The sequence below is a fragment of the Pseudovibrio sp. Ad46 genome, assembly GCF_001623065.1.
GTDB lineage: Bacteria > Pseudomonadota > Alphaproteobacteria > Rhizobiales > Stappiaceae > Pseudovibrio.
Genome location: NZ_LMCG01000049.1, coordinates 229,965 through 328,392, shown reverse-complemented (window position 1 = coordinate 328,392; position 98,428 = coordinate 229,965). Strand labels below are relative to the sequence as shown.

Below are 98,428 nucleotides of genomic sequence, written 5' to 3'. Positions count from 1 at the left end.
CCAGCCGGATAATCTCCAGCTTCTCGTGAGCGGGGTACCTCATTCGTCGTCTCCCCCATCCTCGAGAACGCTTTTTTTAAGAAGCCGCAGTTCCAGAGCCTGCTCGGCGACAACTTCCTTAAGGTCTCGCGCCTCTTTGCGTCGCTGCTTGACCTCACCGGTGCTGGCCTGGCGGGCAGTATCACCAGCAAGCCGCTTCTTGCCAGCTTCCAGAAACTCTTTTGACCAACTGTAATAAAGTCCCTGCGAGATACCTTCTTGACGACACAGTTCAGCAATGCTGTCCTCACCACGTAGTCCTGCGAGTACGATGCGGATCTTGTCTTCAGTGGAATAGCGCAGGTCCTGCGGCGGATATCTTTAACCGCCTTCTCAGCTGCAGCGCTGGCGGTCCGTGTGTTGTGCCCCATTGTTCACTCCTAATCTCATGATCATGAGCCAAAACACTCCCTTATTCAAATTAACCGATCTGTCCATAAGGCTTCGATGGGGAACAGTCGACACCAAACCAAAGATCAATCGACAGTATAGGGAGTGATGCATGCTCTTCACCTGCCTCGAATGCGTCGATGTCACCCCAGCGAGATGCACTAATGTCGTGAAATTTGATACGGTCTCGGGAGCCGCTGATAAAGGAGTGTATAGCGTGTGCGACAGAAGTCTTACCACTATTGTTTGCTCCAACGAAGATCGAGATTTCCCTATCAAGATTTATCTTTGCATCTGTCAGGCGGCGATAGTTTGTAAGTCTAATCTTGCTTAAGTGCATGGCTTGCTCGATCTCTGCAAATCAACATGCCACTTATACTCTAGCTTGTATATTAATTCCAGATACCCGTTCTGCACCCTTCAACATGGAAACGAATACTCGAATTCCGATCCCCAACGACGAGACGAACTACTTCTACCATAAGCTGAAGTCTTAGTTTGATTGGAGCTGGCCTAAGTTAGGTCAAATGTCCTCAATTGGTCACGTTGGGTAATACTAGATCGCGCATAAGAGCAACTGGAGAAGCCTTCGGGTGAAGGTATCTCAACCCATGATGGAAGCTATCGAAAGTCCAGCTTTAGCCCTATCAGAGTGAAACTTTATTTTTTTCGCATAAATCTCTGCCTTGTCTCTATGTCGCGCGCTATCGAGGTGCGCATAGTGTCGCCGCGTTGTCGATAAGTCAGAATGCCCTAAGATGTCCGCGATATCAGCCAGATCAACCCCACTCAAACGCAGATGAGATCCAACGGAGCGGCGCAAGTCATGGACTTGTAAGTCAGAAATACCAGCCTTCTTGCACATATCATTATATTCACCATAGAGAATATGCTCATTTACAACTGTGTTCCCCTTACCAAAAGAAACAAAACATAATCACAGCCTTTTACTGGAGGGATACCTCTCAGGTGATCGACTACTTCTTGGGCAAGTCGAAATGTCTTCTCCCCGGTCTTCGTTGGCTGTGACACCGCCCCCATCTCCAAGTCAAGCTGGTCCCAGCGCAGACTGAGCGTCTCTTCCTTTCTTCGGCCAGTCATCAGAAGATAACGCAGAGCATGGACACCTATGATCCAATGCCACCCACCGGACTGAACCTCTTCCAGCCCATTCCAATACTTGCTCAGCTCCTCTGAACTCATAAACCGTGTTCGCGGCTTACGAGGATTCCTCGTTATGTGGAGCCAAGGATTAGCAAACGAAAGAGGGAGCAAACCCTGGGAGATTGACCAGTTGATTATTACCTGGCTTGTGATCGCTGCAGTATTTGCTGCGATCGGGCCATGCTTCTCAAAAAGCAGCCCAAACTTCATGCGACACCTATCGACCGTCAACGCTGCCGGGCTTAAGTTGTGCCAGTCCTTAAACTTGTTTTTCCAATCAGATTTGTACTTTGCCAGGGTAGTGTCTGCGACCTCCCCCTCTCTGCGCTTGAAGCAAATCTGAGCAAGCTCATCCAGGGCCTCGATATGCAATAACCCTTCGCGCATAGCGTTTTTCATTTTGCGCGCCTTCTCACGCGCTTCATCTACACTGAGTTCTGGGAAATACCCTAGCGTCTCATGCAGGCGCTGACCTGCAACTTTGACGTAAACCGAAAAGGTTTTCTTTCTTTGCGCCAACTGTGACGAGCAGCCCCTCCTCTACGGAGTCGGAGAGCCGGATACGTTTGCCTTCATACTTAAAAATTTTGAGATATGAGTTGGTGAGCCGGGTTGCCATGGAGATGCCTTAAATCACCCCCCCTATATGAACACGAAAAATAAATCACACGCTAGTCACACAACCAATAAAACTTGCGGCATTTCGATATAGCTCGAAATTACCGCAAGCCATTGAAATTAAAAGAAGAGACAGCTCAGCCTAAACCCATCAAACAGCGCCGGGGTAATTCGGGCTTTCGCGTGTAATCGTGACATCGTGGGCGTGGCTTTCGCGAAGGGAGGCGCCGGAGATGCGGACGAAGGTTGCGCGGTCTTTGTACTCTGGCAGGTTCGGCGCACCGACATAGCCCATGGACGCACGGACACCGCCTGCGAGCTGGTGCAGAACGGAAGAGAGCGGGCCTTTGTAAGGCACCTGTCCTTCAATGCCTTCTGGAACCAGCTTCAGCTTATCAGAGACCTCTGCCTGGAAGTAACGATCTGCGGAACCACGTGCCATTGCACCTACAGAGCCCATACCACGATAGGCTTTGTAGGAACGCCCTTGATGCAGGTAAACCTCACCTGGGCTTTCTTCGGTACCAGCCAGTAGTGAACCCACCATGCAGGAGCCTGCACCTGCTGCGAATGCTTTTGCCATATCGCCGGAGAACTTGATGCCACCATCTGCAATGATTGGCACGTCAGCCTTAGCAGCCTCGGCTGCGCACTCAAGGATCGCTGTGAGCTGAGGAACGCCGACACCAGCAACAATGCGCGTTGTACAGATAGAACCCGGCCCGATACCCACCTTCACGGCATCTGCACCAGCTTCAATCAGCGCTTTTGTTGCAGCTGGAGTTGCTACGTTGCCAGCCACCAGCTCTACACTCGGGAAGCGCTTCTTGATTGCAGCTACCTGATCGATCACTGCTTGCGAATGGCCGTGCGCGGTATCCACAACCAGAAGGTCGACATCAGCCTCAATCAGGGCCTCAGCGCGGCGCATGCCATCTTCACCAACGCTGGTTGCAGCACCAGACAGAAGGCGTCCCTGCCCGTCCTTGGATGCATTCGGATTGAGCTGTGCCTTTTCCATGTCTTTTACAGTAATAAGACCAACACAATACTGGTTCTCATCAACCACCAAAAGCTTTTCGATACGGTGTTGGTGCAACAGACGCTTGGCTTCATCCTGACGAACATTGTCACGCACTGTGATCAGGTTGTCGCGGGTCATCAGTTCACAGACCAGCTGCTCAGGGTTTGAGGCAAAGCGTACGTCGCGGTTGGTCAGAATACCAACGAGGCGACCTGTAGCAGTACCGCCGCGACCACCGTTTTCAACCACTGGCACGCCGGAGATCTTGTGCGCCTCCATCAGATTGAGAGCGTCTTCCAGAGTTGCATCGGGACCAATCACCAATGGATTGACGACCATGCCACTCTCGAATTTCTTCACCTGACGGACTTCTTCGGCCTGACGTTCTGGTGTCATGTTCTTGTGGATGATGCCGAGGCCACCGGCCTGTGCCATAGCAATCGCCAGGCGTGCTTCTGTCACTGTGTCCATTGCGGAAGAGAGGATAGGCAAATACAAATGAAGATTGCGAGAGATTCGTGAGTGCAGTTCGACCTGCGCTGGCATGATCTCAGAATGCCCTGGGAGGAGCAGAACATCATCAAAAGTCAGCGCTTCGTGACCTGAAGATGGTTCGTAAAATGTAGGCATTGCCAAGTTCCCTTCGGATGAATATAGACCGCCCTGACCCACTCCCTGCTCAAGTGGATTTGACTGCAGAGTTGTCTGAAAAGATAGAGAAGTTGACGCGGGTCACTACCACGGCTTTTGCGATTTGAAAAGGGGCATTTATCAATTTCAGGCCGCGGATTGCATATTTGAGCCTCCCCCCATTGATTTTACTAAATTGCCTGTATCGCCTATGAGTGTTGGTAGACCGAGTTCCTTTAGGGTCAGCTTTCGAGAATAGACACCTTCAGGGATACCCAGAGGCCTCAACGGACACCCCTGAGTGATTTCAGACCGGAAAGCTCCGAGTATGCCGCACCGCCTCCGCATGACGACTGTGATCGTTGGCATGACGCTTTTGCTGGTGCAGCTGGACGCTACAGTGCTTGGGGTTGCGATCCCCACTATCGCCCGTGACCTAAAAATCAATCCACTTACATTGCATATGACCATATCGCTCTATCAGCTCACATTAGCGGTATTTATTCCCATTTCTGGATGGGCAGCTGACCGGTTCGGTTCAAAACGATTGTTTGTTGGTGCAGCGCTCCTGTTTATGAGCATGTCAGTGGCTTGCGCTCTTTCCAGTAATCTGACCCATCTTTTGATTGCTCGTGCAATTCAGGGGTTTGCCGGAGCCTTTCTAATGCCGATTGGACGTCTGACAGTCATCCGCATGGCAGGCACGAAGATCCTTGTGCAAGCGATGGTTTGGGTCGTCACGCCCGCTGCATTCGGGATTGCCTTTGGTCCCTTTCTGGGCGGCATTATTGTCCACTATCTCAATTGGCGCTGGATTTTTTTGATCAATGTGCCGGTTTGCGTTGCCGTTGGCGCTATGAGCAGCTTTTACTTTCGCAATTACAGACGGAAGAACAAGGTGCCCTTCGATTTTCCGGGGTTCATTTTGCTAGGGAGTACTGCCGCATCGCTCCTGGCTGGGATTGCTAATCTTACGAAGATCACGGCCGATGCATTTATTCCCTTTGGCCTTTTTGCAGCAAGTTTATCATTCGGCCTGGTTTTTATATGGCATGCACGGCGCGCACGCCATCCAGTGATTGACCTGAAGCTCTTCGCAAATCTCAGCTATCGTGTCTCGACCTACGCAGCTGTCCCTTTGCGCATCGGCGTCGCTTCCTTTGCGTTTGTCATGCCGCTCATGCTGCAAATTCCAATGGGTCTTGATAGTCTGACAACAGGACTCCTTATGGGCGCCGCAGCCATTGGAGCCCTGCTTTCACGCGTGGTCGCTCACCGATTGATCAAAACATTCGGCTTTCGCGGCGTCCTGCTGCCCTGCACCATTGTTCTTTCCGTTTTAACGCTGGCTGTGGGCTTTGTGTGGCTTACCAAGTCACTTGCAGCAGTCGCGCTCCTCATCCTGCTCACAGGCCTTACACGAAGCCTTGTATTCACATCAGCCAACACAGCAAGCTATGCGGATCTGACCAGGTGTCTTGTTAATCAGGGTGTGAGCTTTGCAGGACTGGTTCAGCAACTTTCTATTTCACTGGCGGTTGGCTTTGCTGCTGCCGTTTTGCATGTTCGGCAGAACATCACAGAAGAGCCCATGCTCACCGGGCCTGACTTTATCTGGCTCTCCGTTTGCACTGGTTTATTTGCCTTGCTGCCCGTGCTGTTTTTCTGGTTTCTTCCCGTTAATCTTGGAAAGAACAAAGTGGATGAGCAAGTACACTTACATCAATAAAAAAAGGCTGGTCGAAACCAGCCTTTCTGAACATTATTTGGAACCTCTGTAGCCCTTGGCGAGAATAAACATCTCAGGGCTGCCTTTGCGGCTCGCTGGCGGCTTGATATGCACCACAGACTTAAATTCCTTCTTCAGATCCTGAAGCAACTTTGCCTCAGCCCCACCGGCAAACACCTTTGAGAGGAATGCACCACCTTCATTCAGGTTCTGACGCGCAAAATCGATTGCGATCTCGAACAAATAAGTCGTGCGCAGGTGATCTGTTTGACGATGGCCTGTCGTTGGCGCTGCCATGTCAGACATCACCAGATCTGGGCGATGCCCGCCGAGCGCTTTCATCAGTTCATCAGGAGCATCATCATCCAGAAAGTCTTTTTGAAGGATCACAACGCCTGGGATCGGTTCAACTTCGAGATAATCAATCCCAACCACCAATGGCTCATCATCCATTGAGCCAACGATCGGCGCCGTCAGCTGCGACCAGCCGCCTGGAGCACACCCCAAATCGACCACACGCATACCCGGCTTCAAGATTTCATGCTTCTCGTTGATCTCGATCAGCTTGTAGGCCGCCCTAGAGCGATAGCCATCGACCTTGGCACGGCGGACGTACGGATCATTCAGCTGGCGTTGCAGCCAGAGTGTTGAGGAGTTGGACCGTTTACGCGCAGTTTTCACGCGCTGAAACATGCCCCGATCACCTGATCCACGACCACTAGAGTTGCCGCTCATCTGTTATATTCCTTTCTAGGGGTGCGCCGGCGCTTATGGTTGGAGTTGCTCCAGACTTTGTCTGCAGCCATCATCTCCATCAAAATACCTTCCCGCAGTCCTCTGTCAGCCACACGTAAACGCTGACAAGGCCATCTGCGGCGTATTCCTTCCAAAATTGCGCAACCTGCTAGCACCAAATCGGCTCGGTCCTCACCAATACAAGGGTTTTCCACCCGTTCTTGATAGGACATATTCAAAAGCTGGTTAATCATGGCTGAAACATCTTCCTGTTCCATCCATGCTCCATCAACGCGGCGGCGATCATAGCGTTTAAGGCCCAAGTGGACCCCGGCCAATGTAGTCACCGTCCCGGATGTTCCCAGCATATGGACATTTCCGCGCTCTATAGCACGGGAGAGTTCATTGCCAAGAGGGAAATTCTCCAATCTCTGCGAGACATCACCAACCATAGCTTCAAAAACATCTGGTGTGACGTGCACACCTCCGTGACTTTCCGCCAGATTTACAACGCCCAGAGGCAGAGACGTCCATGTTCGGACAAAGCGCGTCAGTGCATACCCGCGCGCACCATATCTGTTGCGCAGATCGAGCCAGACAATCTCAGAGGATCCGCCTCCAATATCGAAAAGCAGAACACCATCAGCCTCAGGATCGACCAGAGAAACGCACCCAGCAACAGCTAAGCGTGCTTCAGTCTCCTGACTGACGATCTCAAGCTCCAGCCCCGCTTCTTTCTTGGCACGGCTGACAAACTCCTCGCCATTTTCAGCTGCCCGGCAGGCTTCGGTTGCAATGAGCCGTGCCCGCTGAACGCCGCGCTCGGAAATCTTTTGCTGACAAACCTGCAAGGCCTCAATGGCTCGAGAAATGGCGTCATCGGAGAGTTTCCGGTTACGCCCGACACCCTCCCCCAAGCGTACAATCTTGGAGTAGGCATCGACAACGCGAAACCCGCGCTGCTCTGGTCTGGCAATCAACAAACGACAATTGTTGGTGCCTAGATCCAAAGCTGCATAAAGTTCCTGAGACCCTGCCGCCTGATGCCTGTGGCGCGAAGGAAAACGATGCGTCCCATCACCACGCGTATCCGCATGATGATGGCGTCGGTTTGCATCACTTTCGCGAGATCTGTAGCCTTGAGAAGGACGCGGAGATTGTTGCTCTACAGGCCCTGACTGTCTGGCCTGCGCTGACCCATGCGTTTTGGCCTCCTCCTTAGGTGCAGGAGCAGGTTGTATAACTTCTACTGATGTGCCGCCCGGATCAATATTGACAACGGGCGCATGTAGTTTCTGGTTTAGGAGCGCACGTCTTTCTGCCCGATTAGGCTTTGCGCGACGTGCTTTCCTCTGCCGCTTGGCGCCTTCAGGACGAGAACTACCGGCCTCTTCCGCAATCCCAGCAGAATGACCAGCTTCAGCGCGGTGCAAAGACGCATTTTTGGCGTCACCACCCTGGCGCTTTCTATGGCGTTGCTTCCGTCTGCCCTTTTTCGAGCTTCCCGGGACGCCGGGCGTTCTCGCTCCATCCGAAGAGGACCGCTCACCCGTTTTCTTCAAGTGCTATGCCTTTGTGCAGTCCTTGAGGCATCTAAATGCGATCTGGACTGAAGTCATTTTAAGTTGGCAACATTGTAACAGTTTCATGGCAAACAGCAATCGCCCCATTTGAATGGTACAGTCCTAAATTTAAACGAATTCTCTCAAATTGCAGGAAACTCCAGAGGCTTACAGATCGGCTCGCCGGTGGTCGGAGTTGATACAGCTGTGCCATAGCCAGAGCACATTTGCGCAGAAACACTCAGAGCCATGCCCTTATTCACAAGAGAAGGGCATGAAATCCGCTTAGCCCACTGATTTTGTTAAAACTCACGAGAACCAAGTTGACAAGGTCCGGTCCGAACACTAAAAGCCCTCTCACCGACGAATTGAACGACTTGCTTCACTTTGTTGGTTGGCAGTAGCTAACGTGCTGTTATTGCTGGGGATTAGTTTAATGGTAGAACAGCGGACTCTGACTCCGTCGGTCCTGGTTCGAGTCCAGGATCCCCAGCCAATTACTCACGTATCAAAAGCTTCAACTGCCAGGTAGGGAACACTTCCCTCCTGTTCTGCTGGGGATTAGTTTAATGGTAGAACAGCGGACTCTGACTCCGTCGGTCCTGGTTCGAGTCCAGGATCCCCAGCCATTTTCTTCCATACATCATATCTAAACAGATTGCCTGGGCGGCTCTCATATTCCGCTAATTGACGGCTTTGTGTCCCTCAAGAACACTGCTTGCGTCTTCAACGCTTGCAGAGGCCCTGTCATGCCCTTTTCTCCCAAACGGATTGCCGTTTTTGGTGCCAGTGGCGCGATTGGCTCTGCTTTTGTCAATGAATGCATTGATCGCTATCACACGGCGACTGTGTTTTGTTTTGCCCGTTCTTTAGAGCGCATGCCAGTCCATGAGCGTGTTGAAAGTCGGGCTTTCTCATTGGAGGATCCAGAAGGGCTCAATGCCAGTGCAGATGCGATTAAAGCAGCTGGTGGGCTGGATCTGATTTTCGTGGCGACGGGGCAGCTCCACAGCGCAACCACGAAACCAGAAAAAACTATCCGGGCCCTCACCCACGCCGGAATGGGGGAAACGTTTTGTACGAACACGATCTTACCAGCGATGATCATGAAGTACTTTCTACCGCTGTTACCCAAGCACAAGAAGGCTGTTTTTGCAACCATTTCAGCACGAGTTGGCAGCATTTCTGATAATTATCTGGGGGGATGGTATTCGTACCGGGCCTCAAAAGCAGCCCTTAACATGCTCATCAGGTGCGCTGCGATTGAGATGCAGCGCACGCATCAAAGCTCTATCATTATTGGCCTGCATCCGGGAACAGTGGACAGCTCCCTTTCAAAACCGTTTCAACGCGGCATTCAAGAAAGCCTGTTGATGCAGCCAAAGCAGTCCGCGGCAATGTTACTGGATGTGATCAGTAAGGTAGATCAATCCCAAACCGGCAAATGCCTAGCCTATGACGGGACTGAAATCTCACCCTGAGCAGTCATTAAGCGCCGACAGAGGCTTTCAGAACGTACTGTTCAAAAACATCGCGGCTTTGCGTCAGAAGTGCTTCACACCACTCTTGTGTATCAACAAAGAGCGCATCCTTGAGCTCCTGCCTGATTTCAGCGGCCAACTCTGGGGCGACAGTGTCCCGATTGCGTTTCAGCCAGTTGTCTCGGCGATGAGCGTCCAGCACTTGTTCAAATGGGACTGTGCCAAACTCCAGGATCAGCTTGGTTGGTGGGACCTCCAGATCCAAACTGTCCAAAGTATCACACATGAAACCACCGATGAGGCTCCACTCCGCCTCTTCACCCGGCTTTGAACTGAGGTCCATCACCTCACAGAAACCGCAGGGGCCAACACCAGTGTGCAGATCAATGATCGTTGCACGCTTTGCACCTTGTCCATAACAGACAATGACCTGCTTTAGGGTTTTGGTGGACCAGGAGGTTTCCTCCCCACCATAGAACAGACCCATTGGGACCGTGTACTGCCCCTTCAGCACTTTTTGCGTCAGAGCGCCAGCCCCGTTCTTTTCCGTATAAGCTTTGATTGCGGCATTGGCAGCCTGCCACTCCTCGCCCGTGATCTGCGGCGCACAAATGGCGGTGTGCAGCTCCTCATAGTCCGGGTTTTGAGGGAGGTCTCCATCAAAGCTAATGGAGTTGCGGTTGTTGTCGACGTTGTTCTCATCTGTTCGTGTAAAGATCGCGCAGCCAGCAGGATTAACTGCATGCACCCAGACTACTTTTGTATTGTCTGGCAGCTGCTCCAGATAGCGCTGCATCAAGTCCAGCTGAATTCCAGAGCCCGCTGTGAGTTCTGTTCCATGCACGCCGGAAGTGATGAACACCACATGCTCACTGTCTGGCTTGCCTTGCAAAGCAACAGCCATCTGCACAGGTCCCTCTTCACTCTTGAAGGTTGGGTGCGGGATGATCTCTGTCTCAAATCCAAGTCGACTGGCCAGGTCCATGAAACGCTGTTGAGCTTGGAAATAGTCCTCAGAGAAAATGGGATTTGCAGGCATTGTGTACTCTTCAAATAACGGGATGAAGCTGTGATATATCGGCGGTTACATTACACACCTAATTGACCCGGAAAGAATAATCTAGTCTGTTGTTCCTTATCTCTTTTTTCTCGCATCACATGCAAGTTTTCAATCAATTGCGATGATGCGTCTTCATATCAGGCTGCCGCTGCGCACCCATAGAGTTAGCAGCGATCAGCTTCCCGGGAGCGAATAATGAAAAGAAAACTGATACTAGATGTGGACACGGGCACGGATGATGCTGTTGCCATTATGCTGGCTGCTTTGCATGAAGATCTTGACCTGATTGGCGTAACCACTGTGAACGGGAATGCTGAGCTGCATTATTGCACAGATAATTCCTTGCGTGTTCTCGACTATATCGGCAAGCCTGAGATTCCGGTTTACGCTGGTTGTCACAAGCCTCTGGTACGAAATGACTTTCCAACTCCCCGCACCAAAAACGATCTGACCGAGAAGATCCACGGCAAGCATCTTCCTCTGCCGGAAACTGCTTTAAAAGCACAAAAGCAGCATGCTGTTGAGTATCTGGTAGAAACCTACCGCAGTGCGACTGATCCAATCACGCTGGTTCCGGTTGCGCCACTCACCAACATTGCCGCAGCGCTGGCTGTTGAGCCGAAGTTGGTGGACCTCATTCCTGAAGTCGTGATCATGGGTGGTGGTCATGATGTTGGTAATGTGACCCCTGCTGCGGAATTCAACATCTGGGCTGACCCTGAAGCTGCTTATGCAGTCTTTAATGCTGGCTTTGAAAAGCTGACCATGGTGCCGCTGGATGCAACACACAAAGCGCTGGTGACAGCAACGCAATGTCGTCAGTTTGATGAGCTGGGCACGCCTGCTGGTAAGGCAATGGCCGCTTGTACAGGCCATCGCATTGGCATTCACGACAAGATCCAGAAGATGGATGTTGAGCACAGCGCACCGGTGCATGATGCGCTTTGTATCGCGCACCTCATTCAGCCAGACGTGATTACGCTGGAAGAGTTCCCGGTTGATATTGAAACACAGGGTGCACTGACTGTTGGGCGTACGATTGTTGACAAGAACCACCGCGGCACCAAACAAGCCAATTGCAAAGTGGCCCTTGACGCGAATGCGGCACTCTTCGTCGACATCATGATGAAGACGTTCGCCAGCAATAAGTAAAATTAGAAAGCGCCGAGAGCATCAGGCTGTCGGCGCTTTTAAGCACCTTACTTTGTGAATGCCATCTGATTGGCATTGCCGAGCATCCAGCGCGACCCGAACTTATCAATTGCAACGCAGCTTGCAGATGCTTCAGATCCGAACATCAGGCATTTCACTTTGACTGCGGTCGCCAATTGACGCCGCAAAGAGTAATGATTTTCCGCAGGCCACATCAGACCAACGCGAATAATCCCATGTTGGTGATAGATATTGAGCTGGCGTTTATCGACAACTTCCGCTCGTCCGCTCACTTCTGTCAATTGCTGTATGCCCAAGGCATTACCGAGTGAGACTGATATCAGCATTGTCGACAGACCTGTCAGTATCACCGTCAAAAACTTAAGTGAACGCATCATTTCTCTCCGTGGTCGCACCTTTAATTCCATTAGGGAAAATCAAAGCATACCACGATCAAGGCGCACTCAATGCGCCTTATTACATTTCTGTGACAATTGAGGGCTATTGTAAACTTCAGTGATCTGATGCTGTGCAATCAAATGGCTCATACCTTCAATTTTATCGTTTGGTTTTGAGGGGAAATCAGATCTTTGGACTATAATTCGCTCTGCAATTTGCATCTGAAAGGCTGGATATAGATTAGATGCTTCGTTCTAGTGTTCATCAACTGTTTGACGAGCTGGTCTCCTGCGAGCAATTTCTTGATAATTGCGGAGAGCTTATGTGGCGCGACAAGCTTCGCCAGACCCGTGTCGTTGACGCCGCCGGCAATGAAGCGCTCGATCTGGATTTGCTGCTCTCCTACTTTTCTCAAAGTGAAGCGTTCTTTGAGTTGGAGCTGTCGCAAGATCTCGGCCACCGTGTGAGTGAGACGACTGAGCCGGGCGCAAACTCCCACCTGGTCACACTGCGGCTGGATATCTTTTATCTTGCGCAGAAGTGCCGAGACGAAGGCAATGCAAGCATTGTGATCATCTCGGCTTGTCCTTAACTGCAGCTATTCTGCTGGCGTATTCGTGGTGCCCAGCGCTTTATCAAGCTCACTGTGCAGTTTCTCTTCACTGGCTTTGCGTGGCTTCGTAAAGCGCATCAGCAGCAAGTAGGCGGCTGGTGTTACGAAGAGTGTGGAGAGTGTTGCAAAGCCTAAACCACCAACGATTACCCATCCCATCTCAATGCGCGCTTCTGCCCCTGCTCCAAAAGCCATGACCAGTGGCACGCCACCAAGGACGGTTGAGACCACAGTCATAACAACTGGGCGGAAGCGGATGAGGCATGCATCATGGATCGCTTCAAAGACTGAACGCCCTTCCTCCCTCAAAGTATTGGCAAATTCGACAATGAGAATGCCGTTCTTGGCCATCAAACCAACGAGCAAGATGATACCGATCTGGGAGTAGACGTTGATGGAGCCCCCTGTCAGGCCGATAGAGATAATTGCTGCTGAAATGCCAAAGGGCACTGTGCAGAGAATGACAAAGGCGCTCATGAAGCTTTCAAACTGCGCAGCGAGCACAAGGAAAACCACGAGGATTGCAAAGAGGAAGGTCATGTACACGTTGGATGTGGTTTTCTCCAAAACCGCTGCTTCACTCAAAAGCGTGACGTTGGTGCCTTCCGGCAAAACCTCCTCAGCCACTTCTTTCATGTCAGAGATTGCCTGCGCAAGATCATAGCCGTCATTGATGGAAATGGTGACGGGTACTGCTCTTTGCTGCTCTTCACGCGTCAAGCTTGGTGCCACGGCCTCTTCTTCAATGGAGACAATAGAGGACATCGGCAGCATGGTACCGTCTTTGCTCTTGATGAAGATATTTTCCAAATCACGGGTAGAGCGCAATGGCAGACCACCAGCTTCCATGACCATTGGAATGCCGTCATCTTCTACAAAGAGATCCGCTACCGAGGAGCCATCGAGCAACATGCGCAGATTGGAGGCGATCCGGTCTGAAGACAATCCCAGATCATTTGCGCGTTCCCTGTCGACACTCACCAGCAATTGCGGCTGTGTCGTCTCATAGGACACGGAGGCAAAGCCAACTTTGTCACCGTAACGGGCCTGCATCTCCGAGACGATATCATCTGCATTTTCAGCCAATTCGTCATAATTGGTGCCGGTCACAGCAAAGCGGAGTCCCTGCCCAGCGCCACGAATTCCGATTGTATTAGGTTGAGCAACACGCACCTTCAGGCCGGGGATTTTAGCGGTCTTGCGTTGTAGTTCGTTGACAATTTCCTGCTGACTGCGATCTCGCTCTGCCCAGTCTTTCAAAGACATAACAAGAAAGCCGCGATTGATCTGCCCCCCCATGCCTACAAGACTCATAACGCTTCGGGCCTCGCCATTTTCAACATAGGGCTGAGCGATATATTCCAACTCGCTCATCTTGCCCGCGGTGTAGTCCAAACTTGCCCCTTGAGGTGTCGATGCAATCATGAAGATCACAGATCTGTCCTCAGTCGGGGTGAGCTGTCTTGGCAGTGAGGTATATTGGGAGGCTCCCAAAATGACGAAGAGTGTTGCCGCGCCCAGCAATATGAATGGACGGCGCAATGTCCAATCCAACGTGCTGGAGTACCAACGCTCAATGGCTGTCCCCATATTGGAAATCACAGTCCAAGTCGCAGAGGGTTTGTGCGTGTCCTCATAATTTTTTGTTCGCAGCAGACGGGAAGCCATCATCGGTGCAAGTGTCAGCGCAACGAAGGACGACAGCATCACGCTGATTGCAAGCACGAAGCCGAACTCAGAGAAGAGTTTGCCGACACTGCCCGGGAGGAATGAGATTGGTATAAACACAGCAGCCAGCGTGGCCGTTGTGGTGATGACTGCAAAGAAGACCTCCCGCGTACCAAGGATCGCAGCCGCACGCGGCCCCTGCCCTTTATGAACGCGCTTGGAGATATTCTCCAGAACCACAATTGCATCATCAACCACCATACCGGTTGCTAGCAGAAGGGCTAGAAGCGTCAAGACGTTTGCGGAAAAGCCCGCCAGCCAGATGCCAACCAAAGCCCCAATCAAGGCAACAGGAACAGTGACAGCAGGAATAAGCGTGACTCGAATAGAACCGAGGAACAGCAGCATCACACCAATGACAATGCTGGTGGATAGGAACAGCGAGAACACGACTTCCTTGATCGCGCCACCAATGAACGTTGCATCATCACTGCTGACGTTGACTTCAACATCCTTTGGAAGCTGATCCTTCATGCGCTCAATTTCAGCGCGGACGTTGTTGGAGATGTCGATGGTATTTGAGTTTGCCGAGCGAATGATACCCATGCCGACAGCACGTTTGCCGTTGTAAAACGCACCAGAGGACGCGCGTTCCGGCCCATAGCTCACAAACGCAATATCGCGAATTCGGGTAGTCTCATTGAGCTTGACCATGCCGATCTGTTCGGCAGTTTTCACGTCAGAGTTTGCACGAACAAAGAGCTCCTGATCGCCCGTTTCCAGCGATCCGCCGGAGGTATCAAGCGCAAGCTCTTCTAAAACAGAGCGCAGATTATCCGGTGTCAGGCCGCGAGATGACATTGCCTGCACGTTGATTGCGATTTTGAAAACGGGCGTTTGAGAGCCATACAGATCCACACTGGCGACACCCGGTACAGACGTGATGCGGTCAACAATCTCGTCATCCACAAACTTGCTCAGTTCTTCGATGCGCATTTCATCAGAAGTTACAACAACGCGCATTACAGGATCGGCATCTGCGTCTGCCTTCACCACAACGGGAGTATCAGCATCTTCTGGCAGATTACGCCCCGCTCCGCTCACAGCATCGCGGATATCATTGGCAGCTTCGCTGACGTCGACACCATCATTGAATTCAACGGTAATTCGGCTGCGACCATATTTTGAATTGGATGAAATGGATTCGATGCCTGCGGTGCGGGAAATCGCTTTTTCCAGCACACTGGTTATCTCGGCATCCGTAACTTCTGGCGGCGCACCGGAGTATGTGGTCGTGACCGTTACAACGGGCCGGTCCACATTTGGCATTTCGCGCACTTCAACGCCAAGTAATGCCGCAATACCGGCCACGATAATAAGAAGGTTCAGGGTGATTGCCAGAACCGGGCGCCGTACACACAGGGCATACAATCCGCTCAGGTGACTTTCCCGTGTCGATTTTTTGTCGGTTGTCATAGAAACACCTTCGGGTCAGTCATTCAGGAGCTGGATTGCGTCGTGCCATCAGGCGATATTCCAGATTGGGAACCAGAGCTTTTTACTGGTTCCCCCTTATCGGTTTGGCCTGTGTCCGGCTTATTCTTGCCTTGCCCGCGTCCCTTCCCTTTGCCCTTTACCCCAGTTTTATCACTGGGTGTCTGCGTCTCACTTACGAGTGGTGCGGCCGGCTCTTCAGGGCTGGTCAGCGTAAAACCCGGCTCAGCCTGAAGCGTTACTTTTGTGCCCGGACGCAAGTCACGCACTGATTCCGTGATGACGATATCGCCCGGCTCGACCTCACCTTCAATCAAGACGCGATCAGCGCTGCGCTCAATGACAGTTACGTCGGCTCGCAGAGCTTCACCATTTTCAGCAAGCCAGACATGTGGGCCGGACCGATCCCATTTGAGCGCGATTGACGGGACGGATGGCCATTCATCCCCTTCCAACTGGACACGAGCATCGAATGCGATCCCAGACCTCAGAAGATCGTCAGGATTTGCCACTGTTGCCTGAACTTTCAATGTGCGGGATTCGGAATTGACGCGATTTTCCAGAGCCGTCAGCTCACCGCTGAATGTATGCCCCGGCATGGCTTCTGTGCGCAGTTCTACAGAATCCCCACGTTTGACCTTGTTGGCAAACCGTTCTGGTACGACAAATTCCACCAGAATGCTTGAGCGATCGTCCAGGCCTGTGATGCGGGAAGACTGGGTTACGTAGTCGCCGATTTCAACATCCATGATGCCGAGAATACCTTCAAATGGCGCTTTCACAAGCCTGCGATCAAGATCGATACTGGCTTTGTCCAGATCCAGTCGGGCCTGATTTGTTGCCAGCAAAGCGTTTTGCATCTGGACTGTCGAAATGGTCTGCGAAGACATCAGCTTTTCATAGCGTTCAACCTGCTCTTCAGCATCTTTAAGCGCAAGCTTGGCGCGGTTGACCGCCAGCTTCTCTTCTGCATCATCCAGACGCAACACAACATCACCTGTAGAGACGCGTGTCCCTGCCTTGAAAGGCAGCTCCTGAATGCGTCCAGAGCTTTCCGGGTAGAGATCTGTCATCTTAGCAGCACGGCCTGTGCCGATTGCGCGGACAAATGTGTCAGTTACACCTGTGGTCACATTGCGGGCACGAGCCAGAATTTCCTGATTGCCACCACCGCCACGTTTTCCGCCGCCACGCTTGCCCTGCTGTTTGTTGCCAGAGCCCTTCACGACGACATCTGCCGTCTCAGTTGGCCAAAGCGTTAGTCCAACGGAAGCGAACAGGGGGACAGGCTTGGAGAACAGAACCGGCTTGCCGATATATAAACCTGCAATACCAACTACGACGGCGATCAGACCAACTTTTACAGCCTGTCTAGAACGGGACATTAACAGCCAACTCCTACCAGAATTTGCAGTACTTACGGCTATTCAGGCTCACTAGATCAATGAGGAGCCTCTTGGCGATTCAAGCACGCTTGAAAGAACACATTAGTTGAGAGTGTTTTACATTGCTTTTGTGAGACATGTGCATTTTGAAGTTTGTAAAAACGTAATGACATTGTCTGAACCGGCGTTTTGCTACAGTTCGTTACACTTTCCTTGGTCTGCCCCGCGCGTTTTCCAGAGGCAGATGCACAAAAGGCCTGACATTGATATCAGGCCTTTCAGTCATTTTCGCGATGCTACATTTAGCTAAACGCTGAGCGGTTCCACCGGGTTACTTGCCGGACGCACCACAACGCGTGATCCATTTGGCACGCGATTGTACAGGTCAATCACATCCTGGTTGAGCAGGCGGATACAGCCACTTGAGACGTTTTTGCCGATTGACCAGTGCTCGTTGGTTCCGTGCAGGCGGTACAACGTGTCTTTGCCGTTCTGGAACAGGTAAAGCGCACGGGCGCCCAGCGGGTTTTCAATACCCGGCGCCATGCCATGGCGGAACTCTTCAAGCTCTGGCTGACGTGCGATCATCTCTGCTGGCGGCGTCCATTTTGGCCACTGACGTTTGTACTGGATGACAGCATCGCCGTTCCAGCTAAAGCCAGCACGGCCTACACCGACACCATAGCGCATGGCAGTGCCATCACCGCGCACCAGATAAAGGAAGCGGTTGGATGGGTCGACAACAAGTGTGCCGCCAACTTCCGGACCGGTGTAGTTCACCACCTGACGGAGGTACTTACCGTCTGGGATCTGGCTGAGATTGACTGCAGGGATGGGGAATTTTTCTTCCGGCATCGGGCCATAAACAGCCTTGTAGTACGGATCCTGGCGAAGGTCGGCCACAGTCTTGCGTTTTGGAGTACCGGTTGTCTGACAGCCTGCCAAAGCGAGGGCTGCTGTTCCGATTACAAAACCACGTCTGGACAAACTACCTTTGTTACAATGCCTCGCCTTCTCGGCAGTTGTACTTAAAAAGCTCATGGTCACCCTATTATTGTTCCTTAAGTTAGATTGCCGAGCATGCTGCAATAAACATATCGCACAGTCGATTTGCGTTTCTAACTTGTCTCTATCAATAACTAATTGAGGAAGACAGATGGTCACGACAATTTGAACCTATGCACAATTCACTATGTGGATTCAAAGGGTGCGACCAACAAGGCCTTAAAGGGTGTGTCTGGCCTGCAAATGGCTGGATTGCGGCCAGTTCAAGAACAAGATGGCTTTTCTACAGATACTGAAGAAACCTCCCTCACTTGAAGCGAGAGAGGCAAAGGCTTCAGCTTTTGAAGCGGTTAGGGCTTGTGGTGTTCGTGCCAATGGCGGGCAATATCGATCCGACGCGGCACCCAGACATCCTGCTTTTGGGAGATATAATCCAAGAAACGGGCAAGAGCTGCTGTTCTGCCAGGGCGTCCGGCAAGGCGGCAGTGCAAGCCGATGGACATCATTTTGGCCGCTCCGTCTTCCCCTTCCGCGTAAAGCGTGTCGAAGCTATCTTTCAGGTAGGTAAAGAATTGGTCACCGCTGTTAAAGCCCTGCGGTGTTGCAAACCGCATATCATTGGCATCCAGCGTGTAAGGGATGATCAGATGCGGGCCATTGGGGCCTTCAACCCAATAAGGCAGATCGTCTGCATAGCTGTCAGAGCTGTAAAGAAAGCCCCCCTCTTCCATAACCATCTGCAGTGTGTTGACGGAGCTTCTGCCCGTGTACCAGCCATATGGGCGCTCTCCGGTCGTCTCTTTGTGGCTTTTGATCGCCTGCTGGAGATGCCAGCGCTCTTCATCAGCGGAGAAATCTTTGTACTCGATCCATTTGAGGCCGTGAGATGCAATCTCCCAGTCAGCCTCTTTCATAGCCTGAACCACTTCAGGATTTCGCTCTAGTGCCGTGGCAACGCCATAGCACGTCACCGGATGTCCATGTTTGCGGAACAATCGCCACAAACGCCAGAAGCCAGCACGCGAGCCATATTCGTAAAGTGACTCCATATTCATATGCCGTTGGTTCAGCCAGGTTTGGGCGCCAACAATCTCAGAAAGGAAAGCTTCAGACCCAGCATCTCCATGAAGGATGTTGTTCTCGCCGCCTTCTTCGTAATTGATGACAAACTGAACCGCGATTTTCGCATTGCCTGGCCAGTTAGGGTTCGGCGTGTTCCGGCCATACCCAATCATGTCGCGTGCATAATCCATCATGAAATACCTTTTTGAAGTTTGTTGGAAACACTTCACCTCAAAACAGCAAGACAAGACAAGTAGGTTTGTGCAGAATTCCAATGCACAACTCTTCCTAAGCTCACAAAAAATGGCTCAACTTGTGATGGCAAACACATTCTTTTGTAGAAATCTCATTAAATTTGAAGGGTAACCATTGAAATTTTGAGCACGAGAACAATCTGAACCCTATGTAGCGCGACCGGGACATCCTGTTACATTTCTACATTTGACAGTGATTAAAGCTTTCAGTAAAAAGTTTCACATATATCTAGTCGATATATATCGAACGTGACCAGACTTTAGCTCTAATCGATTTTAAGTCTTTTAAGTTCAGTAAGTTATTCGACCTAACGCCTATATGAGGTCTCTTTTAACACTCAGTGCGATGTGGTGGGGAATGAGCACACGTAAATTTTGTCTTGCCATATTATCCAGCGGGGATGCTACTGGATACGAAATTCGCAAGACTGCGCAAGAAGGGCATTTCAGTCATTTCATTGAAGCCAGTTACGGGTCAATTTATCCGTCGCTTGCCAAGATGGAACAGGACGGTCTTGTGACGTGGCGCGAAGAAATTTCGCCAGGCAAACCTTCTCGGAAAATCTATTCTATTACACAGGCAGGTCGTGACGCTTTTGTACAAGAGCTGTCTGAGACCCCTGTCGAAGATTTGTTCAGATCCCCGTTTCTTCTGCTTGCGCTTTATAGCCGCTGGGTTGGTGGCGAGTTTATTTCCAAGGAGATTGACCGCCGCATTGAGCATCTGGAGCTCAAAATCGGGGGCATGACCCACGAGCTTGAGATTTGTGAGGATCCAGCAAGCGCGTGGACACTGGAATACGGCATTACCACACTGAGTGCTTCCCTTAATTACATGAAAATGAACCGAAGCAAGCTTGAGCGCATCGCCAGCGAGCGTGTCTCCCACGCTCAAGCAGCTGAATAATCGCCAAGAACCGGCGGAGAGAAAAATGGCAATTCGATTTTCACATGTTCTGGCTTTGGGGCTTACAGCCGGAATCGGTATCTGGATGGCGACCGGCACAACCGTGGTTATGGGTCAGGGTACGGGCGAAGGTTCGACACCACCACCAGCAGAGAGAGTGAAAGCTCTCGGCTCTGTTCCCTTTGCCGTAAAAGTGCAGACCCTTGAAGCAACAGTACGAACTCCATTTTTGGAAATGCGCGGACGAACGCAGGCTGATACGCGCGTTGAAGTGCATTCGGAAACTGCTGGTGTGGTACGTACACGCCCTGCAACGGAAGGCATGTTCGTTCGTAAAGGTGATTTGCTCTGTTCTCTTGATCGCGGTGCACGTGAAGCACGCGTTCTTCAGGCCAATGCAGCTCTGGCTCAGGCCAATATTGATTTTGAAGCTGCCAGCAAGCTGAACAACAGAGGCTTTTCTGCTGCGAACCGTGTGATCGCGCTTAAAGCGACAAGCGACGCGGCCAAAGCTCAGTTGCAAGAAGCTGAACTTGAGCTGGAACGTACTGCAATCCGCGCCCCTATTGATGGGATCATCGAGACGCCACTGACAGAAGTGGGCGCGATGCTGGCTGTTGGCAAAGTTTGCGCGACAATTATGGCACCGGACCCAATGCTTGCAATCGGCGCTGTTTCAGAATCCAACATTCAGGCTGTAAAGATTGGCCAGACCGCTGTTGTAAATCTGGTGACCGGTCAAACCGTTGAAGGCAAAGTGAGCCACATTGCGAGCTCCGCCAATCCGGACACACGTACTTTCCACGTAGAAGTTGAACTGCCGAACTCTGATTTTGATTTGAAGGACGGCGTTACAACCAGCACCCAGCTGCAACTTGCCAATGAGAAAGCACACTTTGTATCACCGGGCATTTTGACCCTTGCTGACAATGGGGATATTGGCCTGCGCGGCGTTGGTGCAGACAACAAGGTCATTTTCTATCCTGTTGAAATGATCGGCGGAGACACAAAGGGTGTCTGGCTCAAGGGCCTGCCAGAAAAAGTGACCGTTATTACTGTTGGTCAGGACTTCGTTAAAGAAGGCCGCGTTGTTCATCCCGTTTTTGAAACCGCGGAGGTTTCACAATGATATCCATGCTGGAAGGGGTGCTCCAACGCCCCAAAACAGTTTTTGTGATGATGCTCTTCATGGTGATCGCAGGCATTATGTCCTACATCGCGATTCCCAAAGAAGCTGCGCCTGATATTGATGTTCCTTTCTTTTATGTTTCTGTCAGCCAGTCCGGTATTTCTCCTGAAGACGGAACCCGCCTGATCGGTCAACCGATGGAGACTGAACTGCGCGGTCTTGAAGGTTTGAAGGAAATCACAACGATCGCTGCCGAAGGGCATGTGGGCATTTTGTTGGAGTTCGACATTAATGTCGACAAAGACAAAGCGCTGACGGACGTTCGTGAAAAGGTTGACACGGCGAAGACCAAGATCCCTGAGGACGCCAAAGAACCGACTGTCAGCACCCACAATATGGCTCTTCAGCCGACCATGACCATCGCTCTTTCCGGTGATGTTCCTGCCCGCACGCTTTACCGTCTTGCTGACCGATTGAAAGACGAGATCGAGTCCATTGCGTCGGTGAAAGAGGTTGAGCTGACAGGCCAGCGTGATGAGCTGCTGGAAGTGATCATTGATACGCTTAAGATGGAAAGCTACTCCATCAGCCAGAGCGAGCTAATCAATGCACTTCGGCTGAACAACCAGCTAATTGCTGCAGGCTTTATTGATGGAGGTGCTGGCCGCTTCAACATCAAAGTGCCAGGTCTGATCCTTGATGCGGATGATGTGTATTCCTTACCGGTGAAACAAGCTGGTGAAGGTGTCGTGACACTTGGTGATATCGCTACGATCAAACGTACCTTCAAAGATCCAAGTACCTTTACACTTGTAAATGGTCAGCCTGCTGTTTCTCTGGATGTGATCAAACGCATTGGCGAGAACATTATCGAGAACAATGCTGCTGTTCGCACTGTTGTTGAAGACGTTACTGCAGAGCTGCCAAGTACAGTATCTGTGAGTTATATGCTCGATGTATCAGACAACATTTTTCAGACCCTAAACTCTCTTGAATCTTCCATCATGACAGCAATTTTCCTCGTGATGGTTGTTGTTATTGCTGCTCTTGGTTTGCGGTCTGCCATCTTGGTTGGCTTGGCTATTCCAACAAGCTTCATGTTGGGCTTCCTGACACTGACGACCATCGGTATGACCGTGAACACCATGGTGATGTTCGGCCTGGTGCTGACTGTTGGTATGCTGGTTGACGGCGCGATTGTAATGGTGGAGTACGCAGACCGTAAGGCAGCTGAAGGCATGCCTCCACGGGATGCTTACATCCGTGCTGCCAAGCTGATGTTCTGGCCGATCGTCTCTTCCACGGCAACAACGCTGGCGGCTTTCCTGCCAATGTTGCTGTGGCCGGGCGTACCAGGCGAGTTCATGAGCTACCTGCCAATCATGGTGATCATCGTTCTGTCTGGCTCTTTGCTGACGGCCATGGTGTTCCTACCCGTGACAGGTGGTATTTTGGCCGCTGTCTTTGCGTTTATGAGCAAGTATGGCGAGCATCTTCTGGCTCTTATCGTTGCTGTAGGGCTGGCTGCCGTCGTCTCCAGCCTGACACCAATCGTTGCGGTCCTTGGTCCTGCATCAAAACTGCTTGGAGCCGCTATCGTCATCATGGCTTATTTGCCGTTGATGAAGATGTTCAAACCAATCCTCAACTATTCTCGTGCACGTGCTGAGCGCCGGAAAACGGAAGAGTTGGCAGCCGCAAAAGTGTTCTCCGGACATGGTCCGTTTGACACATCAAAGCTGCGCGGTATTACGCGTGCCTATATTGCCGTTCTGGAGTTTCTGGTTCGCAAGTGGTGGGCCGGCATGCTGGCGATCGTCGCTATGCTGGTTCTTTGTGGCAGCATCTTTATGACCTTTATGAGCAACAATGCCGGCACAGAGTTCTTCGTGGATGAAGAGCCTGAGCAGGGTAAGTTTTATGTGACCGCGCGCGGCAACATGTCTGCTCTTGAGGCTCTTGAACTGGTTCGGGACGTTGACAGCATCATTCTGGCTGAGCCGGGCATTGAAAATGTCGTAACCCGCGCCTTCCCTGTTGGTGTGCGTGGTGGCGGTGGCAACAACGCTCCTGCAGATCTAATTGGCTCAATCGACATTGAATTTGCTGACTTCTGCTGCCGTCCGTCGGCAAAGGAAATCTTTAACAGCGTTCGTGAGAAAACCTCTCTGCTTCCGGGTATCAAGGTTGAGTCCCGGCAGGTTGAGGGCGGTCCTCCAACTGGTAAAGACATCCAGTTGCAGATCAACTCAAACAACTATGAAGCAGCTGTTGCAGCCGCAGACCGCGTTCGCAATCACATTGACACTGTTGATGGCTTGCGTGATCAGGAAGACAGCCGTCCACTACCGGGCATTGACTGGGAACTGACCATCAATCGCGAAAAAGCGGCTCGTTATAAGGCTGATATCGCAGCTGTGGGCGCTATGGTTCAGCTTGTAACCAACGGTGTTCTGATTGGTGACTATCGCCCGTCTGACTCAGAGGATGAAGTGGATATTCGTGTGCGTCTTCCTCAGAACGAGCGGACTTTGGACAAATTTGATGAGCTGCGTCTTCGTACTCAGCTGGGTCAGATTCCCCTCTCCAACTTTGTGGAGCGGACACCGAAGCAGAAGGTCTCCAGCATTACACGCCGCAATGGCATGTTCTCTCTGGACGTTAAAGCTGGCGTTGATAAAGACCGCTTCCTCGTGACTGAGAAAGAGGCAGAGATTCAGGAATGGATCGATGCTCAGCAATGGCCGGACGGTGTGTTCATCAAGTTCCGCGGGGCGAATGAAGAGCAAGCCAAGTCTCAGGCCTTCCTGATGAAGGCAATGATTGGCGCGCTGTTCCTGATGTTCATCATTCTACTGACCCAGTACAACAGCTTCTACCAGAGCTTCCTGACGCTCTCGACTGTAGTGATGAGTGTGTTTGGTGTGCTGCTTGGTATGTTGGTGACGGGGCAGAAGTTCTCAATCATTATGACCGGTACGGGTATTGTGGCGCTGGCAGGTATCGTGGTGAACAACGCGATCGTTCTTATCGATACCTACAATCGTTTCCGTGAAGATGGGCAGAGCCCGGTAGATGCAGCCCTGCGTACAAGCGCTCAGCGTGTCCGTCCGGTGATGCTGACCACCATCACCACGATTGCTGGCCTCATTCCAATGGCGACGCAGATCAGCTTTGACTTTGCCAATCAGGTCACGACCTTTGGCAGCGTCACTGCAAGTTGGTGGGTGCAGCTCTCAACCGCGGTGATCTCCGGCCTGGCGTTCTCAACCATGTTGACGCTGGTTGTGATCCCGATTGCTCTGGTGATGCCTATGCATCTTGCGAATGGTTATGGGCGGGTTGCAAACAGACGTAAAGGCCAGATGTCAGCAGATCAGTATGCGCTTGCAAATGGCAATCAGGATCCGAGAGAGCCAAACTTTGGTGATGAGGCTTCTGAAGAGGTCAAGCGGGTTCCTGAAGCCGCTGAGTGAGGCTTTGACTATAACAAACGCGAAAGAGGCTGCTTCGGCAGCCTTTTTTATTGTCTGCTATAAGACGCTGGAGGCAGATCGATCCAGTTGCTTGTGTTCAGCAATCCAGCCGCTGCATTCCTCGCACCTCAGTCTGCTCTCCCCTTCTCAACTCACTGAGCTCACAAAAAAGGCCGCGGAATAATCCGCGGCCTTTTAAAATCAGATAGCAGAGCACAGCTACTCGCTACTTTTTTCCTTGTCCTGCTTGGGATCAAGGACGCCAGCTTTCGCAATGTCTTCGAGGCTGACTTTCAAAGACGTCTTGTCTTCAGAAACACTTTCCTCTTCGATCTCGGTGGTCACTACATCACAATCGGCGTGACTGCCCTTGCCGTTCACACAGTGGATCTTATAGGAGCGCCATGCGAATGGGATGGAGATGAGATAGCCGGAGCTGATCACGGTCAGGCACTCGAACGGATAGCTTGCACCAAGTGCAATGATACCGACAGCGACAACAAACAGCGGTAAAACCCATTCGCGGCGAATGTGGGTGCCGATCTGTTTGCCGGAAAACGTTGGCAACTGACTGACCATCAGGAGGCCAACGAACATGGTGTAGAGCGCAACCGGCAGAGCCAGCTCGTTCCAATGCGGCACGCCCAGACGTTCCAGATAAATCGGCAGCAGAACTGTCAGCGCGCCTGCTGGAGCGGGAACACCGGTAAAGAACTTGCTGGCCCACTTTGGTTTATTCGGATCGTCCAGCGCCACGTTAAACCGCGCCAGTCGCAATGCCATGCAGATGGAGAACAGCAGAGAGGCGATCCAGCCGAGAGAGCTGGCATCTTCCAGCATCCATGCGTAAAGGATAATCCCTGGGGCAACACCAAAGTTCACGAAGTCGGCGAGCGAATCCAGCTCAGCACCAAACTTGGTGGACCCTTTGAGCATGCGTGCGACACGTCCGTCCAGAGCATCCAGAATGGCGGCGAGGAAGATGGCTGCAATCGCCATATCCCACCTGTCTTCCATGGCCATGCGAATGGCTGTCAGGCCGGAACATAGCGCCAGCAAGGTGACGACGTTTGGTAAAACAATACGAAGCGGAATACGCTTGCGCGTTGACCCTTTCGCATTGGTGGTTTGACCTCCCGGTTCATAGGGAGGAAATGGATTTGACACGCTATACTACCTTAAGAAACGCGGGCAACGATGTCGCCTGCTTCTTCATCTTTCAGATTTGCCAGAATACTCTCACCAGCAATCATGGTCTGGCCAAGGGCAACTTGTGGCTTTGTCCCCTGAGGCAGGTAAACATCAAGACGGGATCCAAAGCGGATCAGACCGAAGCGATCACCTGCAGAAATGTTTTCGCCTTCTTTTACGAAGCACACAATACGGCGTGCTACGAGGCCAGCGATTTGCACAACGCCGATGCGGGCACTGTCGTTTTCAATGATCAGGCCATTACGCTCATTGTGCTCACTTGCCTTGTCCAGTTCCGCATTCAGGAACTTTCCAGCCTTGTAAGCCACGCGCGTGATGCGGCCTGCCATTGGCGCACGGTTTACGTGACAGTTAAAGACGTTCATGAAGATGCACACACGCATCATCGGCTGATCGCCCAGATCCAGCTCCCGTGGCGGGATAACGGACCCCATCAGGCACACAGTTCCGTCTGCGGGGGAAACAATCAGGCCGTCTTTAACGGGAGTGACGCGCGGTGGATCGCGGAAGAAGTAACAGACCCATCCAGTGAGGAAAAGGCCGATCCAGAAAAGGGGCGACCAGAACCATCCTAAAATGATGGTCAGGACAGCTGCAATGGCGATAAACGGGTAGCCTTCTTTATGAATAGGAACCAGTGTCTTGGAAATGCTGTCCGCCAAAGACATCTTTACCACCTTTGCTAGAGTGAGGGGTTCAGCTATTGAACCCCTCAGACGTTAAGTTTCTGCTCATAGAGCAACTCAGAGAGATCTGTGCAAGCAACTCTAGCTTATTTAAACAGAGATTCCCCTGATTGCGCGCGGAGCAATCACTTGAACCCACTATTTCTTATCAGTTATGCCCTCAATTAGGCTTTCCTCAGCACTTTTGCCCCTGGAAATGAAGCCCTGATCATCTTCACGCATCTGCGCAAGACGTGCTTCCGCTTCACTGACTTCACGCTGGCGGCTCCACATGGAAGCGTAGAGGCCGTCATTTGCCATCAGCTCTGCATGCGTCCCCTGCTCAACCGCTTCACCTGCCTTCAGAACGAGGATTTGATCTGCGTTCACCACGGTGGAGAGACGGTGGGCGATGACAAGCGTGGTCCGGTCTTTGGAGACAATATCCAGAGCCGACTGGATTTCCTGCTCTGTGTGCGTATCCAATGCCGAGGTTGCTTCATCAAGAATGAGGATCGGCGGGCTTTTCAGGATGGTCCTTGCAATCGCGACGCGCTGCTTTTCACCGCCTGAAAGCTTCAGGCCACGTTCGCCCACTTCACTTTCATAGCCATGTGGCAGAGCTTCGATGAAGTGATCGATCTGAGCCAGCCGTGCTGCCTCTTTCACTTCTTCCTCTGATGCGCCAACGCGGCCATAGCCGATGTTGTAGGCGATGTTGTCGTTGAACAGAACCGTATCCTGAGGAACCATACCAATGTGATCGCGCAGGGATTTCTGCGTTACTTCGCGGACATCCTTGCCATCAATGGTGATGCGGCCCGAGGTGACATCATAGAAACGGAACAGCAGACGGGAAATCGTGGACTTGCCTGCCCCAGATGGACCAACAATCGCGATGGTGCTGCCTGCAGGCACTTCGAAGTTCACGCCTTTCAGGATCGGGCGCTCTTCGTCGTAGTGGAAGTGCACGTCCTCGAATTTGATGGTGGCTTCTTTGACCTTCAGGTCCTCCGCAAGCGGCTCATCCTGAATTTCAGGTTCTACGGCCAGTACGGAGAACATGGCTTCCAGATCAGCAATGCCCTGACGGATTTCGCGATAGATGAAGCCAATGAAATTGAGCGGAACCGACAGCTGCATGAGCAGCGCGTTGATCATGACAAAATCACCGATGGTCTGCTCACCGCGCTGAATTGCCATGGCGGACATAACCATACATGTGGTCATACCTGCACCGAGGATCAGCGCCTGCCCGAAGTTGAGCCAGGAGAGCGAGGTCCATGTTTTGATTGCAGCGCGCTCATACCCGCGCATTGCCTTATCAAAACGGCCACGTTCCATTTCCTCGTTGCCGAAATACTTGACGGTTTCGAAGTTCAAAAGGCTGTCAACGGACTTGCTGTTTGCATCATTGTCCGCGTTGTTCATGTCACGGCGGATCTGGATACGCTTATCGGAGGCGACGACTGTGTAATAGACGTAGGCAAAGACCGTCGCGCCGACGACCAGAACATACCAAAGGCCAAACTGGAACCAGATTACAACAGCCATCATCGCGAATTCGACGACAGTCGGGATACCGCTCAGGATCGTGAAACGAACGATGCCTTCAATCCCCTTCACTCCGCGATCGATCACACGGGTCAGGCCACCAGTGCGGCGTGACAGGTGGTAGCGGAGAGACAGTGCGTGAAGGTGCTGGAAGGTCAAATTGGCCAGTTCGCGAACGGCGTGGAGGCCAACGCTTGAAAAGATCGCGTCACGGATCTGGTTAAACCCGACAGCCATTGTTCTGGCGACGTTGTAGGCCAGGACCAACATGATTGGCGCGACAAGAATTGGCGGCAACCATTTTGGCAAAACGCTGGCGTCAGTCAGGGCATCGGTTGCCCATGCATAAAGATAGGGTGCGAAAACGGTAATAATTTTTGCGACAATCAACGCCGCGAGGGCCAGAACGACACGCTTTTTAAGCTCCGGCCTTGCATCCGGCCACATGTAAACCCAAAGAGTTTTCAGTGAACGAAGCAAGCCTTTATCGTCTGCATCCAAAGCAGGGGCGGATTTTGCCTGCTGTTTTTTGCTTGTTGCAGTCATGCTAGTGCCTTGTTGCCCGGCGCGCTTCTTAAAACGCAGAAGCGGTTGGCGAATTTGGAATGTCATATCAGAAGGGCAATGATCCAGAACGCGTTCATTGCCATCAGATTGGAGAGAGTCTTTCGCCCTCTTTTGGAGCGCACCCTTATCCGAAAACCGGAACCACTTTTCGGGAGCACGCAGTAGGATCGCAAACCAGAGAAAGCGCTGGATTGCTCATCCAGCGCTTTCCTAAAGATCAATCTGGAAAGCTTTCTCTTCTTAAATAGGACGTTCGAAGAGAAGAATCCAGATCAGTTATTAATTGTTTTCCAATTCAGGTCAGCCACAGGCAACATAAACACCTGTCCCGGGAAGATCATATCCGGATTTTGGATCTGCTGGCTGTTGGCCTGATAGATGGTGGTGTAGCGTGTGCCTTTGCCATAGAGACGACGGGAAATAGTCCAAAGGTTATCGCCGCGGCGGATGATAACGTTCGGCAACTCGCCAATGCCAACGGTTGCAGAGGCTCCTTTTGAACCAGACCCTTCCGCAACAAGGCGAACCGGGATCATGGCAACGTCATTCTCACCTTTGGTGAAGACAACCTGTGCGCGGGCTTCCACTTTACCGTTGGTGTTCTCGACTTTATCAGCTCTGACTTCCACATTGCCAGCAGGGATTGTTTTTTCAGCTTCCACAAGCCAGCGACCTTCGGTGCCTGCCTGCGCTTCGCCAACAAACTCTTCGCCTACATAAACACGAACTTGCGCGCCAGGCTCACTTTCGCCAGCAACGAAGACCTTGCCCTTCTCAGTTTCAACGGCTTTGACAGTCAGCTGCGGCTCTTCAGTTGCGGCTACAACCGGTGCTGCAGATGTCTCAACAGGCGCCGGAGTTTGCGCTGCGACTTCAACAGACGCGTCAGCGGTCTGTGTGGCAGCTTCTGGAGCTTGTGCAGATGTTGTATTTACAGGTGCAGGCGTCTCAGTGACGGCAACTTCAGTATTTGCAGATGCCTGTGCTGGTGTTTCAGCCGCTGCATTAACCGGAGCTGGTGCTTTTTCCTTTGCGCCAGGGGTCTGTGCAGCTGCAACGTCAGCAAGAGCAGTCGTTTCAGGTGAATCTGCATTCGCTGTTGCAACGGGCCCTGCAGTCACAGGTGTTTCTGGCAGCTGGAGAATTTTCGATGGTGCGTCTGGTTCATTCAGAACAACCAGAACCTCACCGCTTTCGTCTTCAGGCACAGACACTGCGATGTGTTGCTGCGAGCCGCTCTTTTCCTGAGTTTCCTGATTGGTCGCTTCAAGGCTGACATCGTGGTCGCCCGGCTTCAGCGGTCTTTCCAGAACAATTGCAAATTCACCGCTGTTGTTCGCAATGCCTTTGCCGACCACATCCCCGTTGGAGATGAGTGCAACAATGGAACCAGCTTCAGCGCGGCCAGCGACAACGGCATCGCCTGACGGCTCAACGCGCATCACATCAAAACTTGGAACATTGTCGGTGGTAACAGCGGCGGTATCCAGCTGAGTGGTCACTTCAGGGGCTTTGCCAGCTTCTGCCTTGTCCGTCTGAGTGCCCGACGAGTTGAGCTGTACTTTGCCATTTGCAGCAGCCTCCAGCTTTGCAACAGCCTTTTCAGCTTCTGCAACAACCGAAGTATCTTCCTTGCTCAGGTAGTACGCCCCCGCACCGATTGCGCCTGCAGCAACAGCCACAGCAACTGTCAGCAACCAGTTCATCCCCGATTTCGACATGGTTCTCAATTGCTCCTCAAGCAGACCATAGTTCACTCGACATGGCATGCTTTGACATTATATCAGATTGTCCGGATATCAGTTTATCCGGCTGTCTCTTTTCCTTAGCTTTAGGCAAAAAGGACAGACTTTAATCGTGTTTGTTATACATGTTTAACCCGAGGGGCAAGGTGCACCATGTCAGGCAAGTTGCGCATATGGTGAAGTTAACCTCATTTTACGAGCCTTGCTTGACGTTCCCCCTAGCCTAATGCGACAGAATACCTATGAAAACCTTGAAAAGCATCTGCGTATATTGCGGCTCCAATGCTGGAAGTCAGCCGCTGTTTGAAAAAGCGGCGATTCAGCTTGGTGAATTATTAGCCCGTGAAGGGATTCGACTCGTTTATGGTGGCGGATCCATTGGACTTATGGGAGCTGTTGCGAAAACTGTTCTTGAAAATGGCGGTGAAGTCACCGGTGTCATTCCGAAGTTCCTGATGGAACGAGAGGTGATGCTGGAAGACGCTCATGAGCTGATCGTTACTCAGGACATGCATGAGCGCAAACGCACCATGTTTGAAAAAGCTGATGCGTTTATCGCGCTGCCCGGTGGGATCGGCACTCTTGAGGAACTTGTGGAGATGCTGACCTGGGCTCAGCTTGGCCGCCATGACAAGCCCATGCTGCTTCTCAACCTTGACCAGTTCTGGACGCCTCTGGTGGAATTGCTCGACCACATGCGTAGTCTTGGCTTTATTCGCCCGGACAGCGACATCACCTACGAGATCACCGAGGACGTTGCTCAAAGCGTCGATATCCTTTGCAAGGCCATTGAGGACTGCAAAGTTGAACATCCTGATTTGAAGGATATGTAACAAAAAGGCCGCTGAGTTTTCAGCGGCCTTTTTAATTGTGATCCATTTTGCTGTTACGCCAGCTTCGCAACGCGGCGCCTTGCCATCACACCGTCGACCGAGAAGATGACGAGTGAGAACCAGATCATTCCAAACGCAAACAAGCCCTCAATCGACAGCTCTTCACCAAACAGCCAAATGGCGCTGAGGAAGTGGATGGATGGCGCTATGTATTGCAAGAAGCCAATGTAAATCATCGGCAAGCGGCGCGCTGAAAAGGCGAAGACCACCAATGGGACTGCTGTGATCACGCCTGTGAACAGCAGCAGAGACAAGAACCACGGGTGCTCCACCGGAATTGCTGGATAGATGCCACCGGTGCCAGCCTGCGCGAAGTACCAGATGCCGACAAGTGCAAATGGTAGGACGAGCAGGACTTCCACCAACTGGCCAGCAACGGCGCTTACAGGGGCTTGCTTGCGCACATAGCCGTAGAGCGCAAAACTCAGGGCCAATACAACAGACACCCACGGCAGTTCACCCACCTCAAAGGTTTTGTAGAGCACGGCAAAGATGGTGATCGCCAGTGCTGCAAGCTGTGCTTTGGACAAGCGTTCGGACAATAGCACTACGCCAAGACCCACGCTGACGAGCGGATTGATGAAGTAGCCGAGGCTGGCATCCAGCACCCTGCCCGTTTCCACCGACCAGATAAAGATGGTCCAGTTGATGCTGATGACGGAGGCCGAGACCAGCAGGTATCGCAGGCGCGAGAAATCACAGAAGATCGCAAGGATCTCCTTGCGCAGTTTGCTCATGACCAGAAAGGCGCCAAGAAACAGCACGGAGCCAATCACGCGATAGCAGATCACGATGATCGCCGGCATGTCTGCTGTGAGCTTGTAATACATGGGAGCAAAGCCCCACATGAGATAAGCAGATACTGCTGCGATCAGTCCAGCCTTGAACGCTTCTGGCGTGCTTAGCGGATCAGCAGCGGACGCTGACTGGCTCATTCAACCCTCATATTACAACGTAAACAGGCGCCAGAGATCCTGACGCCAGTTAAAAAAGGAAGGCGTGGCCGCGCATCCGCGACCACAAATCGTTTCGTGCTCAAAAGCCTTTGGCAGCCTTTATCAGGCTGTTTCCAGCTCATTCGCTTTGAAAATGCAATAACGAACGGAATCGACCAGAGCCTGGAAGGACGCATCTACGATGTTTTCAGAGACGCCGACTGTGAACCAGCGCTTGCCGGTTTTCTTGTTCTGGCTTTCTATGAGAACACGCGTGATCGCGCTGGTGCCACCGTTCAATATTCGCACTTTATAGTCTATCAGCTCAAGGTCAGCTATCAGGCTTTGGTATTTGCCGAGGTCCTTGCGCAGCGAAAGATCGAGCGCATTGACCGGGCCATTCCCTTCAGCCACCGACATGAACGTCTCGCCGTCCACTTCCACTTTCACGACCGCTTCGGAGACCGTGACACGCTCACCCAGCGCGTTGTAGCGGCGCTCGACACCGGTGCGGAAGGACAGGACATCGAAGTAATCCGGTACGGAATGCAGGCGTCGGCGGGCGAGCAGCTCGAAGGAGGCATCTGCGGCTTCATAGGCAAAGCCCTGCGCTTCCAGTTCTTTCACCTCCGCCAACAGGCGATCAAGACGCGGATCGGCTTTGTCAGCTTCAACGCCAAGGCGTTTCAGTTCATTAAGCAAGTTGGACTTTCCGGCCTGATCGGAGACAAGTACACGGCGTTGGTTGCCGACCATTTCTGGTGGGATGTGCTCGTAAGTATCCGGGTTCTTCAGGATGGCAGAGGCGTGGATGCCTGCTTTGGTGGCGAAGGCGTTGGCACCGACATAAGGAGCGTGGACGTTAGAAGATCGATTCAAGATCTCGTCAAAACTCCTTGATATTGCAGTTAATTCTGTCAGGTCTTCAACAACAATGCCAAGTTCGACCAGATCACGATACGGCTTTTTCAGCAACATGTTCGGGATCAGGGTGATCATATTGGCGTTGCCGCAACGCTCGCCGATGCCGTTGAGAGTGCCCTGCACCTGACGGACACCCGCAGCAACAGCTGCCAGTGTGTTTGCGACAGCGTGGCCGGTGTCATCATGGGCATGGATGCCCAGATTGCTACCGGGCACCACTTGCATCACTGCATTAACGATCTGCGTGACTTCGTGTGGAAGCGTGCCGCCGTTGGTATCGCACAGAACCACCCAGCGCGCACCTGCTTCAAAAGCGGTTTGTGCGCAGGCCAGAGCGTAGTCCGGGTTTGCCTTGTAGCCATCAAAGAAATGCTCACAGTCGATCATGGCTTCTTTGCCTGCCTCAACGGAGGCTTTGACGGTGTCTGCGATGCTTTCCAGATTTTCCTCGTTGGTGCACTTCAGCGCAACATCAACGTGGTAGTCCCAGCTTTTTGCCACATAACATGTGGCGTCTGCTGCCGACTGGAGGACCATTTGAACGCCGGGGTCATTGCTGACAGAGCGCCCAGCGCGTTTGGTCATGCCAAAGGCGGTGAAGGTCGCTTTCTTTGTTCTTTTTTCGGAGAAAAACTGTGTATCTGTTGGGTTTGCGCCCGGGTAGCCGCCTTCAATATAGTCGACGCCCAGTCTCTCCAATAAGTCGGTAATGGCAATTTTTTCGTCCACGGAGAAATCAATGCCGGAGGTCTGAGCCCCATCGCGCAATGTCGTGTCGAAAAGATACAGACGCTCTTTCGTCATAGTATGCCTACCCTGCTTATTGTCCTGAGTTCACCCTCAGGCTCCCCTCATGTGACGGAGGTTTCCCTTTGTCTCCGTAGGAATTCTCAAGGCACGTATCGCGGGCGCCTTGAGAAAACTTAGCAAGCCTAACGGGTTATCCCGAATAGAACCATGGAGCAGACTTCAAGTTTCCTTGTGGTATCTGCGTAGTCCATGGCTCTGAAATCTCGTTAAGCGCAGGACCAGGTGGTCTCAATTTCACCTGTTTCCTTGTTTTTCATGTCTTTGAGCACAATGCCGTCGGCTGCCAGCTCATCGCGGATGCGGTCGCTTTCAGCAAAGTCTTTTGCCTTGCGGGCATCCAGACGTTTTGCAATCAGCTCTTCCACTTTGGCCTTCAGCTCCGGAGAGGCATCTGCTTCAGCTTTTTCTTCTTCCTGTGCTTTGGAAAATGATTCAAGATCAAAGCCCAAGAACTTGATAGAATTAGCTAATTTTTGTGTAGCGTCTGCATCTCCCCCGCGTGCATCGCGGGCCAGTTTGTGAAGAGCGGCAAAGGCACGTGGCGTGTTCAGATCGTCTTTCAGGCCTTCCAGAACACCTTCATCCAGTGCGCCATTTTCCTGTGCTGTGACACCGTGCTTCTTCATCAGCTCAATCCAGCGGGTGAGCTGCTTTTCGCCTTCTGCCAGACTTTTGAATGTAAAGTCGATTGGCTGACGATACTGGGTTTGAAGCAGAGCATAACGGATGGCCTGACCAGACCATTTACGTCCATCGCCTTCTTCCGTGTCCAGCAGCTGGTGAACGGTGAAGAAGTTGCCCAGAGACTTGGACATCTTCTCGCCTTCCACCTGCAGGAAGCCGTTGTGCATCCACACATTTGCCATGGCATGGGTGCCGTGAGCACATCTGGATTGTGCAATCTCGTTTTCATGATGCGGGAACGTCAGATCGACACCGCCGCCATGGATATCAAAGACCTTGCCCAAATGCTTTTCAGACATTGCGGAACATTCGATGTGCCAGCCCGGACGACCTGGTGTTTTGATGCCACATGGGCTTTCCCAACCCGGCTCATCCGCTTTGGATGGCTTCCAGAGCACAAAGTCGGTCGGGTCTTTTTTGTAGGACGCGACTTCCACACGCGCACCAGCGATCATCTCGTCCAGCGTGCGGTTGGAGAGTTTGCCGTACTCGGGCATGCTTGGCACATTGAAGAGGACATGCTCGTCCGCGACATAGGCATGGCCTTTGTCGACGAGTGTCTCAATCATCATTTTCATCTCTTCGATGTGCTCGGTTGCCCGCGGCTCAATATCCGGCGCTTGTGCCCCCAACGCAGCCATGTCCTCATGGTACTGGCTAGCGGTTTTTTCGGTCAGCTCACGAATGGAAATTCCTTCGTTTGCTGCGCGCTCGTTGATTTTGTCGTCAACGTCTGTGATGTTTCGCACATATGTGACATGCTCTTTGCCATAGAGTTGGCGCAGCAATCTGGCCAAAACGTCAAAAACTACGACTGGGCGCGCATTACCAATATGGGCGTAGTCATAAACGGTGGGACCACACACATACATGCGCACGTTGGACGCATCCATTGGCACAAAAGCTTCTTTTGTGCGTGTCAAAGTATTGGTGAGCAGAAGTCCCTTGCCGCCCTGGGCTGTGTCTGCGCTCATAATGGTTCGTCTCCTGGCCAGCTGGCCGGGCGTTCATCTCACGCAGAATCAAGGCAGGATAGAACGGCCACAGCCAGCGTTGTCGCTAGCTGCAAATAATGATGGTGCAAGAAGAAGTGTGCATCGCCGTTTTCATATGTTGCTTTTCGCTGATTGTTGCTTACAGGTCAAGTCTTAGTCTCACCAGATCACCCACATTTCTAACTAAGTTAAATACAAAATTTCTACCCGAAGATGCAATTCTAAGGGAAAGCTAAGAAAAAACAGGGAAGTAAAACGTGTCTCACAAGAGTATCTGTGCCACCGTTGTCGCTGCAAGTCTGATTGGAATGAGTTCGCCTTCAAGTGCGACCGGTAATGCCACCTCCTCTGTGAACCCTATAGACCCGCTGAATTTTAATGAGACTGCGGCCTCACCACCAGCTGACACGCCTTCCCCGGACAACCTTGTGCTACCGGATATTGATCCCTTAGTCCTGCCAGAAAGCGAGCTGCAAGCTCCGGATCTCACCGGACCTGCCGGACAGGTTCTGGATCCATCCCTGTCAGAGCTGTCTGAGTTGGAGCAAACCATCCGGGATCTGATCTTTTCTGAAGATGAAATCGAACAAGCTGGTTTTAGTTCGCGGCAAGTGGATGCCCTGGCAGAGGCTTATTCCTTACGCAATTTCCGCCCTGTCTGGTTTGAAGACCAGTCTTTGACGCCGCTTGCCAACCGTTTGATTGAAGAGATTCGCAAGGCCTCAACCCATGGGCTTGATCCGCAAGCCTATGGTGTCCGGCAGCTGGCTTCCATTCTGGATGTGATGGAAGCGTCCAACGCAACGGCCACTTTGCGTGAGATCGCTGTTGTTGAGCTGCAGCTGACCCGCGTTTTTGCCAGTTACGGCGCCCACCTTGCTGGCGGCGTTGTGCGCCCGACCAAGGTGCTGAAGAATGTTTTTATCACCCCGCAAGTTCCAAAGCTGAATGACATGCTCACTCAGCTGGAAGAAACCCGGTCTGTTGAGCAGTTGTTTGCCAGCCTTGAGCCAGAGGCCCCGTCCTACGATCTTTTGAAAGACCAGCTGGCCCGATATAACGCGGCCCTCACCTCTGACTACCCTGTCTACATCGAAGATGGCCCGAGCATCCGGCCCGGTGACACAGGCGCACGGATTTCGCAGCTGGAAAAACGCCTGCAAGCAGAGGGCTATGCACCCTATTACTCCGGATACTCCGGCACCAACGAGCAAGACGTGGCGCCCGCCTTTTACAATGATGATATGGTTGCGCTCGTAAAAAGCTTCCAGAAACGTCATGGTTTGAGCGTGGACGGCGTTGTTGGCAAGAAAACCCGGGCAGCGCTGAATGCCTCACTCACAGACCGCCGCGATCAAATCCTCGTTAATCTGGAACGTATGCGCTGGGATGATCCGCTTCCTTCTGGCCGTTATGTGAAAGTCAACGTGGCTGAACAGATTGTGCGGGTGATGGAAGGCACAGACGTGCTTTATGAGACCCGCAGCGTGGTGGGCAAGCCCCGCCATGCCACGCCTTTGTTCTCTGACACCTTTGAGTATGCAGAGATCAATCCCACTTGGGGCGTGCCCTGGTCCATAGCCACCAATGAGTATTTGCCCAAGCTGCGCAAGAATGCCTCTGCCTTGTCTGGCAGCGGGATCAACGTTTACAAGAATGGTCGGCGGGTCGATCCGACGGCGATCAACTGGAATGCTGTCAGCAAACGCAGGTTCGGGTATCAACTCCGCCAGAAGGCCGGACGTAAAAACGCTTTGGGTGCCGTGAAGTACATGTTCCCCAACAAGCACAACATCTATCTGCACGACACGCCCTCCAAGCGCCTGTTCAATAAAGACCAGCGTGCCTTTAGCCATGGCTGCATCCGGGTGCAGGATCCATTTACATTCGGGGAAGTGCTGCTTTCCGGTTCTGGCCACAGCCGCGCCAAGATGGAAAAGCTGCGCGCCCGGGGCAAGACGGTTCGTCTGAAGCTGAAAGAGACCGTGCCAGTGCATCTGCGCTACTACACCGCTTTTGCTGGTGATGATGGGGAACTTCAGTTCCGGGAAGACATCTACAAGCAGGACAAAGCGATTCTGGAGGCTCTGCTCACCTCGCAAGATGCATTCAAGATAAAGATGGCCTCAACTTACTGACCTGACAAATATGCGCAAATTGCCACGTCCCTTATCAGGGATATGGTTAATAGTGCATATTTGAATTAGCTGTGCTAATATATCCCCAATAGAACTGCATTTCATAATTCAAACGGGGGTTGATTATGCTGAAGCAGGCTATGGGTGCAATGATTGTGGCAAGTGCTATCTCAAGCCCGATCATTTTCCTTGCGGTTTACCTGTTTATGAACTCTGCGTGAGTTCAAAGCCATCTCTTCAGGTGGTGCTGACAAAACTGAGAGTTCCCCAAATTTTAAGGGCAGCGTTCCACGCTGCCTTTTTCTTTGCCTGAATTTCGCTCACCTAAAACAGTTAAATCGGCAAACTGGTCGTTTTGTGTTGCTGGCAAGGTGAGTTTGAGGTGGTTGTGTGCAGTGGTGCTGGTTGAGCTTCAGGTGGCAGCACTACCTCTCGTCATACTGGCCGGAGCGAAGCGGAGATCCGGTATCCAGTACTATACGAGCTGAGATTGGTAAGTGGGGCTCTGGTTCCCGCATCGCGCTTCGCTTGCGCGGGATGACGGCGCTGGGTGACGACGCGGGTTATTGCCTGAGCCTAACAAAACTTATCCCCCTCACCTAAAAGCTGCCTTACTCTGTGTCTCGTGCCCACGCATTCGGGCAGGAGTGGACCGTCCATTCCGCGGCGTGGGTGGGGTTGGGCTGCCGGTACGAGGTAACGTATCGTGTCGGGAGGTCCGGTGAAGCGCCATACCCTTTTGAGGCCACAGTGGTATAGGGAGTTTGGGGTCGTTCCGGAGGGCGTCCGGTGGTGACAAGAAATTGTCGATGACAGGGAAACGTGTCATTCACGTCTGTCCGAGAGGGAGCCCGCGCGTTCATGATAAAAGGCCCGGGCGAGGCGAACAGCCAATGCCGAAGAAACATATCTAACAAGTAGCGCAGGCAAAGCCTGTTCGCCTTGCTCCACCCGTTAAACGGGATCCTCAAACACAAACACCGCCGGGATAGCCCAGCGGTGCTCAAAGTGCTTGATAAGCAGATGTCAAATCTGCGCGTATTCTTATCCGAAAACCGGAGCTACTTTTCAGGAACAGGCTTTAGTCATCCAGATAGTCAGCACACTTTTCCGGAACCTGATCGGCCCACGGCATGATCGGTACGGTAGAAGTCGAGTTCTTAGGACTGCCTTCTACGAGCTTGTCGGAATAGACCAGATAGACCAGCACGTTTCGCTTTGCGTCACAGCCACGGACAATGCGCATTTTTTTGAAGAACAGGGAGCGACTCTGTCGGTAGACTTCGTCGCCTTGCTCAAACTTGCTTTTGAACTTGATGGGGCCAACCTGACGGCAGGCCAATGAGACATCTGAGGTTTCTTCTTCCAGTCCGAGCCATCCGGAGAAGCCACCTTTTTCAGGCACTGTGAAGTGACAGGCGACGCCCTCGACTTCCGGGTCATCCAGTGCATAGGTCGCCAGCTTGTGGTCCGGGCTCAAGAACTTCCAGACGGTTGACTTCTTGAAAATCAGATCCGGCTCCTGTGCCTGTGCAGCGGTGCCAAGCATCCCCAGCGTTACTCCAAGGACCAGTGTCACGGTGCTCGCCATTTTCAGGACTGATTTTCCAAGCGCAGAGATCTGCACGGCTCCCCTCCATTTTCAAAAGAACAAATCAAATCACTCCCGATATAGGAGGTTTTTTGGCAACTACCAGCAAGAGAACCAGAGAATTTTGTAAAACCTACCGGAATCCGTTGGTTTTGCCCCAATAAGGCCATAGAATAGCTTATCTCTAAGATTTCTCTGAGGAAACCAGTATTGCGGGCTATGACCATTTCCAGACTCCCCTTCGCGCACTCATGCGCAGCCGTGGCTCTTGCCCTTGGCGCCTCCCTTATTTGGACCGGCAGTGCGTTTGCACGCCCTCAGGTGTGCGACAGGCTTGAGACGGAGTTTATCGAGCTTTCTGAGCAAGTCGAAAGCAATGGCAGCTCCAACAGCTGGCAAACGGCCTATGAAGAGCAGTTGGTTCATATCCGCAATGTGCAGTCCCAGATGTCCAACTTCGGCTGTGATGGCTCCTTTGGCCCTGCTCAGTGCCAGCAGCTGAGCTCATCCCTTCAACAGATGAATGAGAATCTGACCTATCTGGACAGTCAGAGACAGCAGGAACTGTATTCCAGCGTTTTGCAGGACCGGCTTACTGAAGTGAAGCAGGCGCTGGTTGATCTGAACTGTTCAGATCGTTCTGACCAGCAAGTCCAGCCACTGACACCGCCACCTGCGCAGGCCAATCAGCCTTTGCAGCTGGAACCACGTTCGACCGCTGGTTTCTCCTCTGGTGGTCAGCAATATGCGACCATGTGTGTGCGCAAGTGTGATGGCTACTATTTCCCGATCAATCCGAATTCCAGTGCAGAAGATCTGGCGGAAGACGGAGAGATTTGTCAGGCGCTGTGCCCAAGTCAGGACACTGAGCTGTATGTCTTCCAGGTTCCTCAGGAAACACCTGCCCAGATGCGGTCTTTGTCCGGTGCGCCTTATACGTCGCTTGCCAATGCCTATCTGTTCAGACAGCAGAACAACCCGGCTTGTTCCTGTGATGCAGCGGGTGGTCAACCGGGCAATCTGGAGCCGACACCTGCTATCCCACCTCTGGAGCAGGCACTTCCGGGTAATCAGCTGGAAGATCTGACACCGGGTGCAACAGCGACGTATCCTGCTATTCCAAACCAGAGTGAGCTGCGCCAGACCGTAGATGCAACAGAGGCCCAGAGTGATATCTCCGAGCCTCCACTTGTTCAGAAGAAATTTGTGCCGCGCGAGGTTGAACCGCGCACAGGCCCTATCAGGAAAGTCGGTCCAAAGTTTTTTCCCGACCGATAAGAGGTAGCATGTTCTTCAGGTCTGGACCGTGTGCCAGACCTGTAATTGCCTTGCGCAGTGGCATGAACAGACCTTTGCCTTTGCGGCCTGTTTCAGCTTTGACAGCTTTGGTCCACTCGCCCCATGTTTCCTCGGTCCACGGCTCTTGCGGCAGCAGAGCTTTGGCCTGAGTGATGAAGTCCTTGTCTTCCTCGGCAATGTCTGGCGTGGCGGACCCAACGATCAGCTCCCACCATGTTTTCGCATCGCTTACGGTGGAGCAATTCTCTTTAACGGCTGCCCAAAACGCGTCATCCCCTTCAACGCCATCTGCTTTCAGGCGGTCGGCGACATCAGCAAAGCTCATGGCATGGACGAGTTTTGCGGTCAGGTGGCCCACATCTTCCGGGTCAAACTTTGCAGCAGACTTGGAGATGCCAGAGAAGTCGAGCATGTCTGCCAGAGCTTCCATGGTTGGAGCAGGTTCAACTGCGTGGCTGGTGCCTGTCAGCACTGCAAGGGAGCAGACTGCCATTGGCTCATAGCCCTCTTCCCGCAGTGAGCGGATAGACAGGGCGCCAGAGCGTTTGGAAAGCCCCTCACCTGAGGCAGTGGTCAGCAGGTTGTGGTGACCAAACTCAGGAACTTGTGCCCTCAATGCCTGGAATATGGCAATCTGAACACCAGTGTTGGCAATGTGGTCTTCACCGCGAATGACGTGCGTGATGCCCATATCCGCATCATCCACGATGGATGGCAGCGTGTAGAGGTAGGTTCCATCTGCACGGATCAGCACAGGGTCAGACAGGGAGGCAAGATCAACGGTTTGACGACCACGGATCACATCATCCCAATGCACTTCTGTTCTGACAGTGGAGAACGCATCATTTTCTGCGTGGTTTGGCAGTTTGAAGCGCCAGTGTGGTTTGCGGCCTTCTGCTTCATATTCAGCGATCTGCTCCCCAGTGAGCTTCAGGCCAGCACGGTCATAAACAGGAGGACGGCCCAGAGCACGCGCACGGTTACGGCGGCGCTCCAGCTCTTCAGGCGTCTCGTAGCATGGGTACAGGAGGCCAGCGTCTTTCAACTTGGCAGCTGCTGCATCATACAATGCAAACCGCTCGGATTGTTTTTCCACGCGATCAGGGTTGATACCCAGCCACTTCAGATCTTCGGCAATGCCCACTGCATACTCTTCTTTAGAGCGTTGCACGTCGGTATCGTCGTAGCGCAGAACGAAATTGCCGCCCTGCTTTTTAGCAAAGAGATAGTTGAAAAGCGCCGGGCGCACATTGCCGATATGGATGTGGCCAGTCGGAGATGGCGCGAAGCGAACGGTAACACTCATGGCTGAGCCTTCTCATCAATAAACAAGTTTGACACTCGGGTATCGCGTTGGCTGGTACGGGTCAACCAGCCAATCTCCGATACCTACGGAATATCTCGGGTTTTAGGTTCAGTTACCGGCTTTTGCTGAATTCAAGCTGGAGAACGAACCAGCATCAGCTGCGGCTTTACGGCAAACAAAACCAGGCCCAGGCCAAAGCAATAAAGGCTGGAGAATGCAAACTGAGTGTCCAGCTCAATACCGTTATCCAGAAGAACGCCCATCAGTCCGGGAGCCAGCGCAGAGGCAAAGACCATCATCGCCGAATACACTGCACGGATGGACCCCAGATGAGCTGTTCCGTAAAGCTCTGCCAAAACAGCAGAAGCAATCGCCCCCCAGGAGCCAACGGTTATGGCGAGGATGATCATAGCAATTGGCACAAAGTACTCTTCGCCGCCAAAGGCAAACACGAGCACGCTTACACCAAGAGGAATAACAGAAAGCGGGAGCAATGAGACGGCAGAGAAACGGTCAATCATCATACCAGCAGTCATAGAGAACACGGCGCCAGCCGCTGCATAGAGTGGCAGATAGGATGGGATTACAGTCCGCGCCCAGCCCTTTGCTTCCATGAAGTGGACCTGATGGAACATGAGGCCTGTGACAAGAAACGGTACAGCGAGCACGGCTGTCATAACCACCCAGAACCGCCAGTCCGACATCACCTGTTTTCTGGTCCAGCTCACAGCAGGGCCATTTGAGCCTGAAGATTCAAGCGGGTTTTCCGGTGTCCGGTCCTTCTTGAGGGTCAGATAAGCCAGAGGAAGGAAGAAGACGAGAAGCGTTATGCCCGCCGCCGACCAGAGATCCCGCCATGAGAATGCGACCATGAGCGAGACAGCGGCCAATGGCAAAAGCGCTTCGCCTGCCATGTTGCCAAAAGAGGCCAGACTGAGTGCCTTCCCTCTGGAGCCATGAAACCAGCGCGACATGGCTGTCTGCGAAGTATGGGGGAGCATGCCCTGCCCGAACAGGCGTAGACCATAGAGGCAAATTGCAAGTAATATGATGGAGTTATGCCAGCTCATTAAGAAACTGAATCCGGCAAGAATGATAATTGCAGCACACCCGACGACCACAGGGCGATAATAATCGACTATCCTGCCCAAATATATAAGCGTTGCAGCACTTGCCAGTGTCGCGAACATGTAAATTGAGCCGAAATCACCGTGAGAGAGGCTATAGGTCTCACGGATCTGGGAGGAAAATTGCGCGATGAAGAAGGTTTGACCAAAGCTGGAGCCAAACCCGAGCAGAAACCCGCCCGCGACCCAGCGCAGGTTGCGCTGGAGAAATTGGAAGAAAGTCATAGACTTAACCTAAAAAGCGTAGAAAGTGAGTCAGGCAAGGCTTGCCTGAGCACCAGAGATCAAGTCCAGAGCGCGGCTTGCTTGTTCTTAAAGTAAGATCTCAAGCCGCATGTGGTTCTAGGTTCGATCCCGGAAACGGTTGGTGATTGGGTAGCGACGATCGCGCCCAAAGTTCTTTAGTGTGATTTTGACACCCGGTGCAGCCTGACGACGCTTGTACTCTGCGATGTAAAGAAGGTGTTCGACTCGATGGATGGTTTCTACAGAGTGGCCGCGCTTGGCGATCTCGTCAAGGCTCAACTCTTTTTCAACGAGACAATGCAGGATGTCATCCAGAACATCGTACTCTGGCAAGCTGTCCTGATCGGTCTGATTTTCACGCAGCTCAGCTGTTGGCGCTTTGACGATGATGTTGTTCGGGATCACCTCACCCGCCGGCCCCATAACACCTGCCGGATGGTTTTTGTTGCGCCAGTCAGACAGACGATAAACCTCGGTCTTGTAAAGATCCTTGATCGGGTTGAAGCCGCCATTCATATCCCCATAAAGGGTGGCGTAGCCGACAGACATTTCTGACTTGTTGCCGGTGGTCACAACCATGGAGCCGAATTTGTTGGAAACAGCCATAAGGATGACACCACGAGAACGGGACTGGAGATTTTCCTCGGTGATACCGCTCTCAGTGCCGGCAAATACGCCAGCCAGCGTCTGCTGGAAGCCCTCGACAGGCTCCGCGATTGGAATGGTATCGTACTTCACCCCAAGTGCATCCGCGCAGGCCTTGGCGTCCTTGATGCTTTCCTCGGAGGTGTAGCGGTATGGTAGCATGATGCAGTGAACACGATCAGCGCCCAGAGCATCAACGGCCATGGCCGCACAGATCGCACTATCAATGCCGCCAGACAGACCCAGCACCACGCCGGGGAAGCCGTTCTTGTTCACGTAGTCTTTGAGGCCAAGGACACACGCAAGCCAGTCTGCTTCCTGTGTATCTGGCATTGGAACGATGCGAGTTGGTTTTGCGAACCACAGACCTTCTGCATCTTTATTGAAGTCGAGGTAATCTGTTTCCTCGGTGAATTGACCGAGTTGCATCACCAATGAGCGATCATGATTGAGGGCGAAGGATGCGCCATCAAACACGAGCTCATCCTGACCACCAACCTGATTGCAATACACGAGCGGAAGGCCCGTTTCGACAACACGAGAGAGCATGATCTGCATGCGCTCATCTATTTTATCACGGTAGTAAGGAGACCCATTTGGAACCAGCAGGATTTCAGCGCCTGTCTCTTCCAGACATTCGCAAACCTCATCGGACCATGTGTCTTCACAAATCGGAACGCCAAGGCGCACACCACGGAAACTCATCGGACCCGGATTGGGCCCAGCATCGAAGACACGCTTTTCATCGAAAACGCCATAGTTTGGCAGGTCGACCTTGTAACGCAGGCCCTCAATGTTGCCGTTGTCGAGCAGTGCGACGGCGTTGTAGAGCTTATCCTCTTCGGCCCATGGCAGGCCAACGAGCAGTGCGGGACCACCATCAGCCGTTTCTTTGGCCAAGCCTTCCAGTTCACGCTTACAGGCAGCTACGAAGGCTGGCTTCAAGACCAGATCCTCTGGCGGATAGCCAGCCAAAAACAGTTCAGAATACAAAACCAGATCAGCGCCTTGTTCGGCGGCTAGCTTTCGGTGATGACGCACTTTCTCAGCATTACCGGAGATATCACCAAGGCAAGGGTTGGCCTGTACGACGGCCAAACGGAACTGGTCTTTAATCATCATATAAACTTCAAAGGCTTTAGTGGATGGAAGGGGTGGCCCTGTTTGCTTCGAGCTTTAATAGCTTTGGTTCTCGTGTACCGCGTTTTTGTAGCAGAGAAAAGTCGATCCATCACATAGTTGACGGTTGAGGAAAGGATTCACAGGGTGAAAATCAATCTGACGACTTCTTCTTCACCTGCCCAGAATCTTTCGCCTTTGCCATGAGGTCCAGATGCTGTTGCAACCTTGTACCCATTGGCATCTGTGCCATGTCCCTGGCCTGAATAGGCTCATCCCCCTGCATCACGATGGCCTTCAGGCGATCATACAAAATTGCGGGCGCGATTGGTTTGGCAAGGAAGTAATTTACGCCAGCATTGCGCGCCGCCACAACAACGGAACGGCGGGAATCAGCCGTAATGACGATTACCGGGGTCTTGGCAATTTCAGAATCTTCGTCCTGCCTGAGAATACGGAGGAAGTCATTGCCATCAATCGGGTGCATGATCCAGTCGCACAGCACAATATCGGGCCTGCGATCGAGCAGAATTGCGATCGCGTCGGCCCCGTCGCCTGCTTCGTAGATGGAACGCACGCCAAAGCCGGAGATCATAGTGCGCAAGATGGAACGCATGTAGTTGTTGTCATCCACAATAAGGATTGAATAGCCAGACAACAAAGAATCGCTCTGAAGCAACAAACTCTCCCTGAGGGCGAAAAAACCTAGAAAAACATCGGGCAGCGAAAGGCAGGAGGCACATCATTCCAATTTTCTATGTGCTTCGCATATAAATATTTATCAAAAAAAGAGGGGCTGCACAATGTGCAACCCCTGATCATCATATGAATACTCTAGATAGAGTTAAGTGTTCACTACAAGGCGTGTATCAGATTCTTTTCTGAGGTTCTCTGCGATTTTGAACGCCAGCTCCAGAGCCTGATCCGCATTGAGGCGAGGATCACAATGGGTGTGGTAACGATCACCGAGTTGTTCTGCGGACAGTGCGCGTGCACCACCAGTACATTCGGTCACATTACGGCCAGTCATTTCGACGTGAACACCACCTGCATGAGTGCCTTCAGCGCGGTGAACCGCGAAGAATGCTTCTACTTCACGCAGAATACGCTCGAACGGACGCGTTTTGTATCCGTTTGCTGTGATGGTATTGCCGTGCATCGGGTCACAGGACCAAACAACTTTCTTACCCTCACGCTCAACAGCGCGTACCATAGCTGGGAGATGTTCGAACACCTTGTCCTGACCGAAACGGGTGATCAGTGTCAAGCGACCAGCTTCGTTTTCAGGGTTCAGAACGTCGATCAGCTTGATCAGCTCTTCAGGATCAAGAGATGGACCACATTTGAGGCCAATCGGGTTCTTGATGCCACGGAAGAATTCAACATGTGCATGATCCAACTGACGCGTACGATCACCGATCCAGAGCATATGGCCGGATGTTGCGTAACATTCGCCAGTGGTGGAATCGATGCGTGTCAGCGCTTCTTCGTAGCCCAGAAGCAATGCTTCATGGCTGGTGAAGAAATCGGTGGAACGCAGCTGAGGTGTGTTGTCGGGATCAACACCGCAAGCACGCATGAAGGAGACGGCGTCGGAAATACGATCTGCCATTTCCTGATAGCGGTGTGCCTGCGGGCTGTCTTTTACGAAGCCGAGCATCCACTGATGGACGTGATCCAGATTGGCAAAACCACCTTGCGCGAACGCACGGATCAGGTTCAACGTCGCAGCAGACTGACGGTAGGCTTTCACCTGACGCTCAGGGTCTGGAATACGAGAGTCTTCGTTGAACTCGATACCGTTGATGATGTCACCACGGTAGCTAGGCAGTTCAATATCGCCCTTCTTCTCAATATTGGAAGAACGCGGTTTTGCAAACTGACCAGCAATACGGCCCACTTTTACAACTGGCTGCTGCGCACCATAGGTGAGCGCCACGGCCATTTGCAGGAATGCTCTAAAAAAGTCGCGAATGTGATCAGCGTGATGCTCTGCAAAGCTCTCCGCACAATCACCACCTTGCAAGAGGAATCCACGCCCCTCGGCAACATCAGCGAGCTGCGCTTTCAACTTGCGCGCCTCACCTGCAAACACGAGCGGCGGATAAGTTGCTAGGCGACTTTCAACGTCTGCCACTGCTTCCTTATCTGGATAGTCCGGTACCTGCACGATCGGTTTTGATCGCCAGGAATCCGGTGTCCATTTGTCCGCCATTTTAAAACTCCATCAATACGGAATGCTGCCAGCGCGCCCTATGCGCCTCTCTTTGGCAGCGTTAATTCTTTGAGCTGTTCTCATCATGAGACAAAAGCCCAGAAAGGCTTATACACGCAGCCCGTTTATCTGACTAGGGGGACGTATACGTTGTTTTATCGCTGTAGGTTGAGGATACCTCAAAAAAATCAGGCCCTATGAGAATCCATCAAACCAATCTGCTTTAGAGCTACTATGTTCTAATAAATTAGAACTTGATAGACAATTATTTCAAAGCGCCCTTCAAGATCGCAGATGAACACTTGTGTAAAGATACATGAAGCGTTCACACTCGCGAACCATGAACCTAATTTCAGCGATTTAAATATTGAGCATTCACAGATTTCAGCAGATCGTCAATCGTGCCCGCAAGTTCTTTGGACAGAACAATAGCACGCGGATAAAACGGCTCTGCGCGATCATTTAGAATTGGTACACGATCCCAGCCGTCCGTGGTTTCCATGAAGTGCAACAATCCTTCATGACCCCATAGGCGATGGAATCCAGCCATGACGCAGTCAACATAGCTTTGCAGGATTGGGTGCTCGTCATTGCCCCAGTGCGCGTACTGATCCTGCACCTGATAGAGGAACGTGTCTGATGGCATCTGCCTGCCACAATCGGGCACGAAACTATCATCACTGAGGGATTTGCGGTTATAATGCCATTCACGTTTATCCAGCACAGGCAGGTTTGCTTTTGTATCAAGCACCATCGCACCACGAATGACAGAGCCCTCTTCACGACGGACACCTAATGCGCAAACACCAACGCCTGACATGCGGCCATTGCCTTCTTTGCCTTTGGAGCAACCACGCCATTCCCGCTTCCAGTCACTCAGTTGTCCGGCTACCACTGTCGTGCCTGCGGGCAATGTTTCTTCATTTACGAGAGAGCCATAACCAAAATAGCAAATCTGGTCCTGTGTGAGGTCAGTCACGGGTATTCCTATCAAAACGAGAAAGATGCCCTGCTCCGGCAGCAAGACAAAAAAGAACCGCTAGCAAAGACTAGCGGCTCTTTGGAAGTCAACTAAAGTTTAATTCTTGCGGATACGCTCAGATGGTTCGCGCATTGTCACCAATTCTTCCGCAGCAGTCGGATGCACCGCAATGGTGCGGTCGTAGTCCGACTTGGTGGCACCCATCGACAGGGTCACACCGATGATCTGGATAAGTTCGCCAGAGTCTGGGCCCATGATGTGAATGCCGAGGATTTTGTTGGTATCCGCATCCACCAGCATCTTGAGGAACATCTTGCCAGGTTTGCCAGAAAGGGTGTTCTTCATCGGACGGAAGGATGAGGAGTAGATATCAATATTGTCGAAGCGCGCCTCAGCTTCTTCCTGCGTCAGACCTGCGGTGCCGATCTCAGGCTGAGAGAAGACTGCGGTCGGGATCATAGAGTGATCGACATGCCACTCGTTGCCACCATAGGTGCTGTCTGCAAAGGCATGGCCTTCACGGATCGCAACTGGCGTCAAGTTGGCACGGTTGGTGACATCGCCCACAGCAAAGATACTTGGCACAGAGCTCTGGCTCTGCGGAGTAACGACAATTGCACCTGCTTTGTCGAGTTCAACGCCAGCTTCTTCGAGACCGAGGCCTGCTGTGTTCGGGCGTCGTCCGATCGCGTAGAGCACCTGATCGGCTTCAATCACTTCACCGGCGTGCGTGGTCACTGTCAGACCGCCCTCATGCTTCTCAATGGATGCAATGGTGGACTTGGTTTTGACGGTGATACCTTTTTCTACCATCTGCTCATGCAGACCGGTACGCACGTCCATATCGAAACCGCGCAGGATTTCTTCACCGCGATACAAAAGCGTGGTCTCGGATCCCATGCCGTTGAAGATGCCAGCGAACTCGACAGCGATGTAACCGCCACCGACAACTATGGTTCGCTTCGGGAACTCGGAAAGGTGGAACGCCTCATTGGATGTGATCGTATGTTCGCAGCCGACAAGACCTGCATCAACGTTCGGCGTTGCGCCAACAGCTACAAGGATACGTTCAGCTGTGATGACTTGATCAGTTGATAGCAAGCGAACAGTATTCGGGCCCTCAATCACTGCGCGGCTGTCGTGCAATTCAACGCCGGACTTATCCAGGTTGCGGCGATAAATGCCTTCCAGACGGGTAATTTCCTTGTCTTTATTCTCGACAAGCTTATCAAAGTCGAAGGTTGGCGTGCCGTTCAGGCTCCAGCCATACCCGTCCGCATTTGCAAATTCCTCGGTGAATTTAGATGCGTAGACAAAGAGTTTTTTGGGAACACAGCCGCGGATAACGCAGGTCCCGCCATAGCGAAATTCTTCAGCAATACCGACACGGGCGCCATGGGTTGCTGCGATGCGCGCTGCACGTACGCCGCCAGAACCAGCCCCAATAACAAAGAGATCGTAGTCGAAATTAGTCATTACAGCCCACTTTCGTTTGCAATAAACCTTATGCAACGGCGTTTCGTTACGCTCTAAGGTCTTGTCTTATAAAAACGTAGGCTCAGATTTGGGCCAGATACGCCCAAATTTCAAGGGGCGTATCTGATCTAACTGTTCATTTTGGATTGCGATTTCGTGATCGCTTATTGAGCAGCCATTTCAGCAAGTTTCTTCCGTGAAATTGCAACCATGTCGGTGCTGACCGCATCGCTCCACTGCTTTGCAGCACCGATCGTCAATGCAGACAGTGTACCGGACAGGTCAGCAAGACGCTTACCGGTGTCGGAGTTGTAGAAGGTTGCGATTTCATTGAGCTGCTCTTCAGAGAAGCGACGAGCCCAAACTTCGTAGATCACACGATCCAGCTCCTGACGGCGCGGGATAAGTTCAACAGCAGCCTCATTCACAGCGATGTCGATCTCAGCGCTCATTGCCGGATTGGAACGAATAAACAGGGTACGAGTACGCTCTGCAACATCTGGAAGGATGTTATCGAAGTTCTCGATGGATTTTGTTGCACGAACAGCCGCTTTTGCAGCTTCGATGTGGCTTTCAGAAATGGAATTGTCCTGAGCCATAACCGGGCTGGAAATCAGCACACCAGCAACGACCAGTGATGCAACACCTGCAATTGCTGCAGACTTGAACTTAGCGAGCATAAAATGGCTCCCCTATATTTTAATCAGCTGTCCTAAAATGACTGTCGGGACAGCTTAAGGTTCCAAGACACGAATTTCATCAGTACCGGCAACATAGGCCCGTACTGCCATATCAATAAACAACCCGTGCTCAACGACACCTGGAATAACCTCCAGGCGTTTTGCCAGTGACTTCGGGCTGCTGATTGCCTGTAGGTGGCAATCAAGAATGTAGTTGCCGTTATCGGTTACAAGTGGCTTTTCCCCTGCCATACGCAGGATCATCTCACCTTGCAGCCCCTCAGCGTCCAAGCTGTTTTGCATCATCTGGCGAGTGGCCTCAAGCCCGAACGGAACAACCTCCACGGGAAGCGGAAACTTTCCGAGGGTATCAACAATTTTGCTCTCATCAGCAATCACAAGCATGCTTCCGGAAGCCGCCGCAATAATTTTTTCGCGAAGCAGCGCCGCGCCGCCGCCTTTGATAAGGTTTAACTGCGGATCAATTTCGTCCGCCCCATCAATAACCAGATCCAGCACTGGCGTTTCATCCAGTGTGGTCAACGGCACTCCCAGCTCATCGCAAAGAGCTTGGGAATAAGATGAGGCTGGCACGCCGATGATCTCAAAGCCATCCTTCACCATCTCTGCCAGAAGGCGGATCAGTTCATTGACTGTTGATCCAGAACCTATCCCCAGCTTCATGCCGGGCTTAACTTCCTTGAGTGCTGCAGCTGCGGCCTGCGCCTTCAAACTCATTGCCATCTGACTAATTTCTCTTCCCCGGACCCAAAGCTTGTTCGGAAACGTTCACAGACAAGAACAATTCTGCCTAGTTATTGCGCTTGGGTCTACTGTGACATAACTCCTGCTGATTACCATGAGGTGTGTGTCCCGCCAAGCAGCAATCCACCCAACACACTATAGGTTTTCCTCGCAAATTGACTTCACGGTGAATTTCGGTAGTGTGGCGCGGATTTTCTCAACAGAAACGAGCTTAAGTATGACAACACCAGTTCTGGTTTTCGACCTAGACGGTACTCTCCTGGAGACCATGGGAGACCTCACAGCGTCGATGAATCATGTTTTGGTAGAAGCCGGGTTTGAAGCCATTGAGCCTGAACGGGTCAGGAAAATGGTCGGCGCTGGCGTGAAAGTGCTGATGAGCCGTGGGCTCGAGGCGAGCAAGATTGAAGTGACAGATGAAGTTCTGGAACCATTGCTTGCTAAGTTTATTCGCTACTACGAGACTCATATTGCAGATAAGACCCATGCTTTTCCGCAGGCGCTGGAAACAGTTGCGCGGCTGAGAGCTGTTGGCTGGAAAACAGCTATCTGCACAAACAAACTGGAAAAACTGGCTAAACCGCTGGTTCGTGCCATGGACATGGAACACCTGTTTGACGCTGTTGTGGGCGGAGACACCTTCTCCAAGAACAAGCCGGATGCGATGCCAGTCTTTGGTGCAATCGACATTGCCGGTGGCTCCCGCGCAGGCTCCATTTTCATTGGCGATTCCAAGGCTGACATCAGCGCTGCACGTAACGCTGGCCTGCCCGTGATCGCCGTGGATTTCGGTTACACAGACATTCCTGTCCGCGAACTGGGGCCTGATGTGGTGATTTCTCACTACAATCAGCTGGAAGCGGCAGTCAAAGAGTTGAGTGCTGAGAACGCACCGACCTAACTCTCTGATATAGATACAAGATACTCTGCCGCCCCTGTTTGTTCAGTGGGCGGCAGTTTTGTTTACAGCCGCAAATCCGTCTCAATTCCCCCACGTAAATCCCATCAATAAATCACTGCTTGGTTCGATTTTTCGCTCAATGCAGTCACATTCCCCTGCGAAACATTCAGTCAATCGGAAAGCTCTGTTTTCCAGTAAATGAACATCAACACGGGAACACTGCGCCACATCAGGTGCAGGTCAATGGCTGCATGGTTAAAGCTTCACTCGTTTCGCTGTTTGCGATCATTCTGGCTAGTGCGCTTGCGCAACTGGCGAGCTCTGCTTTGCTAACAAGCTTGCCGCTTCAGATCGCCAGCATTGGCGGCTCTGCCTCTCAAGCTGGCCTTGTGGCAGGGGCTTACTCTCTTGGTTTTATGGTTGGGTGTATGCGTGGTGTGCGCATGATCAACCGGATCGGACACATCAGAGCCTTTGCTGGTGCTGCTGGTTTGACAGCTCTTCTCGTTTTGCTTTTCAAGAACACAGAGAGCATCATTTTCTGGACTGTACTCCGGTTCTTCATGGGGGCGGCATTTGCGGTTTTGTTTGCCACAGCTGATGCATGGCTGAATGAGTCTATCAAAGACGAAGTTCGTGGGCGTATTTTATCTGTGAACTCCATTGTGATTGGTGCAATGGCCATTCTCTCACAGATTTTCGTTGCCAAATTCACCGAGGTTCCTTTGCAAATGCTGGAACTGCTCAGCGCTGTACTGCTTGCAGCTGTTGTATTGCTCTGCATGACCCGCTCTGTGCCACCACGCACATACAAAGCCAAGCGCATTAAGTTCAAAGAGATTTGGGCTCAGTCTCCTGTGGCTGTGCTGGGTGCTTTTGCTTCCGGTGCTATCGTCACCAGTCTTTTGACGATTGTGCCCTACTCCCTGTCCAAGGCCGGGGTTGGAGGCAGCACCACAGCTCTTATGATTGCGATGATCTATATTGGCCGCCTGATGTTCCAATGGCCGTTTGGCTCTCTTGCTGACCGCATGGACCGCAGATGGCTCATTCTTGGCTCTTCGGCACTGATCACCGTCATCATGGTTACCTTCCTGATTGCTGATCCGTTCACTGGCTGGAACTCTGGCTTCCTGCGTAATTATCATCTGCTGAGCATGTTGGGTCTGGTGCTGGTTGTTCTTGGAGGTCTCTCCTTCCCGCTGCAATCCATCTGCGTGGCACACGCATTTGAACGGAAGCCGGAGAGCAGTGTTGCGTTGTCGACCTATCTGCTTTTCATCTGGGCTGCAGGCAGTGTTGCAGGTCCAACACTCATCAGTATCCTTGCACCAGTGCTTGGTTCCAAGACGCCTGACCTCATTTTGATTGGTCTTAGCGGTTCGCTTGCTCTGTTCACCGCCTATCGGCTTTATGTGGCGAAGCTGTTCTTTGTTCGTCGTTCGACACGCAGACAACTCCTAAGTGTGAGCAACATGCCTTATGCAAGTTATCACCAAGCTCAACCCTCTGAAAAATATAAGTAATGCGAAGCCTATGGTGTCAACGGGGCCGCCTCCAGCGATATATTTGGAATTCTTTTGGGAAAAGTTTCTTCAGGGGCTTGCGAGAACCCGTCAAAGGCCCTAAACACCTCCTCACGCCACACGGCGTACCACCCTACGGGGGCGATTAGCTCAGTTGGTAGAGCGCTTCGTTTACACCGAAGATGTCGGGAGTTCGAGTCTCTCATCGCCCACCATTCCTTCTTATGAAGGCTTTCAGTTTCCCGATTATTCGCGGAGGCTTTTTTATTTTCTTCCATTATTTTCCTTGTACATACACTCTGCCTCCCCATATTGCCCCAGAGGGTTTGGAAACATGTTGTGCCTTGGAGTTTTCGTGGTGCACATCACAACTCTTTGTTTTGAAGCAGAAATTCTTTGAAAGTCTGAAACAGTTTTTCTAAGATGGGCTTCTGAAATTTGGGCAGATTTAAAGATCAGGACCACGTCTATGAACCGGATATTTTTGTTTATCGGCAAGACTTTTGCAGCGTCTGTGATGCTGTTCTTTTTCGTGGTTGTTTTCCAAACCGTGATGTATGGCGGCCCGGCACGTGATGTTGCAGCCTTTATCTCAGGCGCAGGCGGCGTTTCTTACACTTCTTTTGTCGCGATCCGAAATCGGAACGCCTGATTAAACTATTCGATCCGCGTTAAGAAAGGGAGCCGAAGCCCCCCTTCTCTGTCCTTCTTATATCTTCAGATCTTCGCCTGTACCGAAGTTGTCGGCGACATAATCCAGATCCTTATCACCACGCCCCGACAGATTGACGAGGATTGTCTCTCCCGGACACTCCTTGGCGAGCTTCATCGCATATGCGACTGCGTGAGAGCTTTCCAGTGCAGGAATGATCCCCTCATAACGCGAGAGTGCCCAGAAGGCTTGCAGGGTCTCATCATCGGTCGCTGAGCTGTAGTGCACCTTACCGATATCATGCAGGTAGGAGTGTTCAGGTCCGACACCTGGGTAGTCCAAACCAGAGGCAATTGAATGCACTGGCGCAGGGTTGCCTGCTTCATCTTCCAGAACACGGCACTTGAAACCATGGAGCATGCCCGGCTTGCCGAACGTCATGGTTGCTGCGTGCTGCCCAAGCTCAGGCCCTTTGCCCATTGGCTCGACACCGTGCAGCTTGACTGATTTATCCTGAATGAAGCCAGAGAAGAGGCCCATTGCGTTTGAGCCGCCACCAACACATGCCACAGCATGGTCTGGCAGATTGCCGGTCATCTCGGTAAACTGCTCACGGGCCTCGATGCCTACGATCTGCTGGAAGTCACGTACCATACGCGGGAATGGGTGCGGGCCTACCACAGAGCCGATTGCGAACAGCGCCTCATCGGCCTGCTCCAGATAGGATGTGAACGCAGAGTCCACTGCCTCTTTCAGCGTGCGACCGCCGAAACCAACCGGTACGAGCTTTGCACCCAATAACTGCATGCGGACAACATTTGGATGCTCTTTCTCGATGTCCACTTCACCCATGTGAATTTCGCAGTCTAGCTCAAAGTAAGCTGCAGCTGTTGCTAAGGCCACGCCGTGTTGGCCTGCCCCGGTTTCTGCGATGAGTTTCTTCTTGCCCATATGTTTTGCCAGCAGAGCCTCTGCCATGCAGTGGTTGAGCTTGTGGGCGCCGGAGTGGTTCAGGTCTTCCCGCTTTAAGTAAATGTTCGCGCCTGAGCCAATCCGGTTGGACAGATTGCGTGCATGCGAGATGGGGGTTGGGCGGCCCTGAAAGTGCTTGCGGATGTAGCGCAGCTCGTTGATGTAGGATGCATCGCCAGAGATCTTTTCGTAGGCTTTCGCGATCTCTTCGAACTGAGGCACCAGCTCAGGTGGCAGAAATGCACCGCCATACTCACCGAAGTAGCCTTCTTTGTTCGGGAACTCTTTTAAATAATTGTCCATCAGCTCACGCTCTCCCAGCCCATTATCTATATGTATGGGACTGATGCTACTTTAAGCCGTGCGGGGCAATCCATCTGGTAATTGGAACTAGTCACTGATTTCTTGGCAGATAAACAAGCACTTAAAGCACCGCATGGCCTTCCATGCAGTGGTGGAACAGAATTCCCGGAAGTCGGGATGAGCAAGGCGGCAGGCAATACCTGCGCTGTTTGGTAAGTTAGTTTCTTCGGCATTGGCTACACGCCTTGCCCGGGCTTTCTTTGAATGAACAACGTCGCCTCTTTTGCCTATAAGGCACGATAGTCAGTTTCCTGAAAAGACAATGGCTTATCCAGACACGTTTCCATGCCCGAACAGTTCCTCCGTCTTTGACAAACGCATCTGCAAAAGCAGGTTTTACTGCCGGTACATCTGCATCTATCACCGCGTGATACCCTATAGTCCTGGGCCCTTCCCCTCAAACCATGCGGTCACGTTTGAAGTTCGGTTCACCGGACCACTGAAAGGTGCGTTACGTCTTCCAACAGCCCAACCCAGCCTACGACACACTGACGGTCGCTCCGCCAGCAGCCCGTTACGTAGGCATGCGCTTAGTATGGGCATGGTTTTGAGCCAGGGGGATAAGTCTTTACACACTGGCATACAGAAACAAAAAAGCCCCAGCACATGGCCGGGGCTTTTCGCATTCCAGAGAGAACTCTGAATTACTTGAGGTCAACGCCGTAGAAGATGTGACCTCCGAATGGGTCAATCTTGAAGTCTTTTACGTTAACTGAGACTGGCTTAGATACAACAGAGTGAGCGATGGTCGCCCATGGAGCTTCACGCTTGAAGACCACCTGTGCCTGCTCATAAAGCTTGGTACGCTCAGCAACGTCTGCAGTTACTTTCGCTTTCTGGATCAGGTCTTCAAACTCAGCGTTGCACCACTGAGCGCGGTTGGAACCACCAACGCCGTCACAGCCGAGAAGAACTGCGAGGAAGTTGTCCGGGTCACCATTGTCACCAGTCCAGCCCAGTAGAACAGCACCGTCACGGTCCAGCTCTTTAGAGCGCTTCAGGTACTCACCCCACTCGTAGGAAACGATCTCAACGTCAACACCAGCCTTCGCGAAGTCGCCCTGAATAACTTCAGCCATACGACGTGCGTTCGGGTTGTATGGACGCTGAACAGGCATCGCCCAGATCTTCATCTTCAGATCTTTGACGCCTTCTGCTTCCAGAGCAGCTTTTGCAGCAACCGGATCATACTTATCATCCTGAAGGTCTGCATTGTAAGACCAGATGGTCGGCGGGATTGGGTTGGAAGCGACTTTACCAGCACCCTGGAACACTGCATCCAGAATTGCCTGTTTGTTGACAGCCATGTTCAGCGCTTTACGCACCTTTGGATTGTCGTAAGGCGCCTGCTTAGTGTTGTATGCCAGATATCCAACGTTCAGGCCTTCCTGCTGCATGAGGTTGATCGATGGATCATCCTTCATTGCTGCAATGTCAGCTGGGTTTGGATAAGGCATTACGTGACATTCGCCAGCTTTCAGCTTCTGATAGCGAACGGATGCGTCTGGAGTGATCGCAAATACCAGATTGTCAAGCGGTGCTTTGCCAGCCCAGTAATCCGGGTTTGCTTTATAGCGGATCAACGCATCTTTCTGGTAGCCAACCAGCTGGAATGGGCCGGTGCCAACAGGGTTCTGATCGAAGGCATCCTGATTGTCCATCATCTTCTCTGCGTATTCAGCAGAGTGAATGGAAGCAAAATCCATCGCAAGGTTTGCGATCATTGGAGCTTCTGGACGAGTCAGAACGAACTTCACAGTGTAGTCGTCTACCTTCACGATCTCTTTGATGAGATCAGGCATGGACATTGCGTTGAAGTATTCGTAGTTACCGCCGGAAACGCTGAAGTATGGGTTTTCTTTGTTGCCCTGACGGTCGAAGGAGAAGATCACGTCGTCCGCGTTGAAATCACGCGTTGGAGTGAAGTCTTTGGTGGTGTGGAATTTTACGCCCTTACGCAGCTTGAAGGTGTATTCCTTACCATCTTCAGATACGTCCCAGCTTTCAGCTAGTCCTGGAACAGTCTTTGTCGTGCCACGCTCGAATTCAACCAGCCTATTAAATATGTTTTTAGAAGACGCATCAAATGTTGTGCCTGCTGTGTAGAGCGCTGGTGTGAAGCCCTCAGGAGAACCTTCTGAGCAGTATACCAGTGTTTTGGCCATGCTTGGTGCAGCAAACGCCATTGTTGCAGCCAACACACTGCCCATAAGAATTGATTTTTTCATTTCTCGTGTCCCCAATCACCTAAAGTGAATGCAAAAGCCAAGGCCTTTGATCATTTATCGAAGCTGCTTGATGCAGTTCTTCTCATAGGATTTTGCAGCGCCACACCGCAGGCTCACCTCAAGCCTACGAACCTCTTCTCAAAGAAGAAGCCATGTTCAGAATGATTTCAGGAAGAAATAGCGCGGATAGAGCACAAAATAAGCCCTCCTCCGCTGCATCGTGTCCTCCCCAGCACACCCCATATGCAACAGCTGCAAACGGGAGTACCTTATACGTAATTCTCGGTAAAATCTCCTCTTAATTGCGCATTTTTCAAAGAAATTGTTTCAACATTGCACTTAATTGGGAAAATCGTTAATGAAATGACAAAGGGCGGCTCCCCGATGGGAACCGCCCTTTTAATTTTCAAACTACACAATCAGCTTAGTGAGAAGCGGCAAGCCGCGCTTTGATGTGAGCGATGTCTGCCTGAGGCGTCGCGTTGAACAGTGTCTGGGTATACTCATGCTGAGGATTTCCAAACACTTCGTCGCGCGTGCCGTACTCAACCACTTCGCCATAATACATCACCATGACCTTGTCCGCGATGTAGCGCACCACAGACAAATCGTGGGAAATGAACAGGTAAGTCAGGTTGAACTCATCCTGCAAATCAGCCAGCAAGTTCAGGATCTGAGCCTGAACGGACAGATCCAACGCTGAAACAGGCTCATCAAGAATGAGGAGTGACGGGTTGAGAACCAGTGCACGACCAATCGCGATACGCTGACGCTGACCACCAGAGAACATGTGCGGATAGCGGTTAAAATGCTCAGGGCCAAGACCGACCTTCACCAGCATTTCCATCGCCTTGTCGCGGCGCTCAGCTGGAGACAAGTTGGTGTTGATCATCAAAGGTTCGGTGAGAACATCACCAACACGCTGGCGCGGGTTCAAAGACCCATACGGGTTCTGGAACACGATCTGCACCTTGGAGCGCATGTCCTTGGACAGCTTTTCCTTTGAGATGTCGATCGGGTTGCCCTCAATGAGAAGCTCCCCTGCTGTTGCCGGATCGATCAAGGTCAGGATACGCGCCAGTGTGGACTTGCCGCAGCCGGATTCTCCCACCACAGCAAGCGTCTTGCCGCGTTCCAGAGAAAAGCTGATGCCCTTCAGAGCACGGTTAACATGCTCTTTTCCGAAGATACCTTCTTTGGTGCGATATTCGCGAACCAGATTGCGCGCTTCGAGGATGATATCGTCAGCCATTATGCAGCTCCTTCATCGCCGAGGTGAAAATCAGAGACCGTTGGCAAACGATCACCTGTTGCGTTTTCAGGAAGCGCGGAAAGCAGAGCCTTGGTGTATGGGTTCTTTGGGCTTTCAAAGAGTGAGAGAACATCTGACTCTTCCATCTTCTTGCCTTTGTACTGAACCACCACACGGTCAGCCGTTTCAGCAACCACTGCCATATCATGAGTGATCATAATCAGGCCCATGCCGCTTTCTTTCTGCAGATCAAGGAGCAGATCGAGGATCTGCTTTTGAATGGTCACGTCGAGCGCAGTTGTTGGCTCATCAGCGATCAGCAGCTTTGGCTTACACGCAATTGCCATGGCAATCATCACACGTTGGCACTGACCACCGGACATCTGGTGCGGGTACTTTTTCAGCGCCTTCGCAGATTCAGGCATCCCGACGGAGTCGAGCAGCTCAATCGCCCGTGTTTTGCGTTCACCGCGGCTCATCGTGGTGTGCTCTTTGAGGGTCTCATCAATCTGAGCGCCCACAGTGAAGCATGGGTTCAAGCTTGCAATTGGCTCCTGGAAGATCATGGAAATGTCTTTACCAATGATCTCGCGGCGCTTTTTTGCAGACATGGTCAGAAGGTCATAACCTTCGAACTCCAGCTTGTCCGCCCACAGATGACCGTTGTTGGCCAGCAGGCCCATAACAGCCAACATGGCTACAGATTTACCAGATCCACTTTCACCCACAACAGCAAGAACTTCACCTGCGTCAACGGAATAGCTCACGCCATCCAGAGCCCGGAAACGTCCATCAACCGTGTCGAATTCAACCGTTAGGTTTTCAATTTCAAGAAGGGCCATCGTCAGCTCCTCTTCAGTTTAGGATCGAGAGCATCACGCAGGCCATCACCGATCAAGTTGATTGCCAGCACTGTGGTTAAAATCGCAATACCCGGGAAAGTTACAACCCATGGCGCACGCAGGATGAACTCGCGAGATTCAGCAAGCATTGTGCCCCATTCCGGCTGAGGTGGCTGAGCACCCATACCGAGGAAGCCCAGAGCCGCTGCATCAAGGATCGCGGTGGAGAAGGAAAGCGCTGCCTGCACGATGAGTGGAGCCATACAGTTTGGCAGCACAGTCACGAACATCAGACGCAGAGTACCAACACCGGAAACACGCGCGGCCATCACATACTCACGGCTCATTTCGGACATCACTGATGCTCGGGTGAGACGCACATAGTATGGCTGCTGCACAATCGCGATCGCGATCATCGCGTTGAGGAGCGATGGGCCGAGAATAGCAACAAGCACCAAGGCCAGCAGCAAGGACGGAAATGCCAGAATGATGTCCATGATACGCATGATGATGGTATCAACCCAACCACCAAACGTACCGGCCACCAGACCGAGACACACACCAACAACAAGCGCAACAGATACAACCACCACACCAATGAAGAGCGAGAACTGGCTGCCGTAAATCAGGCGAGACAGCAGGTCACGACCCACAGCATCTGTGCCAAGAACGTAAGACCAGCTTCCACCTTCCTGCCATGCTGGTGGCAGGAGCAGCGCATCGCGGTACTGTTCGATTGGTGAATGAGGTGCAATAAAAGCTGCTCCCACAGCAATCACAACAAGCGTCAGGAAGAAGATCAGACCCGCAACAGCCCCTTTGTTGGTGCGGAAATGTCTCCAGAAATTGACGATAAGTTCAAACCGGGTATCCGGTCCGGAATTTTGTGTCACGTCAGCCATGATTTACTCCGTATGCCGAATTTTCGGATTAACCAGACCGTACATCAGGTCCACAATCAGGTTCACGATCATGACGATTGCAGCAATCATCAAAAGACCGCCCTGCACAACCGGGTAGTCACGACGGAAAATACTATCAACCATCCACTTGCCGATTCCCGGCCAGGAGAAGATGCTCTCTGTCAGGATTGCGCCGCCAAACAGCACGCCGATCTGCAAACCAATAATGGTGATGACCGGAATAAGCGCATTCCGCAGAGCATGAATGCCGACCACACGGAAGTTGGAGAGACCCTTTGCACGTGCAGTACGCACATAATCTTCATCCAGAACTTCCAACATGGCAGAGCGCGTCTGACGCGCAATAACTGCCAGTGGAATAGTGCCCAGAACGACGGTTGGGAGAATCAGATGGCTTACAGCCGAGATGAATGCACCAGGCTCATCTGAGAGCAATGTGTCGATCAACATGAAGCCTGTAACAGGCTCAATCCAGTACAACAGAGAGATACGACCTGAAACAGGTGTCCACCCCAAAATGCCGGAGAAGAAGATGATCAGCAGCAGGCCCCACCAGAAGATTGGCATGGAATAACCGGCCAACGCTGTTGTCATAACAGTATGGTCCAGTGCCTTACCGCGCTTTACAGCTGCGATAATACCAGCAGGAAGCCCGACGACGATTGCAAACAGAATTGCACAGAGGCCAAGCTCAACCGTTGCCGGGAAGAGCGTCATAAACTCCTGAAGAACAGGCTGTTTTGTGACAATAGATACGCCAAGATCGCCTTGAACCAAATTGCCCAAGTAAGTGAAATACTGTTGCCAGATCGGTTCATTGTAGCCGAACTGCACCATAAGTTCTTGATAGCGTTCAGGGCTCACACCGCGTTCGCCAGCCAAAAGCAGAATTGGATCGCCTGGCAGCAGGCGAATGAAGAAGAACGAGGTCAGAGTAACCCCGATAAAGGTCGGGATGAGCAAACCCAGTTTTTTTAATATGAGACGAAGCATACTTCAGTCACACCAATCAGAGGATTGTTTATCCGCAAGCCACCACTTGCGGTATGGAAGACTTTTCCAAAAAAGTATCCCGGCGAATACATCGCCGGGATACAAATTGTCCAGCGGAAAATTATTTCTACTTCAGATCTACGCCATAGAAGTAATGGCCACCAAACGGATCAATCTTGTAGTTTTCAACACGAACACTGATCGGCTCAGAGACAAGAGAGTGCGCAATAGTTGCCCAAGGCGCCTCACGTTTGAATACTACCTGAGCTTCCTCATAAAGTCTTGTGCGTTCATCTACGTCAGATACCTGTTTGGCTTGTACAACAAGATCATTAAATTCATCATTACACCACTGCGCACGGTTGGAACCGCCCACTGCATCGCAAGACATCAGCACTGCAAGGAAGTTGTCCGGGTCACCATTGTCACCAGTCCAACCCAGCAGAACTGCGCCGTCACGATTGATGTCAGAAGAACGCTTAAGGTACTCACCCCACTCGTAGCTGACGATCTCGACTTTAACACCGATTTTCGCGAAGTCTGCCTGAAGGACTTCAGCCATACGACGTGCATTCGGGTTGTATGGACGCTGAACAGGCATCGCCCAGATCTTCATTGTCAGATCTTTGACGCCCTCTGCTTCCAAGGCTGCCTTTGCCGCTGCCGGATCATATGGGTCATCAACGATTTCGTTGTTGTAAGACCACATTGTTGGCGGGATCGGGTTTTTCGCGATCTGGCCTACACCCTGGAACACAGCATCCAGAATTGCCTGCTTGTTGATAGCCATGTTCAGCGCTTTACGCACTTTTGGATTATCAAACGGTGCCTGCTGGGTGTTGTAGGCCATGTAGCCAACATTCAGACCTTCCTGCTGCAGAAGGGTGACGTTTGGATCTTTGGACATTGCATCCAGGTCAGCCGGGTTTGGATATGCCATCACCTGACATTCACCTGCAGCAAGCTTTTGATAGCGCACAGATGCATCTGGTGTGATTGCAAAGACCAGATTGTCGAGTGGCGCTTTGCCATTCCAGTAATCAGGGTTTGCTTTATAGCGGATCAGAGCGTCTTTCTGGTAGCCAACGAGCTGGAAAGGACCGGTACCAACTGGCTTCTGATCAAAGGTGTCCTTGCTGTTCACCATTGAGTCTGCATATTCAGCAGACTGGATGGAGGCGAAGTCCATTGCAAGGTTCGCAATCATTGGTGCTTCTGGACGGGTCAGCTTGAATTTGACGGTGTAGTCGTCAATCTTTTCAATGCTGTCGATCAGGTCAGGCATGTCCATGGCGTTAAAGTACTCGTAGGTACCGCCAGATACGTTATGATATGGGTTTTCTTTGTTGCCCTGACGGTCGAATGAGAAGATCACGTCATCGGCATTGAAATCACGGGTTGGTGTGAACCACTTTGTGTCGTGGAATTTTACACCCTTGCGAAGGTGGAAGGTGTATTCCTTGCCATCCTCAGAAACTTCCCAGCTTTCAGCCAGTGCCGGAGCAACTTCGGTTGTGCCAGGCTTGAACTCCACCAGCTTGTTGTAGATCTGACGCGAGCTTGCATCAAATGTGGTGCCTGCGGTGTACAGAGACGGTGTAAAGCCTTCCGGAGATCCTTCAGAACAGTACACGAGAGTTTTTGCCATTACAGGGCCAGCCACAACTGCTGCTGCGAACAGGCTACCACCAAGCAAGAGGCTTTTTTTCAAGGACATTGGTATTCTCATTCCGTTTTATTGCTTGTTCCAGTTGTTCTTCAACACTGCTTATTGCTGCAGTTTATTCAGGGATTTTGGCTTTGAGAGACTACTCCGGCAACGGAAGGATGGAAGGCCGTCTTCTCCACATAAAGATGCATGACGCGGTTTCCCTGCGAGATACAGTCTTCAGGTTTTTCGATTTCGGCTTGCACGTAATTCCGCGACGAGATTACCCACTCATAGCTCAAACCAAATCAACGACATCGCACAATCATATGCGATTAATTCTTCGATGGTCGATTTTAGAACATTAAGTTTCGTTTCTGACTTCGGAAATAATTAAAAATTTCAGAAGCACTGTCTAATCGGTACGACTACCTAGAACTGCATCCTCAGGTTGTTTTATTCCTTCTTACTTACCTGAAATTACATAGGTATTCTTACCATATATTTGCGGTGTCGTAATTATACTTTAGAATCGAATTTGATTATTTAAACAGTTTTTACACAATACTATCAGTAGCTTATACGAGTTTAGGCCTGCAGATACGCGTATTGCGTGTCACACAAGCCTATTATCTAACTGGTTTTGGAGTGTTTTTATTCTTCTGAAAGCTTAGCCATACATTCGTCATGTATGGACTGGATTTCGGAGATCGTGACTTCCAGCGCTTCTTTTCTCGCGCTCAGCTCCTTCAGCACTTCCCCGGTTCTAGATCCAAGGTACTCAAGCTGCTGGCGGTGCCCTTCCCCGTGCTGACCATAAAGGTCCAGGAAGTGTTTGATCTCGGAAAGAGAGGAACCAATCGCCTTACCGCGCAAGATCAACGCCAGGCGCGCTCTGTCTTTGCGGTTATAGATACGCACACCATTGACGCGCTGAGGTGAGATCAGACCCTTACTCTCATAAAACCGGATGGATCGGGTAGAGATCTCAAACTCTTCAGCCAGATCGCCAATTCCAAAAAGTTCCTGATCGGCGTGACCCGTTTCTTTTTCCGCTTCCGCGAGAGGGTTCAGCGTTTCTTCTCTTCTCTCAGACATGCATCCCCCTAACATTGAAGAACTTGATTGACGTTACCTAACGTCGCCGTAAAGCATTACCATAACGGCGACACTATATCACCAAATTGTCATTGCGTTTACGGCTTCTCGTTTTCTTCCTAATCTTTACCTATAGGATAACCATCAGAAATCAACACAAATTGCAATTAGCCAGATAGGTAATATTGCGAGATATCGATAGCGCCTTGTAAAAAAGAACGGGATAAACCCACAAGAGATGCCATAGAACATCCGTATCCTGCGTGTTTTTGAATTTTTATTGCGCTGCCGCATTCCCCAGACTTGACAAGTTTGAGGTTTTGGAAGACCCCTGCCCCTACGACGCCTACTGAAGCAACTTGCCTTTGGCTTAGGTCATTTCAGTTATTTGTATGCGTATCCTCTTTTGCGAACCGATTGGCTCTTCAAGGAGATACGCTCTAGGATAAGTTATGAGTAAGAGTCTTGAGGAACGGGTCGACGAACTGGAAATGCATATCGCACACCAGAACGAAACGATCGAAACACTCAATGATGTGGTCTCCAATCAGGCACAGGTTCTCGACCGACTCGTCTCAGCAATGGGACAGATGAAGGACCACCTGCTTGATATTCAGGATCTGGTTGAACAAACACCTGCAAACCAGAAACCTCCACATTACTGAGCAAACAGGCTTTTCCTATACTAAGAGGAAACTATTTTCCTGCTGAACATCAGCAAAGATAGGTATACTCAGGTAAGGGGAAACCTGATATTAAGAGATGACAGGTCTGCTGTGCTTGAACGCAGGCCCTTTTTTCGTGGATCACTCAACGTTACGAGAGTGAACAATACAATTTTCTGTTCCGCCGCCTATAAGGGCTGCCACTGCTGTCCTTTTTTGAACAGCACCTGAGAACAAAAAAGCCTGGATGAGAAAGAAACCCAATGGCTATTGAGCAGATACTGGCGACCCATAAAAAGGAGAGCCTTGCCGATAAAGCTTATCGTCTGATTGAAGAGCTGATCGTCAACCTTGACCTTGCGCCTGGCATGGCGCTGACTGAAGGTGACCTTTGCGAACGGACCGGCATCGGCCGGACTCCAGTGCGCGAGGCCATCAAACGCCTTTCAACCGAAGGGCTGATCGTTATTCGCCCGCGCAAAGGCCTGTTTGTTTCTGAGATTGAGACTTCCGAGTACGTTCTGGTTCTGGAAACCAGAAAGCCTTTGGAGCAGCTCCTCGTCGCTTCCGCCGTGAAGCGTGCGACCGCAGAAGAGCGCGAAGCTCTGCACCAGTGTGCTGAAGAAATCCTTGCGCAGGCCCGTGCAGGCGATGTGAAGGGCTACCTGCGTGCAGATAAGGTTTTTGATGAAGTGCTCTGTGCCGTCTCTCGGAACCCGTTTACAGCTCGCGCTGTGGCTCCGCTACAGACTATGAGCCGCCGGGCCTGGAGTGCTTTCCGCGGTGCTGAAAAGCTCGAAGATTCTGCTATTCGCCACCATAAGCTTGCTGAAGCTTTGGCAAACAACGATGCAGAGAAGGCAGAAGCGGCAGCTGTCGAGATGATGGACCATCTGACCAACTTTGCAGTCAAGCAAGCTGAAAAGACTGGCGACAACGCTTAGGTTCAGAGATCTCAATCAATAAGCAAAAAGCGGAGCCTGTGCTCCGCTTTTTTATTGCTCAGTTTTTGGCATTTTAAAGGTATCGATCCGGGCGTTGCGCCCGCTTGCCCCGAGCAGAACCAAATATGGTTGATCTGTTTGAATTACCGGTCGCTTTGCACCGTAAATGCCTGAGAGCCGCAAACGCACCTCACCGTGAGGTGTCATTCCTGTAACCATCCCCGCAGACATCTGAGAGAGCTTAATAGGGGCGTAAAGGATCTCGTAGGAGGGAGGGGCAGCTCCAGGGCGCATGACGACCACAGCGTTGGCTCTGATATCACGCCCCTCATCCTGTACGTCGACCACTCCAACAGCTCGGTGCAAAATTTTATACTGGCAATTCATCTAGATAATCATCGTCGTCGATACATTATGAAGCCGCTGCCTGTTTGGCAGCATTTTCAACAATGTTGTCCCTCAAACTCGCAGGCACATGGAATGTAAAGTCCTGAATGAGGACGTCCTGCACGATATCTGTCGCGAAGCGTTCGTTGACGCGGTCACGGACCTCGTCGGTCAACTCCTTCAGGTCAGATTTTTTCAGCTGGGCGAACTCTTTGTCAGCCTTGCTGTAAATGATACGGAAAGCTTCATCGACGATGAACGCATGAGGTGGAACCGCCAGCTTTGCAAGCAGTTCACTATCAACCGTGAACACAAACTGCGCCACAATATAACCGTGGATCTTGCCATCTTCGAGTACTGGAACGTTGATGGTCGGTGTGCTTTGATAATCCAGTCCTTCCAAATGCGCATTCTTTTGCAGCATCGGATCAAAGTCGGTCTTGTACAGAGCTGTAAAGTAGGCTGCACCGACGGTGACGAGACAGATCCAAACTCCGGTTACGAGAACTTTCAACATACGTTTTTACCAGCTTCCAACCAGAGATTCATAGGTGCCATCAGAGTCATGATCCTTCATCACTTGCGACAGGAGACCAGATACTTCTTTGACAGCATTGAGCTGGGTCGACAGCAGCTTCATATTAACTGCAAGCTTTTCCTGAAGTTCCTGAAGCCGGACAACGATCTCGCTTGGCAAATTTTCAGGGCCAACTGCCTTGCCCGCCATATCAAGATCAAGCATCGCGCGGCCTTTGAGATAGGCGCTCTCTTCAAGATCAATGTCACCCTTGCCGATAAGAGCTTCATTTTCAGTCGACAGCAGCTTGTCTACACGTCCGATACTTTTTGAAAGAGCAATGTAGTCTTCCGGCAAGATGTAAGCGTCGGTGTCATCAAGCTGCCCAGTATCCTGAACCACTGGTTTTTCATCATGTAAAACCAGTTCCTTGTGCTCACTGTCGATCATCTCAGACATTTATGCCTCTTGCTTTGGGAGAGTTGGACGAATGGTATCTGGCAAGAGCATTTCTGCCAGACCAAGAGAACCTGTTTTGGCGAGTTGGTTTGCGAGCTGCTCCGCCATCAAGCCTTTCCACATGGTGCCTGCTGTCCCGCCGCCATAGACGTTTTCAGTCTCCTTTGGCAGCATGGATTTTACGAAGGTCTGCAAGACAGCACTTTCCAGCTTCTCACCGAGATCAGCTGTCTCAAGCTTCTTGGAGTAGCGGTTGGCCATTGATTTTAAGCTCTCAACGCCCTCCTGCCCTCTTGCCTGAACCGTGCCGGATGCATTGTCAGCTTCCGCCATAAACCTGGAAAAGCTACTTAAGGCCCATGATGGCTCAGAGACGGGCAAATCCTTTGAAACGACGGCGGGAGCCTTAAGAGAGCGCGTGGCAGCTCTGACCTCAAAAGGGTCGGCTTGATTTATTACGTCCAGAACAAGATCGCTGACAGGCTGAATGGCCATGAGCACTCCCACTAGTCAAAAGAAGGGCATATATAATTGGAAAGACCCTAATTTCTCAGACTTATCTGGGCCTGACCTTCTTAGGCGCCGCCTGTAGCTCGGCGATTTCCTGAAGCTGCTTTTTCTCTTCGGTCCGGTGATAAGACACCAGAGCTTTGCCATGATGCTTTTCAGTCATGGAGGTCTGCCTCTTCTGATCAAGCAACTTGCCGAGCAACTCGCCCTTGTGCTTTTCCTTCAGAGACTTATTTCTGTTGTTGGTCTCCAGACGCCTGGAGATCGCCCGGTTCATCACTTCACGCAACTCCCCTTCATGACGTCCCCAGTGGCTGACCAACTCCTCGCTCTCTTCGTCGCACCTTTGAATTTCGCTATCAAGAACCGCGATGTCGTACTTGATCATCTGCTCTTTTTGTTCCTGAACCTTCAAAATGCGCCGGAGGCGTGTGATGCGTGCTTTATCCATGGCTTTACTGCAATACCAACCAATCGCCGAGCCCAGCATAGAACAGGCGCAACAGCTCAGTTATGATCTGCCAGAGGATGAAAAGCCCTCCCATCATAACAACAGGTAGCGCAACAAAATAGACTGGCATCTGAGGCATCAATCTGTTGGTGAGGCCCAAGGTCAGGTTCACAACAACACCGTAGATCAAAAACGGACTTGTAATACGCAATGCAAGCAACAGGCCTTGCATGAGCTTGGTTGAAAACTGATCTACCGCGGCAGCTGGAACAAACTCTCCCCCGACTGGAATTGTTTTATAGCTCTCGGCAAGTCCGACAAAGACATCAGCGTGCGCACCGGTAATAAACAGCATGGCAGTTGCGGTGAGCGTAACCAAAGATGCCAATGGTGGCAGTTGCTGAAATTCTTCGACAATAGCGACAGGCTGGTTGAAGCTGGAGGCATTCGCCGCCGCACCAATCATCATCTGAAGCATTCCGAAGAAGGCTCGTCCGAATGCTGCGATCAACAGTCCGATCAACAGTTCAACAAAAATGATGCGCAGCAACTCATCCAAAGGCGCAGCTGAGATGATCGGCTCAACCACCTCCAATATGAGAGGAGAGATCGCCAGGGTTGCAGATATTGCTATAAACAAGCGAACACGGATCATCACACGTGGCGACGAAAAACCCGGCATGGCCATGAGGCATGCTCCGACGCGGCAAAAGACCACGAAGACACTTAGGATTGCCTCAGGAGCATTTTCCAAGGTCACGAAATTGATCCCAATGCCTCGATATCAACGCCGCGGGCCACTTCCATATGAGAGAGAATTGGCAGTGCGGGGAACATACGTTCAGTGATCATGCGCACGTACTGACGTGCTTCCGGAGCAACGACGACAGCAAATCGCTGACCTGAAGAGATATGCTCGCGAATAACTTCAGCGCTGTCTTTTGCGAATTCTTCAACCTGCGAAGGCTCCATATCGAACTCAATGACTTCACCATTTGCGTCGCGGCGAAGTGCCTGATGGAATGCAAGGTCCCAGCGGTTCCCCAGACGGAGCACTTTGAGGCTCCCATCTCCGGCAATATCACCACAAATTTGTGTCGCCATGCGAATGCGCACGTGATCAGCAATTTGCTCAGGTCTGCGTGCATGAGGTGCGATCTCCGCAATCGCTTCCATGATCAATGACAGATTTCGAATGGAGATACGCTCTGCAAGCAGCAGCTTAAGCACGGCCTGCAAGCCAGAGTATGAGATATGTTGCGGGCAGATATCATCGATCAGGCGTGTGTAAGCCGGATCAAGGCGATCTAACAGCTTGCGCATATCCTTATAGGAGAGAAGCTGTGACAGGTTGTTTCTGATCACTTCAGACAGATGTGTCAGCACAACTGAAAGGTTATCTACGGTCGTATAACCTTGACGTTTTACTTCATGCTCAAAAGCGGTCGGGATCCACATAGCCTGCATACCAAACGCAGGTTCGCGGGTTTCGGTTCCCGGAAGAGCTGGCAGCTCCCGATTGCCACCGATCACCATCAGTTCACCAACTTTGATGTTCTCAGAAGCGACAATCGTACCGTGGATACGGAACTCGTAACTCTTCGGCTCCAGATTGAGGTTATCCGTAACCTTGATCTCCGGAACCACAAATCCGTATTGCTCAGCAAACTTCTTACGCATCTTGTTGATGCGGTTTCCAATTTCAGGCTTTGCTGCCAAAAGACGGGCCGTGAGCTGCTTGCCAAGACGCATCTCAATTTCAGAAAGTTCAAGACTGTCCTTCACGGACTCTTTCTTGACTTCCTTCTGCATCTCAACTTTTTGCAGCTCGGCTTTAGCAAGTTCGGCTTGAGCCTCTTGCACCCTTTTGGGAATAATATAGGCAGCAAATCCAAAGATGCCCCCCAGGACCACAAAGGGCAGGAATGGGAGGCCTGGAAGTAGCGACAGTAACAATAGCAGGAGTGACGCGACAGCGAGCGCGCGCGGATACCCTGCCAGCTGCCCCATTACAGCTTGCTCAGCTGACCCTCTGGTCCCACCTTTCGAGACAAGAAGACCTGCTGCAAGAGACACGATCAGCGCCGGAATCTGTGAAACAAGACCATCACCAACAGACAGTTTCGTGAAAACGTCGGCAGCTTCAGCTAAGTCCATGTTGTAGCGTGTAACGCCAATAACGATACCACCCAAAATATTCACAACGGTGATGATCAATCCAGCGACAGCATCACCGCGCACGAACTTCGAGGCGCCGTCCATGGCACCAAAGAAGGAGCTTTCCTCTTCCAGCTCTGCACGTCTGTGCTGCGCTTCCTTGTCATCAATCATACCAGCAGACAGATCGGCATCAATAGCCATCTGCTTGCCGGGAATACCATCAAGGGTAAAACGTGCACCAACTTCCGCGATACGACTTGCACCTTTGGTGATCACCAAAAAGTTCACCGTTACAAGGATCGCAAAGACGATGAGGCCGATGACAAAGTCACCGCTCATGACAAACTGAGAAAAGCCGTTGATCACATACCCAGCGGCGAGCGGACCTTCATGGCCGTTTGCCAGAATAACGCGCGTTGTCGCAATGTTCAGCGCAAGCCGAAGCATGGTCGCGATCAACAAAATGGTTGGGAATGAGGAAAACTCTAAGGGACGCTGGATCCAGAGCGAAACCATCAGGATCAAAACCGATAATGCAACTGATATTGCAAGGCCGAAATCGATCATAAACGTTGGCATGGGAAGAAATAGCACAGACAGAATGAAGATAATTCCGACTGCAAATCCAATATCACGTTTGCTGTTTGGAGCAGCAATTCCCGTCACTGTCTGAGACATTCGCACCCTTCAATTCGGTATAAGCATACTGCGCTACTTAGGCCGAAACATTGGAGAAGGAAGCTTGTGTGAGGGTGGCCTGGAGGGAAATCAACGTGAGCTATCCCCTCCTTGCTTATTGCGGCAAACCTGAAAAAGCAGGTTTAAAACCCGTATTCGATGCGTCCGTAGACCATCTCGGTCAACGAGAATATCTGGGAGCCGATATACGGGCCAGTCATGGCAATTAAAATAAAAATCACAACAATCTTCGGAATGAACGTAAGTGTCATTTCCTGAATTTGTGTGAGCGCTTGAAACAGAGCGATAATCAAACCAACAAACATGGCCCCACCAACGGCGGGACCAGTTGCTGTAATCACAGTCCAAATTGCGGTACGCACAATATCGAGTGCATCTGCCTCATTCATTGCTTTATGATCTCACTTCACCATTAAGATGTAGCATCAGACTCGTCAGGAGTGTCGGTATCAGCAGGCGTGTCAGTGTCAGTCGTCGCAGCAGGTGCAGGACGAGAAATCTGGATACCAGGCACCAGAGCTACTTTTGTCCCGTCTTCCAACGTTGCAATCGAGCCATCTGTAAGGATCTGAACGGACTTGATTTTACCAGTCATGGTTTCTGTACCATCCGCATTCGGCACCTCAACCGTCGCACCGATCAGATTGTTGGCTTGATTGATGGAATTCTGCTGAAGCATGGATGTCAGATGCGAGTTTGTTTTAGTAGACTGCTCCACAGCGGAGAACTGCGCCAACTGGCCCATATACTCAGCAGTATCCAACGGATCTGTCGGATCCTGGCTCTTAAGAGACTCCATGAACAGCATTAGAAACGCATTGTAATCTAAGTAAGCTTGCTCACTGCCCTGCGGCTTGAAGACAGGTTCATTGTTTTGAGTAGTATTTGCGGAAGATACTGGATCAACACTCATGTTTTTGTCCTTTAATTCTCGCCAACTGCACGCGCAAACGGCATAACAACTGTTTCGGGCTGATCATCCTCTTGCTTTTCGGACCAGATCGCCATCTCGATCTCAAAAAGCTTCTTCAGCGTGCGAAGTGCATCAAAGTAGCGGCGTTTGTTGATTTTTGCTTCGACCATTTCAAGGCCCTCAAGAATGTCAATATTCTCTACGGCTTTGCGAATAGATGCCAATAAAAGCAGAGCTCGTTGAAGACTGTCTAACTCCGTCTTGGGATCGATCAGCGCGCTTTGAATAAAAAAGTACAACTGCCGCAGAGGTGTTGTTGTTTCTTCGAGCTGCATGACATAAGCCTCAAGAAGAAAACTCGCGTCATTTAGGAGCTTTACCGATGTTTTCTGTTCAAATGACAGAACAGCGCCATTAATAAAGACCTTCTCACCAGCTTTTAGGTGCAAACGCATTCTAAATCCTCTTACTTAACTAAGGCCATCTCTGACGAGTTCGTTTATTTCAATAAGCCCTTGAAAATCATCGGAGTTACCAGTTCGGATCAGATCTGCTTGTTTCACACACCAAATCCCAATCGAAATTAAATCAGCGCGCAATTCAGCAGGAAGTGCATTCTCTGAGTTTCCAAGATCATCAATGAGTATGCTCCACAGTCGATGCACTGAGGTCAACGCCTGAGCACCCTCACTTGAACTACTTCCGTGCTCTTTTCCGGCATGAAGCTGGGCAATTACAAGAGCAAACAACTCACGCTCCTGCCCTCTTCTATCTTCAGAAGAGTCCTCAAGCGTTTCCGCATATGACATCTGATACATTCAGTGCTCCCAAAAGTATTCTTGTTTGCTTACGCTCTTACAAATACTTCATAATATTGAGATTTTGGATTTTTGCGGTAATCGCGTACGTCGTTTCAAGCTGCGTCTGCGCCATACTCAACTCAACAGCTGCGCGATTAGGATCTACATTTTCTAAATCATTAATGCGAAGATTGAGTACATCTTTCTTAGCTTCAATATCCGTATTCGTTCGCTCTACATTGGCCTTTATTGCACCCACATTTGCCTCAAGATCGATTGCTCCACCCGTCGCCTGATTTAAGTTATCAATCGCGCGATCAGCTATCAAAACTTCAGCGTCTTTCTGAATATCCAAGCCACCGAAAACAGCAATCATCGAATAGCCTTTTGCCATCTGCTTGAATGCATCTTCATTCGCAGAGCCTGAGCCTTTTGTCGTGACACCATTACCGATTGTCGCAGTCATTGTCTCATCGGGACCAGTCGCAGAGGACCACGTTGGCGACCAGTTAGCATCGAAAATGTCATTAAAATCGCTACTATCTAAGAAGCCTTCCCAGTCCGCTGCAGACAAATCCTTAATGTCTGCAGCATCGGCATCTAAACCAATCGTCAGACCAAAGTGAGTGTTAAATGCCCCTTTGATTGCCTCTTCAGGACCCAGTGGATCTAACGGATCGGTTGGATCAGATACATGCTCAAAGTCTCGAAGCGGTGCCGTTCCCGTGTTAATTCCACCAAACACGTAAACACCGCCAACGTTAGAGTTTAGCGCGTTTGATAGTTTTCCCAGTTCCGTTCGAGCAAGACCAGAGGCTGTTTTGAGAGACTCCGAGTTCTGCTTGAGCGCAATCAGATTGGATCGGAACTCAGACCCATTTTTATGGATGTTATCCAAACCAGTTTGCATAACATCCAGCCGAGATACCAATTGATGGTTCGTATCCAACTGACTCACGAGCTGGGAATGTTCTGTACGGAACGAAGTGGTTAATCCAGTTTGTGCGCCTAACGCCAAGCCGATATCGGCATGCTTTTCTGAAGCATTTTCGATCACAGCCTTATCCAACCGGGCACGATGATCGATAAGATAATCCGTGAGGCGAAGCGAACTTGAAAGTGTTGAAACAGAATATACCATGACTATCTTACAGCTCCGAGCAGTTCCTTGAACATATTATCAACCGTCGACATCAACCGAGCAGAAGCTGAGTAGGCTGTCTCGATCGTCAATAAGCGCTGCATCTCAGTATCAAGATTGACGCCAGTTTTGTTGGAAAGCATTTGCGCATTTGAGCTAAAAGCTGAGGCATCAAGCGTAGAAGTCTCTGTCGCCATTTTCCGCTCAGCGCTGAACCAACTTACAGTGTTAGCTGCGAAGTCTTTCAGAGTTGAAGTTGGATTAACTCCTGCAGAAGTTGCAAAGGTGCGTTCTTTGTTCAAAGCTGTTTCATAACCCCTTAAAAGGTCTGAATACCCTGCACTATCGTTAGTATTATGTTTAAACGTTGCACCGTTGATACCACCATCACGCAACAGCTTGACATCCCCCCCCTGAGCGGGATCTACGGCAGCATGAACCTTTAACCGACTAATTAGGTCTCCGCCCCCCACTGCAAATGTAAACAATCCGTCACCTGACCCCACTCCTGGGGTAGGTTCTTTTTCCTGAAAAGCATCAACTAATGCATTAGCAGTCTCATCGAGCTGAGTTTGCATTGTAACGAGAGTATCGTCGCGAATTTTTGCATAACCAGCAACTGCTCCCCCAGACACTGGCATTGTTGCACCTGGTCCAGCTACAGCAATTCCATCGACTAAAATATTTTTCCCAACCTCACCAGACCCAAGTGAAAGCGAAGTATCAAAGGAGACTTCTCGTGGAGCCTTTTCAAAAAGAGTGACACCACTATCCGTGTAAACGGCTACGCCGTTATCATTCTGATCAAGAACGGTAATGCCAATCTCTTCCGAGAGAACCCGCAGCATTTCATCCCGCTGATCCATGAGACTATTTACGTCCTGCCCAGCATTAGAACCCGTCACAATCTTAGAATTTACACCCTCTAAGTCTGATAAAATCTTATTAATATTGTCGACGGCACGACCCATCGCTGCATCAGCTTCTAGACGAGTTTCTTTTAACGCCTCTGAAGATTGCTTTAAATCATCGACCAATGCATTTGCGGAGTTAATGACCGACTGACCAAGAACCTGGTTAGCTGGATCATTACTGTATGAAACAAGTGTTTCACCCAACTCCCCAACTCCAGATGAAACAGTAGTACCGAAAGGCACCTGCCCTGAAGGGTTAAGCTGATTAAGCATATTGGCATAGGAACCAGATGCGACAGCTGCGCTTCCAGTCTTTAAAGTTGCCTTAAATGCCGCCTGATTAACCATCCGCGACGCATGAGAAACATAAACAACAGAACCTGTGTCGCTTACAATATTCTGAACAACTGCTTCTTGGCGCGAGTATCCAGGATTATTGACATTAGCGACATTGCGGGAAGCAATCGCCATTTCAGCCGAACGAGCTGCGATGGACGATTGCGCTGTAAGCATTGCAGAAGTAAGAGACATATCGCGCGCCCTTAACGTAAGTTATTCAGCTCTTGGAGCAATTCAGAACTTGCGTTGAACACTTTCGTGTTCGCGCTATAGGTGCGCTGCGCTTGAACCATCTCAGTCAACTCAGCCGCCAGATCAACATTTGATCCTTCTACAGCTCCTGAGTAAAGCGTACCGAACCCGTTATCTCCCGGGAAGCCGACCGCTGGATCACCCGACGCATCGGTTGCCGCGTAAACATTACCGCTTTTTGCTTGCAAACCATCCGGATTTGAGAAGTTTACGATTTGGATTTGATCCAATAACTTCTCAGCACTTCCTTCATAAACCCCAAAGACACGACCATCAGACTCAATTCGAATATTCTTGATAGTCGATGGACCGTAACCATCGATATCAACTTTATTAACACTGAACTTATCGCCAGCAGTCACTGTTTTACTAAGGTCAAGTGTTAGTGTATCGCCATTTGGCACTGTAAATGCTAACTCAGTCGGTGAAGGCGTTGCACCTTCCATAAGGTTTCCTGAGCCATCAAAGACCAAATCAACATCAGCCAGTTCAACAGGCGGGGTAGTTGTACTATAAGCCTGAACTTTCCAAGTTGAATCATCTACTGTAGTGCCAGTCATATTCTGATCAGTCTTGGAATAAACAAGATCAATCTTTACAGCATTACCGTTTTGATCAAAAGTACTTACAGATGTCTTGTAGTCAAAGTTGGTTGGCAGCCCAAAAGGACCTGCCCGAACGGCAGTACTAGAAGCCAAATTCACTCCTAGCTCACCTGTTGTACTCGCCTGCCAAACCGGAGTATTCAAATCGACAGTAACCGGAGCTCCACCTGCAGAGAGAAGTTTATACCCTCCTGAGTTCACCATCTGGCCGTTTTTGTCGAGAACAAAGTCACCTGCACGCGTGAAGTAAGTACTTCCTTGAGAATCTTGCACCTGGAAGAAACCCTTGCCGTTGATCGCGAGATCGGTACCGCGGGAGGTGAAGTTGAAGGCGCCTTGTTGGCGGACGGACTGAACAACGGTTGTGTTCACGATGCCGGATTCATGACCAGAGCTACTACCAGAACCAACAAGGGAGGAGAATGCTGTTTTGTAGCGTTTGTAGCCTACGGTGTTCGCGTTTGAGATATTGTCTGCGACAGTTGAGAGTTTGTTCGACTGCGCGTTCATACCTGACACGCTGGTATTCATAATTCCGTAGAGGCCCATGGTGTGCTCCTGGCTACATCAATTGCAAAATTAACTCGTGGCAGTAAAGCTTGTTAATCTTGTCTGAGCCTGACCCGAAACCTGTTGAATTATTTACAAAATTTTAATGAGTTCGGCGTCCATCGCCCGTAACCGGACGCGACGATATTTTTGATCACGCGGCATACATAACGCTTTTGTGCAGGGTTGTTGTTTGGCCCGGCATGGTACCTGGCGACGGCCATGGTCCAGCTCTTCTCGCGCTGCTTCAACTCAGAGAGGAATCTTGCTGCATAAGCAACATTTTGCGAAGGATCGAGCATTGCACGGAGATCGGAGAACTTACTGAGATGGTAGTAAATGTTGATCTGCATACAGCCAACATCAATCAGTTTCACACCCCGATTTCGCGATCTCTTAATCGCAGCGAGCGCTTCTGTTGCGCTGTCGGCGAAGTAGGCCTTGCCAGCAATATTGAGAGCATAGGGATGTAATGAATTTTTGCGGCCTGTCTCAGTCAGACCAACCGCATAAAGGATCCCAAGCGGCACGTCGTATTGCTGTGCTGCTTCCTGCATCTGACGCTCACACGGGCGGATGGCCTTCTTCTTTCCAGCCGCCTGCGCAGAGAGTGCTATCAGACTACAAATAGATGCCGCTGCGAATATCTTGAGCGTCCGCTTCATTCTGCCCTACCCCGGCATGATCCGCATGTGGTTGGTCGTCCCAGCTTTGCTGAGCCCCAGCTTCACCGCTATCTCCATCAGAATTCTCTCCCCGACCGAACCGTTCCTGATTTTGCCCAGGCTGACGCATTTGATCAGAGACTTCCTCTTTGAAGTTGACGGTGATGTTTTGTGTCTCAGTGCGATAACCAGCATCTTGCAGAACACGTGCCAATGCCTGTCGATCACCCTTCAGCATATCTGCTGCTTCCCGGGTGTTCGTAACAAGAGAGATTTCCAACTCACCACCGCGCATTTGGATATTTGCACGAACAGCACCAAGATTGTCCGGCCGCAGCTGGATCTCGAGCGATTTAACAGGCTTTGCCGCTTTTGCATCAGCAGCTTGAGCTGCCAACTCCTGAGCTGTATTTGCTGCAGATGCCGCCTGAGAGAGTTGCTTGGACAAAGCACTGGCGACCTGTTGCGCAGGACGCCCCAACTCAGCAGGTGGAAGGTGTGTCTCAAGACTGACCACTTTAACTTCACCGCCCACTGCAGGCTTGCCAGCATTCTGGTTTATAGAGGCGTCTGGTTGCGATTTGCCTTGCTTTAGCAGAAAGTCAGCTGATAGCTGCTTAGCTCCGGTTGCATTTCCTTCTGCCTGAGGCAAGTTGATTGCACCGCTACCTTCGAGCTTTGGGCCAGCATTAGCAGACTTAAGACTGCCTACTTCTGAGGCACCCTGCCCCTGAGCAGTTCCACTCGTTTTCGCGGTACCCGATTTCGCATCGGCCTCGCCGCTCAAGGCCTTCAACTCTTTTGAACTTAACGCGTTCAGAACCTGAGCCATCGTCCCATCTCGACTGGTAACGGCGGATCCGCTCATATTAGCAAGGCCGGTCATTGAACTCATCTGCAATCCAGCTTTTTGCTCAGCTGTCATTGCTGCATTAACGACAAGCTGCTTGGCCAACAACTCATCCGTAAGCAATTCTGCAGCGCTTGAAGCCTTTTGAGCGGCTTCAGCCTCACCTTTCGCAACAGTTTCGTCGACTTCATCGGCGTCAGATGAACCTGCGCCAGCTTTTTTCAAAAGGTCTTTGAGAGCTTCTGAAGCATCAGCCTCGCCCTTATCAGACTTAGTCTCTGTTGATGCAGATTTTGTATCTTTTTTCTCGTTAGAAGTATCTCGGCGATCCGGTATTTTTTTGTCATCGCGAACTTTATCGATGACCTTATCAAACCCGTTCGCACGATCATCTTTTTCGGCACGAGCGAAATCTTTACGAGTATCTGCTGCATCTTTAGCAGAAGCACTACGATCTACATTGGGAAGAGTTGCATTCATCAAAACTCGGCCTCTTTCAGTGCTTCATCTGCATCGTTTAGTGCGTTTTTAAATGGGACTAACACTTCAGTGTCATAAAGCTTCTCATCCAGCCCAACGTGTGGAACGTAAGGGACATACTCGGAGGCAGCAGGCGTTTCTGGCTGTGGCCATTCTCGAATTGTATTTGCCATAGCGATTGCAGCAGCCTGGATCAATTGATTACCTGCACTTAAGTCTGCAGCCTTTACCTCAACCAAACCAGAGATTGCCTGTTCCCACTCTTCACCAGAAGCTTTGGCGGCTGAAAGGTAAAGCTTGGCTTCACTCACACGCTCTGCATCATCTGAATTCAGCTCAAGAAATGCGGCGCTTCCTTTAACTGCAAAAGCGGTATTACCACTGATCAAAGCAGCTTTGGCGAGGCGAAGGAGAAGGATGCTTTGAGATTCCTCGTCAAACTCCGATACCAGTTGGAACACGCGGTCCCACTCATCTTCTTGCTTCAGGTAATCAGAACCGCTGATCACATCAGCGACCGTGTCCCGAAATTCAGAGGCAAATACAGAGGAGCTATATTGGAACAGATACCGACGAGACAGTCTCTCGAACTTTTCTGTATCGCCCAGCTCTGCAACCATTGGCGCTTGTCTGCGCAATGCGCTCTCTTCCACAAGCGTCCCAGGCATCATCAAGCGCGCAAGATCAAAATAACGCTGTGCGCCTGCCGGGTCATTATTGGAAATCAAGATCGCCTGCGCGAGAGCCACCTGACCTGCAACAGCTACCGGAAGCGTTATTGGATCGACCTTTAACAACAAGTTCAACGCCATTTGGCGATTGCCTTGCGAATAGGCCATGGCGCCGGCAAACAGGTTTGGATCACCTGTAAACTTCACCCCCTGAACCGCAAGCTCCTGAAAAACTGACCCGGATCCGCCACTGAGCATAAATGACACAGCAGCACGTGAGTTTTTCTCCAACTTCCAAATCTCAGGATCCAGCCGAAGGAACCGACGGCCAATCACAATGAGAGAAGGTTGCAGCAAGTTGTAAGCTTCCAGATTCCCTTTAATGATCTCATCTTGAAGAATCTGCAGCTCCAGAACCATAAGATCAGGATCTGCTGTCGACACCATCTGAGCCGATGCTGGCTGAAGGTTTATCGCAACAGGACTTGCAGCCAAAATCAGCGCAGTGGTCAGTAGTCCAGACCTCAGGAGCGAAGTTCCAGCTTTTCTTGCAGCGCTAACCAGCATCAAGCCTTCCCTTTCATCAGCATAATTTCAATGCGGCGGTTCTGAGGAGCGTATGGCTCTTCGACGTCCTTCAGACGGCGGTCTGCATAGCCTTCAATGCCTACGATACGGTTTTCATCCAAACCACCCCGAGTGAGCATGAAATAAGCCATGTGGGCACGAGCCGTTGACAGGCGCCAGTTGTCGTTACGCTTGGATTTAAATGGCCGTGCATCTGTATGACCGCGAATGACGATCTCACCGTTCTCTTCTTCAAGAACCTTCGCAATCTGCTCCATCGCTTTCACAACATCCGGATGAGGTTCAGAGGACCCGACAGCGAACATTCCAAAGTCGTCATTGTCCATGATGCGGATCAGCACACCATCTTGAGAATGCGTGAATTCAATGCTCGCTCCGGTTTTCATTCCTTCAAGTGCTTCACCAACTGAGTTCGCCAGAGAGACCAGCTGTTTATTGCCTTCGTCGTCCTCATCATCGCCAGATTCGGACTTCTGAGATGGCTCTATAGGCTTTGCGGCAGGCATTACTGCAACAGCTTCAAGCTTGGCATCAGCCGGTTCAACTGACTCTGTAACAAGATCAGGCTGCTTTATATCAACCTTCATGCTGGCGTTTTTCTGAATTTCCTCAGCGTCCTCGATCAGTGTCGGAACTTCCTGTTCTGCATCGTCAGCGGCAGCTGTTCCTGCTTTCACTTCAGCGAAAACAAGGCGCGTCATCACAGCATCTTCGCCATCTGCGTCTGCCTGACTCTGAGCAAGCTGCTTCAGAATTTCTCCCTCGGCAAAACTCTCACCTTTACCGTCTGGAGCATCACCGATTACAATCACTGAATTCTCAGCGGACGCCTCGCCCGAAACTGCCGGAAGGCTCTTACCTCCACGCGCCAGTTCGGAAGCTTCTTCCAAGACTTTGATTTGCTCTGCGGTCAACTCATTCGCCGGAATACCTTCTTCTTTTTCATGAAGGATCGGAATTTGAGCAAGTAAAGGAGCATTTCCAGGCAGTTCATCTTCTTGCCAACCAGAGGGATCGAACGGATCGCGGAAACTGGTTCCGTCAGCCAAACCTTGCCCATCTGGATCACGGTTAGGAAGTGCAAAGAGAACTGGGGTCTTCGCCATCTTGAGCGAGCCTAAACCACCTGTTCCAGGTGAGCCGTCTGTCTCGACAGTAGATTCTGCTTCTGCAGCGAGCGCAGCAAGGATTGCATAAGGGTTATCAAAAAGCTGTGCTTCGCTGTAGCGGGCATCACGCTCATAATCACGACTAATGGCATTGATTGGCTTAACACCACCATCTTCGGCGTTCGCACCAGCGAGTTTTGAATTCTCACCGGTCTCCCGATCGGAAACAGGTTCTGGCCTGTCTGCGCCACCACCTGATGTTGGGCCCTTTTTCTCCGTACCGCCAGCACCTATAGGCTTACCATCATCGACACCTTCATCGCTATCAGTAATCGACGGCGTTTCTTCGGGATCTCGAATACCCTTTGGGCTTGCGGTAGAATCTACTAGTTTGATCGGATTGAAGTAACTTGCAATACCGCGCTGAGAAGCCTCATCGGATGCATTGACCAACCACATGAGAAGGAAGAATGCCATCATCGCAGTTGCAAAATCTGCATAAGCAATCTTCCAAACACCAGACTTAGGGACGGTGATCATGTCGCTGTTACGCCTGCGAACGATAATCAGTTCTTGTGGTTCCAACGCCATGGCTACTACTCTCCCAGCGTACTGCGAAGCTCCTCGCACCATTCCGATAGGCCGGTGGAAAGCGCCATGTCAGACACCTTCACCACGAGATCAGTGCTGGAGTTTTCAGAAAATTTAATTGTGTTTGAAAGTTCACCAGTTTTTTTGCCGAACAAATCAAATAAATATTCGGGCCCAGTTACCTCAAGCACGACTTCAGGCGTTTCAGAGAGTTGTTGACGCACGACCTGCACCAATGAAGTTACAGCACGATCCCGTGCGCTCTCTTCGATAAACGGAACCAGAATTTCGGAGACTGCCTTAGACAGTCTGTCTTCAATTTCGACGAGAGACTGCTGAAAAGCTTCCTTTAACTTCTCGCCCTCCCCCTCTTTGAATGCTTTTTCTCGCTCGATCAGCTCAACGTCTAATTCTTCACGCATCTTCTTGACGCGCTCATCTGCACCCGACTTGGCAGCTTCTTCTCCCTCTGAGAACCCATTTTCATAAGCCTCGAAGACACGGTTAACCCAGTCCCCACCTTCGCCATACCCTTTCGGAAGCATTGAGATCACTTCCTGCATATCCTGAAGGTCTTTGGTGGTAACGCCTGTATCTGTCGTAAAGTCTGCTAGATAGTCGTTGATGCCGCGTGTCATCCAGCACGCTCCTGATCATACATCCACTGTTTCAGAATGATTGCAGCCTGCATGTCATCCATCTCGACAGCACGCTCAAGCTTGCGAAGATTATCACGGTTTACAACGGTCGCATCAACGCCTTCACCAGACATGCCGTCCCCGTTTGTGTAATCTGGCAACTGGCCATCTTCGCCTTCAATTTCACCATCACGAACAGCGTTGGAGTTGGCACCAACCGGCAAACCTTCTTCAACCTCTTCAGATTTAGGAATAAGGAAGGCGACAGCTGGGCGCAGACCGAACCAAATAATCATCAGCGTAACAATAAGGATTGCACCAGCGTTGACCACTGATCCCATATTGCGCATCAACACATCCTGCCAGGTCCGCTCTGGAATTGCAGCGAGCTGCTCACCAGCCAGCATAAAGTTCACAGCAGAAACAGAAACCTTATCGCCGCGCGCGATATCAACACCGGCTGCTGTTGCGATAATTTCTTCGATCTCTTCGACCTTTTCGGTCAGATCTGCTTCGGCACCATCAACAACAGCATCGCCTTTTTGCCCTTCGACACGACGTGCTAATTCCTCAACAAGACGATCACGATTAACCAGCACAGCAATGCTCATGCGATCAATACGATAATCATCAAAGATAGTCTCGACTGTGCGTGATGAAATTTCGTAGTTCGTCAGCTCTTCACGGCGTTCATTTTCCTCTGAAGAGCGCTCACCGGATTGCGATGACACCGCCTCTTCAGGCAGGTTCTGCTCAACAGTGGTTGGATTTTCCAGACTAGCATTTTGAGCGCTCGCATTTTCGCGCACCACGCGGAAAGATCGCTCAACACGCGTCTCGGGATCATAGGAGGTTTCGGAAACCCTTTGATTGTCTGTATTCACAGAGGCAGAAACACTGACCTCAAAGTTATTTACACCGAGATAAGGTGCCAGCGCCTGGCGGATCGCATTTTCCTTACGCGACGCCAAATCAGCTTCCAACATTGCCTTACGGCCAGTGGACGCGCTCTGCGCATCTTCACCCGCGGCAAGAAGCTGACCCTCAGTATCAAGAACCGTCACCGCCTCTGCAGTAAGACCCGGAACGGCAGCTGCAACAAGGTAACGGATAGATTGCGCAACCGAGTTTGTCTGAACACCCTCGGTGCGAATAAGAACGGACGCTGTTGGTTTTTGGTTCTCGCGTCTGAACGTTGCTTTTTCCGGAAGAACCAAATGCACGCGAGCAGCTTTTACGCCCTGCATACTTTGGATTGAGCGAGCAACTTCACCTTCAAGAGCACGGACTTTGGTCACGCTCTGCATGAAGGACGTCAGCCCCAGGGAACCCATTTCATCAAAGAGCTCGTAACCTGCACCCGATCCGCGCGGCAGACCCTTTTCCGCCAGCAGCATACGAGCACGAGCCGTTGCGCCAACACCGACTGAAATCGACGTACCATCTGCGTTCACATCAAACGGAACACCGCTGGCCTGCAACGCCATGCCGATCTGAGTGACATCGTCCCTCTCCAGATTAGCGTAGAGAATTTCCTGCTCCGGACGGGACAAGAGATATGCTGCTGCGCCAATCGCAACAAACGTAAATAACCCAATAAAAGCGAGCACCATCAGGCGCTTTGCACCTAACTCGGCCAGATTACCATAGATTTTTTCGGCGTTTTCACGAGCTGCCATTGCGACCTCTGCAGGTGTATCAATGGCGCTACCTTCGCTTTTCAACCTTGCGCGAACGTGATCAGGATTTACATTGGGCGAAAATCCACGGTTTCTCCGAGGCAATACAAGTTATTTCGAAGAAAACTAACAGTATCAGGTATATGCGTCTGCGTGGGTGATGCGCTGAATACTCGGCAGACCATTTACAGTCAAACCACAGCCCTGCCCTTTTAAGCGCTTGCTCACCCGATCAGCCGTTGCATTGATTGCTACAATTGTATTTGCACCGCATTCGATCTGACGAAGCTGCCCTTCTTGCTCAAAAAGCACATCTCGCGCCAGCGCTACAACAGAACTCCAGAAGCGCTCATTGCCCCGCAGAGCAAACGTCAAACCTTCGAGCTTCTGCTCAGATGTGAGCACAGAAAGGTCGACCTGACCTGCCTCCTGATCTCCTTGCCTGGAGATATTCAACTGATTACTTAACATCAAGCACCGCACAACTCAAAACAACCAACACGAGACAAAGCTTAAGAAAGCTTATTTCAAATAATGGTATATTTTATTGAACTTGCCTTAACCTGACTTGTAACAATTTTATCTAAAATTTTATCGTAGTTAAAAACAAAGGCCCCGGCGATTAACCGGGGCCTTAAAGCTTCTAGGGTTCTCAAAGTTTTCCGGATTAACGGAACAGGCTGAGGATGTTCTGAGAAGCGTTGTTTGCGATGGACAGAGCCTGAATACCGAGCTGCTGCTGGGTCTGAAGTGCTTTCAGACGAGTAGACTCTTCATTCATGTCCGCATCAACAAGCTGACCGATACCACGATCAATCGCATCAGACAGATCACTTGCGAACTGCTTTTGCATGTCAACACGCGCCTTAGCCGAACCAAGATCGGTCGCTGCACCAGTCATGGTCTGAAGTGTTGCATCAACACGCTCATAGATCGCGTTCAAGATAGCTTTGTCAGAAACGGAGTCAGTCAGACCACCAACATCAAAGGTGAGAAGGCTATCTTCAGCGAGTTCAGTATACTTAGTCTCAATTGCACCAGCAGCTGTAGCCAAAGTACCTGTAAGCAATGCCGCAACAGCGGTACCATCCGCTGGATCAGTACCTGAGGCTGCAGCTTCAGCTATAACCAATGCTTCCAACTCATCAATCTCAAGGCCTTCATAGGCCACAGTACCATCAGTAAAGGCGATAGCCAAATCGCCACCAGCAGTGGAACCAGTAACAGTAATGTTTGCAGCTACAAGATCAGCAGGATCGACATTATTACCATCGATAGCACCAAACTGCTGGGAGAGAATACCGCTATTGGCAGCCGCATCAGTGTTAGTATCAACCAGAACGATAGAGCTTGTGTCTACGTCGATGTTCTGAATTTCAACCTGACCATCCGCAGTACGCGTAAAGGAACCAACAATCTCCTTATCAAGGTTGTCAGCGGCTTTATCCTGCTGCAGCCAGTTTTCGCCGGAGAAGTTTGCAGAGGATGCAATGGTCTGCAGCTGTTCCTGCAGCTGTTTGATATCAGCCTGGATCTTGCCTTTATCAACAGTACCATCTTTTGCAGTGGTCAGCTTTGCCTTGATTTCATCAACAACGTCAACTGCTTTATCCATTGCAGTGAAGGCAACGTCAACAGTAGCAGCACCAAGACCCAAAGCATCCTGAACAGCGCTCAGTGCTTTGTTATCTGATTTCATGGTTGTTGCAATAGACCAGTAAGCCGCGTTATCAGATGCATCACTCACACGCATACCGGTGGAGATACGGTTCTGAGTTTCCGCCATGTTGTTGTTGATACCCTTCAAAGTCTGAAGAGCTACCATTGCGGATGAATTGGTCAAAAGAGAAGACATAATACTTGCCCCTTATAGAATGATTTGGGACATTCCGGATTTACCCCCGGAGCTACAGAATTGCATCATGCACTTTGAATCCCAAAGCCTGTAACAGATCTAAAGATGACTCACGAAGCTTACGCGAAGCTGCACATATAGATAAAATGCAACACAAAAAAGAAGCCCCGGCAATTAACCGGGGCCTCAAAGCTTCTAGGGTTCTCAGAGATTTCCGGATTAACGGAACAGGCTGAGGATGTTCTGAGAAGCGTTGTTTGCAATGGACAGAGCCTGAATACCGAGCTGCTGCTGGGTCTGAAGTGCTTTCAAACGAGTAGACTCTTCATTCATGTCTGCATCAACAAGCTGACCGATACCACGATCAATCGCATCAGACAGATCACTTGCGAACTGCTTTTGCATGTCAACACGCGCCTTAGCCGAACCAAGATCGGTCGCTGCACCAGTCATAGTCTGAAGTGTTGCATCAACACGCTCATAGATCGCATTCAAGATAGCTTTGTCAGACACGGAGTCAGTCAGACCACCAACATCAAAGGTGAGAAGATTGTCTTCAGCGAGTTCAGTATACTTAGTCTCAATTGCACCAGCAGCTGTAGCCAAAGTACCTGTAAGCAATGCCTCAACAGCGGCACCATCCGCTGGATCAGTACCTGAGGCTGCAGCTTCAGCTATAACCAATGCTTCCAACTCATCAATCTCAAGGCCTTCATAGGCCACAGTACCATCAGTAAAGGCGATAGCCAAATCGCCACCAGCAGTGGAACCAGTAACAGTAATGTTTGCAGCTACAAGATCAGCAGGATCGACATTATTACCATCGATAGCACCAAACTGCTGGGAGAGAATACCGCTATTGGCAGCCGCATCAGTGTTAGTATCAACCAGAACGATAGAGCTTGTGTCTACGTCGATGTTCTGAATTTCAACCTGACCATCCGCAGTACGCGTAAAGGAACCAACAATCTCCTTATCAAGGTTGTCAGCGGCTTTATCCTGCTGCAGCCAGTTTTCGCCGGAGAAGTTTGCAGAGGATGCAATGGTCTGCAGCTGTTCCTGCAGCTGTTTGATATCAGCCTGGATCTTGCCTTTATCAACAGTACCATCTTTTGCAGTGGTCAGCTTTGCCTTGATTTCATCAACAACGTCAACTGCTTTATCCATTGCAGTGAAGGCAACGTCAACAGTAGCAGCACCAAGACCCAAAGCATCCTGAACAGCGCTCAGTGCTTTGTTATCTGATTTCATGGTTGTTGCAATAGACCAGTAAGCCGCGTTATCAGATGCATCACTCACACGCATACCGGTGGAGATACGGTTCTGAGTTTCCGCCATGCTGTTGTTGATACCCTTCAGAGTCTGAAGAGCTACCATTGCGGATGAATTGGTCAAAAGAGAAGACATATTGTTTGTCCCTTAATAAGAAGAATTGGGACATTCCGGATCAAATTCCCGGAGTTACAGAATTGCATCATGCACTTTGAAGGTCAAAGCCTGTAACAGAAGCTAACGATGACTCACTAGCCTTACGCCAAACTGACTCATTTACCTGAGTAGAAAAAAGCCCCGAAACGGGGCTTTTCGTGGTTAAGTTTAAGTAAACGATCTTATCAGACCACCCGTTAACAGGTACCACCCATCAATCAAGACGAAAAATAACACCTTGAAGGGGAGAGAGATGACTGTTGGGGGGAGCATCATCATGCCCATGGACATTGTGATTGTCGCAACAATCATATCAATGACGACAAAGGGCAATGCGATGAGGAAGCCGATTTCGAAACCGCGTCGTAGTTCTGATATCATGAAGGCCGGAATGAGAACGCGAAGGTCGAGCTCTTCGATGGGCGCATCTTTTTCGTAGTTGAATGCACTCACTGCCAGATCGTCGAAGAGGACTAGATCTTTTTCGCGAACATTGTCCAACATGAACCGTCGGAACGGTTTAGTCATTTCCTCGTAGGCGACTTCTTCTGTGATTTGCTCTTTGATTAATGGTTGCAGACCATTTTTCCACGCGGTGTCGAATGTTGGTGCCATGACGTAGAAGGTCATGAACAACGCCAGGGAGATCATGATGATGTTTGCAGGCGTCGTTTGCAGACCGATACCGGATCTCAGGAATGATAAAGCCACAACGAACCGCGTGAAGCTTGTTACCATGATCAGGATCCCAGGCGCTAACGAGAGCACCGTCAGGATCATGACGTATTGGATAATCCGGCCACTTGCAGACGCCTGCCCTGCTGGGAGCAGATCACTCAGGTTAATATCCTGAGCCGAGGCCGGAGCGACCCAAAACAGCGCAAATAAACTCAAAAAACCCGTAATAAACGCAAAATAACGCATTACTGAATCACCACAGATTCAAGGACGAGTTCCTTGACAAATTTGCCACCACGCATCTTGGCGCGTTCATTGAGATCATCACGCAAACGCAGCAAACCACGAGTGCCTTCGAGCTGGCGTGGCCCTAAGGTCCGGGCGTAGAGCAACAGATCCTGCTCAACCTGTTTGACCAGCAAGGAGTGATCTTGCTCTTCTATACCGCGCTGCATCAAAACAACTGAGGCTTCAATACGAATCCAGTTCTTAGAGGAAGACAACAGGTTGGTCACGATTGGCTTCAATGAGACAATCTGACTGCTTTCTGTATATTCCGGATTGATCAGAGCACCACTGTTGGCTTTTTGCTCTTCCAAATATTTGCCGTGCACCTGATCGACCAGCGTAGAGCCGATCCCCATTCCACCAGCACTTGCAACGGCAGTCACGACAATGGCCGCGACTGCGACGCCCACCCAAGAATTCTCGGAGGCTGGCAACTGTGGCTTTGGCAACTGTGGTTTAAGAGCCATAGAAGCCTCCTTTAGAGCGGGCTAATGATATCAATGATTTGCTGACCAACGCTTGGCTGCTGCATTTCCGTCACGCGGCCACGGCCACCGTAGGAAACACGCGCTTCAGCGATCTTGTCATACTCAATGGTATTTCGACCTGTGATGTCTTCAGGACGCACGATGCCAGCAACTGACAGGACGCGAACCTCATAGTTCACTCTGACTTCCTGTTGCCCGGAAATGATTAGATTGCCGTTGGCAAGTACTTTGGTCACGACTGCTGCGATGGAAAGTTTGATCTCTTCACTGCGGTCAATAGCGCCCTCACCTTTACTGCTGGTCGCACCTGTCCCTGAAATGCTTGCGTCTGCTTCTCCTGAATCAACACCAGCCCAGGAGAACGCTCCCTTCAAACCGGTAGATCGGGAGGAGTCACGCTTTCTCTCGCTGGAGTTGTCTAATTTGGCTTTATCGTTGATCTTGATCGCAACGGTAAGAACATCGCCAATTTGCTTTGCACGCGGATCGCGGAAGAAATCCTGCTCACCGTCGGCCCAAAGCCCGTGATAAGCGCGATTTGAACGGCCGCCACTTTTCGCTGGAGTTGCCGGCAGGTTTGCAACATTTGGCTGAAGCCCCTGCCCCAGCGGGGTCAGATGCGGCTCCTTGCCAACGTTTTTCATAGCATTACAGCCAGTGAGCGTAATTGCGGCGAGAATGCATACCAAAGTGCGCTTCACTGTGAAACTCCCATACTTTGCTTGGCGGCCTTTCGAGCTGTAAGTTCTGCCATCAGATCAGTAAGATACGCTGCGCGCTCTGAGGCCAACTCAGCAAGCACCGAACTGGCTTTCCGCGCCTTCATCTGGAGAAGAATTGAAACTGCTGTTTCATCATCCAGAGACGTTAACTGCAGCGCCGCTGCATCCGGACGCATGTTGGCATAGATGTTAACGACATGCCCTTCAGCTCTCTGCAGGATTTCATCACGACGTTTCACCCACATGCGCAACTCAGCAATCTTAGCGTCGAGTTCCGTAATCTTGGCTTTCATCTGATGTTCAACATCAAACAGAGCACGCATTTGCCAAGCAATCCGAGCGTCTTTTGCCTGATCAGCAATCGCTTCGCAGTAGTTCTTGGCCTGCTCAATTGCGGCACTCAGTTCTTCTGTCTCGGCTTCGTTCGTCTGGGCACTTGCGCTTACAAGCGACATGCACAAACCGAGAGATACCGCTGCACACTTAAGGGGAAAGAATTTCTTCTTAGAGAGCTTTAAGAGAGGCATTACAACTCAGTTCCAATAGGTTTAGCGGTACAGTGAAGCCACAAGCTTGCCCGTGGCTTATCCAATTGCCGTGCAGTCTTATTTGACCACGAGAGTTGCCTGGAGAGCCCCTGCCTGCTTAATCGCCTGAAGGATTGCAATGATTCCACTTGGCTTCAGACCAATACGGTTCAATCCTCTGACCAGAGTTTGCAAATCAGTTCCACCAATCAACTGCAACTGACCATCTTCCTGAACCACATCAATATCCGTGCGCGGCACAACAGTCGTTTCGCCCTGCTGAGCGAACGGTGATGGCTGTGAGACTTCAGGCCGCTCAGAAACACGAACCGTCAGATTGCCGTGCGTCACAGCAACTGTTGAAATCCGCACATTCTGACCGATAACGACGGTTCCAGTACGCTCATCCACAACTACTCTTGCTGGCGTATCCGGCTGAACCATCAGGCCTTCGATCTGAGAAATGAAACGAACTGAGCTGATACCTGCAGGGCGTTGTACCTGAACTGATCTATAATCAAGCTCACTGGCAAGCTTCAAACCATAGCGGTTCAGTGAAAATGCGTTGATTGCATCCGTCACTCGTACAGCGGTCTTAAAGTCTGGATTTTTAAGTTCCAGCACCAGCTGTGGTAGCGAAGAGAAATAATCAGGTAGCGTTTTCTCAATTAGCGCGCCATTTGAAACACTTCCGGCAGTTGGAACACCTTGTGTCAAACTACCAGCATCACCGGTGGCCGCAAAGCCAGATACAGAAACAGAACCCTGAGCAACCGCATAGACGTTGCCATCAGCCCCCATCAATGGCGTCACAAGAAGCGTTCCGCCTTGCAACGATGCCGCATCGCCGAGCGATCCGACAGAAACATCAATACGGGCGCCATTCCCAATAAAGGGAGGCAACTCGGCAGTTACAACAACCGCCGCTACATTTCTTGATCTTAAGTTAGACTCTCGAACGTTCACCCCCATGCGCTCAAGCATGGATTGCAAAGACTGCTCAGTGAACGGAGAATTCCTCATGGTATCGCCTGATCCATTCAGACCAATCACAATACCATAGCCGACAAGCTGATTAGAACGCATGCCGCGCAGATCAGCTATATCCTTGATACGGACGAGTGCAGACGCACTGTCAAACGATAAAAACAAAGCAAGAAAAGCAAGATAAATTGCCCCCAGAGAACGGCTTACAGAACGCACGGTGTTATTCCCCTTCAGCCAGCAAAGATCCGTTTTCTTGCACTTTGCCTAAAACACTTAAACCTGTATCAGGGTTCTTAGCCCTGATATTTGCACCAATTGCCCCAGATTCCTGCGCCTCAACAATGGCGCGGATTTCCAAGCCGTCTTCTTTAAAAACCAACAGAACAGAAGAACCGCGTTGTACTACAACAGGATCTTGAACCGCGTTTTTTGGAATTGGTTTTCCTGGAAAAAGGGTACGGCGCGCTTCCAGCCCAACTACATCTTGCATTCGACCTACAATCGAAAGCTGCGCAACCGACTTTTTGAAGAACCCGTGTTCACGAAGCATACCTTCTTCGATCTTATCACCCGGATAAATCATCATGGCCGGCACAGGAAGCTTTACAACTTCGCGTCGGCCAGCTGCTGATGCCGCTGTTAAGAACAACGGCACGCAGCACACTAGCAATGCCAGGCTACGCAGGCGCTTGGAAGCACTCATCACCGCGTCCTTAGCGAATGCCCTTGGACACAGTTCCAGCCATATCATCTGCTGCCTGAATCACTTTGGAATTCATCTCGTACCCACGCTGCGCGCTGATCAAGCTTGTGATCTCTTTAACGGGATCGACGTTGGCACCTTCAAGATACCCTTGACGAATAACTCCAAGCGAACCTTCGCCAGCAATACCGGTATTAGGCGCGCCAGATGCAATAGTTTCGCGGAAAAGATTGCCACCGATCGCCTTCAGGCCAGCGTCATTCACAAAGTTAGTCAGGTTCAACTGACCGATGCTTGTGGCTGGGTTTCCGTCGGCATAAGTAGCAAACACTTCGCCACTTTCATTGACAGTAACTTTAACAGCCTCGAGCGGAACAGTGATACCAGGTTGAACTTCGTAACCATCAAGAGTTACAAGAGCACCCTCACCGTTTACGTTGAATGCACCAGACCGGGTAAAGAGCGCTTCACCTTCAGGGCCGATAATTTCAAACCAACCTTGTCCATCGATCGCCAGATCAAATGCGTTATTGGTTTGCTGCAGCGCACCTTGAGAATGCAACTTACGAACCGCTGCGGTTTTCACACCAAGACCTTGCTGAATTCCTTCAGGAACAGGTGCAGCACCACCACGATTGGACACGCCAGCTGCACGATCAGTTTGATAAAGCAGATCGGAGAACTCAGCGCGAGATGCCTTAAAGGCAGTCGTATTCATGTTCGCGATGTTATTGGAAATAACTTCGAGATTTTTCTGCTGAGCAGACATACCCGTCGCAGCGATAGCAAGAGCCTTCATAGGAAAAACCTTTTCTCAAACAATTAAATACTCATACGAGAGAATTCTTGATAGGCCTCAACAACCTTGTCACGCACAGCTACTGCGCTCTTCAAGGAAAGCTCTGCCTTCATCACAGCCTCGACCACTTTTTGAGCCGAAACCTCGCCACGAACTGCCGCAACAGATGTCGCTTCAGCCGTTTTCAAATCGCCTGCAGTTTCACGAACCACATCAGCCATAGTATCAGCAAAGCTGCCCTGAACCTCTTGGGTCGCCTGCGCATTCTGCGCTCCGCCTACCAAGTACTGACGAGTACGAGCAGTAGACGAAACATCATTTACCCCACTGGTAAACGTTGAAACACGCGACACTGAACTCAACGCCGAAAGATCCGCCATCACCTACTCCTCAACAAATCGATTGTACGGGTAATCATTTCTCTGGATTTGACCATCATCTGCAGACCAGCTTCATAAGAACGCGAAGCTTCTCGCATGTCCGCCAACTCAATCAGAGTGTTTACGTTTGGATATTTTACGTTGCCATTCTCATCTGCCGCTGGATGCGACGGATCAAATTCAATACGGTAATCACCTTTATCCGTACCGATATCCTTAACCTCAACGAGATTGGCACCAAGCGCGCGATCAACCTCACTTTTGAAGGTAATCGTTTTACGCTGATAAGGATTTGCCCCAGGAGTGTCGCCTGTCGACTGAACGTTGGCCAGGTTCTCAGAGACAACGCGCATACGCTGTGACTGAACCCTCAGACCCGAGGAGGAAATCTTTAATGAAGCGACAAGTGGATCAATCATAATTTTATCTTCCTAAGCTGCTCTTCATCAAGCCATAGAAGGACCCAACAAGCTGAGTATTGAGTGAGTGCTGACGAGCAACCTCACCTGACTTAATCAACTCTTGCTCTAGGGAAACGGAATTATCTGAGACGGTAACTTGCCACGCCTCACCGTCATTCACCCGCACACGACGGGCATTCGTTCCATCTTCGCTGATATGACCTGACTGGGTAGCAGCCATCTGAATGCTGGTTTTATCCAGAATGTCCTTAAAAGGCTCGACATCCTTACTTGCAAAACCAGGAGTATCAACGTTCGCAATATTTTCGGAAATTGTTGATTGCCGCACTGACAACCAAGAATTTTGCCGCGAAACCAAACTAAAAAGATATACGGGCTCCAAAAAATCCACTCCGCTACAAAAACTGCTAAAAGTGGATAGCAGCGCAATCTTGTCCGTAGCTGGCGGAATCAATATTTCCGAAAAAAGCAAAAAAGATATACTTGGTTAGTCAAGCATATCTTTTTATCTTAAAATTTTAGGTAAATAAATAGTTAATATATTGTTTAAGAATTAACAGATGCGTCCGCGAGCGCAGTTTCCAACCTCTTTGTATTTTCCTGCGGGTCTTCAGAAGGCTGCTCAAATGCGATGAACTTGACATCAACTGCCGAGTTTAATGCAAGCAAAAACAAATGAAACATGACACTCACACCGTCATTTACGAACTTCATATGCAAGCAAACTGTAACATCGCCATTCCAGTTCAAATCGATTGACGACGTTCCAGCATAGGTGAGTGTGTCGGGCTTAAAATAAAGTTCCGACGAAGATTCCAGCAAATCTGTGAGATTGGCAGCTTCGTTAGAGAGAATATGGCGAGCTAAAGAAGACAGATCGCATAACCGTAACTCGGCTGCGATGGGCTTCATAGCGTTTGCAATCAATGCCTCGCGCAAAACATCTTCAGATTTTGCAGGCAGGTCGTTTTTCTTCAATGCGGTCTTTGTAGACAAAATACCCTCTTAAGGCAGAAACGCGTTTCGACAAAGTCTTTAGCGCTTTAAATAAACATATGAAATAATTTCTGCTACCGCTCGATAATATTCCTCTGGAATACTCTGATCTATCTCTACGGCGGCATAAAGTGAACGCGCGAGTTGTCGATCTTCTACAACTGGAACATCATGAATATATGCCAGTTCTTTGATTTTCAGTGCAATCAGGTCCTGCCCTTTTGCAACAACACGCGGCGCTTGTTCACCCTCACGCTCATAATACAGCGCAATGGCAAAGTGGGTGGGGTTCGCAACAACAACAGTCGCATCCTGAACAGATGACATCATGCGCTTGCGAGCCCTGTCACGAGCGAGAGAGCGTAAGCGCGCCTTGATAAGCGGATCGCCCTCTGCTTGCTTATATTCGTCCTTCAGCTCCTGGTGAGACATGCGCAAGTTCTTGCGCCACTGGAAACGCGCCAGAACCAAATCAAAACCAACAAGGAAGATGGTTGCGACGCAGATACCGGAAAGCAAAGTCATTGCAACAGACAAAATAAGCTGAGGCACCTGACTTGGGTCGCTGTACATCGCTGTCAACGCAACCGCTTGCTGCGATTTCAATACAAGCGCGGCAACGACGATCACAGTTACCAGTTTGAAGAGAGACTTCACAAACTCCATAGCGCCATTGACGCTAAAAAGCCTGCCCAGTCCCTTTTTCAAGGAGATTTTGCTGAGCTTCGGTTCAATTCGGTCCAACACCAAACGTGGCGTATTTTGCATGAAAGAGGAAGCCAAGCCAAAGAAAATCAGGACAGAAACGATAGGGCCAAGAAACCAGACAAGCTGGAAAGCCACAGCAGACATCAACTGCAAAGGCTCCGCAGCACTGACAAACTGTATTTCACCCGGATTATCCAAAAACCACTTCAGAAAATACACCAGGCCCTGCGCCTTATCGACAGCGATGAAGGAAAGCACAAGAAGAAGTGCAAGCATTGAGGCAAGCACAGACGCTTCCTTGGAGACTGGGATATTCCCTTTCTCCAAGGCATCACGAACCTTCTTCTCCGTGGGTTCCTGGGTTTTACTGTCGGGATCCTGGTCTTCAGACATGAAACCTGCCGCTTCTCAAGATGGTTTGACAAACTTAAAAAGTCATAGGGAAGCGTTAGACGTAGACTTCTTCTCCACGCCCAATCTCAAGATCGATCTCACCCGAATTTGCCTTTTCAAGGGCAAGGTCAGTAATCGCCCGACGCGCATCCATCACTTCACGCTGTGTCATAGGCTCACCGGAAGCCAGATCGTTCTCAACGATCCTACGGGCACGAGACGCCATACTTGCGAGGATTGACTGACGGAACTCTGGATTCGTTCCTTTAAGAGCTGCAGTGATAACTTCACTAGTAACATCATCAAAGATTGCAGTTCTGGTGCGAAGATCCAGGTTCTGGATATCATCAAAGGTGAAGAGCAAGGCATCGAGCTGCTCTGCAGATTTTGGCAGAGCTTCACGCAGATTACCCAGCGTATCTTCAAGATCGTCACGTTCCATTTTATTGAGAATATCTGCCATACGAACATGGGAATCTGTACCCACAGTTCTTGCAAAGTTCACCATGAAGTCTTCATGCAGTGTCTTCTGCACTTCCTCCATAATGTCCTCAACGATAGGCTTGAGTGTCAACATACGGCGGACAATCTGATTACGTTTTCTACGCGGGATCTGGGAAATCACACGCGCAGCACCACTTGCGGAAATCTTTGACAAGATCACTGCTGCAGTTTGCGGATGTTCTTTCTGCAAATATGTAGAAAGAACATGCTCCGAGATTTGTGAAACCTTGTCCCAGATCGAACGCTTGGAGTAGCCCATCACGTCCGACATAATTTCCGCGACCTGATCTTCTGGAAGAATACCTTTCAGAAGACTCTCGGCCCCTTCGGCTGTACCGAACAGGTTTACACCACCTGAGAAAAGCTCGATGAACTCTTCAATTAGCTCATCGAGTTCACTAGCAGGAACCGTGCCCAGATCTGCAGCTGCCCGAATGATCATCCGCATTTCGTCGTTATCGAAATGCTTCAGAACGCGGGTTGCCTTATCACTCCCCATAGCCAACAGCAAAGCTGCTGCCTTCTGATGGCCATTTTTTCTGGAAATGACGCTTCCCATTTCAGCTGGAACAACACTGTTCATTCTCTACGCGCCTCGGATACACATATAAAATCAAGCACAGCTCTTGTGCGGCTAGTTGTAGCTGCCTTTTGCGCCTACAATCTCAGTCAGCGACACACCAAACCGCGAGTTATCGTCTTCAACAACTACGATTTCGCCACGCGCTACAGTGCGGCCATTTACGACAATGTCGACAGGCTCACCAACGCGGTGATCCAGAGGTATAACCGCACCACGACCAAGCTTAAGCAAACTAGCCACAGGCATGGTTGCAGATCCAAGAACAACCTGCATATCAACCGGAATACCTAGAACTGCTTCCAGATTACGGTCAACGTTCTCGTCGCTCATACCCTTTTCAGGCGCGGAAGCAGCTGGCTGGGCTGCAGCAGAAGGCGCACCCATATCCATATCCATCTCGGCTTCAGAAGCAGCAGCTTCCCATTGCAACGCGAGGGCTTCATCACTCATTTCATTTGAGCTGCTCATTGCGGATCATTCTCCTTCTCAGGACTTTCGTCGTCCTTTACATTTACAGATCTGAATGTGGCGCTCTGGCCGAAAGAAACTTTTCTAACTCTGACATTCTGGTTATCTATTGCAGATACAGCAGTATTTTCTTGGTTACCTGCCGGTGCAGGCTTACCCATTCCACCAGCCAGCAACAACGCGGCGGTATTGGACGCTGCACTCGTAACGGGCTTTTGCTTTGCCTTGGTTGCAGCAGGCTTTGCAGCACGACCGGAACGTCGCCCGCGATCCCCACCTGGCCTTGGTGGCGCATCATTCATACTGATGCCGACTTCATCACTCTTCTTGCTCAACCACTCGATATGCTCCTGAAGCGCTTTCATTTCTGTTTGCGCCTGCAGGATCACACCAGAGATATCGACCGTAGCTTCACGAGCCTCATCAATCCGCTGCCCAAGATTACTCAGGATCTCCTCACCGCGAACCCGGATTTCCTGCAAGGACAAACCAATGTTGTCCATTGCTTCCGAGGTCTGATCAAAAATCCTTTGATACTCTTCATGATAGCCGGAGAGCCGCTTTAGCTGTCGGTACATGACCACAACACGCCACGTCGTAACCAAAAGAGCAAAAAGTAAAAATCCGTCAATTAGATAAGATATCATCGAGAAGTTCCCCTTCCTGCTCGATCAATTCTTCAACGCGTACTGTGTAAGATCCTGCAACCTGACCCAGGCGACAGTTAAACAATGGCTGACTGTTACATTCGAGCTGAACGGCAGTTTTTGGAGTAGCATTCAACTCAAGAACAAGACCAACCTCAAACTGCGCAACCTCTTCGAGAGTCATGCGCTGCTCTTCAAGAATTGCCGTAAGCTTGACTTCGGTACGCTGAACTTCCTGCTGGAACTGTTTAGTCCAACGGGTATCGCGACCAGCAACCTCACCAGACAACACCTGTGTCAGGTTTTCGCGCAGCGGATTCAGCACCGAC

Annotated in this window: 89 protein-coding genes, 3 tRNA genes and 1 pseudogene (1 of these 93 running past the window's edge); 18 read left to right on the top strand and 75 right to left on the bottom strand. The window is 50.9% G+C overall.

The genetic code is table 11. The annotated features are described in order from the left end of the window. The 3 genes and pseudogenes from PsAD46_RS27665 to guaB all read right to left on the bottom strand — a co-directional run. Positions 1 to 410, bottom strand: a pseudogene (locus PsAD46_RS27665) (transposase); the annotation flags it as partial. 916 nt (positions 411 to 1,326) lie between these two features. Then, entirely contained in the window at positions 1,327 to 2,112 is a 786-nt protein-coding gene (locus PsAD46_RS14645) for an integrase family protein (RefSeq protein WP_063307217.1), read from the bottom strand. A gap of 250 nt (positions 2,113 to 2,362) precedes the next feature. Continuing rightward, on the bottom strand, positions 2,363 to 3,865 hold the full coding sequence (guaB, locus tag PsAD46_RS14640; RefSeq protein ID WP_063288388.1) for an IMP dehydrogenase: 1,503 nt from the start codon (positions 3,863 to 3,865) through the stop codon (positions 2,363 to 2,365). 328 nt (positions 3,866 to 4,193) lie between these two features. On the opposite strand from guaB, the gene PsAD46_RS14635 reads away from it, so the two are divergent. Then, positions 4,194 to 5,594, top strand: coding sequence for an MFS transporter (locus PsAD46_RS14635; protein ID WP_063293106.1), 1,401 nt, complete (start codon positions 4,194 to 4,196; stop codon positions 5,592 to 5,594). A 33-nt stretch (positions 5,595 to 5,627) separates the two neighbouring features. Here PsAD46_RS14635 and PsAD46_RS14630 read toward each other — a convergent pair whose 3' ends face one another. Together PsAD46_RS14630 and PsAD46_RS14625 are read right to left on the bottom strand one after the other, a co-directional pair. Then, complete coding sequence (locus PsAD46_RS14630; protein WP_057466074.1) at positions 5,628 to 6,329, bottom strand: RlmE family RNA methyltransferase; 702 nt, start codon at positions 6,327 to 6,329, stop codon at positions 5,628 to 5,630. Continuing rightward, on the bottom strand, positions 6,326 to 7,762 hold the full coding sequence (locus PsAD46_RS14625; protein WP_063288386.1) for a Ppx/GppA phosphatase family protein: 1,437 nt from the start codon (positions 7,760 to 7,762) through the stop codon (positions 6,326 to 6,328). Before PsAD46_RS14625 ends, PsAD46_RS14630 begins: the two co-directional genes overlap by 4 nt. A gap of 551 nt (positions 7,763 to 8,313) precedes the next feature. Between PsAD46_RS14625 and PsAD46_RS14620 the strand changes: the two genes are divergently transcribed. From PsAD46_RS14620 to PsAD46_RS14610, 3 genes are all read left to right on the top strand, one after another. Beyond that, a tRNA-Gln gene (locus tag PsAD46_RS14620) sits at positions 8,314 to 8,387 on the top strand. A gap of 59 nt (positions 8,388 to 8,446) precedes the next feature. Beyond that, positions 8,447 to 8,520 (top strand) — tRNA-Gln (locus tag PsAD46_RS14615). 120 nt (positions 8,521 to 8,640) lie between these two features. Continuing rightward, the gene (locus tag PsAD46_RS14610; RefSeq protein WP_063293107.1) at positions 8,641 to 9,372 is read left to right on the top strand and encodes an SDR family NAD(P)-dependent oxidoreductase; all 732 of its coding nucleotides are present in this window, start codon (positions 8,641 to 8,643) and stop codon (positions 9,370 to 9,372) included. Positions 9,373 to 9,379: 7 nt separating this feature from the next. Here PsAD46_RS14610 and PsAD46_RS14605 read toward each other — a convergent pair whose 3' ends face one another. After that, positions 9,380 to 10,411 (bottom strand): DUF2817 domain-containing protein, encoded by a 1,032-nt coding sequence (locus PsAD46_RS14605; protein ID WP_084404418.1) that lies wholly within the window; start codon positions 10,409 to 10,411, stop codon positions 9,380 to 9,382. Between the two features lie 216 nt (positions 10,412 to 10,627). Here PsAD46_RS14605 and PsAD46_RS14600 point away from each other — a divergent pair, with 216 nt between their 5' ends. Then, entirely contained in the window at positions 10,628 to 11,584 is a 957-nt protein-coding gene (locus PsAD46_RS14600) for a nucleoside hydrolase (protein WP_063293108.1), read from the top strand. Between the two features lie 47 nt (positions 11,585 to 11,631). Here PsAD46_RS14600 and PsAD46_RS14595 read toward each other — a convergent pair whose 3' ends face one another. After that, positions 11,632 to 11,979: a hypothetical protein gene (locus tag PsAD46_RS14595; protein WP_063288383.1), complete on the bottom strand. Its 348-nt coding sequence runs from the start codon at positions 11,977 to 11,979 to the stop codon at positions 11,632 to 11,634. 248 nt (positions 11,980 to 12,227) lie between these two features. Here PsAD46_RS14595 and PsAD46_RS14590 point away from each other — a divergent pair, with 248 nt between their 5' ends. Beyond that, entirely contained in the window at positions 12,228 to 12,575 is a 348-nt protein-coding gene (locus PsAD46_RS14590; protein WP_057466069.1) for a hypothetical protein, read from the top strand. Positions 12,576 to 12,581: 6 nt separating this feature from the next. On the opposite strand, the gene PsAD46_RS14585 is transcribed toward PsAD46_RS14590, so the two are convergent. The 4 genes from PsAD46_RS14585 to puuE all read right to left on the bottom strand — a co-directional run bounded on the left by PsAD46_RS14585 (position 12,582) and on the right by puuE (position 19,404). Further along, a complete protein-coding gene (locus tag PsAD46_RS14585; RefSeq protein WP_063307216.1) occupies positions 12,582 to 15,740 on the bottom strand; it encodes an efflux RND transporter permease subunit in 3,159 nt (1,052 codons plus the stop codon). Between the two features lie 23 nt (positions 15,741 to 15,763). Further along, positions 15,764 to 17,143: an efflux RND transporter periplasmic adaptor subunit gene (locus PsAD46_RS14580; RefSeq protein ID WP_063307215.1), complete on the bottom strand. Its 1,380-nt coding sequence runs from the start codon at positions 17,141 to 17,143 to the stop codon at positions 15,764 to 15,766. Between the two features lie 306 nt (positions 17,144 to 17,449). Continuing rightward, positions 17,450 to 18,184, bottom strand: a complete 735-nt coding sequence (locus PsAD46_RS14575) for a L,D-transpeptidase (RefSeq protein ID WP_208981853.1) — start codon at positions 18,182 to 18,184, stop codon at positions 17,450 to 17,452. Positions 18,185 to 18,498: 314 nt separating this feature from the next. After that, complete coding sequence (puuE, locus tag PsAD46_RS14570) at positions 18,499 to 19,404, bottom strand: allantoinase PuuE (RefSeq protein WP_063293112.1); 906 nt, start codon at positions 19,402 to 19,404, stop codon at positions 18,499 to 18,501. Between the two features lie 418 nt (positions 19,405 to 19,822). Between puuE and PsAD46_RS14565 the strand changes: the two genes are divergently transcribed. Genes PsAD46_RS14565 through PsAD46_RS14555 form a run of 3 tightly spaced genes read left to right on the top strand, consistent with a single transcriptional unit; the run spans position 19,823 to position 24,976 of the window. After that, positions 19,823 to 20,371, top strand: a complete 549-nt coding sequence (locus PsAD46_RS14565) for a PadR family transcriptional regulator (protein WP_063288378.1) — start codon at positions 19,823 to 19,825, stop codon at positions 20,369 to 20,371. A 25-nt stretch (positions 20,372 to 20,396) separates the two neighbouring features. Further along, complete coding sequence (locus PsAD46_RS14560; protein ID WP_063307213.1) at positions 20,397 to 21,500, top strand: efflux RND transporter periplasmic adaptor subunit; 1,104 nt, start codon at positions 20,397 to 20,399, stop codon at positions 21,498 to 21,500. Beyond that, positions 21,497 to 24,976 carry an efflux RND transporter permease subunit gene (locus PsAD46_RS14555; RefSeq protein ID WP_063307212.1) on the top strand — a complete coding sequence of 1,160 codons (3,480 nt, stop codon included), beginning with the start codon at positions 21,497 to 21,499 and terminating at the stop codon, positions 24,974 to 24,976. The genes PsAD46_RS14560 and PsAD46_RS14555 overlap by 4 nt, the downstream gene beginning before the upstream one ends. Positions 24,977 to 25,195: 219 nt before the next feature. Here the strand turns inward: PsAD46_RS14555 and pssA are convergent, their stop codons facing one another. The 4 genes from pssA to PsAD46_RS14535 form a co-directional block, all read right to left on the bottom strand. Next, entirely contained in the window at positions 25,196 to 26,143 is a 948-nt protein-coding gene (pssA, locus tag PsAD46_RS14550) for a CDP-diacylglycerol--serine O-phosphatidyltransferase (protein ID WP_063288375.1), read from the bottom strand. 11 nt (positions 26,144 to 26,154) lie between these two features. After that, complete coding sequence (locus PsAD46_RS14545; RefSeq protein WP_063307211.1) at positions 26,155 to 26,856, bottom strand: phosphatidylserine decarboxylase; 702 nt, start codon at positions 26,854 to 26,856, stop codon at positions 26,155 to 26,157. A 156-nt stretch (positions 26,857 to 27,012) separates the two neighbouring features. Next, positions 27,013 to 28,953: an ABC transporter ATP-binding protein/permease gene (locus PsAD46_RS14540; protein WP_063307210.1), complete on the bottom strand. Its 1,941-nt coding sequence runs from the start codon at positions 28,951 to 28,953 to the stop codon at positions 27,013 to 27,015. Between the two features lie 293 nt (positions 28,954 to 29,246). Beyond that, positions 29,247 to 30,695, bottom strand: coding sequence for an Ig-like domain-containing protein (locus PsAD46_RS14535; protein ID WP_208981852.1), 1,449 nt, complete (start codon positions 30,693 to 30,695; stop codon positions 29,247 to 29,249). 266 nt (positions 30,696 to 30,961) lie between these two features. Between PsAD46_RS14535 and PsAD46_RS14530 the strand changes: the two genes are divergently transcribed. Then, on the top strand, positions 30,962 to 31,552 hold the full coding sequence (locus PsAD46_RS14530) for a TIGR00730 family Rossman fold protein (protein WP_063307208.1): 591 nt from the start codon (positions 30,962 to 30,964) through the stop codon (positions 31,550 to 31,552). Between the two features lie 53 nt (positions 31,553 to 31,605). Here the strand turns inward: PsAD46_RS14530 and rarD are convergent, their stop codons facing one another. The 3 genes from rarD to cysS all read right to left on the bottom strand — a co-directional run bounded on the left by rarD (position 31,606) and on the right by cysS (position 35,939). After that, positions 31,606 to 32,547: an EamA family transporter RarD gene (gene rarD, locus PsAD46_RS14525; protein WP_057466058.1), complete on the bottom strand. Its 942-nt coding sequence runs from the start codon at positions 32,545 to 32,547 to the stop codon at positions 31,606 to 31,608. Between the two features lie 123 nt (positions 32,548 to 32,670). After that, positions 32,671 to 34,275 carry a citramalate synthase gene (gene cimA / locus PsAD46_RS14520; RefSeq protein ID WP_063293119.1) on the bottom strand — a complete coding sequence of 535 codons (1,605 nt, stop codon included), beginning with the start codon at positions 34,273 to 34,275 and terminating at the stop codon, positions 32,671 to 32,673. Between the two features lie 212 nt (positions 34,276 to 34,487). Continuing rightward, positions 34,488 to 35,939, bottom strand: a complete 1,452-nt coding sequence (gene cysS / locus PsAD46_RS14515) for a cysteine--tRNA ligase (RefSeq protein ID WP_063307207.1) — start codon at positions 35,937 to 35,939, stop codon at positions 34,488 to 34,490. 278 nt (positions 35,940 to 36,217) lie between these two features. Between cysS and PsAD46_RS14510 the strand changes: the two genes are divergently transcribed. Further along, on the top strand, positions 36,218 to 38,098 hold the full coding sequence (locus PsAD46_RS14510; protein ID WP_063307206.1) for a L,D-transpeptidase family protein: 1,881 nt from the start codon (positions 36,218 to 36,220) through the stop codon (positions 38,096 to 38,098). 1,081 nt (positions 38,099 to 39,179) lie between these two features. On the opposite strand, the gene PsAD46_RS14505 is transcribed toward PsAD46_RS14510, so the two are convergent. Further along, positions 39,180 to 39,689 (bottom strand): CreA family protein, encoded by a 510-nt coding sequence (locus tag PsAD46_RS14505; protein WP_063307232.1) that lies wholly within the window; start codon positions 39,687 to 39,689, stop codon positions 39,180 to 39,182. Between the two features lie 219 nt (positions 39,690 to 39,908). Here PsAD46_RS14505 and PsAD46_RS14500 point away from each other — a divergent pair, with 219 nt between their 5' ends. Next, the gene (locus PsAD46_RS14500; RefSeq protein ID WP_063307205.1) at positions 39,909 to 40,967 is read left to right on the top strand and encodes a DUF2865 domain-containing protein; all 1,059 of its coding nucleotides are present in this window, start codon (positions 39,909 to 39,911) and stop codon (positions 40,965 to 40,967) included. Here PsAD46_RS14500 and gltX read toward each other — a convergent pair. From gltX to rpiA, 9 genes are all read right to left on the bottom strand, one after another. Beyond that, the gene (gltX, locus tag PsAD46_RS14495) at positions 40,930 to 42,294 is read right to left on the bottom strand and encodes a glutamate--tRNA ligase (RefSeq protein WP_063307204.1); all 1,365 of its coding nucleotides are present in this window, start codon (positions 42,292 to 42,294) and stop codon (positions 40,930 to 40,932) included. The genes PsAD46_RS14500 and gltX overlap by 38 nt on opposite strands. Positions 42,295 to 42,425: 131 nt before the next feature. Beyond that, a complete protein-coding gene (locus PsAD46_RS14490) occupies positions 42,426 to 43,646 on the bottom strand; it encodes an MFS transporter (protein WP_063307203.1) in 1,221 nt (406 codons plus the stop codon). A gap of 117 nt (positions 43,647 to 43,763) precedes the next feature. Then, on the bottom strand, positions 43,764 to 45,431 hold the full coding sequence (locus PsAD46_RS14485; protein WP_153040746.1) for an NAD+ synthase: 1,668 nt from the start codon (positions 45,429 to 45,431) through the stop codon (positions 43,764 to 43,766). Positions 45,432 to 45,585: 154 nt separating this feature from the next. Further along, positions 45,586 to 46,110, bottom strand: coding sequence for a response regulator (locus tag PsAD46_RS14480; RefSeq protein ID WP_208860384.1), 525 nt, complete (start codon positions 46,108 to 46,110; stop codon positions 45,586 to 45,588). Positions 46,111 to 46,275: 165 nt separating this feature from the next. Next, on the bottom strand, positions 46,276 to 47,646 hold the full coding sequence (locus tag PsAD46_RS14475; protein ID WP_063307202.1) for a 3-deoxy-7-phosphoheptulonate synthase class II: 1,371 nt from the start codon (positions 47,644 to 47,646) through the stop codon (positions 46,276 to 46,278). A 352-nt stretch (positions 47,647 to 47,998) separates the two neighbouring features. Next, entirely contained in the window at positions 47,999 to 48,625 is a 627-nt protein-coding gene (locus PsAD46_RS14470) for a gamma-glutamylcyclotransferase family protein (RefSeq protein WP_063288363.1), read from the bottom strand. 99 nt (positions 48,626 to 48,724) lie between these two features. Continuing rightward, positions 48,725 to 50,104: a glutathione-disulfide reductase gene (gene gor / locus PsAD46_RS14465; protein WP_063288362.1), complete on the bottom strand. Its 1,380-nt coding sequence runs from the start codon at positions 50,102 to 50,104 to the stop codon at positions 48,725 to 48,727. A 164-nt stretch (positions 50,105 to 50,268) separates the two neighbouring features. Continuing rightward, complete coding sequence (locus tag PsAD46_RS14460) at positions 50,269 to 50,784, bottom strand: DUF2059 domain-containing protein (protein ID WP_057466051.1); 516 nt, start codon at positions 50,782 to 50,784, stop codon at positions 50,269 to 50,271. Between the two features lie 54 nt (positions 50,785 to 50,838). Then, complete coding sequence (gene rpiA / locus PsAD46_RS14455) at positions 50,839 to 51,528, bottom strand: ribose-5-phosphate isomerase RpiA (RefSeq protein WP_063288361.1); 690 nt, start codon at positions 51,526 to 51,528, stop codon at positions 50,839 to 50,841. A gap of 238 nt (positions 51,529 to 51,766) precedes the next feature. Between rpiA and PsAD46_RS14450 the strand changes: the two genes are divergently transcribed. From PsAD46_RS14450 to PsAD46_RS14435, 4 genes are all read left to right on the top strand, one after another. After that, a complete protein-coding gene (locus PsAD46_RS14450) occupies positions 51,767 to 52,450 on the top strand; it encodes an HAD-IA family hydrolase (RefSeq protein WP_084404417.1) in 684 nt (227 codons plus the stop codon). Positions 52,451 to 52,701: 251 nt separating this feature from the next. After that, complete coding sequence (locus PsAD46_RS14445) at positions 52,702 to 53,976, top strand: MFS transporter (protein WP_063307201.1); 1,275 nt, start codon at positions 52,702 to 52,704, stop codon at positions 53,974 to 53,976. A 139-nt stretch (positions 53,977 to 54,115) separates the two neighbouring features. Continuing rightward, a tRNA-Val gene (locus PsAD46_RS14440) sits at positions 54,116 to 54,191 on the top strand. 254 nt (positions 54,192 to 54,445) lie between these two features. After that, a complete protein-coding gene (locus tag PsAD46_RS14435) occupies positions 54,446 to 54,628 on the top strand; it encodes a hypothetical protein (protein WP_057466048.1) in 183 nt (60 codons plus the stop codon). 57 nt (positions 54,629 to 54,685) lie between these two features. Here PsAD46_RS14435 and trpB read toward each other — a convergent pair whose 3' ends face one another. The 8 genes from trpB to PsAD46_RS14395 all read right to left on the bottom strand — a co-directional run bounded on the left by trpB (position 54,686) and on the right by PsAD46_RS14395 (position 64,947). Beyond that, entirely contained in the window at positions 54,686 to 55,903 is a 1,218-nt protein-coding gene (gene trpB / locus PsAD46_RS14430; RefSeq protein ID WP_063288359.1) for a tryptophan synthase subunit beta, read from the bottom strand. Positions 55,904 to 56,607: 704 nt separating this feature from the next. Next, positions 56,608 to 58,191 (bottom strand): ABC transporter substrate-binding protein, encoded by a 1,584-nt coding sequence (locus PsAD46_RS14425; protein ID WP_063307200.1) that lies wholly within the window; start codon positions 58,189 to 58,191, stop codon positions 56,608 to 56,610. A 424-nt stretch (positions 58,192 to 58,615) separates the two neighbouring features. Further along, positions 58,616 to 59,443: a dipeptide ABC transporter ATP-binding protein gene (locus tag PsAD46_RS14420; RefSeq protein ID WP_063307199.1), complete on the bottom strand. Its 828-nt coding sequence runs from the start codon at positions 59,441 to 59,443 to the stop codon at positions 58,616 to 58,618. Next, positions 59,443 to 60,285 (bottom strand): ABC transporter ATP-binding protein, encoded by an 843-nt coding sequence (locus tag PsAD46_RS14415; protein WP_063293134.1) that lies wholly within the window; start codon positions 60,283 to 60,285, stop codon positions 59,443 to 59,445. The genes PsAD46_RS14420 and PsAD46_RS14415 overlap by 1 nt, the downstream gene beginning before the upstream one ends. 2 nt (positions 60,286 to 60,287) lie before the next feature. After that, positions 60,288 to 61,187: an ABC transporter permease subunit gene (locus PsAD46_RS14410; protein WP_063288355.1), complete on the bottom strand. Its 900-nt coding sequence runs from the start codon at positions 61,185 to 61,187 to the stop codon at positions 60,288 to 60,290. A 3-nt stretch (positions 61,188 to 61,190) separates the two neighbouring features. Next, entirely contained in the window at positions 61,191 to 62,201 is a 1,011-nt protein-coding gene (locus PsAD46_RS14405; protein ID WP_063288354.1) for an ABC transporter permease subunit, read from the bottom strand. Positions 62,202 to 62,328: 127 nt separating this feature from the next. Further along, positions 62,329 to 63,918, bottom strand: coding sequence for an ABC transporter substrate-binding protein (locus tag PsAD46_RS14400; RefSeq protein WP_275496399.1), 1,590 nt, complete (start codon positions 63,916 to 63,918; stop codon positions 62,329 to 62,331). Between the two features lie 585 nt (positions 63,919 to 64,503). Next, positions 64,504 to 64,947, bottom strand: coding sequence for a MerR family DNA-binding transcriptional regulator (locus tag PsAD46_RS14395; RefSeq protein ID WP_057466043.1), 444 nt, complete (start codon positions 64,945 to 64,947; stop codon positions 64,504 to 64,506). A gap of 452 nt (positions 64,948 to 65,399) precedes the next feature. On the opposite strand from PsAD46_RS14395, the gene PsAD46_RS14390 reads away from it, so the two are divergent. Together PsAD46_RS14390 and PsAD46_RS14385 are read left to right on the top strand one after the other, a co-directional pair. Further along, positions 65,400 to 65,612 carry a SlyX family protein gene (locus tag PsAD46_RS14390; RefSeq protein WP_057466042.1) on the top strand — a complete coding sequence of 71 codons (213 nt, stop codon included), beginning with the start codon at positions 65,400 to 65,402 and terminating at the stop codon, positions 65,610 to 65,612. 263 nt (positions 65,613 to 65,875) lie between these two features. Next, on the top strand, positions 65,876 to 66,556 hold the full coding sequence (locus PsAD46_RS14385; protein WP_063288353.1) for a GntR family transcriptional regulator: 681 nt from the start codon (positions 65,876 to 65,878) through the stop codon (positions 66,554 to 66,556). Positions 66,557 to 66,607: 51 nt separating this feature from the next. Here the strand turns inward: PsAD46_RS14385 and PsAD46_RS14380 are convergent, their stop codons facing one another. The 39 genes from PsAD46_RS14380 to PsAD46_RS14190 all read right to left on the bottom strand — a co-directional run. Then, positions 66,608 to 66,904, bottom strand: a complete 297-nt coding sequence (locus tag PsAD46_RS14380) for a hypothetical protein (RefSeq protein WP_208980746.1) — start codon at positions 66,902 to 66,904, stop codon at positions 66,608 to 66,610. Positions 66,905 to 66,968: 64 nt separating this feature from the next. Next, positions 66,969 to 67,460 (bottom strand): flagellar basal body-associated FliL family protein, encoded by a 492-nt coding sequence (locus PsAD46_RS14375; protein ID WP_057466040.1) that lies wholly within the window; start codon positions 67,458 to 67,460, stop codon positions 66,969 to 66,971. A gap of 6 nt (positions 67,461 to 67,466) precedes the next feature. Next, the gene (locus PsAD46_RS14370; protein ID WP_063293137.1) at positions 67,467 to 67,919 is read right to left on the bottom strand and encodes a hypothetical protein; all 453 of its coding nucleotides are present in this window, start codon (positions 67,917 to 67,919) and stop codon (positions 67,467 to 67,469) included. Next, complete coding sequence (locus PsAD46_RS14365; RefSeq protein ID WP_063307198.1) at positions 67,920 to 68,414, bottom strand: rod-binding protein; 495 nt, start codon at positions 68,412 to 68,414, stop codon at positions 67,920 to 67,922. It lies immediately after the preceding gene. 61 nt (positions 68,415 to 68,475) lie between these two features. Then, on the bottom strand, positions 68,476 to 68,880 hold the full coding sequence (locus PsAD46_RS14360; RefSeq protein ID WP_063288350.1) for a hypothetical protein: 405 nt from the start codon (positions 68,878 to 68,880) through the stop codon (positions 68,476 to 68,478). 4 nt (positions 68,881 to 68,884) lie between these two features. Continuing rightward, entirely contained in the window at positions 68,885 to 69,640 is a 756-nt protein-coding gene (locus PsAD46_RS14355) for a flagellar biosynthetic protein FliR (protein ID WP_208981851.1), read from the bottom strand. Further along, entirely contained in the window at positions 69,637 to 71,718 is a 2,082-nt protein-coding gene (gene flhA / locus PsAD46_RS14350) for a flagellar biosynthesis protein FlhA (RefSeq protein ID WP_063293139.1), read from the bottom strand. The genes PsAD46_RS14355 and flhA overlap by 4 nt, the downstream gene beginning before the upstream one ends. A 143-nt stretch (positions 71,719 to 71,861) precedes the next feature. Beyond that, positions 71,862 to 72,128 carry a flagellar biosynthesis protein FliQ gene (gene fliQ, locus PsAD46_RS14345; RefSeq protein WP_063288348.1) on the bottom strand — a complete coding sequence of 89 codons (267 nt, stop codon included), beginning with the start codon at positions 72,126 to 72,128 and terminating at the stop codon, positions 71,862 to 71,864. A 23-nt stretch (positions 72,129 to 72,151) separates the two neighbouring features. Beyond that, on the bottom strand, positions 72,152 to 72,652 hold the full coding sequence (flgD, locus tag PsAD46_RS14340) for a flagellar hook assembly protein FlgD (protein WP_208981850.1): 501 nt from the start codon (positions 72,650 to 72,652) through the stop codon (positions 72,152 to 72,154). A gap of 11 nt (positions 72,653 to 72,663) precedes the next feature. Next, the gene (locus tag PsAD46_RS14335) at positions 72,664 to 73,107 is read right to left on the bottom strand and encodes a flagellar biosynthesis repressor FlbT (protein ID WP_063293140.1); all 444 of its coding nucleotides are present in this window, start codon (positions 73,105 to 73,107) and stop codon (positions 72,664 to 72,666) included. A 15-nt stretch (positions 73,108 to 73,122) separates the two neighbouring features. Beyond that, entirely contained in the window at positions 73,123 to 73,470 is a 348-nt protein-coding gene (gene flaF, locus PsAD46_RS14330; protein WP_063293141.1) for a flagellar biosynthesis regulator FlaF, read from the bottom strand. Positions 73,471 to 73,507: 37 nt separating this feature from the next. Beyond that, complete coding sequence (locus PsAD46_RS14325) at positions 73,508 to 74,593, bottom strand: flagellar hook-associated family protein (protein ID WP_063293142.1); 1,086 nt, start codon at positions 74,591 to 74,593, stop codon at positions 73,508 to 73,510. Between the two features lie 2 nt (positions 74,594 to 74,595). Further along, the gene (gene flgK, locus PsAD46_RS14320) at positions 74,596 to 76,038 is read right to left on the bottom strand and encodes a flagellar hook-associated protein FlgK (protein WP_063307196.1); all 1,443 of its coding nucleotides are present in this window, start codon (positions 76,036 to 76,038) and stop codon (positions 74,596 to 74,598) included. An 11-nt stretch (positions 76,039 to 76,049) separates the two neighbouring features. Next, positions 76,050 to 77,252, bottom strand: coding sequence for a flagellar hook protein FlgE (locus tag PsAD46_RS14315; protein WP_063293144.1), 1,203 nt, complete (start codon positions 77,250 to 77,252; stop codon positions 76,050 to 76,052). 89 nt (positions 77,253 to 77,341) lie between these two features. Continuing rightward, entirely contained in the window at positions 77,342 to 77,917 is a 576-nt protein-coding gene (locus tag PsAD46_RS14310; protein WP_063307195.1) for a transglycosylase SLT domain-containing protein, read from the bottom strand. Continuing rightward, positions 77,874 to 79,247: a flagellar hook-length control protein FliK gene (locus PsAD46_RS14305; protein WP_063307194.1), complete on the bottom strand. Its 1,374-nt coding sequence runs from the start codon at positions 79,245 to 79,247 to the stop codon at positions 77,874 to 77,876. Before PsAD46_RS14305 ends, PsAD46_RS14310 begins: the two co-directional genes overlap by 44 nt. Further along, on the bottom strand, positions 79,247 to 80,485 hold the full coding sequence (locus tag PsAD46_RS14300) for a hypothetical protein (RefSeq protein ID WP_063307193.1): 1,239 nt from the start codon (positions 80,483 to 80,485) through the stop codon (positions 79,247 to 79,249). Before PsAD46_RS14300 ends, PsAD46_RS14305 begins: the two co-directional genes overlap by 1 nt. Next, positions 80,485 to 82,206 carry a flagellar motor protein MotB gene (locus PsAD46_RS14295; RefSeq protein ID WP_063307192.1) on the bottom strand — a complete coding sequence of 574 codons (1,722 nt, stop codon included), beginning with the start codon at positions 82,204 to 82,206 and terminating at the stop codon, positions 80,485 to 80,487. Before PsAD46_RS14295 ends, PsAD46_RS14300 begins: the two co-directional genes overlap by 1 nt. 5 nt (positions 82,207 to 82,211) lie before the next feature. Further along, positions 82,212 to 82,844 (bottom strand): hypothetical protein, encoded by a 633-nt coding sequence (locus PsAD46_RS14290; protein WP_063293146.1) that lies wholly within the window; start codon positions 82,842 to 82,844, stop codon positions 82,212 to 82,214. Beyond that, a complete protein-coding gene (gene fliF, locus PsAD46_RS14285) occupies positions 82,841 to 84,523 on the bottom strand; it encodes a flagellar basal-body MS-ring/collar protein FliF (RefSeq protein ID WP_063293147.1) in 1,683 nt (560 codons plus the stop codon). Before fliF ends, PsAD46_RS14290 begins: the two co-directional genes overlap by 4 nt. Positions 84,524 to 84,658: 135 nt before the next feature. Further along, positions 84,659 to 84,994: a hypothetical protein gene (locus PsAD46_RS14280; protein ID WP_063307191.1), complete on the bottom strand. Its 336-nt coding sequence runs from the start codon at positions 84,992 to 84,994 to the stop codon at positions 84,659 to 84,661. Positions 84,995 to 85,190: 196 nt separating this feature from the next. Next, positions 85,191 to 86,378, bottom strand: coding sequence for a flagellin (locus tag PsAD46_RS28740; RefSeq protein WP_063293149.1), 1,188 nt, complete (start codon positions 86,376 to 86,378; stop codon positions 85,191 to 85,193). Between the two features lie 219 nt (positions 86,379 to 86,597). Then, positions 86,598 to 87,785: a flagellin gene (locus PsAD46_RS14270; RefSeq protein ID WP_063307190.1), complete on the bottom strand. Its 1,188-nt coding sequence runs from the start codon at positions 87,783 to 87,785 to the stop codon at positions 86,598 to 86,600. Positions 87,786 to 87,974: 189 nt separating this feature from the next. Further along, the gene (gene fliP, locus PsAD46_RS14265; protein WP_063293151.1) at positions 87,975 to 88,730 is read right to left on the bottom strand and encodes a flagellar type III secretion system pore protein FliP; all 756 of its coding nucleotides are present in this window, start codon (positions 88,728 to 88,730) and stop codon (positions 87,975 to 87,977) included. Continuing rightward, entirely contained in the window at positions 88,730 to 89,239 is a 510-nt protein-coding gene (locus PsAD46_RS14260) for a flagellar basal body-associated FliL family protein (protein WP_057466019.1), read from the bottom strand. Before PsAD46_RS14260 ends, fliP begins: the two co-directional genes overlap by 1 nt. A gap of 11 nt (positions 89,240 to 89,250) precedes the next feature. Then, positions 89,251 to 89,961: a flagellar basal body L-ring protein FlgH gene (flgH, locus tag PsAD46_RS14255; RefSeq protein WP_063288332.1), complete on the bottom strand. Its 711-nt coding sequence runs from the start codon at positions 89,959 to 89,961 to the stop codon at positions 89,251 to 89,253. After that, positions 89,958 to 90,437 (bottom strand): MgtE protein, encoded by a 480-nt coding sequence (locus tag PsAD46_RS14250; protein WP_208980743.1) that lies wholly within the window; start codon positions 90,435 to 90,437, stop codon positions 89,958 to 89,960. Before PsAD46_RS14250 ends, flgH begins: the two co-directional genes overlap by 4 nt. 150 nt (positions 90,438 to 90,587) lie before the next feature. Continuing rightward, positions 90,588 to 91,712 (bottom strand): flagellar basal body P-ring protein FlgI, encoded by a 1,125-nt coding sequence (gene flgI / locus PsAD46_RS14245; RefSeq protein WP_063293153.1) that lies wholly within the window; start codon positions 91,710 to 91,712, stop codon positions 90,588 to 90,590. Between the two features lie 4 nt (positions 91,713 to 91,716). After that, on the bottom strand, positions 91,717 to 92,199 hold the full coding sequence (gene flgA, locus PsAD46_RS14240) for a flagellar basal body P-ring formation chaperone FlgA (RefSeq protein ID WP_208981849.1): 483 nt from the start codon (positions 92,197 to 92,199) through the stop codon (positions 91,717 to 91,719). A gap of 10 nt (positions 92,200 to 92,209) precedes the next feature. Continuing rightward, positions 92,210 to 92,998 carry a flagellar basal-body rod protein FlgG gene (gene flgG, locus PsAD46_RS14235; protein WP_057466015.1) on the bottom strand — a complete coding sequence of 263 codons (789 nt, stop codon included), beginning with the start codon at positions 92,996 to 92,998 and terminating at the stop codon, positions 92,210 to 92,212. A 23-nt stretch (positions 92,999 to 93,021) separates the two neighbouring features. After that, positions 93,022 to 93,378: a flagellar hook-basal body complex protein FliE gene (locus PsAD46_RS14230; RefSeq protein ID WP_057466014.1), complete on the bottom strand. Its 357-nt coding sequence runs from the start codon at positions 93,376 to 93,378 to the stop codon at positions 93,022 to 93,024. After that, the gene (flgC, locus tag PsAD46_RS14225) at positions 93,378 to 93,794 is read right to left on the bottom strand and encodes a flagellar basal body rod protein FlgC (RefSeq protein WP_193757797.1); all 417 of its coding nucleotides are present in this window, start codon (positions 93,792 to 93,794) and stop codon (positions 93,378 to 93,380) included. The genes PsAD46_RS14230 and flgC overlap by 1 nt, the downstream gene beginning before the upstream one ends. A 7-nt stretch (positions 93,795 to 93,801) precedes the next feature. Next, positions 93,802 to 94,182, bottom strand: a complete 381-nt coding sequence (flgB, locus tag PsAD46_RS27655; RefSeq protein WP_082830624.1) for a flagellar basal body rod protein FlgB — start codon at positions 94,180 to 94,182, stop codon at positions 93,802 to 93,804. 164 nt (positions 94,183 to 94,346) lie between these two features. Then, positions 94,347 to 94,796, bottom strand: a complete 450-nt coding sequence (locus tag PsAD46_RS14215; RefSeq protein ID WP_208981848.1) for a hypothetical protein — start codon at positions 94,794 to 94,796, stop codon at positions 94,347 to 94,349. A gap of 39 nt (positions 94,797 to 94,835) precedes the next feature. Then, positions 94,836 to 95,897: a flagellar biosynthesis protein FlhB gene (gene flhB, locus PsAD46_RS14210; protein ID WP_063293154.1), complete on the bottom strand. Its 1,062-nt coding sequence runs from the start codon at positions 95,895 to 95,897 to the stop codon at positions 94,836 to 94,838. 55 nt (positions 95,898 to 95,952) lie between these two features. Continuing rightward, positions 95,953 to 96,984 carry a flagellar motor switch protein FliG gene (locus PsAD46_RS14205; protein WP_063288329.1) on the bottom strand — a complete coding sequence of 344 codons (1,032 nt, stop codon included), beginning with the start codon at positions 96,982 to 96,984 and terminating at the stop codon, positions 95,953 to 95,955. Between the two features lie 51 nt (positions 96,985 to 97,035). Beyond that, a complete protein-coding gene (fliN, locus tag PsAD46_RS14200; RefSeq protein ID WP_244271751.1) occupies positions 97,036 to 97,314 on the bottom strand; it encodes a flagellar motor switch protein FliN in 279 nt (92 codons plus the stop codon). 134 nt (positions 97,315 to 97,448) lie between these two features. Then, complete coding sequence (locus PsAD46_RS14195) at positions 97,449 to 98,099, bottom strand: hypothetical protein (RefSeq protein ID WP_057466009.1); 651 nt, start codon at positions 98,097 to 98,099, stop codon at positions 97,449 to 97,451. Further along, a protein-coding gene (locus tag PsAD46_RS14190; RefSeq protein ID WP_057466008.1) for a FliM/FliN family flagellar motor switch protein crosses the window boundary here: on the bottom strand, positions 98,080 to 98,428 show its 3' end. It continues 617 nt past the right edge of the window; 349 of the gene's 966 nt are visible here — the last part of the coding sequence; its start codon lies off the right edge, out of view — the gene reads right to left on this strand; the stop codon is at positions 98,080 to 98,082. The genes PsAD46_RS14195 and PsAD46_RS14190 overlap by 20 nt, the downstream gene beginning before the upstream one ends.

Excerpts from the sequence above, each read along its gene's own strand:
- guaB (WP_063288388.1), bottom strand. The coding sequence starts at position 3,865 with ATGCCTACATTTTACGAACCATCTTCAGGTCACGAAGCGCTGACTTTT.
- PsAD46_RS14635 (WP_063293106.1), top strand. The coding sequence starts at position 4,194 with ATGCCGCACCGCCTCCGCATGACGACTGTGATCGTTGGCATGACGCTT.
- PsAD46_RS14630 (WP_057466074.1), bottom strand. The coding sequence starts at position 6,329 with ATGAGCGGCAACTCTAGTGGTCGTGGATCAGGTGATCGGGGCATGTTT.
- PsAD46_RS14610 (WP_063293107.1), top strand. The coding sequence starts at position 8,641 with ATGCCCTTTTCTCCCAAACGGATTGCCGTTTTTGGTGCCAGTGGCGCG.
- PsAD46_RS14605 (WP_084404418.1), bottom strand. The coding sequence starts at position 10,411 with ATGCCTGCAAATCCCATTTTCTCTGAGGACTATTTCCAAGCTCAACAG.
- PsAD46_RS14600 (WP_063293108.1), top strand. The coding sequence starts at position 10,628 with ATGAAAAGAAAACTGATACTAGATGTGGACACGGGCACGGATGATGCT.
- PsAD46_RS14595 (WP_063288383.1), bottom strand. The coding sequence starts at position 11,979 with ATGCGTTCACTTAAGTTTTTGACGGTGATACTGACAGGTCTGTCGACA.
- PsAD46_RS14590 (WP_057466069.1), top strand. The coding sequence starts at position 12,228 with ATGCTTCGTTCTAGTGTTCATCAACTGTTTGACGAGCTGGTCTCCTGC.
- PsAD46_RS14585 (WP_063307216.1), bottom strand. The coding sequence starts at position 15,740 with ATGACAACCGACAAAAAATCGACACGGGAAAGTCACCTGAGCGGATTG.
- PsAD46_RS14580 (WP_063307215.1), bottom strand. The coding sequence starts at position 17,143 with ATGTCCCGTTCTAGACAGGCTGTAAAAGTTGGTCTGATCGCCGTCGTA.
- PsAD46_RS14575 (WP_208981853.1), bottom strand. The coding sequence starts at position 18,184 with ATGAGCTTTTTAAGTACAACTGCCGAGAAGGCGAGGCATTGTAACAAA.
- puuE (WP_063293112.1), bottom strand. The coding sequence starts at position 19,404 with ATGATGGATTATGCACGCGACATGATTGGGTATGGCCGGAACACGCCG.
- PsAD46_RS14565 (WP_063288378.1), top strand. The coding sequence starts at position 19,823 with ATGAGCACACGTAAATTTTGTCTTGCCATATTATCCAGCGGGGATGCT.
- PsAD46_RS14560 (WP_063307213.1), top strand. The coding sequence starts at position 20,397 with ATGGCAATTCGATTTTCACATGTTCTGGCTTTGGGGCTTACAGCCGGA.
- PsAD46_RS14555 (WP_063307212.1), top strand. The coding sequence starts at position 21,497 with ATGATATCCATGCTGGAAGGGGTGCTCCAACGCCCCAAAACAGTTTTT.
- PsAD46_RS14545 (WP_063307211.1), bottom strand. The coding sequence starts at position 26,856 with ATGTCTTTGGCGGACAGCATTTCCAAGACACTGGTTCCTATTCATAAA.
- PsAD46_RS14540 (WP_063307210.1), bottom strand. The coding sequence starts at position 28,953 with ATGACTGCAACAAGCAAAAAACAGCAGGCAAAATCCGCCCCTGCTTTG.
- PsAD46_RS14535 (WP_208981852.1), bottom strand. The coding sequence starts at position 30,695 with ATGTCGAAATCGGGGATGAACTGGTTGCTGACAGTTGCTGTGGCTGTT.
- PsAD46_RS14530 (WP_063307208.1), top strand. The coding sequence starts at position 30,962 with ATGAAAACCTTGAAAAGCATCTGCGTATATTGCGGCTCCAATGCTGGA.
- rarD (WP_057466058.1), bottom strand. The coding sequence starts at position 32,547 with ATGAGCCAGTCAGCGTCCGCTGCTGATCCGCTAAGCACGCCAGAAGCG.
- cimA (WP_063293119.1), bottom strand. The coding sequence starts at position 34,275 with ATGACGAAAGAGCGTCTGTATCTTTTCGACACGACATTGCGCGATGGG.
- cysS (WP_063307207.1), bottom strand. The coding sequence starts at position 35,939 with ATGAGCGCAGACACAGCCCAGGGCGGCAAGGGACTTCTGCTCACCAAT.
- PsAD46_RS14505 (WP_063307232.1), bottom strand. The coding sequence starts at position 39,689 with ATGGCGAGCACCGTGACACTGGTCCTTGGAGTAACGCTGGGGATGCTT.
- PsAD46_RS14500 (WP_063307205.1), top strand. The coding sequence starts at position 39,909 with ATGACCATTTCCAGACTCCCCTTCGCGCACTCATGCGCAGCCGTGGCT.
- gltX (WP_063307204.1), bottom strand. The coding sequence starts at position 42,294 with ATGAGTGTTACCGTTCGCTTCGCGCCATCTCCGACTGGCCACATCCAT.
- PsAD46_RS14490 (WP_063307203.1), bottom strand. The coding sequence starts at position 43,646 with ATGACTTTCTTCCAATTTCTCCAGCGCAACCTGCGCTGGGTCGCGGGC.
- PsAD46_RS14485 (WP_153040746.1), bottom strand. The coding sequence starts at position 45,431 with ATGATTAAAGACCAGTTCCGTTTGGCCGTCGTACAGGCCAACCCTTGC.
- PsAD46_RS14475 (WP_063307202.1), bottom strand. The coding sequence starts at position 47,646 with ATGGCGGACAAATGGACACCGGATTCCTGGCGATCAAAACCGATCGTG.
- gor (WP_063288362.1), bottom strand. The coding sequence starts at position 50,104 with ATGACTAATTTCGACTACGATCTCTTTGTTATTGGGGCTGGTTCTGGC.
- PsAD46_RS14460 (WP_057466051.1), bottom strand. The coding sequence starts at position 50,784 with ATGCTCGCTAAGTTCAAGTCTGCAGCAATTGCAGGTGTTGCATCACTG.
- rpiA (WP_063288361.1), bottom strand. The coding sequence starts at position 51,528 with ATGGCAATGAGTTTGAAGGCGCAGGCCGCAGCTGCAGCACTCAAGGAA.
- PsAD46_RS14450 (WP_084404417.1), top strand. The coding sequence starts at position 51,767 with ATGACAACACCAGTTCTGGTTTTCGACCTAGACGGTACTCTCCTGGAG.
- PsAD46_RS14445 (WP_063307201.1), top strand. The coding sequence starts at position 52,702 with ATGGTTAAAGCTTCACTCGTTTCGCTGTTTGCGATCATTCTGGCTAGT.
- PsAD46_RS14435 (WP_057466048.1), top strand. The coding sequence starts at position 54,446 with ATGAACCGGATATTTTTGTTTATCGGCAAGACTTTTGCAGCGTCTGTG.
- trpB (WP_063288359.1), bottom strand. The coding sequence starts at position 55,903 with ATGGACAATTATTTAAAAGAGTTCCCGAACAAAGAAGGCTACTTCGGT.
- PsAD46_RS14425 (WP_063307200.1), bottom strand. The coding sequence starts at position 58,191 with ATGAAAAAATCAATTCTTATGGGCAGTGTGTTGGCTGCAACAATGGCG.
- PsAD46_RS14420 (WP_063307199.1), bottom strand. The coding sequence starts at position 59,443 with ATGGCTGACGATATCATCCTCGAAGCGCGCAATCTGGTTCGCGAATAT.
- PsAD46_RS14415 (WP_063293134.1), bottom strand. The coding sequence starts at position 60,285 with ATGGCCCTTCTTGAAATTGAAAACCTAACGGTTGAATTCGACACGGTT.
- PsAD46_RS14410 (WP_063288355.1), bottom strand. The coding sequence starts at position 61,187 with ATGGCTGACGTGACACAAAATTCCGGACCGGATACCCGGTTTGAACTT.
- PsAD46_RS14405 (WP_063288354.1), bottom strand. The coding sequence starts at position 62,201 with ATGCTTCGTCTCATATTAAAAAAACTGGGTTTGCTCATCCCGACCTTT.
- PsAD46_RS14400 (WP_275496399.1), bottom strand. The coding sequence starts at position 63,918 with ATGTCCTTGAAAAAAAGCCTCTTGCTTGGTGGTAGCCTGTTCGCAGCA.
- PsAD46_RS14395 (WP_057466043.1), bottom strand. The coding sequence starts at position 64,947 with ATGTCTGAGAGAAGAGAAGAAACGCTGAACCCTCTCGCGGAAGCGGAA.
- PsAD46_RS14390 (WP_057466042.1), top strand. The coding sequence starts at position 65,400 with ATGAGTAAGAGTCTTGAGGAACGGGTCGACGAACTGGAAATGCATATC.
- PsAD46_RS14385 (WP_063288353.1), top strand. The coding sequence starts at position 65,876 with ATGGCTATTGAGCAGATACTGGCGACCCATAAAAAGGAGAGCCTTGCC.
- PsAD46_RS14375 (WP_057466040.1), bottom strand. The coding sequence starts at position 67,460 with ATGTTGAAAGTTCTCGTAACCGGAGTTTGGATCTGTCTCGTCACCGTC.
- PsAD46_RS14370 (WP_063293137.1), bottom strand. The coding sequence starts at position 67,919 with ATGTCTGAGATGATCGACAGTGAGCACAAGGAACTGGTTTTACATGAT.
- PsAD46_RS14365 (WP_063307198.1), bottom strand. The coding sequence starts at position 68,414 with ATGGCCATTCAGCCTGTCAGCGATCTTGTTCTGGACGTAATAAATCAA.
- PsAD46_RS14360 (WP_063288350.1), bottom strand. The coding sequence starts at position 68,880 with ATGGATAAAGCACGCATCACACGCCTCCGGCGCATTTTGAAGGTTCAG.
- flhA (WP_063293139.1), bottom strand. The coding sequence starts at position 71,718 with ATGTCTCAGACAGTGACGGGAATTGCTGCTCCAAACAGCAAACGTGAT.
- fliQ (WP_063288348.1), bottom strand. The coding sequence starts at position 72,128 with ATGAATGAGGCAGATGCACTCGATATTGTGCGTACCGCAATTTGGACT.
- flgD (WP_208981850.1), bottom strand. The coding sequence starts at position 72,652 with ATGAGTGTTGATCCAGTATCTTCCGCAAATACTACTCAAAACAATGAA.
- PsAD46_RS14335 (WP_063293140.1), bottom strand. The coding sequence starts at position 73,107 with ATGCGTTTGCACCTAAAAGCTGGTGAGAAGGTCTTTATTAATGGCGCT.
- flaF (WP_063293141.1), bottom strand. The coding sequence starts at position 73,470 with ATGTATCAGATGTCATATGCGGAAACGCTTGAGGACTCTTCTGAAGAT.
- PsAD46_RS14325 (WP_063293142.1), bottom strand. The coding sequence starts at position 74,593 with ATGGTATATTCTGTTTCAACACTTTCAAGTTCGCTTCGCCTCACGGAT.
- flgK (WP_063307196.1), bottom strand. The coding sequence starts at position 76,038 with ATGTCTCTTACTTCTGCAATGCTTACAGCGCAATCGTCCATCGCAGCT.
- PsAD46_RS14315 (WP_063293144.1), bottom strand. The coding sequence starts at position 77,252 with ATGGGCCTCTACGGAATTATGAATACCAGCGTGTCAGGTATGAACGCG.
- PsAD46_RS14310 (WP_063307195.1), bottom strand. The coding sequence starts at position 77,917 with ATGAAGCGGACGCTCAAGATATTCGCAGCGGCATCTATTTGTAGTCTG.
- PsAD46_RS14305 (WP_063307194.1), bottom strand. The coding sequence starts at position 79,247 with ATGAATGCAACTCTTCCCAATGTAGATCGTAGTGCTTCTGCTAAAGAT.
- PsAD46_RS14300 (WP_063307193.1), bottom strand. The coding sequence starts at position 80,485 with ATGCTGGTTAGCGCTGCAAGAAAAGCTGGAACTTCGCTCCTGAGGTCT.
- PsAD46_RS14295 (WP_063307192.1), bottom strand. The coding sequence starts at position 82,206 with ATGGCGTTGGAACCACAAGAACTGATTATCGTTCGCAGGCGTAACAGC.
- PsAD46_RS14290 (WP_063293146.1), bottom strand. The coding sequence starts at position 82,844 with ATGACACGCGGCATCAACGACTATCTAGCAGACTTTACGACAGATACA.
- fliF (WP_063293147.1), bottom strand. The coding sequence starts at position 84,523 with ATGGCAGCTCGTGAAAACGCCGAAAAAATCTATGGTAATCTGGCCGAG.
- PsAD46_RS14280 (WP_063307191.1), bottom strand. The coding sequence starts at position 84,994 with ATGTTAAGTAATCAGTTGAATATCTCCAGGCAAGGAGATCAGGAGGCA.
- PsAD46_RS28740 (WP_063293149.1), bottom strand. The coding sequence starts at position 86,378 with ATGTCTTCTCTTTTGACCAATTCATCCGCAATGGTAGCTCTTCAGACT.
- PsAD46_RS14270 (WP_063307190.1), bottom strand. The coding sequence starts at position 87,785 with ATGTCTTCTCTTTTGACCAATTCATCCGCAATGGTAGCTCTTCAGACT.
- fliP (WP_063293151.1), bottom strand. The coding sequence starts at position 88,730 with ATGCGTTATTTTGCGTTTATTACGGGTTTTTTGAGTTTATTTGCGCTG.
- PsAD46_RS14260 (WP_057466019.1), bottom strand. The coding sequence starts at position 89,239 with ATGGCTCTTAAACCACAGTTGCCAAAGCCACAGTTGCCAGCCTCCGAG.
- PsAD46_RS14250 (WP_208980743.1), bottom strand. The coding sequence starts at position 90,437 with ATGTCGCTTGTAAGCGCAAGTGCCCAGACGAACGAAGCCGAGACAGAA.
- flgA (WP_208981849.1), bottom strand. The coding sequence starts at position 92,199 with ATGAGTGCTTCCAAGCGCCTGCGTAGCCTGGCATTGCTAGTGTGCTGC.
- flgG (WP_057466015.1), bottom strand. The coding sequence starts at position 92,998 with ATGAAGGCTCTTGCTATCGCTGCGACGGGTATGTCTGCTCAGCAGAAA.
- PsAD46_RS14230 (WP_057466014.1), bottom strand. The coding sequence starts at position 93,378 with ATGGCGGATCTTTCGGCGTTGAGTTCAGTGTCGCGTGTTTCAACGTTT.
- flhB (WP_063293154.1), bottom strand. The coding sequence starts at position 95,897 with ATGTCTGAAGACCAGGATCCCGACAGTAAAACCCAGGAACCCACGGAG.
- PsAD46_RS14205 (WP_063288329.1), bottom strand. The coding sequence starts at position 96,984 with ATGAACAGTGTTGTTCCAGCTGAAATGGGAAGCGTCATTTCCAGAAAA.
- fliN (WP_244271751.1), bottom strand. The coding sequence starts at position 97,314 with ATGAGCGACGAGAACGTTGACCGTAATCTGGAAGCAGTTCTAGGTATT.
- PsAD46_RS14195 (WP_057466009.1), bottom strand. The coding sequence starts at position 98,099 with ATGATATCTTATCTAATTGACGGATTTTTACTTTTTGCTCTTTTGGTT.